This window comes from Microbulbifer harenosus, from assembly GCF_005771435.1.
In the GTDB taxonomy this organism is placed as follows: domain Bacteria; phylum Pseudomonadota; class Gammaproteobacteria; order Pseudomonadales; family Cellvibrionaceae; genus Microbulbifer; species Microbulbifer harenosus.
In genome coordinates, this window is sequence record NZ_VANI01000011.1 from 113,152 (window position 1) to 228,494 (window position 115,343).

General features: G+C 57.7%; 94 protein-coding genes (2 of these 94 only partly in view). 47 read left to right on the plus strand and 47 right to left on the minus strand.

What is annotated here, in order from left to right:
• From bamB to FDY93_RS11370, 7 genes are all read left to right on the plus strand, one after another.
• Nucleotides 1–606 carry the 3' portion of an outer membrane protein assembly factor BamB gene (gene bamB, locus FDY93_RS11340; protein ID WP_138235860.1) on the plus strand. The gene continues 555 nt to the left of window position 1, outside the view, so the window shows 606 of its 1,161 coding nt (coding positions 556–1,161); its start codon lies off the left edge, out of view; its stop codon occupies nucleotides 604–606.
• A 171-nt stretch (nucleotides 607–777) separates the two neighbouring features.
• The gene (gene der, locus FDY93_RS11345) at nucleotides 778–2,172 is read left to right on the plus strand and encodes a ribosome biogenesis GTPase Der (RefSeq protein ID WP_138235861.1); all 1,395 of its coding nucleotides are present in this window, start codon (nucleotides 778–780) and stop codon (nucleotides 2,170–2,172) included.
• Between the two features lie 206 nt (nucleotides 2,173–2,378).
• Nucleotides 2,379–3,836 carry an NAD-dependent succinate-semialdehyde dehydrogenase gene (locus tag FDY93_RS11350; protein WP_138235862.1) on the plus strand — a complete coding sequence of 486 codons (1,458 nt, stop codon included), beginning with the start codon at nucleotides 2,379–2,381 and terminating at the stop codon, nucleotides 3,834–3,836.
• Nucleotides 3,837–4,134: 298 nt separating this feature from the next.
• Nucleotides 4,135–4,842: a tRNA (N6-threonylcarbamoyladenosine(37)-N6)-methyltransferase TrmO gene (tsaA, locus tag FDY93_RS11355; RefSeq protein ID WP_138235863.1), complete on the plus strand. Its 708-nt coding sequence runs from the start codon at nucleotides 4,135–4,137 to the stop codon at nucleotides 4,840–4,842.
• On the plus strand, nucleotides 4,839–5,336 hold the full coding sequence (locus tag FDY93_RS11360) for a protein disulfide oxidoreductase (protein ID WP_138235864.1): 498 nt from the start codon (nucleotides 4,839–4,841) through the stop codon (nucleotides 5,334–5,336). The genes tsaA and FDY93_RS11360 overlap by 4 nt, the downstream gene beginning before the upstream one ends.
• 357 nt (nucleotides 5,337–5,693) lie before the next feature.
• Complete coding sequence (locus FDY93_RS11365) at nucleotides 5,694–6,977, plus strand: hypothetical protein (protein ID WP_138235865.1); 1,284 nt, start codon at nucleotides 5,694–5,696, stop codon at nucleotides 6,975–6,977.
• A gap of 25 nt (nucleotides 6,978–7,002) precedes the next feature.
• Nucleotides 7,003–8,085 carry a protein kinase family protein gene (locus FDY93_RS11370; protein ID WP_138235866.1) on the plus strand — a complete coding sequence of 361 codons (1,083 nt, stop codon included), beginning with the start codon at nucleotides 7,003–7,005 and terminating at the stop codon, nucleotides 8,083–8,085.
• Nucleotides 8,086–8,115: 30 nt separating this feature from the next.
• On the opposite strand, the gene yacG is transcribed toward FDY93_RS11370, so the two are convergent.
• From yacG to FDY93_RS11410, 9 genes are all read right to left on the minus strand, one after another.
• A complete protein-coding gene (yacG, locus tag FDY93_RS11375; protein ID WP_138235867.1) occupies nucleotides 8,116–8,337 on the minus strand; it encodes a DNA gyrase inhibitor YacG in 222 nt (73 codons plus the stop codon).
• Between the two features lie 14 nt (nucleotides 8,338–8,351).
• Nucleotides 8,352–8,975 (minus strand): dephospho-CoA kinase, encoded by a 624-nt coding sequence (gene coaE, locus FDY93_RS11380; protein WP_138235868.1) that lies wholly within the window; start codon nucleotides 8,973–8,975, stop codon nucleotides 8,352–8,354.
• Between the two features lie 187 nt (nucleotides 8,976–9,162).
• Nucleotides 9,163–9,456 carry a HigA family addiction module antitoxin gene (locus tag FDY93_RS11385; RefSeq protein ID WP_138235869.1) on the minus strand — a complete coding sequence of 98 codons (294 nt, stop codon included), beginning with the start codon at nucleotides 9,454–9,456 and terminating at the stop codon, nucleotides 9,163–9,165.
• Complete coding sequence (locus FDY93_RS19885; protein WP_342776613.1) at nucleotides 9,456–9,548, minus strand: type II toxin-antitoxin system RelE/ParE family toxin; 93 nt, start codon at nucleotides 9,546–9,548, stop codon at nucleotides 9,456–9,458. Before FDY93_RS19885 ends, FDY93_RS11385 begins: the two co-directional genes overlap by 1 nt.
• Entirely contained in the window at nucleotides 9,523–9,738 is a 216-nt protein-coding gene (locus FDY93_RS11390) for a type II toxin-antitoxin system RelE/ParE family toxin (protein WP_246068554.1), read from the minus strand. Before FDY93_RS11390 ends, FDY93_RS19885 begins: the two co-directional genes overlap by 26 nt.
• 41 nt (nucleotides 9,739–9,779) lie before the next feature.
• Nucleotides 9,780–10,664, minus strand: a complete 885-nt coding sequence (locus FDY93_RS11395; RefSeq protein ID WP_138235870.1) for a prepilin peptidase — start codon at nucleotides 10,662–10,664, stop codon at nucleotides 9,780–9,782.
• A 9-nt stretch (nucleotides 10,665–10,673) separates the two neighbouring features.
• Entirely contained in the window at nucleotides 10,674–11,888 is a 1,215-nt protein-coding gene (locus FDY93_RS11400) for a type II secretion system F family protein (RefSeq protein WP_138235871.1), read from the minus strand.
• 55 nt (nucleotides 11,889–11,943) lie between these two features.
• Nucleotides 11,944–13,653: a type IV-A pilus assembly ATPase PilB gene (pilB, locus tag FDY93_RS11405; RefSeq protein WP_138235872.1), complete on the minus strand. Its 1,710-nt coding sequence runs from the start codon at nucleotides 13,651–13,653 to the stop codon at nucleotides 11,944–11,946.
• Nucleotides 13,654–13,894: 241 nt separating this feature from the next.
• A complete protein-coding gene (locus tag FDY93_RS11410) occupies nucleotides 13,895–14,122 on the minus strand; it encodes a hypothetical protein (protein WP_138235873.1) in 228 nt (75 codons plus the stop codon).
• 29 nt (nucleotides 14,123–14,151) lie between these two features.
• On the opposite strand from FDY93_RS11410, the gene FDY93_RS19970 reads away from it, so the two are divergent.
• A complete protein-coding gene (locus tag FDY93_RS19970; RefSeq protein WP_421655006.1) occupies nucleotides 14,152–14,682 on the plus strand; it encodes a pilin in 531 nt (176 codons plus the stop codon).
• A 245-nt stretch (nucleotides 14,683–14,927) separates the two neighbouring features.
• Here FDY93_RS19970 and FDY93_RS11420 read toward each other — a convergent pair whose 3' ends face one another.
• Both FDY93_RS11420 and FDY93_RS11425 read right to left on the minus strand, forming a co-directional pair.
• Nucleotides 14,928–16,028, minus strand: coding sequence for an acyltransferase family protein (locus tag FDY93_RS11420; RefSeq protein ID WP_138235874.1), 1,101 nt, complete (start codon nucleotides 16,026–16,028; stop codon nucleotides 14,928–14,930).
• 19 nt (nucleotides 16,029–16,047) lie between these two features.
• Nucleotides 16,048–17,031 (minus strand): sterol desaturase family protein, encoded by a 984-nt coding sequence (locus tag FDY93_RS11425; RefSeq protein ID WP_138235875.1) that lies wholly within the window; start codon nucleotides 17,029–17,031, stop codon nucleotides 16,048–16,050.
• A gap of 684 nt (nucleotides 17,032–17,715) precedes the next feature.
• Here FDY93_RS11425 and FDY93_RS11430 point away from each other — a divergent pair.
• Nucleotides 17,716–18,660, plus strand: coding sequence for a helix-turn-helix domain-containing protein (locus FDY93_RS11430; RefSeq protein WP_171018966.1), 945 nt, complete (start codon nucleotides 17,716–17,718; stop codon nucleotides 18,658–18,660).
• On the opposite strand, the gene hepT is transcribed toward FDY93_RS11430, so the two are convergent.
• Nucleotides 18,626–19,039, minus strand: a complete 414-nt coding sequence (hepT, locus tag FDY93_RS11435) for a type VII toxin-antitoxin system HepT family RNase toxin (protein ID WP_138235877.1) — start codon at nucleotides 19,037–19,039, stop codon at nucleotides 18,626–18,628. The genes FDY93_RS11430 and hepT overlap by 35 nt on opposite strands.
• Nucleotides 19,036–19,473, minus strand: coding sequence for a type VII toxin-antitoxin system MntA family adenylyltransferase antitoxin (mntA, locus tag FDY93_RS11440; RefSeq protein ID WP_138235878.1), 438 nt, complete (start codon nucleotides 19,471–19,473; stop codon nucleotides 19,036–19,038). Before mntA ends, hepT begins: the two co-directional genes overlap by 4 nt.
• Nucleotides 19,474–19,647: 174 nt before the next feature.
• Between mntA and FDY93_RS11445 the strand changes: the two genes are divergently transcribed.
• Both FDY93_RS11445 and FDY93_RS11450 read left to right on the plus strand, forming a co-directional pair.
• Complete coding sequence (locus tag FDY93_RS11445; protein WP_138235879.1) at nucleotides 19,648–19,893, plus strand: HP1242/YdcH family protein; 246 nt, start codon at nucleotides 19,648–19,650, stop codon at nucleotides 19,891–19,893.
• Between the two features lie 108 nt (nucleotides 19,894–20,001).
• Nucleotides 20,002–21,858, plus strand: a complete 1,857-nt coding sequence (locus FDY93_RS11450; RefSeq protein ID WP_138235880.1) for a cation:proton antiporter — start codon at nucleotides 20,002–20,004, stop codon at nucleotides 21,856–21,858.
• A gap of 52 nt (nucleotides 21,859–21,910) precedes the next feature.
• On the opposite strand, the gene FDY93_RS11455 is transcribed toward FDY93_RS11450, so the two are convergent.
• The 4 genes from FDY93_RS11455 to imuA form a co-directional block, all read right to left on the minus strand.
• The gene (locus FDY93_RS11455) at nucleotides 21,911–25,126 is read right to left on the minus strand and encodes an error-prone DNA polymerase (protein WP_138235881.1); all 3,216 of its coding nucleotides are present in this window, start codon (nucleotides 25,124–25,126) and stop codon (nucleotides 21,911–21,913) included.
• A 526-nt stretch (nucleotides 25,127–25,652) separates the two neighbouring features.
• Nucleotides 25,653–25,961 carry a GIY-YIG nuclease family protein gene (locus FDY93_RS11460; protein WP_138235882.1) on the minus strand — a complete coding sequence of 103 codons (309 nt, stop codon included), beginning with the start codon at nucleotides 25,959–25,961 and terminating at the stop codon, nucleotides 25,653–25,655.
• Complete coding sequence (locus tag FDY93_RS11465; protein ID WP_138235883.1) at nucleotides 25,945–27,450, minus strand: Y-family DNA polymerase; 1,506 nt, start codon at nucleotides 27,448–27,450, stop codon at nucleotides 25,945–25,947. Before FDY93_RS11465 ends, FDY93_RS11460 begins: the two co-directional genes overlap by 17 nt.
• Nucleotides 27,451–27,558: 108 nt before the next feature.
• The gene (gene imuA / locus FDY93_RS11470) at nucleotides 27,559–28,275 is read right to left on the minus strand and encodes a translesion DNA synthesis-associated protein ImuA (protein ID WP_138235884.1); all 717 of its coding nucleotides are present in this window, start codon (nucleotides 28,273–28,275) and stop codon (nucleotides 27,559–27,561) included.
• 221 nt (nucleotides 28,276–28,496) lie between these two features.
• Here imuA and dcd point away from each other — a divergent pair, with 221 nt between their 5' ends.
• The 3 genes from dcd (at nucleotide 28,497) to FDY93_RS11485 (ending at nucleotide 30,562) form a co-directional block, all read left to right on the plus strand.
• Nucleotides 28,497–29,066 carry a dCTP deaminase gene (gene dcd, locus FDY93_RS11475; RefSeq protein WP_138235885.1) on the plus strand — a complete coding sequence of 190 codons (570 nt, stop codon included), beginning with the start codon at nucleotides 28,497–28,499 and terminating at the stop codon, nucleotides 29,064–29,066.
• Between the two features lie 12 nt (nucleotides 29,067–29,078).
• Complete coding sequence (locus FDY93_RS11480) at nucleotides 29,079–30,275, plus strand: BaiN/RdsA family NAD(P)/FAD-dependent oxidoreductase (protein ID WP_138235886.1); 1,197 nt, start codon at nucleotides 29,079–29,081, stop codon at nucleotides 30,273–30,275.
• A gap of 101 nt (nucleotides 30,276–30,376) precedes the next feature.
• On the plus strand, nucleotides 30,377–30,562 hold the full coding sequence (locus tag FDY93_RS11485; RefSeq protein WP_138235887.1) for a hypothetical protein: 186 nt from the start codon (nucleotides 30,377–30,379) through the stop codon (nucleotides 30,560–30,562).
• A gap of 145 nt (nucleotides 30,563–30,707) precedes the next feature.
• Here FDY93_RS11485 and FDY93_RS11490 read toward each other — a convergent pair whose 3' ends face one another.
• Nucleotides 30,708–33,020 carry a S46 family peptidase gene (locus FDY93_RS11490; protein WP_342776610.1) on the minus strand — a complete coding sequence of 771 codons (2,313 nt, stop codon included), beginning with the start codon at nucleotides 33,018–33,020 and terminating at the stop codon, nucleotides 30,708–30,710.
• A gap of 205 nt (nucleotides 33,021–33,225) precedes the next feature.
• Between FDY93_RS11490 and FDY93_RS11495 the strand changes: the two genes are divergently transcribed.
• Nucleotides 33,226–33,441, plus strand: coding sequence for a DUF3820 family protein (locus tag FDY93_RS11495; RefSeq protein WP_425462489.1), 216 nt, complete (start codon nucleotides 33,226–33,228; stop codon nucleotides 33,439–33,441).
• Nucleotides 33,442–33,497: 56 nt separating this feature from the next.
• Here the strand turns inward: FDY93_RS11495 and FDY93_RS11500 are convergent, their stop codons facing one another.
• A complete protein-coding gene (locus tag FDY93_RS11500; RefSeq protein WP_138235889.1) occupies nucleotides 33,498–33,767 on the minus strand; it encodes a hypothetical protein in 270 nt (89 codons plus the stop codon).
• 240 nt (nucleotides 33,768–34,007) lie between these two features.
• On the opposite strand from FDY93_RS11500, the gene FDY93_RS11505 reads away from it, so the two are divergent.
• The 6 genes from FDY93_RS11505 (at nucleotide 34,008) to FDY93_RS19540 (ending at nucleotide 44,897) form a co-directional block, all read left to right on the plus strand.
• On the plus strand, nucleotides 34,008–34,643 hold the full coding sequence (locus FDY93_RS11505) for a TetR/AcrR family transcriptional regulator (RefSeq protein WP_138235890.1): 636 nt from the start codon (nucleotides 34,008–34,010) through the stop codon (nucleotides 34,641–34,643).
• 302 nt (nucleotides 34,644–34,945) lie between these two features.
• Nucleotides 34,946–35,773: an alpha/beta fold hydrolase gene (locus tag FDY93_RS11510; RefSeq protein ID WP_138235891.1), complete on the plus strand. Its 828-nt coding sequence runs from the start codon at nucleotides 34,946–34,948 to the stop codon at nucleotides 35,771–35,773.
• Nucleotides 35,774–35,808: 35 nt separating this feature from the next.
• Entirely contained in the window at nucleotides 35,809–38,103 is a 2,295-nt protein-coding gene (locus FDY93_RS11515) for a TonB-dependent receptor (RefSeq protein ID WP_220446173.1), read from the plus strand.
• Between the two features lie 25 nt (nucleotides 38,104–38,128).
• Nucleotides 38,129–38,857 carry an AMP-binding protein gene (locus tag FDY93_RS11520; RefSeq protein ID WP_138235892.1) on the plus strand — a complete coding sequence of 243 codons (729 nt, stop codon included), beginning with the start codon at nucleotides 38,129–38,131 and terminating at the stop codon, nucleotides 38,855–38,857.
• A 29-nt stretch (nucleotides 38,858–38,886) separates the two neighbouring features.
• Nucleotides 38,887–40,635, plus strand: coding sequence for a carboxylesterase/lipase family protein (locus FDY93_RS11525; RefSeq protein WP_425462490.1), 1,749 nt, complete (start codon nucleotides 38,887–38,889; stop codon nucleotides 40,633–40,635).
• A 491-nt stretch (nucleotides 40,636–41,126) separates the two neighbouring features.
• Complete coding sequence (locus FDY93_RS19540) at nucleotides 41,127–44,897, plus strand: BapA/Bap/LapF family large adhesin (RefSeq protein ID WP_220446174.1); 3,771 nt, start codon at nucleotides 41,127–41,129, stop codon at nucleotides 44,895–44,897.
• A 110-nt stretch (nucleotides 44,898–45,007) separates the two neighbouring features.
• On the opposite strand, the gene FDY93_RS11535 is transcribed toward FDY93_RS19540, so the two are convergent.
• Nucleotides 45,008–48,115, minus strand: a complete 3,108-nt coding sequence (locus FDY93_RS11535) for a Mur ligase family protein (RefSeq protein ID WP_138235895.1) — start codon at nucleotides 48,113–48,115, stop codon at nucleotides 45,008–45,010.
• A 736-nt stretch (nucleotides 48,116–48,851) separates the two neighbouring features.
• Between FDY93_RS11535 and FDY93_RS11540 the strand changes: the two genes are divergently transcribed.
• Together FDY93_RS11540 and FDY93_RS11545 are read left to right on the plus strand one after the other, a co-directional pair.
• Nucleotides 48,852–51,728 (plus strand): glycosyl hydrolase family 18 protein, encoded by a 2,877-nt coding sequence (locus FDY93_RS11540; RefSeq protein ID WP_138235896.1) that lies wholly within the window; start codon nucleotides 48,852–48,854, stop codon nucleotides 51,726–51,728.
• A gap of 97 nt (nucleotides 51,729–51,825) precedes the next feature.
• Nucleotides 51,826–53,394 (plus strand): glycosyl hydrolase family 18 protein, encoded by a 1,569-nt coding sequence (locus FDY93_RS11545; RefSeq protein ID WP_138235897.1) that lies wholly within the window; start codon nucleotides 51,826–51,828, stop codon nucleotides 53,392–53,394.
• Nucleotides 53,395–53,493: 99 nt separating this feature from the next.
• Here FDY93_RS11545 and FDY93_RS11550 read toward each other — a convergent pair whose 3' ends face one another.
• Nucleotides 53,494–54,306, minus strand: a complete 813-nt coding sequence (locus FDY93_RS11550) for a S1/P1 nuclease (protein WP_138235898.1) — start codon at nucleotides 54,304–54,306, stop codon at nucleotides 53,494–53,496.
• A 281-nt stretch (nucleotides 54,307–54,587) separates the two neighbouring features.
• Here FDY93_RS11550 and FDY93_RS11555 point away from each other — a divergent pair, with 281 nt between their 5' ends.
• Complete coding sequence (locus FDY93_RS11555) at nucleotides 54,588–57,746, plus strand: TonB-dependent receptor (protein ID WP_138235899.1); 3,159 nt, start codon at nucleotides 54,588–54,590, stop codon at nucleotides 57,744–57,746.
• A gap of 131 nt (nucleotides 57,747–57,877) precedes the next feature.
• A complete protein-coding gene (ushA, locus tag FDY93_RS11560; protein WP_138235900.1) occupies nucleotides 57,878–59,473 on the plus strand; it encodes a bifunctional UDP-sugar hydrolase/5'-nucleotidase UshA in 1,596 nt (531 codons plus the stop codon).
• A 61-nt stretch (nucleotides 59,474–59,534) separates the two neighbouring features.
• On the opposite strand, the gene FDY93_RS11565 is transcribed toward ushA, so the two are convergent.
• Genes FDY93_RS11565 through FDY93_RS11585 form a run of 5 tightly spaced genes read right to left on the minus strand, consistent with a single transcriptional unit; the run spans nucleotide 59,535 to nucleotide 62,773 of the window.
• A complete protein-coding gene (locus tag FDY93_RS11565; protein WP_246068557.1) occupies nucleotides 59,535–60,953 on the minus strand; it encodes an AtzE family amidohydrolase in 1,419 nt (472 codons plus the stop codon).
• Complete coding sequence (locus FDY93_RS11570; protein ID WP_138235902.1) at nucleotides 60,950–61,183, minus strand: DUF4089 domain-containing protein; 234 nt, start codon at nucleotides 61,181–61,183, stop codon at nucleotides 60,950–60,952. Before FDY93_RS11570 ends, FDY93_RS11565 begins: the two co-directional genes overlap by 4 nt.
• Before the next feature lie 21 nt (nucleotides 61,184–61,204).
• Complete coding sequence (locus FDY93_RS11575; RefSeq protein WP_138235903.1) at nucleotides 61,205–61,498, minus strand: DUF1330 domain-containing protein; 294 nt, start codon at nucleotides 61,496–61,498, stop codon at nucleotides 61,205–61,207.
• A gap of 10 nt (nucleotides 61,499–61,508) precedes the next feature.
• On the minus strand, nucleotides 61,509–62,432 hold the full coding sequence (gene puuE, locus FDY93_RS11580) for an allantoinase PuuE (protein WP_138235904.1): 924 nt from the start codon (nucleotides 62,430–62,432) through the stop codon (nucleotides 61,509–61,511).
• Nucleotides 62,429–62,773, minus strand: coding sequence for a hypothetical protein (locus FDY93_RS11585; protein WP_138235905.1), 345 nt, complete (start codon nucleotides 62,771–62,773; stop codon nucleotides 62,429–62,431). The genes puuE and FDY93_RS11585 overlap by 4 nt, the downstream gene beginning before the upstream one ends.
• 23 nt (nucleotides 62,774–62,796) lie before the next feature.
• On the opposite strand from FDY93_RS11585, the gene FDY93_RS11590 reads away from it, so the two are divergent.
• The 4 genes from FDY93_RS11590 (at nucleotide 62,797) to FDY93_RS11605 (ending at nucleotide 68,007) form a co-directional block, all read left to right on the plus strand.
• Entirely contained in the window at nucleotides 62,797–64,350 is a 1,554-nt protein-coding gene (locus tag FDY93_RS11590) for a gamma-glutamyltransferase family protein (protein WP_138235906.1), read from the plus strand.
• Nucleotides 64,351–64,442: 92 nt separating this feature from the next.
• A complete protein-coding gene (locus FDY93_RS11595; RefSeq protein ID WP_246068567.1) occupies nucleotides 64,443–65,681 on the plus strand; it encodes a pyridoxal-phosphate-dependent aminotransferase family protein in 1,239 nt (412 codons plus the stop codon).
• 83 nt (nucleotides 65,682–65,764) lie between these two features.
• Entirely contained in the window at nucleotides 65,765–66,790 is a 1,026-nt protein-coding gene (locus FDY93_RS11600; protein WP_138235907.1) for an adenosine deaminase, read from the plus strand.
• The gene (locus tag FDY93_RS11605; RefSeq protein ID WP_246068558.1) at nucleotides 66,787–68,007 is read left to right on the plus strand and encodes an allantoate amidohydrolase; all 1,221 of its coding nucleotides are present in this window, start codon (nucleotides 66,787–66,789) and stop codon (nucleotides 68,005–68,007) included. Before FDY93_RS11600 ends, FDY93_RS11605 begins: the two co-directional genes overlap by 4 nt.
• 22 nt (nucleotides 68,008–68,029) lie before the next feature.
• Here FDY93_RS11605 and FDY93_RS11610 read toward each other — a convergent pair whose 3' ends face one another.
• The 4 genes from FDY93_RS11610 to FDY93_RS11625 form a co-directional block, all read right to left on the minus strand.
• Nucleotides 68,030–68,665, minus strand: a complete 636-nt coding sequence (locus tag FDY93_RS11610; protein ID WP_138235908.1) for a TetR/AcrR family transcriptional regulator — start codon at nucleotides 68,663–68,665, stop codon at nucleotides 68,030–68,032.
• A 61-nt stretch (nucleotides 68,666–68,726) separates the two neighbouring features.
• Nucleotides 68,727–69,362 (minus strand): uracil phosphoribosyltransferase, encoded by a 636-nt coding sequence (gene upp, locus FDY93_RS11615; protein WP_138235909.1) that lies wholly within the window; start codon nucleotides 69,360–69,362, stop codon nucleotides 68,727–68,729.
• 63 nt (nucleotides 69,363–69,425) lie between these two features.
• On the minus strand, nucleotides 69,426–70,325 hold the full coding sequence (cdd, locus tag FDY93_RS11620; RefSeq protein WP_171018967.1) for a cytidine deaminase: 900 nt from the start codon (nucleotides 70,323–70,325) through the stop codon (nucleotides 69,426–69,428).
• An 85-nt stretch (nucleotides 70,326–70,410) separates the two neighbouring features.
• Complete coding sequence (locus FDY93_RS11625) at nucleotides 70,411–71,619, minus strand: NupC/NupG family nucleoside CNT transporter (protein ID WP_138235911.1); 1,209 nt, start codon at nucleotides 71,617–71,619, stop codon at nucleotides 70,411–70,413.
• Nucleotides 71,620–71,913: 294 nt separating this feature from the next.
• Between FDY93_RS11625 and deoA the strand changes: the two genes are divergently transcribed.
• The 4 genes from deoA to FDY93_RS11645 all read left to right on the plus strand — a co-directional run bounded on the left by deoA (nucleotide 71,914) and on the right by FDY93_RS11645 (nucleotide 77,759).
• Nucleotides 71,914–73,248 carry a thymidine phosphorylase gene (gene deoA / locus FDY93_RS11630; protein WP_138235912.1) on the plus strand — a complete coding sequence of 445 codons (1,335 nt, stop codon included), beginning with the start codon at nucleotides 71,914–71,916 and terminating at the stop codon, nucleotides 73,246–73,248.
• Between the two features lies 1 nt (nucleotide 73,249).
• Nucleotides 73,250–74,539, plus strand: a complete 1,290-nt coding sequence (locus FDY93_RS11635; protein ID WP_138235913.1) for a phosphopentomutase — start codon at nucleotides 73,250–73,252, stop codon at nucleotides 74,537–74,539.
• Nucleotides 74,536–75,516 carry a deoxyribose-phosphate aldolase gene (gene deoC / locus FDY93_RS11640; RefSeq protein WP_138235914.1) on the plus strand — a complete coding sequence of 327 codons (981 nt, stop codon included), beginning with the start codon at nucleotides 74,536–74,538 and terminating at the stop codon, nucleotides 75,514–75,516. The genes FDY93_RS11635 and deoC overlap by 4 nt, the downstream gene beginning before the upstream one ends.
• A gap of 80 nt (nucleotides 75,517–75,596) precedes the next feature.
• Nucleotides 75,597–77,759, plus strand: coding sequence for an aldehyde dehydrogenase family protein (locus tag FDY93_RS11645; RefSeq protein WP_220446176.1), 2,163 nt, complete (start codon nucleotides 75,597–75,599; stop codon nucleotides 77,757–77,759).
• A gap of 7 nt (nucleotides 77,760–77,766) precedes the next feature.
• Here FDY93_RS11645 and FDY93_RS11650 read toward each other — a convergent pair whose 3' ends face one another.
• From FDY93_RS11650 to xdhA, 8 genes are all read right to left on the minus strand, one after another.
• Nucleotides 77,767–79,101 carry an endonuclease gene (locus tag FDY93_RS11650; protein WP_138235915.1) on the minus strand — a complete coding sequence of 445 codons (1,335 nt, stop codon included), beginning with the start codon at nucleotides 79,099–79,101 and terminating at the stop codon, nucleotides 77,767–77,769.
• Between the two features lie 193 nt (nucleotides 79,102–79,294).
• Nucleotides 79,295–80,539 (minus strand): urate hydroxylase PuuD, encoded by a 1,245-nt coding sequence (locus tag FDY93_RS11655; RefSeq protein WP_138235916.1) that lies wholly within the window; start codon nucleotides 80,537–80,539, stop codon nucleotides 79,295–79,297.
• A gap of 156 nt (nucleotides 80,540–80,695) precedes the next feature.
• Nucleotides 80,696–82,051, minus strand: coding sequence for a guanine deaminase (gene guaD / locus FDY93_RS11660; RefSeq protein ID WP_138235917.1), 1,356 nt, complete (start codon nucleotides 82,049–82,051; stop codon nucleotides 80,696–80,698).
• 54 nt (nucleotides 82,052–82,105) lie between these two features.
• Nucleotides 82,106–82,438, minus strand: coding sequence for a hydroxyisourate hydrolase (gene uraH, locus FDY93_RS11665; RefSeq protein WP_138235918.1), 333 nt, complete (start codon nucleotides 82,436–82,438; stop codon nucleotides 82,106–82,108).
• A 33-nt stretch (nucleotides 82,439–82,471) separates the two neighbouring features.
• A complete protein-coding gene (gene uraD, locus FDY93_RS11670) occupies nucleotides 82,472–82,969 on the minus strand; it encodes a 2-oxo-4-hydroxy-4-carboxy-5-ureidoimidazoline decarboxylase (protein ID WP_138235919.1) in 498 nt (165 codons plus the stop codon).
• Nucleotides 82,966–83,874, minus strand: a complete 909-nt coding sequence (xdhC, locus tag FDY93_RS11675) for a xanthine dehydrogenase accessory protein XdhC (RefSeq protein ID WP_171018968.1) — start codon at nucleotides 83,872–83,874, stop codon at nucleotides 82,966–82,968. Before xdhC ends, uraD begins: the two co-directional genes overlap by 4 nt.
• Nucleotides 83,871–86,222 carry a xanthine dehydrogenase molybdopterin binding subunit gene (xdhB, locus tag FDY93_RS11680; RefSeq protein WP_138235921.1) on the minus strand — a complete coding sequence of 784 codons (2,352 nt, stop codon included), beginning with the start codon at nucleotides 86,220–86,222 and terminating at the stop codon, nucleotides 83,871–83,873. The genes xdhC and xdhB overlap by 4 nt, the downstream gene beginning before the upstream one ends.
• A complete protein-coding gene (xdhA, locus tag FDY93_RS11685; RefSeq protein WP_138235922.1) occupies nucleotides 86,215–87,669 on the minus strand; it encodes a xanthine dehydrogenase small subunit in 1,455 nt (484 codons plus the stop codon). Before xdhA ends, xdhB begins: the two co-directional genes overlap by 8 nt.
• A 285-nt stretch (nucleotides 87,670–87,954) precedes the next feature.
• Here xdhA and FDY93_RS11690 point away from each other — a divergent pair, with 285 nt between their 5' ends.
• The gene (locus tag FDY93_RS11690; RefSeq protein ID WP_138235923.1) at nucleotides 87,955–89,274 is read left to right on the plus strand and encodes an NCS2 family permease; all 1,320 of its coding nucleotides are present in this window, start codon (nucleotides 87,955–87,957) and stop codon (nucleotides 89,272–89,274) included.
• Nucleotides 89,275–89,369: 95 nt separating this feature from the next.
• Here FDY93_RS11690 and FDY93_RS11695 read toward each other — a convergent pair whose 3' ends face one another.
• From FDY93_RS11695 to gltA, 5 genes are all read right to left on the minus strand, one after another.
• A complete protein-coding gene (locus FDY93_RS11695; protein ID WP_138235924.1) occupies nucleotides 89,370–89,918 on the minus strand; it encodes a Tll0287-like domain-containing protein in 549 nt (182 codons plus the stop codon).
• A 20-nt stretch (nucleotides 89,919–89,938) separates the two neighbouring features.
• Nucleotides 89,939–91,282 (minus strand): cytochrome c3 family protein, encoded by a 1,344-nt coding sequence (locus FDY93_RS11700; protein WP_138235925.1) that lies wholly within the window; start codon nucleotides 91,280–91,282, stop codon nucleotides 89,939–89,941.
• The gene (locus FDY93_RS11705) at nucleotides 91,283–93,298 is read right to left on the minus strand and encodes an FAD-dependent oxidoreductase (RefSeq protein WP_171018969.1); all 2,016 of its coding nucleotides are present in this window, start codon (nucleotides 93,296–93,298) and stop codon (nucleotides 91,283–91,285) included.
• Nucleotides 93,299–93,465: 167 nt separating this feature from the next.
• A complete protein-coding gene (locus FDY93_RS11710) occupies nucleotides 93,466–94,080 on the minus strand; it encodes a hemerythrin domain-containing protein (RefSeq protein WP_246068559.1) in 615 nt (204 codons plus the stop codon).
• Nucleotides 94,081–94,368: 288 nt separating this feature from the next.
• Entirely contained in the window at nucleotides 94,369–95,658 is a 1,290-nt protein-coding gene (gene gltA / locus FDY93_RS11715; RefSeq protein WP_138235928.1) for a citrate synthase, read from the minus strand.
• A gap of 659 nt (nucleotides 95,659–96,317) precedes the next feature.
• On the opposite strand from gltA, the gene sdhC reads away from it, so the two are divergent.
• From sdhC to FDY93_RS11770, 12 genes are all read left to right on the plus strand, one after another.
• Nucleotides 96,318–96,692: a succinate dehydrogenase, cytochrome b556 subunit gene (gene sdhC / locus FDY93_RS11720; protein WP_138235929.1), complete on the plus strand. Its 375-nt coding sequence runs from the start codon at nucleotides 96,318–96,320 to the stop codon at nucleotides 96,690–96,692.
• Complete coding sequence (gene sdhD, locus FDY93_RS11725) at nucleotides 96,686–97,054, plus strand: succinate dehydrogenase, hydrophobic membrane anchor protein (RefSeq protein ID WP_138235930.1); 369 nt, start codon at nucleotides 96,686–96,688, stop codon at nucleotides 97,052–97,054. Before sdhC ends, sdhD begins: the two co-directional genes overlap by 7 nt.
• Before the next feature lie 3 nt (nucleotides 97,055–97,057).
• Complete coding sequence (sdhA, locus tag FDY93_RS11730) at nucleotides 97,058–98,830, plus strand: succinate dehydrogenase flavoprotein subunit (protein WP_138235931.1); 1,773 nt, start codon at nucleotides 97,058–97,060, stop codon at nucleotides 98,828–98,830.
• An 18-nt stretch (nucleotides 98,831–98,848) separates the two neighbouring features.
• A complete protein-coding gene (locus FDY93_RS11735; protein ID WP_138235932.1) occupies nucleotides 98,849–99,553 on the plus strand; it encodes a succinate dehydrogenase iron-sulfur subunit in 705 nt (234 codons plus the stop codon).
• Nucleotides 99,554–99,725: 172 nt separating this feature from the next.
• On the plus strand, nucleotides 99,726–102,551 hold the full coding sequence (locus FDY93_RS11740; protein WP_138235933.1) for a 2-oxoglutarate dehydrogenase E1 component: 2,826 nt from the start codon (nucleotides 99,726–99,728) through the stop codon (nucleotides 102,549–102,551).
• Between the two features lie 86 nt (nucleotides 102,552–102,637).
• The gene (gene odhB / locus FDY93_RS11745) at nucleotides 102,638–103,840 is read left to right on the plus strand and encodes a 2-oxoglutarate dehydrogenase complex dihydrolipoyllysine-residue succinyltransferase (RefSeq protein ID WP_138235934.1); all 1,203 of its coding nucleotides are present in this window, start codon (nucleotides 102,638–102,640) and stop codon (nucleotides 103,838–103,840) included.
• Nucleotides 103,841–103,867: 27 nt separating this feature from the next.
• On the plus strand, nucleotides 103,868–104,182 hold the full coding sequence (locus FDY93_RS19615; RefSeq protein ID WP_220446177.1) for a hypothetical protein: 315 nt from the start codon (nucleotides 103,868–103,870) through the stop codon (nucleotides 104,180–104,182).
• Nucleotides 104,166–105,605 carry a dihydrolipoyl dehydrogenase gene (gene lpdA / locus FDY93_RS11750; protein ID WP_138235935.1) on the plus strand — a complete coding sequence of 480 codons (1,440 nt, stop codon included), beginning with the start codon at nucleotides 104,166–104,168 and terminating at the stop codon, nucleotides 105,603–105,605. The genes FDY93_RS19615 and lpdA overlap by 17 nt, the downstream gene beginning before the upstream one ends.
• 155 nt (nucleotides 105,606–105,760) lie before the next feature.
• Nucleotides 105,761–106,927, plus strand: a complete 1,167-nt coding sequence (gene sucC / locus FDY93_RS11755; protein ID WP_138235936.1) for an ADP-forming succinate--CoA ligase subunit beta — start codon at nucleotides 105,761–105,763, stop codon at nucleotides 106,925–106,927.
• A gap of 2 nt (nucleotides 106,928–106,929) precedes the next feature.
• On the plus strand, nucleotides 106,930–107,802 hold the full coding sequence (gene sucD, locus FDY93_RS11760) for a succinate--CoA ligase subunit alpha (RefSeq protein WP_105101603.1): 873 nt from the start codon (nucleotides 106,930–106,932) through the stop codon (nucleotides 107,800–107,802).
• Nucleotides 107,803–107,891: 89 nt separating this feature from the next.
• Nucleotides 107,892–108,548: a DUF6795 domain-containing protein gene (locus tag FDY93_RS11765; protein WP_138235937.1), complete on the plus strand. Its 657-nt coding sequence runs from the start codon at nucleotides 107,892–107,894 to the stop codon at nucleotides 108,546–108,548.
• A gap of 41 nt (nucleotides 108,549–108,589) precedes the next feature.
• Entirely contained in the window at nucleotides 108,590–109,744 is a 1,155-nt protein-coding gene (locus tag FDY93_RS11770; protein WP_138235938.1) for a lipase family protein, read from the plus strand.
• Between the two features lie 141 nt (nucleotides 109,745–109,885).
• Here the strand turns inward: FDY93_RS11770 and FDY93_RS11775 are convergent, their stop codons facing one another.
• From FDY93_RS11775 to selD, 4 genes are all read right to left on the minus strand, one after another.
• Entirely contained in the window at nucleotides 109,886–110,308 is a 423-nt protein-coding gene (locus FDY93_RS11775) for a YciI family protein (RefSeq protein WP_138235939.1), read from the minus strand.
• A gap of 112 nt (nucleotides 110,309–110,420) precedes the next feature.
• Nucleotides 110,421–111,740 (minus strand): RNA polymerase sigma factor, encoded by a 1,320-nt coding sequence (locus tag FDY93_RS11780; RefSeq protein ID WP_246068560.1) that lies wholly within the window; start codon nucleotides 111,738–111,740, stop codon nucleotides 110,421–110,423.
• Nucleotides 111,728–112,840: a tRNA 2-selenouridine(34) synthase MnmH gene (mnmH, locus tag FDY93_RS11785; protein WP_220446178.1), complete on the minus strand. Its 1,113-nt coding sequence runs from the start codon at nucleotides 112,838–112,840 to the stop codon at nucleotides 111,728–111,730. Before mnmH ends, FDY93_RS11780 begins: the two co-directional genes overlap by 13 nt.
• Complete coding sequence (gene selD, locus FDY93_RS11790) at nucleotides 112,837–113,907, minus strand: selenide, water dikinase SelD (protein ID WP_138235940.1); 1,071 nt, start codon at nucleotides 113,905–113,907, stop codon at nucleotides 112,837–112,839. The genes mnmH and selD overlap by 4 nt, the downstream gene beginning before the upstream one ends.
• A gap of 191 nt (nucleotides 113,908–114,098) precedes the next feature.
• On the opposite strand from selD, the gene FDY93_RS11795 reads away from it, so the two are divergent.
• Nucleotides 114,099–115,343 carry the 5' portion of a catalase gene (locus FDY93_RS11795; protein WP_138235941.1) on the plus strand. Its footprint extends 201 nt past the window's final position, so 1,245 of the gene's 1,446 nt are visible here — the first part of the coding sequence; its start codon is at nucleotides 114,099–114,101; the stop codon falls past the right edge of the window.

A 115,343-nucleotide genomic window follows, 5' to 3' on the forward strand; every position in this document is an offset into this window, starting at 1 on the left:
CTGCGCGGCACGGCCAGCCCGGTAATTTCCGCCGGTGTAGTCTTTGCCGGCCTGGATAACGGCAAGTTGATTGCGCTCAGCGCCAGCGACGGTATCAGTCGCTGGGAGCAGCGCGTGGCCATACCCCAGGGTTCCGCGGAACTTGAGCGGGTAGTGGATATCGACGGCGCCCCGCTGGTGCGCGGTGAACTGGTGTTTGCCGCCAGCTATCAGGGCCGCGTGGTGGCACTGTCCCGCGAAGACGGCCGCGGCCTGTGGGCGCGCGATGCCTCAACCAACCACAGTGTGACCGTAGGTGCCGGCCAGGTATTCCTGAGCGGCGCCGACGGCAGCGTGCACGCCTACAATGTGGGTAATGGGCAGATCCAGTGGAGCAACAACGAACTGTTGCGTCGCGAGTTGAGTGGCCCGGCCTATTTTGGTGATGTGGTGGTAGTTGGCGACCTGGACGGTTATCTCCACGCACTGGATCCGAATACCGGCCGCTTTGTGGGCCGCACCCGGATCGACCGCGACCCGGTGCGCATTCCGCTGCTGGCGGATGGTGACCTGCTATTCGCACTGTCGGACGACGGCGAACTGGTCGCGCTGCGCCTGGAGCGCTGATCTGGATTAGTACATGGGCTTCTGTAGGAGCCTGCTTGCAGGCGAACGGTTCAACGCTCTGTTCTGTTCGCCTGCAAGCAGGCTCCTACAAAAGCGAACCAAGACCGCCCGCGTTCTCGCGGGCGTTCGTATTTCTGGCAAAACCATTTTTGCTTTACGTAGACCCGAATTATGTTGCCTGTAATCGCCCTGGTCGGGCGCCCCAATGTGGGCAAATCCACCCTGTTCAACCGCCTTACCAAAACCCGCGACGCGCTGGTTGCGAACTATGCGGGCCTCACCCGCGACCGCAAATACGGCGAAGCGGAATTTGAAGGCCGCAAAATGATTCTCGTCGATACCGGTGGTATCAGCGGCGGGGAAGAGGGCATCGACGCCGCCATGGCCCAGCAATCCATGCAGGCCATCGAAGAGGCGGACTTTGTCCTGTTCATGGTGGACTGCCGCGCCGGCCTCACCCCTGCGGATGAAATGATCGCCGAGCGCCTGCGCGTGCGGTCCAAGCCCACCATCCTCGTCGCCAACAAGGTGGACGGGGTAAACCCGGATATCGCGTTGTCGCCGTTCTATGAACTCGGCATCGGCGAACTCTTCCCCACCACCGCCACCCATGGCCGCGGTGTGCGTGCGCTGATGGAGCGCCTGATCGAGGGCCTGCCGACACCGGAGGAAGAGGAGGAGAAGGAAGAAGCCAAGGGCATCAAGATCGGCATCGTCGGCCGTCCCAACGTGGGCAAGTCCACCCTGGTGAACCGCCTGCTGGGTGAAGACCGCGTGGTGGTCTTCGATCAGCCCGGCACCACACGTGACAGCGTGTACATCAACTACACTCGCGACGATAAGCCCTATACCATCATCGATACCGCCGGCATTCGCCGCCGCAAGAACGTCAAGGAATCGGTGGAGAAATTCTCCATCGTCAAAACCCTGCAGGCGGTGGAAGACTCTAACGTGGTGGTGCTGGTGATCGATGCCAGCGAAGGCCTTGTCGACCAAGACCTGCACCTGATGGGCAGCGTGATCCAGGCCGGCCGCGCGCTGGTGGTGGCGCTGAACAAATGGGACGGTCTCGACCCGGACCATCGCGACTTCATCAAGACCGAACTGGAGCGCCGCCTGCGCTTTGTGGACTTTGCGGATATCCACTTTATCTCCGCTCTGCATGGCACTGGCGTCGGCAACCTGTACCAGTCCATCGAGGCCGCCTACCAGTCCGCCACCGACAAGCTCTCCACCAATCACCTCACGCGGATTCTGCAATGGGCTGTAAGTGAGCACCAACCGCCGCTGGTGAACGGCAACCGCATCAAACTGCGCTATGCCCACGCCGGCGGCAAGAACCCGCCGATTATCGTGATCCATGGCAACCAGACCGACGAAGTGCCGGGCCACTATGTGCGCTACCTGGAAAAGACCTTCCGCCAGGCGCTGGGATTACACGGGACCCCGGTGAAGATCGAATTCCGCACCGGCAAAAACCCCTACGAGGGCAAAAAGAACAAACTCAGCGACCGCCAGAAAGCCAAGAAGCGCCGCCTGATGAAGTTCGTGAAAAAGAAAAAATAAGTACAGGGATTCACACGGGGCGGCGCAATACCCGTGAAGTAAAGGCGTTGAATTACGCACAGGACTAAACTTGCCAGGAAAATATCCTGTAGGAGCCTGCCTGCAGGCGAACCCCCACCGGATGCGGAGCTGGAGCTCCGCACTCCCGTCGAGCCCAATGTAGGAGCCTGCCTTGCAGGCGAACACCCACAGAAAATGGAGTTCCCGTGCTGAATCTCAATAATCCCAACCTCCTGCGCAAACAGTCCTACATCAATGGCGAGTGGCGCGATGCCGACAGCGGCAATACCCTCGACGTCATCAACCCCGCCACTGGCGAAATCGTCGCCACCATTGCCAGCTGCGGCGCCGATGACACCCGCCGCGCCATCGAAGCCGCCGACAAAGCCTGGCCCGCCTGGCGCGATCGCACGGTAAAGGAACGCGCGAAAATCCTGAGGGACTGGTACAACCTCATCGTCGACAATGTCGACGACCTGGCAAAAATCCTCACCGCCGAGCAGGGCAAGCCCCTCTCCGAAGCCAGAACCGAAATCATCTACGGCGCCAACTATCTCGAATGGTTTGCCGAAGAGGCCAAGCGTGCCTACGGCGATGTGATCGCGCCGCCGTCGAAAGACAAGCGCATCGTGGTCATCAAGCAGCCGGTGGGCGTCACCGCCTCCATCACGCCGTGGAATTTCCCCAGTGCCATGATCGCGCGCAAGCTTGCCCCGGCACTCGCCGCCGGTTGCACCTTCGTCGCCAAACCCGCCTCCGAAACCCCTCTCTCCGCCCTCGCCCTCGCGGTACTGGCGGAGCAGGCCGGCGTTCCCAAAGGCGTGTTCAACGTGGTGGTGGGCAAAAGCTCGCGGGAAATCGGCAAGGAAATGACCAGCAACCCGCTGGTGCGCAAATTCACCTTCACCGGCTCCACTGCCGTGGGCAAGCAGCTGCAGGCCCAGTGTGCGGAAACCATGAAAAAAACGTCGATGGAGCTCGGCGGCAACGCGCCATTTATCGTGTTCGACGATGCAGATATCGACGAAGCCGTCAAAGGCGCGATCATCTGCAAATACCGCAACGCCGGCCAGACCTGCGTCTGCGCCAACCGCATTTTTGTGCAGGCGGGTGTGTACGAAGTATTCGCCAAAAAATTCACTGCCGCGGTACAAGCGTTGAACGTCGGCAACGGCTTTGACGAGGGCACCGACGTCGGCCCCATGATCAACCCCGGCGCGGTGGAAGACGTAAAAGAACTGGTGGAAGACGCTTTGAGCAAAGGTGCGAAAGCCCTGAGCGAGGGCGGCCCCAGCGGCCTGGGTGAGTGCTTCTTTACCCCCACGGTGTTGGCAGATGCCAACGACACCATGCGCCTGTTTAAGGAAGAAATTTTTGGCCCGGTGGCGCCGCTGTTCAAATTCGACAGCGAGGAAGAGGCCATCCGCATGGCCAACGACACCGAATTCGGCCTCGCCTCCTATTTCTACGCCCGCGATATCGGCCGTATCTGGCGCGTGGCGGAAGGGCTGGAGTACGGCATGGTGGGCATCAATGAAGGCATCATCTCCAACGAAATGGCCCCCTTCGGTGGTATCAAGGAATCCGGCAGCGGCCGCGAGGGTTCCAAATACGGCATCGACGACTATCTGGAAATCAAATACCTCTGCATGGGCGGAATCTGATCCACTTCGTCATGCCAGAGCGGCTCATACCTTCGTCATGCCAGAGCGGCTCATACCTTCGTCATGCCGGCGCAGGCCGGCATCCAGTAAACTGGCACTTAGCCATCCGTTAACCCCGCAACTGGATCCCGGGTCAAGCCCGGGATGACGGACCCGAATACATGACCATAATCCCCATCGCTACCACCAAGCAATCTCGTCATGCCGGCGCAGGCCGGCATCCAGTAAACTGGCACGCTGCCATCCGTAACCCCGCAACTGGACCCCGGGTCAAGCCCGGGATGACGGACCCGAATACATGACCATAGTCCCCATCGCCACCACCCATTCATGCTTCAAGGAAAAATTCGGTATCCCCCGCCAGCCCCTGTTGGCGGATGCCAGCCGCGCATCCATCGAATTGCTGCCACCGTTCAACGACCCGGAAGCGGTTTCCGGCCTTGAGCAACACAGCCACCTCTGGCTCACCTGGCACTTCCATGACGTCGCCGGCCAGTGGTCTCCCAAAGTGCGTCCGCCGCGCCTCGGCGGCAACAAAAAACTCGGTGTCTTCGCCACCCGCTCGCCATTTCGCCCTAACAATATCGGCCTGTCCGTAGTGCGTCTCATCGAAGTGCGCACGACACCCAACGTAGAGCTGATCGTCGCCGGTGCGGACCTGCTCGACGGCACACCGATTCTCGATATCAAACCCTATATTCCCTACGCAGATGCCGTAGCCGATGCCCACAGCGAACTCGCCGAAGCCGCACCGCCACCCATTGCGGTAAATATTCCCGACGAAATTCTCGCAATCGCGCGAGACTACCGCGACGACTGGGGCACCGACCTGCCGGCACTGATTCATCAGGTACTGGCCCAGGACCCCAAACCCGCCTACCAGCAGCCAGACCCGGAGCGGATCTACGGCATGGCGCTGTGTGGGTACAACCTGCAATGGTGCTATGTAAACGGGGAGATCGAAGTGCTTGGTTTGAATGCGCTGAACCCGGAGACTCAACCGTGAAATGGCGTCGCGGATTTTGGTCGCTGGTCAAATTCGTGCTGTTCGCGGCGGCCATCGTCAGCGTCGTATCCTGGTACCACAGCCGCAACATGCCGAAAGGAGCTGCCCCAGAGCTGGTCGCAACGGATATTCAGGGGCAAGCGGTAAACCTGCAGGCCATGACCGAAGACGGCCCGGTATTGATCTACTTTTGGGCCACCTGGTGCGGTTACTGCCGGGTGGTTTCCCCGGCGGTTTCAGATCTTGCAGACCAGCACCAGGTCATCACCATCGCCCTGCAATCGGGCAGCGCTGACGAAGTGGCCGCTTACCAGCTAAAACACCAGCTGGAATTCCGCACCATCAACGACCCGCAGGGTGCACTTAGTGCAAGCTGGGGGCTGCAGGTGACACCCACCATCGCCATCATCGACCGCGAGGGCAGGGTAAGCGCCGTAACCTCCGGCATGACATCCAAGTGGGGCCTCAAAGCCCGTTTGTGGCTCGCGGACTAAAGCCATAAAACCCTCGTCATACCCGCGAACAAGTCATGCCGGACTCGATCCGGTACGGTATCCAGTCGCTCCGCTCTCCGTCATACCGGCGCACACGTCATGCCGGACTCGATCCGGTACGGTATCCAGTCGTTCCGCTCTCCGTCATACCGGCGAAGGCCGGTATCCAGCCCCCTCCGGACCTGCTCGCTTTGTATTCATCAGATCAAACTGAGGAGCGTCTTCATCAATCAACCTGGAACCACCGTACCCCAACTATTTTTGCCAGCGTTTTAACGCATTTGTTAATCTTCGGCGAACGCCGGAAATACCGGCTCCAAATCAGTGGAACAACCCCGTACGCAGAAGGAATTTGCCATGGGACAACTACCAGCCGCCCAAACATCCAACGCCCTTCAAGCCTGGGGCAAACGCGACTCCGGCCGAGCTGTCTTCGCCAACGGCAGCCAGCGCCAGATACTCGACAACTTCCGCCAGCTCAGCACCCAGCAGAGCAGTGCCGGCTACCATGCCCAGGCCCTGATCAAAGCCGTCGACAGCCTCCGCGGCGCCGCCAGCCCCGTCAACAGCATGCTCAAACCCAATCACCCCACCCGCCGTTTACTGGTGGCCGGGGGATTTGAGATTGAGTACGAGCTGAACAGTTACTACGGGGATTGCCAGACGGACGTGGAGATAGTTGATATCCGGCTGTTGGGTAAAGATACAACGGAAGAGTTGCGACCAGCGCTGTGGCAGATCAAGCACAAAGGGGACTGGCTCCGAAGTGAAGACCCACAGCCCAGACTAACTGCAACCGAAACCCAGGCCGGCAGCAGCGCCGAAACCGCGCTCAAGGTGGGGATCAATGGACAGTGTGAGAACCTTCGTCACTCCCTAAGAGTTGTGGGCGAACATATCAGCCGCGGCGATAGTAAGAAACTCGAGGATTTGAAGAAAAGCGGCTACCAACTGGTGTATGTACCGCCGGAGAACAGCGCCTGGGCGGTGGGCTGGCGCACCCTGAAGTCCCTGGGCGACAGCGGTAGCGAGCAGCAGAAACTGGCGGCGCGCGTTGTGGCGGCGCATATGTACGAAGCTCACCAGCAGGGGCTGCATGTACAGTGGACCAGCCAGGGCGAGGGCTCCTGGGTGCTGATAGAAGCCATGCGGCACTTGAAGCAGCAAAACATCGACCTGGAGCGGCGGCAGAAGATCTTCCTGAGCGACCACACCCGCAGCCAGTTTGAAGCGGACCGCTGTCGCCGCGCCCTAAAAATGGATATCAGCGATGAAAAATGGCTCAGCTCCTCTGAAGGCCTACCGCAGGAAATTGGAGGTCGCAACCTCGGCCTTGCTCCACTGCTGAGTGAAGGCAACGAGCTGATTCACCATACACCGCGGGGCGAACGGTTGGGCAAAACGGTCAAAATCTGCTGGGAACTCGGTGACTATCTGATGAAAAAGTGGGGGGTAGCCGGAACAGCCGCTGGGCTCGCCGTTGCAACCGGAGGTAACGCCGCACTGGCATTGGCGGTAGTGAAAGCTCTGCACAAGACGACCCCGATGATCGTATCCTCGCTTCCCGGCGCCAGAGATCGCTATTTCAAAAGTACCGGCGACCAGCTGCAGCAAATGATCAACAATCGCAACAAGCGTTGACACAGCCGCGATACGGGATTTCACCATGTTTTTTGCCAATGAAAAGAGCCCCAAGGGGCCCAGCTGGTGCAAGGCGCGCAGGATTGAAAAAGACCTGTCCGGCACCAAGATCAGTTTTGTCGCGCCACCCTTTCGCCCTCCGATATACGGGGAGGGGCGTATGGAGCATCAAGCAGACAGCTTCGATCTGGACAACCCCGAAGTCTGGACTACTTGCGAACGGGAAGGCCGGGATGGCACCAAGCGTATCAGTCACGAGGTGGACATCTGGACCAGCGGCTGGAACTTTACCGGCCGCCCGTTGCTCGACGGTGAAAGCGTTGGTGACTTGAGGATGCAACTCGAATTGCTGGAAACTCGGGACCTGCCGGTAAACAATAGTCTGTTCCAACGTCACGAGCTGGCTCGACTTGCCCAAGACTATTGCGCGAACGACGAATTGGGAACCTACCACAAGGGGCACGCCGAAGACCGCAACCCCTTCGATCTTACCCGATACCAGTGGCCTGACTTTCTTTCTCCAATCAACAGTCAGTGGCTGGACCGCAACGGCGGTGAATGGCTTTATTTTGAAGCTCAACCCTTGTGCCAGCATTCAGATAGATTCTGCTGGCTGCACCCCATCGACCACCAGCGCTGCCTGCGCGTACATTTTTTGGCAACGCGAAACTTGCGCAATTCCGGCAATCCCTACCGCGAGCAGCGGTCACCGCTGGACAACTACCGCCAGCTGATGGAGAAAATCATGGACTCCATGACGGTGGAACTTTCCGAAGCCGCCAGCATCGAGAAGTCCAATATCCACAACACCGATGGTGACTACCCCCTGCCCCATTGCACCGAACAGCTGGTAGACGAAGCCAGACACACCCTCTATATGTGGAGCGCCAAAGGTTATCGGGAAAAAGGCAAAGACCCCAAAGGCGACCACCGCGCCCCCAAGGAAGACGTAGCTGCCTTTATCGACGAGCGGATCAAGCCCAGGCCACTGCCGGGCTGCCTGGCGATTGGTCCCGCGTTTATTGAAAATGACGACTTCGGAGAGCGAGGGTCAAAAGCCGCTGTTGAAATAGCCACTCCTCTCGCGTGGGCAGGAAACCAGCACTGATTGTCGAACTGGAGCTCAGGGCTCCTGATATCAGTGCCGAGTTTTGGTCGGGTCCAAATCGTCACTCAGTACATCGTCGTACACCGGTTGCCCCGGAATCTTGTGACCCTCACTGGCCCACTCCCCAAGATCAATCAGCTTGCAGCGCTCACTGCAGAATGGGCGGTGTGGATACTTCTCGCTCCACTCAATGGGCTTCTTGCAGGTCGGGCAGGCGAGGGTTGGGGTATCGGAAGAAGAGTGGTCAGACATGGGAATTACAACAATCAGGATTGGGAAGCCCGCTGCACGTACTTCGCGTGAAGTGCATCCACCTGGGCATTCAGGGACTCGAGCGAGCCGCTATTATCCAGAATATCGTCCGCCTTTGCACATCGTGCCTCCCGTGAAAGCTGCGCCGCCATGATCTTGCGGATCTGCTCCAGGGTATTGGCATCCCGTGCACTGGCCCGCGCCAGCTGCATCGCCTCTGGCAGGTCTACCACACAGATCCGCTGCACCAGTTCAGACTGGCCGGACTCAATCAGCAGCGGGGATTCCAGGATTGCGTAGGGTGCGGAGTGCGTTTGCGCACTGGCCGCCAGAGACGTGACAATTTCCTCGCGGATCAGCGGGTGCGTCAGCTGCTCCAGCCAACGCCGCTCGGTGGGATCATCGAACACCAGCTTGCGCAGTACCGCCCGGTCGAGCGTGCCATCCGCCTGAATCACTGACGGCCCGAAATGTTCTTCAATGGCAGCCAGCGCCGGCCGCCCGGGCTCGACCACCACCCGCGCCGCCTGATCCGCATCCACCACATTCACCCCGTGGTGCCGAAAGCGCGCCGCGGCGGTGGACTTGCCGCTGCCAATGCCGCCAGTGAGGCCAACGGTAAACCTGGGCGTACTAATCTTCTGTCACCTGCTTTTTAAGGGGCTGAGAGGGGGATGGTTTGTAAGTAATCGCGCCTTGACGCTATCCCAATCCGAGCCAGGATTGTTGTCTACTTCGTATGCGGCCAGCCGTGCCTCCAGATCTGTTCTCAGGGACGATACCAGTTCCGTTTCCCTCTGTTCCGGCACTGCACTGTCCTGAGTTTTATGCCGCATTGAGCTCAAGCCTTTGAACCCTGTTCAACTGAACATGCTTTCTTGCTTGCCATAAGTCATAGGCATCCTGCATCGCCAACCAGCTTTCCGGGCTGCGTCCGAGGGCCTTGGAGAGCCGTAGCGCCATTTCTGGGCTTACACCACTTTGGCCTTTTAGCACCCGATTCAGCGTTGAGGCCGCCACATCAAGCTTTACGGCTAAAAAGCGACAGCTGATGCCGAAGGGCTCCATATAGGTAAATTGGATGAACTCGCCGGGGTGGGGAGGGTTGTGCATGGTCATCAGTGATAATCCTCATAGTTCAGGATATAGACATTGCCATCACGAAACTCAAAGGTCAGTCGCCAATTACCATTTACGGTGATTGACCAAATACCTTTTCTTTGTCCTTTTTTTTAATGGATGTAGCCGATAGCCGGGAATGTTCAAATCGTCAATGCTTACAGCGGTATCCAGCGCCACCAGTTGCATCCGAAGTTTTGGGGCGTGCTTGGCTTGAATACCAGATTTCACGCCACTCCGATAAAAGCGCTCTATACCTTTATGCTTGAATGACTTGATCATGTGAACGATTGTAGCGTAGTGCGCAACACGCAGCAATGCCGTCAGCCACTCAGCCCGGATATACGGAAATACCACCCCACAATCTGCTCCCCCCACAGCATGGCAATCCACGCTGCGCCGGCCAGATAGGGCCCGAAGGCGATAGGCAGATTCTTGTCGCGCCCGGAGATTAGCGTCCAGGTAATGCCCACCAGCGCGCCCACGGCCGCAGAGAGTGGAATCACCAGCAGCACCGACTGCCAGCCAAACCAGGCACCGATGGCCGCGAGAATCTTGAAATCCCCCGCGCCCATACCCTCCTTGCCAGTCACCAGCTTGAACAGATGAAACACCGCCCAGAGGGACAGGTAACCGACAATGGCCCCGATCACCGCATCCTGCAGAGGAACAAACACACCCCAGATATTGATCAGCAGCCCCGCCCACAGCAGTGGCAGGGTGATATTGTCTGGCAACAGCTGCTTGTCGAAATCAATCCCCGTCAATGCCACCAGTGCCCAGGTGAAAAACACCCCCGCCAGCGCCTGCCAGGTAAAGCCCAGTTGCCATACAACAATGGCCGTCAGAATACCGGTCACCAGCTCCACCAGCGGGTAGCGCTTGGAAATTGCGGTACCGCAGTGGCCGCATTTGCCGCGCAGCCACAGGTAACTGAGAATGGGGATATTTTCCCACGGTTTGATCACTGTCTTGCACTTGGGGCAGTGGGAGTGGGGCAACACGAGATTGTAGATTTCGGAAAGTTGCTTTTGCTCCTCGGCGGAGGGCGACTTTTCAAAATAGCTGTAGAAATCCCGCTGGTATTCCCGCTCCATCATGATGGGGAGGCGGTGGATGACGACATTGAGGAAGCTGCCGATGAGCAGGCCTAAAATAAAAGCGCTGCTAATGAGCAGCGCTGTGTGGGATGTAAAATATTCGAGCATGTTGTTCTTTTAAATCACGTTGCCCAAGTTAAAGATTGGTAGATACATGGCAACTAACAAGCCGCCAACCAGTACCCCAAGTATCGTCATGATCATGGGCTCAAGCATAGTAGTAAGGTTGTCCACCAAATTGTCTACCGCCTCTTCATAGAAGTCAGCGGCCTTACCCAGCATTTCGTCCAATGCGCCGGACTCTTCACCGATCGCGGTCATCTGCACCAGCATATTGGGATACAACCCCGAATGATTCATCGCCGTGTTTAGTGGAATACCTGTGGCTACTGAGTCGCGGATTTTCAATGTGGCTTCTTCATACACGACATTACCGGTAGCACCAGCTACTGACTTCAATGCATCAATGAGTGGAACACCGGCCGCAAATGTAGTGGCGAGTGTGCGAGCATAGCGCGCAGCAATGGAGTTGTAGGTGATCAATCCCAGTACTGGGATCTTGAGCATCATTTTGTCAAAAAACTGGCTGACATTTTTGTTGCGCTTTTTGATCTCCAGTGTTCCCCCGATACTCACCGTCAACCCGAAAAAGGCAAGCAGCCAATACTCTTGCATCCATTCGGAAAGGCCCAGAACAAATAGAGTGAATGCGGGTAGATCTGCGCCAAATCCGGCAAACGTTTGTGCAAATTGAGGTACGACTTTAATCAGCAGGATGGCCGTAACAATGACGGCAACCAACACTACCGCGATAGGGTAGGTCATGGCCTTTTTGATTTTTTTCTTCAGGGATTCAGTTTTTTCTTTGTAGGTAGCGATCCGATCCAGCATGGTTTCCAGCGCACCGGATTGTTCCCCGGACGAAACCAAGTTGCAAAAGAGATCATCGAATTGCAGCGGGTGCTTGCGCAGAGAGTCCGCAAATGATGTGCCGGAAGCAACGTCATCCCGTATTTTCATCACCAGCTCTTTCACCCCTGCATTGTCAGAGCCGTCTGCAACAATTTCAAAACTCTGCACCAACGGCACACCGGCTTTCATCATGGTGGCCAGCTGGCGGGTAAATAGTGCGATATCGCCGGGTTTGATTTTTTTTGAGCCGGAAAACAGTGATTTGGGTTTTTTCTGCACACGATTGGCAATAATTCCCTGGCGTCGCAGTTGCGCCTTGATCAGAGCCGGGTTAGAAGCAGTGATTTCCCCTTCGACCTTATTGCCCTTGGCATCCACACCTTTATATATGTAGGCAACTGCAGCGGCGGCTTTGGCCATGGTTTGATTCCCAATTTTTTAATCAATTCTTCAGGCTCGGTGCCTGTAGACTTATTTAGTCTTTGGTTACCCGGTTGGCTTCTTCCAGGCTGGTAACCCCCATAACGACCTTGCGCAATGCGGAAATGCGCAGGTTGTTGAAGCCTTCTTTTTTCGCCTGGTCGGCAATCTGAATGGAATTACCGCCCTCCATTATAATGCGCGAAATTCCATCGGTAATGCGAACTACTTCATACACACCCACGCGCCCCTTGTAGCCCTTGGAGCAGTGCTCACAACCCACCGGCTGGTAGATCTGCCATTCGGATTTGGGGATGGTAACCGTATCGAAGCCTTCTGCCTTCAAAACCTCTTCAGGCAAATCTGCAGGCTTCTTGCACTCCCCGCACAATCGTCGCGCCAGGCGCTGCGCAATAATCACGCTCACCGAAGTGGCAATGTTGAAGGTGGGAACTCCCATATTCATTAATCGGGTCAGCGTTTCTGGGGCCGAGTTGGTGTGCAGGGTAGAGAGTACCAAGTGCCCGGTTTGCGCTGCCTTGATGGCGATCTCCGCCGTTTCCAGATCTCGGATCTCCCCCACCATTACGATATCCGGGTCTTGCCGCAGGAAAGAGCGCAGCGCCTCGGCAAAATTCAGCCCCACCTTGTTGGAGACGTTGACCTGGTTGACCCCCTCGAGGTTGATCTCCACCGGGTCTTCCGCGGTGGAGATATTGCGCTCCGCAGTGTTGAGGATATTCAGACCAGTGTAGAGTGACACGGTTTTACCGGAACCCGTAGGCCCGGTAACCAGAATCATCCCCTGAGGTTGTGCGAGCGCATCCATATAGATCTTTTTCTGGAATTCCTCGTAACCCAATGCGTCAATGCCCAGCTTGGCAGAGGAAGGGTCCAGAATCCTCAACACGATCTTTTCTCCCCACAAGGTGGGCAGGCTGTTTACGCGGAAGTCTATGGCCTTGGTCTTGGACAGCTTCATCTTAATACGGCCATCCTGAGGTACACGTCGTTCGGAAATATCCATTTTCGACATGACCTTTAGACGCGCGGAGATACGGGTGGCGAGCTGGATGGGCGGGCGGGCGACCTCGTGCAGAATCCCGTCGGTGCGCAGCCGCACCCGGTAGAGCTTTTCGTAAGGTTCGAAGTGAATATCCGAGGCGCCGGTGCGAATCGCATCCAGCAACACCTTGTTTACAAATCGGACTACGGGTGCTTCGTCGCCGCCTGGCTCACTTTCGTCATCGCGGTGGGGCTCGCCAGACTCCACGTCTAGGCCGTCGAGACTGTCATCATCCAGACCTTGCAGGCCACCACCGACATCACTGTTATTCAGGTAGTTTTCAATGGCCTTGGCCAGCTTGTCTGTTTCAACCAGCACCGCATCGGTATTGAGGCCTGTGTTGAAGTTGATCTCGTCCAGCCCCGCCAGATTGGTCGGGTCCGCCACAGCGACAAACAGCCGGTTGCCCCGCTTGTATAGAGGAAGGGCAAAATGCTTGGTGATCAGTTTTTCATCAACGATATCCTTGGGGAGCAAGTCGAAGTTATAGCTGGAGAGGTCGAACAGCGGCGAGCCAAATGCAGCGGAGGCAATATTGGCCAGCTCTCGGCTCTTGATCAGCTTTGCGTCCACCGCATGTTGGGCAAAACTGTGCCCCTCGCGCTTGGCCGCTTTGATGGCGGACTGGGCGGTGGCCTCATCCAGGGCTTTGTCGAGTACCAGCCGCTTGGCTAGGCCGCTCAGGGGAGTGCTGCTCATAGAACTTGTGATTACCGTGCGCCGGGAAGTTTTTACTTTTGTTTGAAGGTTGGGCGTAAGTATCTGGAAGCACAGGGAAAATTTGGTGCTGCCAGCTGGTAGGCCAATATAGCGAATATAGCCGCACCCGCCAATGATCCCTTTGAGCTCGATTCTCAGCCTTGTGAACTCGGTAGCCTGGCAATAAGGCGATGTCCAAAGAATAAATGCCCTGCGCGCTTAGATCCCAGGAAGCTTGTTCTCAGTCGGGCGCATATGAAAGGAGATTTCTGATCTCTTGGGTGAATCCCTGACAAATTGCGTCACCGAACTTTGCCTTTTGAGCAATAAATAGGTTGTTCGCCTGTTTTTCATCCTTTTTTTGTATGGCTTTTCTCTCAAACTGGCTTTTCAGGGCAATTTTCACGCTTGCGCGATTTACCACATTGCGGGTATCGTAAATCCCGATTTCCTCACGGGATTCATCCAAAAACAACAGTCTGTATGGAGACGGTTACAATGAAAAAGCAACAGGGCTTTACTCTTATTGAATTGATGATCGTTGTTGCGATCATCGGTATTCTGGCTGCGGTAGCAATTCCGCAGTACCAGACTTACGTGACTCGTTCAGAAGCGACTTCTGAAGCGACCAACGCTATGCGTTCACTGCAGGTGGCTGTTTCCGAGTACACCTCGCGCTACTCGAAAGTGCCGGCTGACTTCGCCGCCCTGTGTACCGATGTCGGGTTTTGTAAGGCGGATGGTAAACCTTTCGCAAAAGCTGACCTCGCAGTAGGCCGTGTTTCCGAAATAGATTGGACCAGAAGCAGCGATACTGCTGGTACATTCAGCATTAAATACACTACCTCTAATAAGAATCTGAATGATAAGATTCTTGTTGTCAGCGTTGCAGTGAATGCTCAGGGTACCGTTTACTACTACACTGATAAGACCAAGCAAGGATCGGGTGGCATTGAGGCCCGTTACTTGCCGCAGATCGGTAAGGCACCGGCCTCTGGCTCCGGTGGCGGTGAAGGTGGCGAGGGATAATCTAGTCGTTTCAGGCTAGTCGAGGCTCCCTTAGATTTGATCTGCAGGTATTCAGCTCGCGATTCTTGTCTAGGAGCTGCTCCCTGAAAAAGCCCACATCATTTGATGTGGGCTTTTTTATTTTCGCTGGACTGGGGCAAACGTAAAATGCAACGATTTTGCACCTAGCGACTGTGGCAGTATTTGAGGTTGATTTGAGTGTTCCAGCTGGCTCTGTATTTATTGGCTGTAGTAGCCTCGTGCGTTCAACGATCCAATTTCCACTGCCAGTGGTGCGTGAATAGGGAGCGGCAGATGGTTCGCCATCGTTCGAGAGGTCGCTCAAATGCTCCTGCAAACAGATAGCAGGTCGCTATTGTAATCAGCAGCAATATAGCATCGCTCGTCCAGCTGGAGTATTGGGGGAGAAATAATACGCAGAGGAGCTGCATTACAGGAAAGTGCACCAAATACAGCGAAAAACTGCCGCCGGAGAGCCAGGCGCTCACTGATCGGGAAAGCTTTGTCGGCTGGTAATTGCGTGTAAGCCCGGCCACTCCCATCAGATGTAAAGTAACCAGGAGTCCGAGGAAATTGTTCCACAGAGGCTCATCAGAAAACCTCAGATCAAAATAGGGATGGAGTGGATCTGTGTATTCCCGCAGCGTTGCGGGAAGGCTTGCGGCAAGAGCTGCTAGGTATATTACTGCTGTGCCAATCGAGAGTCCCAGAGAAGCGTTGCGACCAATTGTATTTCCATTTTTAATGAATGCGTACAGAGCAACACCCATTAACCAAGTGGGCATCAGTAACAGCACGTTGGGACCAAAAATCAATGTTCCCGCAGTCAGCAACAAGACTCTGCGCGTTCCGCGTAAATAAAGTGACACGGCAAACAGAGCGTAATAGGCGGCTTCATAACTGAGAGACCAGTAGGGACCGTTCGTTCCCATGCGGGTTACCATGCCCGTCCATTCGTTGGAAAAGGTGAGCCCTCGAAGCAGGGTTTCCGGCAGCGAGAGCGGGTTGTAGTACCAAAAATCGTAACCTTCCGGGGATATGTAGGCCCCGAGTCTGTCCAGGGCAAAACCAAGAATCAGCGCCGGTAAAGCCACCGAAATCAACCGCGTAATCCGGTCGAATGAAAACTGTTTCAGGCTACCACTGGTTCTATCTGCAGCATGTGCGATCAGTAAGCCGGAAAGTACAAAAAATACAATTACTGCATCGCTTCCCAGGTTGAAGTCCCGGACCCAGGCCCACCTCCCTTCACTGAAGCGCGGGTAGCCGAAGTGAGAGAGTAAAACGATAAGTGCGGCAGTAAATCGCAAGTAGTGGAGGTATACGGACAATCCTGTACTGATCATTCTATTTGAGCCTTGCGAGTCAGTTGCTTTTTTTGCCGGAAGAAAAATGCAGGCGAAGAATTTTGATTCTGATTTGTTTCAGCTGCTTGTAGCTATCCCGCAAGGGGATTATCAAGGCCGCAGTAAGGTTGCTATGGCGTTGATTTAGGGAGATTCCCGCACTGTTTGCGAGGCCAAACTTGAGTTCTTCCCGTTCTGGAGGGATATAAAGGGTGTTGAAAAGCCAGTCCCAGATTGCAAAAACCTCTCCATAGTTTTTATTGAAGTGCCTGGGATTTATGGAATGGTGAATCTGGTGTTGTGCTGGTGAAATAAAAATATGCTCCAAAGTGCGGCCATAGCTTAGCCAGATGTGCGAGTGACGGAAGTTTGATCCAATCATATTGAACAGGAAGTAGCCAACATTGATCCCTAGGATCATGGCATAATCCGCCGGGATCTGCAGTGCCAGATGCACGATCCCCTGGAAAATACCGATCAACACGCCTTTATTTATACTTGCGATCAAATCGTATACAGGGTGCTTTCGATATACGGTAATCGGGTTTAAAACCTCGGCTGAATGATGTAGTGAGTGGAACGGCCACAAAATACGGTTTTCGTGATGAACGCGATGCACTATGTAGGTTGCTAAATCGGCTACTAGCAGTAACGCTATGGCCTGCACAAGCGGATGCAGGTAAACATCCTGGTTGGGACCGGGAGCGGCGGCCATCTGCATTGCGATATGCGTATTCAAAAACGCGAGGTTAAAAAAACCAATGCCGGTGAGTAGCCTGTTCACCATGAACACTTTTAGGTCCACGAGCGTAGACGGGTGACGGTATATGGATTTCGGCAGTAACCAAGAAAGAAATGGTTGTTTGATTTTTCTGTGGTGGTATATGGCGTACCCAATAAAAACCGTCGCTACTAGGTAAAGCGGCCATAAGCGTGTTTCCGGCCCGGCAACAATGTGTGAGATATTACTCCATATGTCGTACAGGTGGTTGAGTGTGGCCATTTATTTTTCTCGGGTAAAGCACCGTGCAACATTTTTTCATTAAGGCCAAATGAATGCAATGTGAGTAGGAGTTAAGTGTAGGGGTCAAATCTTGGTGCGCCGAGCGAAGATCAGGCGCAGAGGCGGTCGAAAGATAGGGAAGTCATTTGACGGAAACTGTGCATCGGTTTCCCGTGGGTGCAAGTCCCACCCGGGCAAGGCTGGTCACCACCCGGAAGCGAGTCTTGGACTGCCACTGGCGACGCTGGTGGTTAAGCGTAGACAGCGAGCCAGTAGGCCATGGTGATTGAGCACCGAAATGACCCTCTCTGTGGGCGCCGATGGTTTCAAGATGACGGAAGGCACCAGCGGGCTCCTCGAGCCGACCTGAGGAGCCGGCCCACCGGTGTCTGAGAGCCTGGTATGCTGGCAAGGAAACTCTGGGAACTCAGGAGATCTGTCCGTTCCTTGGCCTAGAGCCGCCTGAGGGCAGGCGCGAAAGAAATAAGTCCAGGCGCTACGCAGGGTACGGAGTGTAGCGAGCGAACGTAACCGCTCATTCTACGGAGCCATTGCCCCCAGTTAGGGGTCTGCCCCCAGTTAGGGTCACAGTTAGGGGTCAAATCTTGACATAACAGTATTCCGGTCTACTTTTACCCTATGAGCAGACCTTTACGACTGGAATACCCCGGAGCCTGGTACCACGTGATGAATCGCGGTTTGGCCCGACAGAGCACATTTCTCGACGCGGATTGCTATTCCGCGTTCCTCGATACTCTGGCAGAAGCGCACCGACGATTCTCCGTTCAGGTTCATGCCTATTGCTTGATGGGCAATCACTACCATCTTTTATTGCATACCCCCGAAGGCAATCTCAGCCGCGCGATGCGGCATATCAATGGTGTGTATACCCAGCGTTTCAATCGCTTACAAAAGCGAGATGGGCCCTTGTTCCGCGGTCGATACAAGGCAATTGTGGTTGAAGCCGATAGTTATCTGCTTTCCCTTACCCGCTATATCCACCGCAACCCGGTGGAAACGCGGACGCCATTGGTCGCATCGCTGCAAGAGTATCCGTGGTCCAGTTATCCCGCATACCTTAATAAAGCCCGTGCGCCGGAGTGGCTGTATCGCGATTTTACTTACGAAGCGCTGGGGCGTCGGGATAAATATCGCGGTTACAAGGCCTATGTGGAGCAGGGGGTGGATGAAGAACTGGCAGAGTTTTATGGCCGGCAGCGCAAGTATTCCGTGTTGGGGAGTGAGGTTTTTCGGGAGCGGCTTTTAGGCGGTGACAAGCTCGTGTCTGCGGAAGTGGCCAGTCGCGAACTGGTAGTTCGGCCACCGGTTTCGGGGGAGAATTTAGTCGAACAGGTGGCGCAGGTCTTTGGCTGTTCACCCGCTGAGATTCTTGCCCGGTCGAGGCCGGGCCGTAAGGGGTATAATCCGGCGAGATCGGTGGCGATGTGGCTGTGTCAGGATCGCGCGGGGCTCACGTTGCCGCAAATCGCTCGGCTGTTTGGTGGAATCCACTACAGTGCGGTTTCCCAGTCCGTTCGCCGTATAAAGACTCGGATGGCGGAAGATGAGGAGCTGCAGTCGCTGGTAGATCGGGTTAGTCGCGGAGTAATAGTTCGCTGCAATGCCTGACGAACTGCCCGAGTTTCAGGTACTTCTTCTCAGTGATCACTTCCTGTATCAGCTCCCAGTCCAGGTTCAGATAGTCGTGGACAATGGCATTGCGCATGCCTACGGCGCCTTTCATTTCTTGAGGGGTTACGTCGTCTAATGGCTGGTTTTCCAGTAACTGAATAATGCTGCTGGCAGCCTCGGTGCGTTCCGGGAGCTTGAGCTTTCTGCTGGTATGCTTGGCGGCACCAATGGCGGCTTCTACAAGAATTTGCAGGCTGCGTTCGGCAGCGGTGCGTTCCAGGAGCCCGAGGGTCTGCTTTTCACTGATCTGCTTTAGCAGCCTTGAGTGGATATCCACCTGTTCATTTATTGCATCGCAATAGGCTTGGTAGTTCATGCCTGCTTTTCCTTGTGCGTTTCCGCCTTATGCCAGCAGTGATCGTTCCAGAGTCCGTAAATTCGGTTGGTTTCCCGGCAGTAACGCAATTCATCCTTGATCAACACGGGATGGCCATCTTCGAGAATATTGATGGCGAGGGGGATCGGGGCAAGGCTGATATCGACTACTTGCACGGGGTGCCCCAGTTGCGCGGTAAGGTCTTGTGCCATGATTTCTGGCAGTAGGCGGCGTTCTGAGTAAGTTTTTTCGAAATTGTTGAGGGCGACGGCAATGTCAATATCGCTGTCGTCTCTGTATTCGCCGCGGGCCCGGGAACCGTAAAGCCAGGCTGCGGCGAGACCGTCTTGTTGCGACAGGAATCGGCGGATTTGTTCCAGGTATTCGTGCTGTCTGTCCCCGGTGCCTGTGGTCATATTGGCTGAGTCTTTCATGGGTGGTGTTAGGGTGTTCTAGGGTATTTGACCGTGCGGGTCAAGTCGAAAGGTGGTGGTCAAACTCTACCTCTGCCGTTTATTGTGTGTATTGAGCGGCTTTATCCTGTGGTTACTTGGTACCCGGAGACTACAATTCGTCGATGAAGCACCAATCACGAGGAGCTGCAGTCCATGGCCATCCCCTCCCGCACTCTGGAAACCGAGTTTCCCGATCTCGCCGACAGTATCCGCCATCTGATTCAGGACAGTATTCAGTTCAAGAATAACCGCGACGTTTACCACCGGCTGGATAAGGCTATCCGTGGGCTTGAGGAGCGCGGTGTGGCTACCGATGATGAGCATTTCCGCGAGCTGAAAACCCAGCGTGCGCGCTTGAAAGACCAGCTATATAGGCAGGCCAAGAATCATCGGCATTAGTTGGACCGGGATCGACAACACGGGTCTATAAAGTAGAGCCCGGCTTGCCGGGCGGTTTGCCAGCCTATAACCTGCCAGAGCATTTTTTACCGCACCTGGCGCCTTTTTATGGAAATAATTTTCTCGGACCCGATGGCACTGCTGGTGCTGGTGGGGATTGCCTCAATTGCCTGTCAGTACCTTGCCTACAAGCTCAAGCTTCCCGCGATTCTCCCGCTGTTGTTGACCGGCCTCGCCCTCGGGCCTGTTGCCGGGGTGCTGGACCCGGATGCCCTGTTTGGCGACTTGTTGTTCCCGGTGGTGTCTCTGGCGGTGGCGGTCATCCTGTTTGAGGGGGCGCTGACACTCAAGTTTTCCGATATTGCCGGGCACGGCAGCATGGTGCGCAATCTTTGCTCGGTCGGTGTTCTTGTGACCTGGATGATCGCCACGCCCGCCGCTCACTATGCGCTGGGGATGCCGCTGCATCTGGCGGCGCTGTTCGGGGCGATTGTCACGGTGACTGGGCCTACGGTGATTGTGCCGATGCTGCGCTCGGTGCGCCCGAATGCGCGCATTTCCAATATCCTGCGGTGGGAGGGGATCGTGATTGATCCTGTGGGCGCGCTGCTGGCGGTACTGGTTTATGAGTACATCGTCGCGACCCACGGTGCGTTCGAGCATGCGTTGCTCACTTTCTTGAAGGTGATGATGATCGGCTTCGGGCTCGGTTCACTGATGGGCTATTTTCTGGGGGCGCTGCTCAGGAAAAACTGGGTACCGCACTACCTGCGCAATACGGCGGTGCTGACCCTGATGCTCGGTGCCTATGCCGCGTCCAACCTGATGACGGAGGAATCGGGCCTGCTCACGGTGACGGTGATGGGCATCTGGATGGCGAATATGAAGAACCTGGATGTGGATGACATTCTGGAGTTCAAGGAAACCCTGAGTGTGCTGCTGATTTCCGCACTGTTTATCCTGCTGGCGGCGCGGCTCGAGTTTTTCACGCTTGCGCAGCTGGGTTGGGGTGCGCTGGTGGTACTGGCGGCGATTATATTTGTGGCGAGGCCTGTGGGGGTTTTCCTGTCGTCGCCCGGCTCCGGTCTGAGCTGGCGCGAGTTGGCGCTGCTCAGTTGGATTGCACCGCGGGGTATCGTGGCCGCGGCGGTTTCTGCGCTGTTTGCACTGAAGCTCGATACGCTCGGCCTGCCGAAATCCGAGTTGCTGGTGCCGCTGGTTTTTTTGGTAATTATTTCCACGGTTGTCCTGCAGAGCCTGACGTCCAAAACGGTAGCGAAGTTGCTTGGGGTGCGCGCGCCGTTCCCCAGCGGATACCTTATTTTTGGCGGCAGCAAGTTTGCGCGCATGTTGGCGAAAGACCTGCTGGACAAAGGGGTTCCGGTCAGGATTGCGGATACCAACTGGGATGCCATTCGCGAGGCGCGCATGGACAATATCCCCACCTATTACGGCAATCCGGCTTCGGAGCACGCGAGCCTGACGATGGATATTTCCACGGTTGGCAAAGTGCTGGTGCTGTCGCCCTACCGGCAGCTCAATCCGCTGGTGACGTTCCATTTCGAGCATGTGCTGGGTAAGGATTCTGTGCTCGGTTTGCATGAGGGCGTGCAGGAGGAGCGGGCCAGTCATCGGATGTCGGATGAGTACGCGGAAAAACTCTCGCTGTTTTCCGAGCACGCGACCTATGGACGCCTTGCCAGTCTGGTGGCGAAAGGTGCGGTTATCCGCACCACGCATCTGACAGAAACATTCACCCTTGACGATTACAACCACACCTACGGCAACCGCGCCACGCGCCTTTATGCGGTAGACCCGCAGGGGAAGATCCATATCTGTACTACCTCCCATGAGTTTGCCCCCAAGGCCGACTGGCGGATTGTCAGCCTGATTGTGCCGGAGGCCGAGCTGACGTCGCCCGAAAGCAGTGTGCCGCCGGCATTGAATGAAGCTGCCACCGGGTGACCTGTATTTCTGGCAGTGTGTGGAGAGTGATTGGGCTTGGAATGCGCTGCCGTTAATGAAAATTTCTGATGCTCTGGATGTCTTCCCACGCCAGGCAGCGTAATTTCTGCCCCACAAGATGGATCACCGAAAGCTGTTGTTCTCCCGGGCTGGTACTGATCTGCAGACGGCCTTCTACCAATAGAATATTTCCTCCTTTGATCTCCGCTCTGTAGCGTTTCTGCACCTGCTCCCAGAGCACCACGTTCACTACACCGGTCTCATCCTCAATCGTCAGAAACATGACCCCCGATGCGCTGCCGGGCCTCTGCCGGCAGGTGGTGAGGCCGAGGATTTTTACCGGCTGGCCATCCCTGCAGTTGGGCAGGTCGCAGGCCCTGATGAGATTGCGGTACTGGTGCTGTCTGCGCAGCAGGGCGATGGGGTGTTCATTTAAGGTAAGCCCGGTGCTCTGGTAGTCGCTGTAGGTGTTGTATTCGAGAGTGACCTCTGCGGGGAGACTGTGCGCTGCCAACTGGTCCAACTGTTGGCTGAGGGTATCCCAGGTGGTGTGCTGACGGTTTTGCGAGAGCCCCTGAAATGCATTGGCGCTGGCGAGAGCGGTGCGCTGTTCGGGATGCATGGGGACACGTTTGTGAAAGTCTTCCATGCTGGTGAACGGGGATTGTTCACGTGTGCTGGCGATGACTTCCGCGGTAGTTTCCTGCAGTGCGGGGATGAGACGCATACCCAGGTGCAGGTTTGGGGTGCCTTTTTCGTCATACCGGCGCATGCCGAGACGCATGTTTGGTGTCCCCTCATCGTTATACCGGCGTATGCCGGTATCCAGAGGGTGGGCCGGGGACTGGGGGCTGGATCCCGGCGTTCGCCGGGATGACGATGGGGGGAGTGCCGGGGCTGGTGGGGAGAATTCCAGGCTGTGGTGCCAGTGGCTGTGGCGCACATCGATGGGTAACACTTTGACGTGGTGGCGCTGTGCGTCGTACACCAGTTGTGCGGGGGCGTAGAAGCCCATGGGCTGGCTGTTCAGCAGTCCGCAGTAGAAGGCGGCCGGGTGGTGTTGTTTGATCCACGCGGAGAAGTAGGCGAGCAGGGCGAAGCTGGCGGAGTGGGATTCCGGGAAGCCGTAGGCTCCGAAACCTTTCATCTGCTCGAACAGCTGTTCCGCCAGTCTGCGGTCGTAGCCGTTGGCGAGCATGCCGTTGACCAGTTTCTCGCGGAATACCAGCAGGTTGCCATTTTTGCCCCAACTGGCCATGGCCCGGCGCAATTCGTCTGCCTCACCGCCGCTGAAGCCGGCGGCGATCATGGAGAGCTTGATGACCTGCTCTTGAAAAATCGGCACGCCGAGGGTGCGTTCCAGCACTGGTTTCAGGCTTTCATGGGGATAGCGCACGGGCTCCAGTTGCTGCTTGCGGCGCAGGTAGGGGTGCACCATCCCCCCCTGGATCGGACCCGGGCGGACAATGGCGATTTCAATCACCAGCTCGTAAAAGGTCTGCGGCTGCAGGCGTGGCAGCATACTCATTTGTGCGCGGGATTCGATCTGGAATACACCGACGGTGTCGGCGCGGCACATCATGTCATAGGTTGCTTTGCAGTCTGGGGGGATGTCCTGCAGCGTCATTTTCTGGCCGTACAGGGCCATATAAGTGAGGGACTTGCGCAGAGCGGTGAGCATACCGAGGGCGAGAATATCCACCTTCATCAGCTTCAGGTCTTCGATATCTTCCTTGTCCCACTGGATGATGGTGCGGTCTTCCATGGCGGCATTTTCCAGTGGTACCAGTTCGCTGAGCGGCTGCTGGGTGATGACGAAGCCGCCCACATGCTGGGACAGGTGCCGTGGGAATCCGTGAATCTGCTGCAGCAGGACGGGCAGCATTCTGCCCGCGGTGCCGGCAGGATCGACACCGGCTTTCTGCATCTGTGCGGGGAAGTCGTCCAGTGTGTCCCACCAGGTGCGCTCCGCCTGTAAGCGCTCGATGGTGGCGGCATTCAGCCCCAAGGCCTTGCCGATATCCCGCAGGGCGCTTTTGAAACGGTAGGTGATTTTGGTGGCGGCGAGGCCGGCGCGCTCGCGACCGTACTTGCGGTAAATGTACTGGATGACTTCCTCGCGCCGCTCGTGTTCGAAATCCACATCGATATCCGGTGGTTCGTTGCGCTCGCGGGAAATAAAACGCTCGAACAGCAGGCCGATTTTGTGTGGGTCGATCTCGGTGATAAACAGGCAGTAACACACCACCGAATTGGCGGCGGAGCCTCGCCCCTGGTAGAGAATGTGCTGGCTGCGGGCATATTGAATGATGTCGTGAATGGTGAGGAAGTAGTGCTCGTAGCGCAGGTCTGCGATCAGTGCGAGTTCGGTCGCGATCTGTTGCTGGATATGGGGGGCGGGGCCGTTGGGCCAGCGTATGTTAATGCCTTTTTCCACCAGTTCGCGCAGATACGCGCTGGCATTTTTTCCGGCGGGAAGTACTTCCGCGGGGTATTGGTAGCGCAGTTCCGATAGGCTGAAGTTGCAGCGCCTGGCGATGGCGGTGGTGTTGGCGATAGCCTCTCTCGGATACAGGCTGGCGATTTCTTCCAACGAGTGCAGGTAGCGCTCGGCATTCTGTTCCAGCCGGTAGCCCAGCGCATCCAGCGTACAGTTGTGGTAATTGGCATTGAGCACATCTTGTAGCGGTTTGCGGCTGCGGCTGTGCATCAGCACGGCATTGGTGGCGACCAGTGGCAGATTCTGAGCGTGAGCAAATTCGACCAGCTGCTGTTGCCGCAGGTTCTGTTGCGGCTGCAGACGGTTGTTGAGGGCGATGTAGAGTCGCTCATGGAAGTGCGCTTTCAGTGTCTGTGGAATTTCCAACGGCGTGGTGGATGGCAGCCACAGGCATAGGGTGTGTTTGCTGTGATTGAGTATGTCGTCGAGGCCAGTGTGGTATTGCCCTTTTTCCGCCCGCAGGCGCGAGGTGCTGATCAGCTGGCAGATTTCGCTGTAGGCGGCTTTGTCGGGCGCGAGCAGGACCAGTTGCTGACCGCCCTCTGCAAGCCGAAAGAAGCTGCCGCAGATGAGCTTTAGCCGGCTGCCTTCTGTCTCCAGCTTTTGCAGTTCGGTGTAGGCGCGCACTACGCCGGACATGGAGCACTCATCGGTAATGGCGATTGCCTGGTAACCGAGTGCATGGGCGGTGGCAATCAGCTCCTGTGGGTGGGAGGCACCCTGGAGGAAGGAGAAGTTGCTTTGACAGAAGAGTTCGGCGTACTGCATTACCGTTGAATATCTGAGTCGTCATACTGGCAAGTGTGTGTCATACCGGCGCAAGCCGGTATCCAGTGGCTGGTGCTGTGGCTTCGTTGGCCTCTGCTGCTGGATCCCGGGTCGGGCCCGGGATGACGGTGGTCGAGTATTTGAGCCGTCATAGTGGCGGATGTCCGTCATACCGGCGCAGGCCGGTATCCAGTGGTTGGTGCTGTGGCTTCGTTGGCCTCCATTGCTGGATCCCGGGTCGAGCCCGGGATGACGGTGGTCGAGTATTTGAGCCGTCATAGTGGCGGATGTCCGTCATACCGGCGCAGGCCGGTATCCAGTGGTTGGTGTTGTGGCTTCGTTGGCCTCCATTGCTGGATCCCGGGTCGAGCCCGGGATGACGGTGGTCGAGTATTTGAGCCGTCATAGTGGCGGATGTCCGTCATACCGGCGCAGGCCGGTATCCAGTGGCTGGTGCTGTGGCTTCGTTGGCCTCCATTGCTGGATCCCGGGTCGGGCCCGGGATGACGGTGGTGAGTAGTGCGCGCTAAATAATGTCGTAGTAGATGTCTCTCCAATCCGGGTTTTGGCTCTCTATCAGGTTTAACTTCCAGCTTCGGCGCCAGTTCTTAATGGCCTTTTCTCTCCGGATAGCTTCTTCCATAGAACTGTGCATCTCAAACCAGACCAGAGTTTTGACTCCATATTTCAGGGTAAATCCCTCTACAAATCCTTCTTTGTGTTGCCAGATGCGCTGTATCAAATTCGATGTGACACCGGTATAGAGCGTGCCATTACGCTGGCTGGCAAGCAGGTAGACGCAGGGCTGCTTGGCCTGGTTATGAATAAACCCCATGCAGAAACCAGTCCTCCGACGTCAGATCCTGAAACACCCAGTACAAGCTCCCCTGGGGGCCGCGGGCGATGTAGTAGTCGCGGGCGTGGCGGTGGTGTTGCCACCAGTAGCCGTCGATGCGCTCGGGGCCTTGCAGCAGTTGCAGCTCGCCGTCGTAAAACAGGCTGTGATCCCGCTGCTGGATTCGGTCGGGCCGCGACAGCAGCCAGTTGGGGCGGGGAGCGTTGATCGGATGCAGCTGGTGCCCGCGCGGTTTGCTCTGTAGGTTGAGACTGTCGGCGCTGGCCCAGGCTTGCTCCGGCAGGTAGCTTTCCTTGAGGGTGACGCCGGAAAGGGCCTGGTGGCCGAGGCGGGCCTTGAGTTTGTCGATCAGCTGGTAACTCTCGTGCTGGTTGCCGCTCTCCTCAAAAAAATCCTCCCGCAACATCGTTGTTTCCAGTGGGCGCAGCTGTTTGCAGCGCAGTGCCAATGCCTGCACCGGCTCCTTCAGTTCTACCCGCTCCAGTTGCAGTTTGGTCAGCGCAATCAGCCGTTGGGGATCGAACAGCGGACGCGAAAGTTCCACGTTGACTACCTCGGCCCCGCGGCTGCCGTAGTCCAGTATCCAGTACAGGGTCGGGCTGTACAGCTGGCGCCGCTGCAGCTGCCGGCAGAGTTCCCGCACCAGGCGGCCGGCGGGGAACAGCAGCTGTTCGCTATTATCCAGTGGGCTTGGGAAAAAGAGTTCGCTGTGAAATTCTGCGGGCGGCTGGTAGCCGGGCACCGGGTCCGGGCGCGAGCCGTTGAGGCGGGCGAGGTAGTCGATAAAGTCGCGTCCGAAGCGGTTGCCTACTTCCGAGAGGGGAATGGCGAGCAGTTGGCTGACCCGTTTTATGCCGCAGGCATAGAGTTTGGCGATGGCCTTGTTGCTACAGTCGAGCAGTTTGCTGGGGGCGAAGCTGATCCACTGCTTCCATTGCTGGGGGCTGGGTGGAGTGCGGGTCTCCGCCAGCCACTGGCGGTGCTCCGGCAGCTGGCTGAGCAGGTGGGCGGCACTGGGGCTGTGGCCGAGGCCCATCCGGTGGGTGATGCGCATTTTGTGCAGTTCCTTGCCGAGCTGTTGCAGCAGGGGGGCGAGGCCGCCCTGGGCCTTGAGACTGCCACCGAGTTCCAGGAACAGGCAGGCAGGGCCTTCGCTCAGGGCCTTGCTGTCGGGATTGCCAATACGGGGTGAGACCACGGGAGTAAAACCGTAGGCCCACTGGGCCAGTTGCTGCAGCAGCTGGGCCTCCCGCTCGGTATCCCGCTCCAGTAGCTGCAGGCCCGGGCAATAGGCACAGGCGGTGGCGATGCTGAGTCCCGGTTCTATGTTGAGGGCGTGGGCGGCGAGGTTGGCTTCTATGATGAGATTGCTCTGGGATACGGCCACGGGTGCCGTGTCACCGGCGCGGTGGGCGCGGGTGAGGGCCTCGAGGGAGAGTTTGGGCAGTTGGATGCAGAGCCAGAGCATTGTCGATTCCTGATTCGCACTTGTAGGAGCCTGCTTCAGGCGAAGGGCTACTGCGTACTTCTCTTGTTCGCCTGCAAGGCAGGCTCCTACGGGTGGTTGGTGGTTCTGTCAGTGCAACGGTTGGTCCCGGCGGGTCAGATCCGGGTTGCGGGCCAGGTGCAGGCGCTGGCCGGATTTGCCATTCAGTTGCTTCAGCAGCTGCAGGGCCAGCTGTTTGCCGTCGCTGTGCAATTGCAGGCGCAGAGCGGCGGGTGAGGGTGTGCTGGCGCTGGAGCCGGGGCGGAAGTGGAAGTGCAGGCCGCCCCCCTCTCGGGCGGCGAGCTGCAGGCGGCGCAGATCTTTGTCGGCTAACGTCTCCCGGCCCTGCCAGCTGACCAGCGCACCACAGGCACCGGACTGCAGGGCCTGTTCTGCCGCCCACAGCTGATCCCGCTGCCCCCGGGGGTGAAGCAGCAGCAGTTTTTCCAACTGTACCCCGGCCTGTGCCAGTGCCGGCGCATAGGGGATGTGGGGTGGGTTGAGCAGGATCACCAGGCGGTTCTGCCGGGTCATTTCCGCCAACGCTGGCAGGATCAGGCTGACCTCGCCGATACCGGCCTTGTCGACCAGCAGCTCGGTACTGGCGCCGCGGGGCCATCCGTGGCTGGCGAGCAGTGCGTCGAGACCGCGGTAGCCGGTGCTGATACCGGTGCGGGGTTGGCGCTGGCGGCTGGCCAGCTGCCAGATATCCGGCCGGGTCAGCAGCTGTTGCAACGGTTGTGCTGGGTGAGCGGCGGTCTGCTCACTTAACGGCTTGTTTTGCATGAAGTTTTCGGCGTTGTTCACGATCGGCTCGCTCCGCGCTGGCTGTTCAATCCTGGGTTACTGGTTGTCCATACAGTGAATACTGTCAATTTATACAGTAGTTGTTCGGGAGCGGCAAGTGGGGATAGCAGGAGGAATACCGGGGGCGGTTGCAATGGCTGACACTTTTTTGCACAGGGCAAAACGGCTATGATTCGGCCTCTTTTTTATGACCAGACATTTGTGCAAATCGAGGGGGTAGGGTGAGTATCAAATCCGACAAGTGGATTCGCCGTATGGCTGAAAGCGAGGGCATGATTGAGCCCTTTGAACCGGGTCAGGTTCGCCACGGGACATCCGGAGACCGGCTGATCTCCTACGGCACGTCCAGTTACGGTTACGATGTACGCTGCGCCAACGAATTCAAGATTTTCACCAACGTACACTCCGCTACTGTCGATCCGAAGGCATTCGACCAGGACAGCTTTGTGGATGTGGAAGGCGATTACTGCATCATCCCTCCGAACTCCTTCGCTCTGGCCCGCACCGTGGAGTACTTCCGTATCCCGCGTTCGGTACTGACCATCTGCCTGGGTAAGTCCACCTACGCGCGCTGCGGTATCATCGTGAACGTGACCCCGCTGGAGCCTGAGTGGGAAGGGCATGTGACCCTGGAGTTCTCGAACACCACCAACCTGCCGGCGAAGATCTACGCTAACGAAGGCGTGGCGCAGATGCTGTTCTTCGAATCCGACGAGATCTGCGATGTGTCCTACAAGGACCGCGGCGGCAAGTACCAGGGCCAGCGCGGCGTGACCCTGCCAAAGACCTGATCTTAAAATTCCATGACCGACTTCCCCACCCAGGCCGATGTACTGATCATCGGCGCCGGCGCCGCCGGCCTGATGTGCGCTTCGGTGGCGGGCAAGCGCGGCCGCAGTGTGCTGGTGCTGGACCACGCCAACAAGGTCGGCAAGAAAATCCTGATGTCCGGTGGCGGCCGCTGCAATTTCACCAATCTGTATACCGCGCCGGACAACTTCTACAGTGCAAACCCCCACTTCTGTAAATCCGCCCTGGCCCGCTATACCCAGTGGGACTTTATCGCGCTGGTGGAAAAACACGGAATTCCCTATCACGAGAAAACCCTCGGCCAGCTGTTCTGCGACAACAAGTCCCGCGACATCGTCGACCTGCTACTGGCGGAGTGCCGCGAGGCGAAAGCACAGATCCGTACCCGCTGTGAGATACAGCGTATTGAACCACTGCAGACGACGGGGTTCGAGGTGCACACCTCGCTTGGCAAAGTGGTGTGCGAATCCCTGGTGATTGCCACCGGCGGCCTGTCGATCCCCACCATGGGTGCCACCGGTTTTGGCTACGAGGTTGCCCGCCAGTTCGGCCACAGCATTGTTCCCACCCGCGCGGCGCTGGTGCCGTTTACCCTGAATAAACGTTCACTGGAGCGGCAGCAGGAGTTGCCGGGTACTTCACTGGCAGTCACCGCCCGTTGTGGCGCAGGCAGTTTTCACGAGCAGATGCTGTTTACCCACAAGGGGCTCTCGGGGCCTTCTGTATTGCAGATTTCCAGCCATTGGAAAGAGGGGATGCCCGTGGCGTTCGACCTGGTACCGGGGTTGGATTTGTCCGAGTGGCTCATGGAACAGCGCGGTAAAAAACAGGAGAGCTTTTTGCATACAGTACTGAGCGAGTTCTGGAGCAAAAAGCTGGTGCAGTTCTTCCTGCTGAGAAATGGCCTGCAGAGCAAACCGCTGAAGCACTACGGTGACAGTGAATTGCGTATGGTGGGAGAGAAACTCCAGACCTGGACATTGATTCCCGAGGGTACCGAAGGCTACCGCACCGCGGAGGTAACTCTGGGGGGGGTAGATACCAATGAGGTGTCGTCGCGCAGCATGGAAAGCATGAAACAACCGGGACTGTATTTCATCGGCGAAGTGCTCGATGTGACTGGTTGGCTCGGCGGTTTCAATTTCCAGTGGGCCTGGGCTTCCGCCCATGCGGCTGGTGGTGAAGTATAAATTCGGTTTGGTAGAAGCCTGCTTGCGGGTAAATATTGTCGGAGCTCGATGGGTTCGCTTGCAAGCAGGCCCCCAGAAAAGCTCGTAACGGGAATCCGGGTATGGGTGATGTCATTCCTTTCAAAAAGAAAACAGCGTGGGAGAAGCACAAAGGCAGTAGCCTGTGTCGCGACGGTTTCCACAAATGGAAGGTGGTGACCGAGCGTAAGTTCGATGTGAAACAGGGAAAGCTGGTAACGGAATACCGCTGTCAGCGGTGTGGACAAACCAAGACCAAATTACTCTAGACTTCCCGTCATACCGGCGCAGGCCGGTATCCAGTAATGTAATAGGGCAGAAAGCATCGAGACCTTTCTGCCGCTGGATCCCGGATCAGATCCGGGATGACGGGGAATTTTCTACACAGGTTTTGAGCGCCGTTTACGCTTTCGTTTACTGAGTGTTATTTTCCTTCGGCGCGGCAACACCCATTTCTTCAAGCAGATTATCTGCGTGGTCCACCTTCTCCATCACCCACAGCATATATGCCACGTCCACATGGATGGCGCGGGTGTTGTCGTTGAAGTCCCAGTCGGCATTGATACTGTCGTAGGTGCCGTCGAATACCAGGCCGATCAGTTCACCTTTACCATTCATGGTGGCGGAGCCCGAATTGCCGCCGGTGATGTCCACGGTGCTGAGGAAGTTCACCGGTACCGAGTTCAGGCTCTCTTTGTAGAATCGGCCGTAATCCTGGTTCTTGATGGCATCCAGCAGTGCCTGGGGAGCATCGAACGGGTCTTCGCCAGTGTACTTAGCCTCGATGCCGCGCAGGGTGGTGAAGGGCACAAAGCTATCTTTACCGTCATTGCCATCGGCGGGGCCTTTAATGGTGCCAGCGGGTGGGGTGTAACCTTTTACCAGGCCGTAAGTGAGACGTAGGGAGCTGTTGGCATCCGGGTATACCGGTTTTCCCTGCTCGTTATAGTAGGCGATCAGGAGGTCCATATATTTCGGGCGAACTTCGGCAAACTCTCCATCCATCGCCTTGGTACGCTGTTCGATCGCATAGCGTTCGTCGTAAGTGGCGACTGCCAGCTTGATGAACGGATCGTCGCTCGCGCGAAACTCCTCCGGTGATTTTTTCATCCACGCCAGACGGGTTTTGGTGTCCGTAAGGCCGGTTTTTTCGTACATGGCTGCGAGCTTCTGTTGCAGTGCATCACCGCTCAGGTCGCCAGCGAAATACTCATCGAAACTCTTCAGACGCTGATCCTGCGGCAGCGCGTTGTAACGATCGATAAAATAGGTCCAGATGACCTGATCCACCGCCGGTGTAAAGTTGCGTTCGATACGCTGAAGGCTTTCGGTAAAGCGCGTCATATCGCGATCCTGGTATCCCGGCTCTCGCTCCATATCCGGTTTCTGCTTCTCCAGGCTCAGACGGTACAAACGCTGTGCGGTGCTGAGCATGGCGGAGCGATTCATGTAACCGAGTAGCAGGTCGCGCTCTTGTGTCGACTGCTCTTCGTTGATCAGCTTTTTCAGATCGCTGATAACGGAAGCGTATTTTTTCTTCGCTTCCGGGTTGGCTTCGATCCACGCCTGCAGATCTTTTTCCAGCTGTTGCTTGCGGGCGAGAAGATCGCTGCGGTTATAACCCTCCATCATACCGGTGAAGTTTTTGGCGTAGTTATTCAGACCCGCCACCAGGCTTGCATATTTAAGCGCGGCATCCTTGTCGTTCTCGGTGGCTTTGCTTATCACTTCCGACCATTCCGCCAGTACTTTCTGCATGGTGGGGTAGTACCAGCTGAAGTTGTTGCTGACTTCTTCCGCGGTGCGGTAGCGGTTGGTGCTGCCCGGGTAACCGGCCACCATCACAAAATCGCCTTCATCCGGCCCCTTGGTGGCCACTTTCAGGAAATGTTTCGGCTTGTAGGGCACGTTGTCTTTGGAAAAGTCCGCAGGTTTGCCTTCCGGGCTGACATAGGCGCGCAGGAAGGAGTAGTCGCCGGTATGGCGGGGCCACATCCAGTTGTCGATATCGCCACCGAACTTACCGATGGACGCCGCCGGCGCGTGTACCAGGCGCACGTCGCGAATCGCCAGTTGCTTGATCAGGTAATAGCTGGCGCCGCCGTAGTAGCTGTATACCTCGCAGCGGTGGCCCGGGTCGGATTCGCAATCGGCCACCAGGGCTTTCTGTGCGTCTTCAATAGCCTTGAAGCGGGTGGCGCCGTCCATGTCGTCGCTGAGTTTGCTGTTGATCTTATCGGTGACTTCATTCATGTCCACGGTGACATAAACACGGGAGCCGGGGGCCGCGGGCAGTTCCTCCTCCAGTGTCTTGGCGAGGAAGCCGTTGGTTAGCAGATCGTTGTCTTCGGTGGAGTTATAGGAAATGGAGCCGTAGGCGCAGTGGTGGTTAGTGGCCACCAGGCCCTGCGGCGAAACGAAGGATGCGGAACAGCCGCCGAGGCTCACCACGGCATTCATCGGGAACTGGGTGAGATCCGTCATGGTTTTGGGATCGAGTTCCAGTCCGAGGCTTTGCAGCTTATCGCCGAGTTCTGGCAACTGGCGGGGCATCCACATGCCCTCGGTAGATACGTTGTCTGGTGTACTGGCGACCGTGCTTTTTGTTGCGGTAGAGGGAGTGGAACCGCGGGATGACGTGTCGTTGTCCGCGGGTTTGCCACAGGCGGCCAGCAGGGCGATGCTGAGAGCCAGCCCGAGTTTGTGGGTGATTTTGTTGTCTGTCACGGTGATTCCTTCGCTGTAGGCGGGATTAAACGTGTTGCGTTCAAAAAATGTACGGCCGAAACTTGCGACCATGTATCCAGGATGCTGCCACAGAAATTACTGTGTAAGAATCCTTGTTGAGATTGGGGGTGAACTCAACGGGATAAGTCATCAGCCCACAGTGTAGAATGTGTACCGAGTTGTGGTGAGAAACGCGGGGAGCGGAATGATGTTCGAAAAGCAGGATTTACTGGATATCGCCCGTACGCCCATGCCATTTGGCAAATACTCCGGACGTCCCCTGATCGACCTGCCGGAAGAATATCTGCTGTGGTTTGCGAAAAAAGGCTTTCCTGGCGGGAGGCTCGGTCACCTGATGGCGATGACGCTGGAAGTCAAAATCGAGGGGCTGGAAGGACTGATCAAACCCCTTAAGGTCTAGTGAGTAGATGTGCAGTGAGCCCGTCACGCGGGCCCACTGCTGACAGTACTGAACGCCTAGCGTTCGTAAACGCGACGACCGCGGCTGTCGTAGTAATAGCGTCTTTTCTTCTCGCGGTCATACAGCCAACCGCCGACGCCACCCAGTGCCGCACCCACGGCGGTACCGCCGGGACTACCAGAGATCAGCGCACCGGTTACCGCGCCGATGCCGATACCTGTGCCCACACGGCGGTCGGTATCGCTCATGTTGGCACAGCCCGCACCGGTGAGGCTGGTTGCCAGTACCGTCACCAGTCCCAAGCGTTTGATTGATTGCATCTGCATAAATACCCCTTCACTGCGATCATTTGAGGACCAGCGAGAATGGTCTTCGACCACTCTTCAGCCTGATCGACTGACGTTAGTCGGAATCAGTGTATGGTCGCGTTTTCGCCACCACAAAAATCTTTGCGGTAGATATTTAGCGTATGTCGCGCGGCGACGATGGGGTAAGCTCGCCCATGCCGGGTCCGGGCGGGGCTTGGAAATGTAGTGAAACGTTGTCGGGAAGAATGGAAAAACGCTATGTCGCAACCTGATCTCACGCTTGTACAGGTGCCAGAGCCGAGCCAGGTTCGCAGCCGCCAGGCCCTGGAAAGGCTGTTGATGGCCGGTGAAGAGCTGCTTGCCACCAATCAGTTTGAAGAAGCCAGTGTGGCGGAAATTGCGACTCGGGCGGAGTCTTCCGTGGGGACTTTTTACCGGCTGCTGGGCGACAAAGACACTCTCTCACAGCTGTTGCTGCAACGGTTCATGCAGCGGCTTGCGGATGCCACCGCGTCACTGCGCGGAGCCGGCGCAGACTGCCGTGACCTTGCCGAGGCAGTGCGTCTGCTGACAGACACCTATATTGATGTCTATACCGGGCGCCGCGGAGTGCTGCGTGCGGTCATATTACGGGCCTCCCGCAGCGCGGCTTTTCGCGACCGGGTACATCAACTCAATACTCATATTTCTTCGATGGCCTGCGATTGCCTCGCGCCGTTCATGGATCAGGTGCTGCACGACAATCCCCGCCAGGCCGTGGCCTCCGGCGTGCAAATGGTGCTGGGGGCGCTGAACCAGCATACCGTAACCGGGACTCTTGGCGAATTGCCGGCGGAATCTCTGCGGCGGGAAATCGCCCGGCTGCTGCTGGGCTATCTGCGCGGCCCGCGCTAACGCTTTCCCGCGTCTTTTATTGATCCGGCATTGATCCGGCAAGACATGTCGCCGGATTAACGTGGCAGGCGCAAATCTCCACCTTTGATGAATTGCTCCCGCTTGCATAGGGCGAGCCGGTGGAGTAATCTTTCGGTATCGGAATTCGTATTCCGATTTCGTTTTTGGGGTGACCTTAAATGGATAGCCCCAGCGAGAGGAGGCCACCGCGGCCATCGGTCGAAACGAAGCGCTACAGGCGAGACATGGCCGGGGCACACAAGCCTCGTATAAGAATAACAACCGTGATGTGAGACCAATCCATGCCGTATTTTTTCCGTGACGGTCGCAAGCTGCAGTTCTCCGACACCAGGGGGCAGGGCGAGCCCCTGTTGTTGCTGCATGGTCTGGGTTCCAGAGGCTCTGACTGGCAGCCGCAAATAGCAAGCCTTGCCAGTGAGTTCCGCATACTGACCCTCGACTTTCCCGGACACGGTGAAAGTGCCCCCGCGGCGGGACTTGTCACCATGGAGGTTCTCGCCGCCGATGTGCTGGCACTGCTGGATCATCTCGCTGTTGATCGCGCCCATGTGGCCGGGCTCTCCCTCGGTGGCATGGTGACGCTGCAACTGGTGGCCAGCCACCCGCACCGTCTGCGCACGGTAACCGTAATCAACTCCGGGCCCGGCATGAAATCCGGGCGCTGGCGGCTGTGGCTGCTGATAGCGCTGCGCGCCTTGCTGATCCGCAGCTGCGGATTGACGGCGCTGGCGAAACGCATCGCACCGAAACTGTTTCCCAACCCCGCGCAGCAGGCGCTGCGGGAAGAGTTCCTGCAGAGTATTGCCGTCGCTGACAGAGGCACCTATCTCAAGATCCTGCGAGCGATCGGGCGTTTCAACGTCTGGCCGGGCATAGCCGGCAGTTCGGTACCTGCTTTGATTCTGTCGGCAGACCGGGATTACACACCGATTGCCTACAAGGCTGCCTACACCGCCGCGATGGGAAATGCGCAACTTACCGTTATCGAAAATTCCGGCCACGCCTCACCGATGGATGCACCGGACCAGTGCAATCTGAACATCCGCACATTTCTGCGCACACACACTGCGAAGGAGGGCGCTGTGATAGCGCAGGTGACCGCCAACTGATTTCAATCATAAAAATAGCGAGAGAGGAATTGGGTATGACTGATAAAAATAATGCAGTACCTGGATTTCAAAGAAACGTGCTGCCCCTGGCCATTGCCGGCCTCGGCTGCATTAGTGCGATGGGCGCTCCTAAGGTCTGGGCTCAGAGCGGCCTTGATACGCAGAAGAATGTACAGGCAATCGAGGAGATCGTGGTTTCCGCGCGCCGGCGCGATGAATCTCTACAGGAAGTGCCTCAGGCAGTCAGCGCCATCAGTGGTAGCGACATGCTGATTGCCGGCATTTCCGACCTGACTGACCTGCAATCCCAGGTGCCGGGACTCACCGTCTATCCGGCCCGCGCCACCAGCTCCACGGTAACAGCATATATTCGCGGCGTAGGACAGTCGGATCCCCTTTGGGGAGTCGAACCCGGGGTGGGAATTTACGTGGATGACGTCTACCTGGCGCGCCCTCAGGGAGCACTGCTGGAAATGTTGGACGTAGAGCGCGTGGAAGTTCTGCGCGGTCCTCAGGGTACGCTTTACGGGCGCAATACCATCGGCGGCGCTATCAAATATGTCAGCCGTCCCATTGGTGAGGACACGGAATTTGCGTTGCGGACGGCACTCGGCAGCTATAACCAGCGGGATATTGCCGCGTCAGTCAGTACACCGGTGACAGAAACGCTTTACGCAAGCCTGGCAGTGGGATCGTTCGAGCGCGACGGATTTGGCAAAAACCGTCTCACCGGTGTCGAAGTCTCCGACAAACAGCTGTACGCCGGTCGCGCGGTGCTGGAGTGGCGTCCCGACGCACACTGGTCTGTGAACCTGGCTCACGACGTGGTCTATGATCGTTCTGCGGTACCCGGCGCCCAGCGCATGCTGGCGAATGGCATTGAGTCTTTCTTCAGTGGTGAAGCGCCGCTGCCGGTCAGCGATCATCGTTACGATGTGGATAACGGCTTCGCCAATCAGAGTAATGATACCGACAATTCCGGGACCGCTGTGACCGTCAGTTGGCAGGGCAACGACCGCTGGTCATTTAAATCCATCACCGCGTACCGCGAAGGTGAATTCAAACAGGCCATAGATTTTGACCTGGGCCCCTATCCAATCGCCGATGTGGATGGGGAACAATGCGACGATCAGCTGAGTCAGGAATTCCAGTGGCAATACAGCAACGACGGGCTGAGTGGAGTGTTCGGGCTCTATCTGCTGGATGCCTCTGCCGGTGGTGAGATCCGCAATCGCTTCGGGTTGCCAACCGTACTGGTCGCACCGGGATTTGAGTCCATCATCGGGCCGACCGTCGCGCTCTACGGCGCCAGTGGCGGCAATGTGGACACAGACGCGGCAGCGTTGTTCGGAGACCTCAGCTATGACCTGACCGACAGCACTGCACTCAATCTGGGGGGACGCTTCAACCGGGAGAAGAAGCGGGCGGTAGTGCTCAACCAGAATATGGCGGATGCAGACTTCACCACTCCCAACGGACAGGTCACTGCAGATTTCGACGCGGCAGAAACCTGGACGGATTTTTCTCCGCGCATCGGTCTGGACCACCAGTTAAACGAAACTACGCTGGTTTACGCCAGCTACAGTGAGGGGTTCAAGAGCGGTGGTTTCAATATCCGTGCGAACACCGCACAGGTGCCAGACTCAAAAAATCCCTATAAGCCGGAGGAGGTCGCCAGTTATGAGTTCGGTATCAAAGCCGATATCAGCGAATCCCTGCGTGTGAACGCCGCGGCCTTTTATAGCGATTACGAGAATATTCAGCTCAGTATCTTTACTGGAGTGGATACCACCGGTGACGGTAACAAAGACAGCTTTTTCGGCGATTTTACCAATGCCGGCGCCGGTGTGATCCGCGGTGCGGAACTGGAATACCAATGGGTACCGAGTAGCTATTTTGCCCTGAGTGGCAACGCCACCTGGCTGGATGCCTATTACCAGGAATACATTTCCGCGGACGTGAACGTGGCCGATGAACAGAAGTTTACCAACACCCCCGAACTCGCCTACACAATCAATGGTGACTTCAGCTTTGCCGTCACCACGTGGGGAAACATCGACGCACGCTTGAGCTACAGCTACCGCGATGACGTCTATCCGACCACGGATCTCAGCGACATGGTATTTCAGAAAGCTTACGGGCTCTGGAACGCGACGGTGGTATTTACTCCCGTGTCGGAAGGCTGGCAACTCGCCCTTGAGGGCCGAAACCTGAGCGACGAGGAATATCTCAATACCGGTTACGACCTGCGGCCTTCGGGCTTCCCCATCGTGAGTGGTTTCTACGGTGACCCTCGGGTGTGGGCGCTGCGCCTGAGCATCGACCTCTGACACTATCCCCGGACCCGCGCAGGTCATGGGGGCGAAACTGGTATTGCCAGGAGCGAAAATGGGGTGTGGCGAAACCCTGTGCACCTTGATTCGTGAAGAGCAGGTTAATGCGGCCGCAGGAGTGCCGACAGTTTGGTTGGCGCTGCTGCAGTACCTGCGCGAAACCGGTCTGGACATTCCGAGCCTGCAGCGTGTCATTGTTGGCGGTGCGGCATGTCCATGGTTGATCATGCAGGAGTTTGAAGAGCGGCATGGAGTCTACACCCACCATGCCTGGGGTATGACGGAAACGAGCCCGGTGGGTACCTTCAATGGCTGGCTGCCGGAGAGTCTTCCACCGGAAGAGCGAAAAGCCCGTCGGCTAAAACAGGGGCGCGCCGCATTCGGGGTGGAAATGCGTATTGTCGACGACGGCGGCAAACGCTTGCCCCACGACGGCATAGCTTTCGGCGCATTGCAGGTACGGGGCCCTTGGATTTGCGAGCGCTACTTCAAATCGGAAGTTTCCGCACTCACCGCCGACGGTTGGTTTGATACGGGCGATGTGGCCACCATTGATCCCGATGGTTACCTGGGAATTACCGACAGAACCAAGGATGTTATCAAGTGCCCGCATAGACGCGTCCATATCCAATCAACCAGTGGTCATCTGACAACGTGTTGCCGGATGACCACATCACTTCTGCGAGAAAAGCACCAGGCAACTTTCGGAATTTTCTGCCGTCGCAGGGAAATCGAAACGAGGAAAAAATAATGAATACCTTCCCAGTTGCACCTCAATGGATGTATCGCTTAGCCTTACGAGTGATAAAGACACTTATATTCATTGGTTTATTCTATGGCAACAGCCAAATAGTCAATGCTGCAGACAGTCAGGCTTTATTGCGCAATATTTCCTCCTTGGGTGGTGCGCAGGTTCAGGGTGTTGCCGATGAACACAATACCCAGTCATGGCGGGGAATCCCATTTGCTCAGGCGCCAACAGGGGACTTGCGCTGGCGCGCACCGAGAGACCCGGTTCCCTGGAGCGGTGTTCGCGACGCGAGTCAATTCGGCAGCCTATGCCCGCAGCTCGGCAGCTTCTTTGGCGACCCGGACCCCGCAACCTTTGACCAGCCAATCGGCAGCGAGGACTGTCTTTATCTCAACGTATGGCGGCCGAAAAGCAGCGCCGACAATCTACCAGTACTGTTCTGGATTCACGGCGGTTCCAACCGATTTGGTGCCGGATCCGAGGTGCTCTATCACGGCGCCAGTTTTGCACAAAAGGCCAATGCGGTGGTGGTTACCATCAATTATCGGGTTGGCAGTCTCGGTTGGTTCTACAACAGCGCACTGGCAGAAGGGAACCCGAAGGACGACTCGGGCAATTTCACCACCTTGGACTTGATCAAGGGGCTGGAGTGGGTTCGCGACAATATCGAGGAATTTGGCGGCAATCCGAACAGTGTCACCATTGCCGGTCAGTCTGCCGGATGCATCAATGCCTGGGGGTTGTTGCAATCGCCGCTGGCCGATGCACTGGTGGATCGCATGCTTTGCATGTCCGGCTTACCAAACGCCTACCCGAAAGCGTTGGGACAAGTGCAATCCAACGATGTGATTGACCGGCTGCTCATAGAGAATGGATACGCGGTGGACAAGTCGTCTGCTGTACAGTTTCGTCTGCTCCAGAGTGATGCCTGGATTCGGGAATTTCTTCGCAGTCTGCCGGCAGAAGCCGTTGTGCGGCATACACCAAGCCCAGTGGTGATGGGGCATTTCACCGATGGGCATGTAATTCCGTGGGCCGGTTATGCGGATCTGATCGCCGGTGGCTACCACAAGGTACCCATGATCCTCGGCACGACCGGCGATGAGGGAACGCTGTTTGCGGGCGCACTCGCCGGCTATCTGAAACCCTCGCTGGCAGAACTCTGGGACATGGCTATTTACCAGAATCCGGAAAACCTAACGGTAACGGATATTATCGAGCCTGATCTCTACCCCACGTATTATCCGGTCCATCGCACCCTGAGCTTGGCGGTCGATCTGACTATCGACAATATCTGCCGCTATCTGCGCTTGATGCAGGGCGATATCTATCGTTACAACTTTGAATGGGACGACGCGCCGCCGCCATGGAAAGAGAGTTTCGGTGCCATTCATGGCATGGATCTTCCGTTCCTGTTTGGCAATTTTCCCGGTCCCGATCAACCCGACTTTATGCGCTATATGATCACCGCTGAAAATCAGGCGCAAAGACAGCAGCTATCCGATAAATTCATCCGCTACATTGCCCAGTTCATGCGAACCGGGAATCCAAACAAATGGTTTGATGGGCTGCCTGAATGGTATGACTGGTCCAACTTCTGGATTTACCAGAAACGTCTGATTCTCGACAACAACTTGCATACGAATTCTCACGATTTTTGGCTCTCCGACGTAAACAATGCGCTAAACGAGCTTGGTCAGGCCGAGCGGCAGCAGGCTGAGAGTCTGATGTCACATTTCCAGGTACAACTGGAAGAAGCGAACGTAACTTACCAATAGGGCAGTTGCCGGAAATTTCATGACCTTCTCCGGGCTAGAGAGCTTGCCCATGGCCCGGAGCTATTGGGAGATTGGAGCTGAAGTTCCTATTTCCTCAAGAAGGGCGCCGAGCGCCATTCATTCCCATCCCCAAATATTCCAGACAACATATTTATCTTCGCTCTTAATTTCACCATTCAAAAGACGACAGAGCATGATAAAAGCGTCATTCACCACATAAATACATCCCTCATAAAAAAATACTTACTAACCTAGATGTGATTTTCTCCCAAGAAAGGCATCGTTAAGTCTATTTCTGTCATGTTTTTCATTGGAACGGGTTTTTAAGGTGGTTGATGTGCCAGCCGAGGCTTCGGTTGACGGACTGCCGGACGGTTCAACTGAAAATGTACTGGAAATGCATTGCGTTGGCGTGGGCTTTTCTAAAGTCGTACCTATTTCAGGTGAAGTAAGAAACATTCAAATAGTGAGGTGTGAGATCGGTGAGCAGGATGCAAGCCCATTACATTGAAAAGGCCAGTGGTGAATTTGTTTCTATAGACGCAAACAACATTGTATTGAATTCGCCCGGGCTGATTAAGTTGCCACTCTCAAAGGAAGAGATAGAAGTCTTCTTTCGCTCCGGAGATGATCTGGTCATTTACCTTGAGTCTGGTGAAGAAATAACCATCGCAAACTTCTTTTCGACAAGTGACGCTGGGTTAAGAAGCGACTTGTTTCTAGAAGATCCCCAGACCGGAGAGCTACAACTTGCGAGTTACTCCGCAGACGGAACTGTCTTCTCACTGGCCCAGGCCAGTGGCGCAGACATTGCCAATACCCTCACTCAGGAAGAAGAGGAAGACGATGATCCCTTAATCCCATTCTGGCTTTGGGGAGGATTATCGGCCCTCGGAATTTACGGAATTAAGGAAGCTGTCGACGACGACTCATCCAGTGCACCACCTTTTGAACCTTACATACCTCCACCTGAACCTATTGATCCACCTCCAGCGCCGCCTCCCGTAGACGGTGATGCGGATGCAGATTCCGACGCTGACGCGGACGCGGATACTGACGCCGATGCCGATGCCGATGCCGATGCCGATGCGGACGCCGATGCGGACGCGGATGCCGACGCGGATGCGGACGCGGATGCCGATGCAGACGCCGATGCCGATGCTGACGCGGATGCGGATGCGGATGCGGATGCAGACGCGGATGCCGATGCGGATGCAGACGCGGATGCAGACGCGGATGCCGATGCCGACGCCGACGCGGATGCCGATGCGGACGCCGACGCCGACGCCGATGCGGACGCAGATGCCGATGCCGACGCGGATGCCGACGCGGATGCCGATGCGGATGCCGATGCCGATGCGGACGCCGACGCGGATGCCGATGCCGATGCCGATGCGGATGCCGATGCCGATGCGGATGCCGACGCCGATGCGGACGCGGATGCCGACGCCGATGCGGATGCGGACGCCGACGCAGATGCCGATGCCGATGCCGATGCTGACGCGGATGCGGATGCGGATGCGGATGCGGATGCGGATGCCGACGCCGATGCGGACGCCGACGCAGATGCCGATGCCGATGCGGACGCCGACGCAGATGCCGATGCGGACGCCGACGCAGATGCCGATGCGGATGCCGATGCGGATGCCGACGCCGACGCCGATGCGGATGCGGACGCCGACGCAGATGCCGATGCCGACGCGGATGCCGATGCCGATGCCGATGCCGATGCCGATGCCGACGCCGACGCAGATGCGGACGCCGACGCAGATGCCGATGCCGACGCGGATGCTGACGCCGATGCCGATGCCGATGCCGACGCCGATGCCGACGCCGATGCCGACGCCGATGCCGACGCCGATGCGGACGCCGACGCAGATGCCGATGCCGATGCCGATGCCGATGCGGACGCGGATGCCGATGCGGATGCGGACGCCGACGCAGATGCCGATGCCGACGCGGATGCTGACGCCGATGCTGATGCCGATGCCGATGCCGATGCCGATGCCGATGCGGACGCCGATGCGGACGCAGATGCAGATGCCGACGCAGATGCTGACGCGGATGCTGACGCGGATGCGGATGCGGATGCGGATGCGGATGCGGATGCGGATGCGGATGCCGACGCCGATGCTGACGCGGATGCCGATGCCGATGCGGACGCGGATGCCGATGCCGATGCGGACGCGGATGCCGATGCCGATGCCGATGCGGATGCCGACGCCGACGCGGATGCGGACGCAGATGTCGATGCATTCGATGACTTAGCCACGGCGATAGTCAATCTCATTCCGACTTCGACGAGTGTCGACCACGGCAGTGTTGAGTATCTACTCGGAGCTGGTGTTTCCCTTGCAAGCCTGGATCTGCAGGCTACCGTGCTGGGAACAAATTCGCTCAGCTTTGAAGTGGTCCCGGGGCACGAGCAGGATCTGACGTTCACATTCGATGCATTACTTGATGTCAGTCTGCTGGGCGATTACCAGGTCGTTGTTCAGAAGTGGGACGAACAAGCAAATGAATGGACCACGATTGATGGTTCCTCACCTGGGGCGACAGTTCTGTCGATCGGTGTTCTGGATGACGATTCGTTCGGTGTTGAACAAGAGCTGGATGCTGGGCTGTACCGCGCCTTCCTGACGTATGAAGGGGTTGGAGTCTCGGTATTGAGTTCCCTGTCAGTCGCGGGAACGGATTACAACTACACGGAAATCGCAGGTTATGAAACCGAGGTGGCAGCCGGAAATGTGATTACCGATGTAAACCCCGACGGTGAAGTGGATGTCGTCACCCCGAATACGGTAGTCCAGAGTGTCAACGGAACCAATGTGACGGGCGATGCGACCAACATTGTTGGACTTTATGGAACGCTCAGTATTGATCCAGACGGCGACTACGTCTACACACCAAATGAGAGTGCGGATGGTATCGGTCAGGTGGATCAGTTCGAGTACACGCTGTATGACCCGGACAGTGACACTACCGCTACGGCGACTCTTTATGTCAGGATCGATAGTGAAAGTGTGGAGCTGACCTGGGACGAGGTCGAGTGGCGTGATCCGGCTACGGTACAATTCTCAGTTGTCGATGATTCTTCCTCCGCAAGTATCGAGTGGCAGAATGTTACCGATGACGAGTACTTCGACGAGACTGGCTCGTTGCTGCTCAGTGGTGGTCTGGGGCAAACAAGCACCTACACCAGTGATAGCTTCGAAATCACGGATGACATGTTGGTTGCCGGTAGCATTGATGTATCCGTCCTGCTCGCGGCGCTATCAAATGGTGAGGTCTTCCTGGAAAGGGAGGTCAGCCCTGGAAACTGGGAAGTAGTAGCCAGTGATAGTTTCAACATTATCGTTGGCGGTCTCGGGGTGGTGGCTTCAATTGACTTGTCAAATGTCGCCTTCACCGCAGGTACTTATCAGGTTCGGGCGACGTTAAGTGGTACGCTTGTTAACGTCTCGGCTGATGTCATAACAAACGTTGATGTTACCTACCTCGATGAGTATGTGGTCACTGATACAACTTCCTCTGAAGGCAACCTGCTCACAAACGACGAGCTTGGGTCTCCATTTACCATACTGCAAGTGTCCGAAGATGGCGTCGGCAACTTTGTGGATGTGACCGGTACGGATGTTGTAGAGGTTACAGGTACCTATGGAACCTTGTCCGTTACCGCCGATGGCAACTATGTCTATACGCCAAGTACGTCTGCTGCGTACTTTACTGAGCCGTATGACGAAGTGTTTGTCTATCGTCTGTTGCTCCCGACTGGGGAAACCGCGACAGGGCAGCTTACGGTAACGGTCGATCCGGAAGGTGTGGGCATTGCAAGTCTGATAGAACCGCTCTCGTCGGATTCCATGTCTATGGCGCTCGTCGATGATACTGAGGCATCAACCGACGACGATTTTGCGCTACAAAGCAGCGAATCCGGTCTGGAGACGCTCTACTGGCAAGGCGGTGAAGGTGTTGTTGCTCTGGGAGACTATGGTGGCGACTTCAGTGGTATCCAGGCTGTGGATCTTGATCAGGATAATGCCGTAACGCTTTCGGTTGGTCTTGAAGATCTGCTTGCTATTTCCGGTGGAGAGCAAGTTCCGCTCTACATTACCGGCAATAGTGAGGATACAGTGGATACGCTGGGTAACTGGACCGCATCGCAAGCAGGTTCTGCGCACGGTATCGACTATGACATCTACGTGTCTGAGGACGATCCAACGCAGGAACTTTGGGTGCAAACCGGCATCAGCGTCGTCTGATTGCCGCACATTAAAAAGCCGGGCCTAATGGCCCGGCTTTTTTTTGCTTCGTTGTTTTTTGCTAGTTCAGTTTCACGATGTCAGTTCAGTTCAGTTCAGTTCAGTTCAGTTCAGTTCGCTGGCTCTGGTTCCAGCAGTTCTTTGACCAGCAAGTGCAGGCCGCTGCCATGGGAGCCTTTAAAGAAAAGGAGGTCTTCGTCGTCAATGGAATTTAGGATTTCATGTTTGAGCTGTGATGAATCCTGATAGGCAGCGCTATTTATTCCTTGTTCTATTAGGGTTTCATTGATGCTCCCGATTTCCTGGCCCAGCAAGAGCACCCGATCTGCACCTGTTTCTGTGATGTGGGGGACTAAATCATGGTGAAATTGTTTTGACTGCTTACCCAATTCGCGCATATCTCCGAGAACCAGTATTTTTTTTGCGGTATGGCGCGATAATTTTGTTTCCCCGGCGAGGCGTAATGCGGCCTTCATGGATGCGGGGTTGGCATTGTAGGCCTCGTCAATGAGATGGACCTGTTTCCCTTGTATTTGTACCCGAGAAAAATCACCGCGCCCGGGCAAAGGTTTGAACAGGGGCAGTAATGGCAGTGCTACTTCAATATTCAGCCCAAGCGTATGGATGGCGGTAAGGCATGCGAGGCTGTTAATGGCCATATGCCGCCCGCGGGCCCCGGGAGTGAACTCAATGTCTCTACCGTTCGCACTTATGACGGTTCTCCCTGTATCTGCTGTGTAGTCCTTTAGCCGAAAGTGGCTATGAGGGTGCTCGCCAAAGGTGGCCACCCTTAGCTGGTGTTTACGCGCTTCGGCTTCGATGATTGGCCACTCTGGAATATCCCTGTTGATAACGGCAATACCGCCGGGTTTCATTCCCGAGAAAATACGGCTTTTTTTTCTGGCTATTTCTTCCGTATTGTTGTGGTACTCAAGGTGGGCGGGGTGGATGTTGGTGATCATTGCCACGTCGGGCCTGGCGATGGCAGAGTTCAGTTGCATGTTGCCTACCGCCATTTCCAGTACAGTAAATGGTGCATTCCATGGGATGGAGGCCAGGTTCCAGGATATGCCTAGGGGAAGATTGGCATTGTGCTCGGTTTTTCCGATGGTTCCCCAGGCACGTAGCAGGTGATGAAGCAGCGCGACCGTGGTGGTTTTACCGGAGCTGCCGGTAATACCTATTATCTTCCCTTGGATCTGGCTTCTTGCGTAGCGGCCCATATTCAGAATGGCATTTCTCAGGTCGGGAACCCGCAGTATTGGCGTCGAGTCTGGGAGAGAAAATTCCGGGTCATCGGTAATGACTGCCTGCGGTTTATACGAAAGTGTATTCAGGCGATGTGGGGGAATGAATCTGTCTCCATTTTTCGGCCTCACTACCACGATATTCCCGGGGCGCATGCCTGGGGGGAATATACAAAGACCAGTGGCTCGCCAGGTGGGCGATTGGGGCGGTGTTATCCAGCTGCCCGAGGTTGCGCTTACGAGATTTTCCGTATTCCAGTTGTCCGATACTGTTGCGAATCCAGTTTGACTTGCTGTGGATATAGCGCGTGTGGCGTTTTGTGTGCACTTGTTCTGGAGATAATTTCGATAGGCGACGAACCCAGAAAGGTAATGCTCCACATCATCAATTCGGACGCGGAAAGCGTGGTGTCTGATAAAGAAACTACCAAGAATCTTTCCTGGTTTTTCGAAGTACATGGCGTATTCCGGCCAGAAGTGGCCGTTTAGCAGATAGTGGGCTCGATACTCAAGGGCCGCATGAAATTTTTCCAGGTCAACGCGGGCGAGTAGATGGCTGAACGTATTCTTCTGCTGCATTCGGGTCAGCATGCGCTCGGCGGCCATCATCAATTCCAGAAGTGTTGGGAATGTGGTGATGCGCTCCAGCACAAAATCCAGATACTCGGAGAAATTATCTATGCCGAACTGGAAATATTTTTCCTCCGGCCGATAGAGTGTCAGCTCATTGACGCAGTAGCTCAGCCAGTGATCATGTGCTCGCCAGTGCTTGGCTTTGATAAAGTGCTCAAACGCCTTTTCCACAGCGGTGAGCCAGCGGTCGTCTCTTGTCAGTCCGTAGAGCCTCATTAACCCAAAGGCGGCCTCACCGTCGTAGTAGATAATGCGAAACTTTTCCTTGACCGCAAGTGAAGGGTATTCCAGCACGTGAACAAATTTTCCGCTCTGAGGGTCCTGCATGTGGCAGATTCCCAGCGCCAGTTGTTCCATCAGGGTGAGAAATGCGTCATCGCCGGTCAATGTGGTGTACTTTACGAGTGCGAGAAGGCAAACGCCATTACCTCCCAGCTTTATCTCTCTGCTGCTCTCGACTAAAAATGCGGCGGTGGAGCCGTTGGGAAGTCGTGCGGTTTTGATCAATCGGCTAGTTAGATATTCCAGCGCCTGAAGAATGGCTGACTTGAGACCTTCGTCGCCGGTGACTTCCCAGGCTTCCAGCATCGAGTAGATACTGCTGGCGTGACGGAGGTTGTTATAGGCCGCAATCGGTCGGTCGAAACAGGGGTGCCAGCCATAGCGGAATTGACCGTTCTTTTTCACTTGGCTGGCGAGGTATGTGCTGCTGTCTCTGATTAGCCGGTATACACAGTCTTCATCGAGTTCCTGGATGATTCTGCGCCCCGCATCGCGATTTGGTCCGTTGAGTGGTAAAGGTCCTTCTGTGTTGCTGCAAAAGATTCCTCTGGTAAACAGCAGGTACACCGCTCTCTCAGGAGAAAAATCCAGCTTTATTTCCGATCCATAACGCTTCTTTGCGTAAATGATGAAATTCTTTTCATTGATGATGGCATGAGTGATCTGGTTGCCACCATAGAGCATCGCATTGGCATTCAACTCTGGTTCGAGAAAGCTGAATTTGAAGTCTGGATCAAGTGCGATACCGCGGCGGAAATAATTGCGCTTGGTTATCTCCAGTACATCTTTTAGTTGCCTCCAGGTGGATTCCCGGCTAGTGAAAACCCAGTCAACCCGCAGCCAGCAAACATCAAGCTTCTCGGTTTCCGCCAGTTCCAACGCGCAGGCCTGGCCTTCCTCCCAGGCCTGGAGAAAGCTTTGCCCTTGTACGTGGACGACGCTTGCCCGACGTTGGCTGTCACAAAGGGAAAAATACAGGGTATAGGGTGGGCGCAGTCTGGAAAGTTCCTGCTCTACGGAGGGACGAATGCGGGTGAGTAGTTCTGTTAATGACATGGCTTCCCTGCCTTTTATTTACATTTTTATTCACTGGTACGCGGCTACAGGCGCAACTTCGCACATCGCGTCTATTATAGTTCCTGCTCTGTATTTGGACGGGAGTGGCGCGAAACTATACTTGTATTGTCCCGGGAAGACTCCCCCATCGCGAGACGAGGTGGAGTGCCAAGAAGAAGCGGTCCGTAACGGAGACTGAACATGACCGTAAATAGACCCACAGCGGGTAACCACTGGTCTGAGATTGATTTCAGCGAGTGAAAAAGCGGGAAGTTTCAGTCAGCTTGATTGGGTAAATGGGGTGAGCGGTCGATATTTATCGGCCGCTTTTCTTTTGGCGTCATCTTATGGCTGCTATATAGGGGATCGATGCCCAGGCACGATCTGGGTCCGATTTCGCGAGAACTACCGCGCCACAAGCCGGCTTCCGGGTGTGACTTACCTCTCAGGACTGCCTTAGAAGGCTGGTCAACACGACCTGTACCGGAGTATTGTGAAAACTTGATGACATCGCTGTCATTTTCTTGATAAAAATGACAGCGATGTCATTGTGCCCGGGTCACAGCGGGCACCAGAGGTACCTGTTCTCAGAACAGACAAGAAGTACCGGCATGGAGGTAGTTATGCCGTTCAATCGGGGGCAGCGAAGCCCGTTGAGGTATGACGGAACAACACTTCGTTGCTCTCATTGATATAGATCCTGATCAATACAAAGATAACGACAAGGTGAACATCAATGAAAGGGCTCACACCAAGCCACTGGCGCCGCGCACTGTTAGCGCTCGGCCTAGCCAGTTCTTCCGTCATCGCCGCACCGGGCGCCCCCACTATCGACTGGATGGAAACCAGCTTCGCCATCATCGAGGTGGACGACGCGGCCACCGCTTACGAGCAGCTGGTTACCATCCACGACTATGCCGAAGTGCCGGTGTCCTGGTCCAAATGGTCCGGCGATGCAGCGACCAAAGCGCAATACCTTCTGAACGGACAGGTGGTGCAGGAACAGAGTATCAGTGGCGACGGAACCCAGACCGGCAGCGCGACCCTGCAGGTTGCGGAGGGCGGGCAGTATGAACTTCAGGTCGCCCTCTGTAACGACGACGGTTGCGCCACTTCCGCCGCGGTCGACATTGTGGTGGCGGACACAGACGGCAGCCATCTGGACCCGATAGTGCTCACTGCGGGTGAAAACAACCAGCCCTATACCAACACCAGTGGTTCCGTGGTGGGCACCTATTTTGTGGAGTGGGGTGTGTACGGGCGCAAGTTCTCCGTGGACATGATTCCCGCCTACAACCTGACCCATATCATTTACGGTTTCGTACCGATCTGTGGCGGTGACGGTATCAATGACAGTCTGAAGGAAATTGAAGGCAGTTTCGCGGCGTTGCAGCGCTCCTGCAGCGGCCGCGAAGATTTCAAAGTATCGCTGCACGATCCGTTTGCCGCAGTACAGAAATCCCAGAATGGGCAGACCTATTCCGATCCCTACAAGGGCAACTTTGGCCAGTTGATGGCGCTGAAGCAGGCCTATCCGGACCTGAAAATATTGCCGTCCATTGGGGGCTGGACCCTGTCCGATCCGTTCTTTTTCTTCGGCGATCCGGCCAAACGCAAGACGTTTGTGGACTCGGTGGAGGAATTTATCCGTACCTGGAAATTCTTCGATGGTGTGGATATCGACTGGGAATATCCAGGCGGCCAGGGCGCCAATCCGAATCTCGGTGATGCGTCCACCGACGGCGAAACCTATCGCCTGCTGATGCGCGACCTGCGTACGATGCTCGACGAACTGGAGCTGGAGACCGGCCGTGAATACCAGCTGACCTCCGCCATCGGTGCCGGCTCCGACAAGATCGAAGATGTGGATTATCTCGATGTACAGCAGTACATGGATTACTTCTTCGTGATGACCTACGACTTCTACGGTGCATTCAGCCTGGATACGCTCGGCCATCAGACCGCGCTGTATGCGCCGGCCTGGAGGCCCGATACCGACTACACCACCCACAATGGTATCCAGGGCATGCTCGCCAAGGGTGTTGATCCGGGCAAGCTGGTCGTGGGCGCGGCCATGTATGGCCGCGGCTGGACCGGTGTTAACGGTTGGACCGGCAGCGACCACATGACCGGCACGGCCACTGGAGCGGTTGCCGGCACCTGGGAGGCGGGTGTGGTGGACTATCGCGATATCGTTGCGCGCCTCGCCACCGGTGAGTGGGAAGAGTATTACGATGCGACCGCCGAAGCGCCGTACATGTTCAAGCCGGGAACCGGCGACCTGATCACTTACGACAACCGTCGCTCCGTACTGGCCAAGGGCGCCTATGTGCAGTCAAAAGGCCTCGCCGGTCTGTTCTCCTGGGAGATTGACGCGGACAACGGTGACATCCTGAATGCCATGCACGAGAGCTTGGGCCATGGAGACGGCCCGCAAAATCGCACCCCGACCGCGCGCGCCGGCGGTGACCAGAGTGTGAACAGCGGTGCCGTGGTGACTCTGGACGGCGGCACTTCCAGCGATCTGGATAACGACCCGCTGACTTACCACTGGGAGCAGGTGTCCGGCGAACCGGTAGATCTGCAAAACGCGCAAAGCGCCGCCGCCAGCTTTACCGCACCGAGCGTAACGGCCGATGCGGAACTGGTTTTCGCGCTGACCGTTACCGATACCAGCGATGCCAGCAACACCGATCAGATCACCGTGACCGTGCTGGCGGATCAACCCAATCGCGCGCCCAGTGCGCATGCGGGCGACGATCAGATCGTGGTTACACCGGCGACGGTAACCCTGAACGGCAGCGGCTCCAGTGATCCTGATGGCGATGCCCTGACCTACAACTGGACTCAGATCTCCGGTGCCGCAGTAACCCTCAGTGACGCGACCGCAGCAAATCCCACGTTCTCTGCCACGGAGGTTGCCGCCAGTGCGGAACTGGCGTTCGCACTGACCGTCAGCGACGGCAGCCTGAGCGATGAAACCCCGGATCAGGTCAGCATCTTCCTACTGCCACCGGAGGCCAACACACCGCCGGAAGTATCCGTGCCCGCCCTGGTGACGGTAGCGGAAGGTGCAACGGTTTCTGTCACCGCAACCGGAACCGACGGTGACGGCGATGCGTTGACCTACACCTGGTCCGGTATGGCTACAGGCAGTGGATCGAGCATCACCATCACCGCACCGCAGGTCGAGCAAGACACGGATTTCACCCTGAGCGTAACCGTCAGTGACTCCATTGATAGTGCCAGCGCCGACGTGATCGTGCGGGTAACCAACACCGTTATCGGCGATGGCTGTGAACTCAGCGACCCCAATGCGGCGAGCGTGCCGGCATGGCAGTCCGGCGGTACTTATCTCGGTGGCGATCAGGTGAGTTATGAAAGCCTGGTCTGGGAAGCGAAATACTGGACGCAACAGGAGCCGGGCTTTACGTCCGCAGACTGGAACCTGATCAGTGAGGTGGAGGTGCCCTGGAACGCCAGCACCGCCTACAGCGGCGGGGCAGAGGTCAATCACAACAACCTGCGCTACCGCGCCCAGTGGTGGACCCAGGGCGATGAGCCCGGAGTAAACAGCGTGTGGGTGGAAATCGGACCTGCAAGTTGCCATTGAGCCCTTTATGTAAACGTGTGGTATTGCAGTACACAGGGGGCGCATTCGCGCCCTCTGTTTTTCTTTCAGCGAATAACTCAAATAAAAGGAACACATCATGAAAAGAAGTCTGCTGAGTATTGTCGCCCTCGGGCTGCTTGCCGCAGAGGCCGCTGCGGTGGACTGCAGCGCGCGCCCGAACTGGGAGAGCAGTGCGATCTATGTGGGCGGGAATGCCGTTCAGCATCTGGGCAACGGCTACACCGCCAATTACTGGACCCAGAACAATAACCCCGTGACCAACTCCGGAACCTGGGCGCACTGGAAATACGATGGTGCCTGTGACGGTAGCTCGTCCAGCTCCTCGTCCAGTTCTTCCAGTTCGTCATCGAGTTCCTCCAGTTCGTCTTCCTCCAGCTCCTCCTCCTCCAGTTCCAGCGGTGGTTCCGGCGGCGGCTTGTGTACCTCGCTGCAGTATGTTGCTGGTACCAGTTACACCGCCGGTCAGCAGGTGCAGAACGTGGGGCTCGAATTCCAGTGCAATATTGCCGGCTGGTGTTCATCTTCCGCGGCCTGGGCCTACGAGCCGGGTGTGGGAATGCACTGGCAGGATGCCTGGAGTCAGGTTGGGGATTGCGCCGGCTCATCCTCCAGCTCATCTTCCAGCAGTAGCGGGGCTAGCTCGTCCTCCGGTTCCTCTTCCTCTGGCGGTAGCTCGTCAGGTGGCAACAGCGGCCTGCTGCCAAAACACGCGCTGGTCGGTTACTGGCACAACTTCGACAATGGCTCTGGCCTGTACCGCATCAGCGACGTGTCCGATGTGTGGGATGTGATTGTTGTGGCTTTTGTGGACGACGCAGGTAACGGCAACATTGCATTTAATCTGGATCCGGGCCTCGACAAGCAACAGTTCATTGCCGATATTGCGGCCAAGCGCGCTGCCGGCAAGATCGTCATTGCCTCTTACGGTGGTGAGAAGGGCACTGTGACGCTGAACACCGATGAGAATGTGGCTAACTTTGTCAGCAGCACCGCCGCGATGATTGACGAGTACGGTTTCGACGGTATCGACATCGATCTGGAATCCGGCGCGGGCGTGATGCACGGTGCACCGGTGATCCAGAACATGGTGAAGGCGGTCAAACAGTTGAAGCAGCTCTATCCCGGCATGTACCTGTCCATGGCGCCAGAACACCCCTATGTTCAGGGTGGCTACGTGTCCTACACCGGCATCTGGGGTGCCTACCTGCCGATGATCGATCAACTGCGCGACGATCTGGATTTACTGCATGTACAGCTTTATAACAACGGCGGTCTTGCCACGCCTTACAATGGCTCGGCCTACGCGGCGGGCTCAGTGGACATGATGGTGGCGTCCGCTTTAATGCTGATTGAGGGCTTCCCGCTGGGTTACGGTAGTGCGGGTTTCTTCGAAGGGTTGCGACCGGATCAAGTTGGTCTGGCGTTGCCATCCGGACCCAGCGCCGCAGGTAGTGGCTTTGCCACCACTGCGGATATCAACCGTGCACTGGACTGCCTGACCCAACAGCTGAACTGCGCAACTCTGACACCAAGCCAGGCCTATCCATCCTTCAATGGTGTGATGACCTGGTCTATCAATTGGGACATGCACGATGGTGGTATTTTCTCCGGCCCCGTGGGCAGCCATGTGCACAACCTGCCGTAATCGAGTGTTGTGATTACGCCGATGTGTTAAAAAAATCCCCGCACCAGTATGCCGGTGCGGGGATGGATGTATGCTCTCATGCCACGGGCACCCCGTCGGTCAGTGTTCGCGGGCGCCAAGAGCTCGATTGATGACGCCCGCCAGTCTAACGCCGCCCTGGCGCAGGCGCTGTTCAACAAAGGCCCGGTTGCGCTGGTAGTAGTCTTCCCCCAGAAATTTCTCCGCTGTGTACGCATAACTGTGTGCCAACGCGTGGGACTCTGCCGCCCACTCTTCGCTATGGCTGCGCTGCCAGGCTGAACGCTGCGCCTCGGTGATTTCCCATTGTTGCCGTTGGGCATACTTCCTCCAGTCTTCTGCAAAACCGGCGGGTAAATAGACGTCCCATAACGCATGCAGATTGGTGGGGAATCCGAAGAACTGCACTTCTATATCATTGCCACCGCGGTCCTCCCGCAGTCCGGTGTGCATCGGTTGGTGCAGGTCGCCCACAAAATGGGCAACAAACAACAAGGCCTCTGCGCGCTCGCTCTCTGTGGTATCCGGGCTGCGCAAAATTTCTTCATATTTCTCCAGTGCTTTCACAATACAGCCCGCGGGCGGGCAGTCTCTGGCTTCCACGTAGCCGTGCCAGTCGCGTGGAAGGTTGATGTAGTGCAGTGGTGCCGTCCATTTGTATTGCTCATCGTGGCGAATACGGTCGGCCCAGGTACTGGCTTCGGCCAGCCCAGGTTCCCCGGCAATCTGCAGCAGTTCAGTTACCCGGGATTTCACCTCCGGTTGCAGAAAGCCCCAGGCAATTTCTCCCACAATCTGGTGGCCATTGTCACCCCACGCCTGCGCATTCGCAGCGCTCAGAAGCAGAGAGAGGTTGAGGAGTATCCCGGCCAGGAAACGTTTTTCTGACTTCACTTTGCGCCCCCTTTGTCATTTTTGGATTCCCTATATTACTCGCATTCCGTCATAAAAAGCTGAACAAGCGGACAGGTTTTTGGCATGAAAGTTGCTGGATCATTTTTATGTTGTCCTATTGGTCAACATTCTGGAAGTTTTAACGTCGGTGTCACATTTCTCGCCGAGAATCTCGCCACACCGACTTCCGCCGCCAACGGTGACGACGGATACGGATAACGACAAACATCGAATTACAACGACGGTCGTTGTTAAGGCCATCTGACAATGAGGAGAACTTCATGAAACGCAGTCTTTTCCCACATGGACTTTTGTCTGTCGCCGTGATGTCGGCGATGGGTGTGGCGCCGATGGCCATTGCTCAGGAAACCAGCACCGCCATTCGCGGTATCGTGACCGGTGCGGATGGCCAGCCAGTGGATAATGCCAAGGTCATCGCCATTCATACCCCGTCCAACAGCCGTCGTGAAATTCTCTCCAGTGAATCCGGCCGCTTCAGTCTGAATGGCCTGCGTGTGGGTGGGCCCTACACTATCCGCGTGGAGTCGGACGAGGGCGAAGAGGTTCTGAATGACATCTACCTGAGCCTGGGCTCACCGCTGACTCTTCCCATTGACCTGGGTGCGTCAGGCCCTGAATTGAATGCGGTTGAAGAGGTGGTCGTGGTTGGCGAGGTTCAGACTTACACCAACCGCGGTTCCAGTGGTGTCTTTGGTGAAGATCAGATTGCGAACACCGCCACTTTCAGTCGTGACATCAAAGAGGTGATTCGCGCCAATCCGCTGGCGTCAGTCAGCCCTGATGGCGTCGAGCTGAGCATCGCCGGCAGCAATCCACGCTACAACTCCATCACCATCGACAGCGTGGGCATCAACGATACCTTCGGCCTCAACTACAGTGGTTATCCTACCACCCGTCCACCCATTGCCCTGGATTCCGTGGAGCAGCTCTCCGTTGAGTACGCGCCCTTCAATGCGCGCAAGGGCAAGTTTTCCGGTGGCAATATCAATGCCGTAACCAAGTCCGGTACCAATGAGTTCCATGGCAGTGCATTCTTCGAATCCGTGCCCTGGACTGGAACTGCGAAAGACGACAAATTGTCAGAAGACGGCTCGGTAACTGAGTACGATATCGACAACGAAGAGGAAACTGTGGGCCTCACGTTCAGCGGCCCCATCCTTCAGGACAAACTGTTCTTTTTCACTTCCTATGAAAAATGGGAAGAGGAACTGGTGTTCAATTACGACCTGGACTCGCTGGCCGGACACCAGGTTACTACCGCAGAGCGGGACCGGGTTCTGCAGATTATGCAGGATGTATACGGCGTGAGCGACGGCATCGGCGCGGCGCCATCTCCCGATAGCGACGAAAAACTGCTGGTAAAACTTGACTGGAACATCAGCGACGACCACCGCGCCGACTTCACTTACAACAAGCAGGAAGGCAAGGCCGGTCGCAACTACACCGATGACAATGGAACTCTCCGCCTCTCGTCCAACTTCCGCGTAGCCGCGGAGGACAACACCTTCTACTCGGCACACCTTTTTTCCGATTGGAGCGATGCCTTCAGTACCGAGGTGAATCTTTCCTACAAGGACTATGCGCGCAGTTCCGTGAACAGTTCCAACTGGGGAGAAATCAATATCCAGACCGAGGACGGCAGTATTGTTGCCGGCCAGGACGACAGTTACCAGGCGAATGAACTGGCCAACGAGGTCTGGACCTTCGGTGTGCATGGCACCTATCTGGCGGGTGATGTCCAGTACCGTTTTGGTGCGGAAATGGAAGACACCTGGAACTACAACCTCTACGGCCGCAATGCCGACGGTACCTGGTACTTCGATAGCATCGACGATTTTGAAAATCAGGTTATCGGCGACTTCACCTATGGCAATGCCTACACCAATGATATTCAGGACATAGCCTACGACGTCAGCGCTACCACTTACGCCCTCTACGGCGAGGCTACTCTGGAACCCTTCGCCGGTTTCGAACTGGTGGCCGGTTTGCGCTATGAAACCCAGTCTGTCGACAGCACCCCGGGTCTGAACCAGAACTTCCTGGATACCTACGGTTATGCGAATACCGAGAACCTGGACGGCCGCGATATCTGGCTGCCGCGTGTCGGCTTCACCTGGGACCTGCGCGACGATCTGACCCTGCGCGGCGGGGTGGGTCGATACAGTGGCGGTACGCCGTTGGTGTGGATTTCCAATGCCTACACCAACGATGGCACCACGCTGGACTCCGTTACTCTCAGCAGCCTGGATCCGGGTTTGGTGGATTTTACGCGTGTGCCCCAGTTGGCCATGGACGCCTTGGCCGCCGGTACCGGTAGCACCAACAACATAGATCCCAACTTTGAGCTGCCATCGGACTGGCGCTATCAGTTGGCCGCGGACTACGCCTTCGATATTCCCGGCGTGGGCGAGGATTTCAACTGGACGACGGAACTGACCTACACGGACCGCCAGGACTCCGTGTACTGGCGCGACCTGTCGCGGGTAGACAGCGGCAACAGAACCGTGGACGGGCGCATTATCTGGGACAATGTCTACACCGGCACTGAGCTTGAAGGCAACTACGATCTGGAACTGACCAACGTGGACGATGGTGGCCGGAGCATCATCTGGACCACCTCACTGGATAAGGCCTTCGACAACGGTCTCTCTTTCAACCTGTCCTATACCAATCAGGACATTACCGAGGTCAACCCGGGCACCAGTTCCACCGCCACATCCAACTACCAGTACGAGGTGACGGAGAACCGCAACGAACCGCTCGAGGGTACGGCCTACTACGAAGTAGAACATCGCTTTGTGCTGAACCTGGGCTACCGCACGGAATTTGTGCCTGGTTACGCCACCAACTTTAACCTGTTCTGGGAGCGCCGCTCCGGGCGCCCATTCTCCTGGGTGCTGGGTTCTTATCGGGATGACGATCTCGGCGACCAGAGCGCGTTCTACCAGTCTGACGTCTACCTGCCCTATATCCCCACTGGCGCGGACGATCCCGCGGTGGATTTCGCCAGCGGTCTGAGCTACGAGGAGATCATGGCATTTGCGGAGGCGGCAGGTGTGGCTGGTTATGCCGGTGGTTATGTCGACAAGTACTCCGGCACCCAACCCTGGGTAACCACCATGGACCTGGCCATTACTCAGGAAGTGCCTGGGTTCCTGCCGGAGCACCGCGGTATCCTTTACTTCACCATCGACAATTTCGCTAACCTGCTGAACGATGACTGGGGTAAGGTTTACGACCTCGAGTTTCCGCAAAAGCTGCTGTATGACTACGACGTAAACGCGAATGGTCAGTACGTCTACCATGCACCCTTTGGTGGCACGAATGATGATGGTTCCCTGAATGCCAACAACTATGGCCGGTTCCGCGCCGAGCAATCCACCTGGCGTGTGAAACTGGGCCTGAAATACAACTTCTGATCACGGTATCCGTCATTGCTTCAAAGCCGGCGCATCAGCGCCGGCTTTTTTGCTTGAATCCCTGCAGGGACCGCACGGTTCCAGCTTCTTAACATTCCGCATCAGAAAATCACAACCATTCCGGAGCAACCATGGCCAAACAGAAACTACATTCGCAAGGCATCGGTTTTTACACAGCATTGCTGGTGGCACTGCTACTGATTTCCGGTTGCACACCTGAAACGCCCGCAGCGCAATCCGACGAGCCTGTGCGCCTCACCCTGTTGCACACCAACGACAATCACGGCCGCTTCTGGCCCAACCAGTACGGCGAGTACGGTATGGCCGCGCGCAAGACCCTGATCGACAGAATTCGCGCGGAAGTGGAGGCGGATGGAGGCTACACCCTGCTGTTGTCCGGTGGCGATGTGAATACCGGTGTGCCGGAGTCCGACATGCAGGATGCCGAACCGGATTTCAGAGGCATGAGCCGCATGGGGTACGACGCCATGGCGGTGGGCAACCACGAGTTTGATAATCCACTCGAGGTCATCAGGAAACAGCAGACGTGGTCCAGTTTTGATTTTCTGTCAGCGAATATTTACGACGGCAGTGGCGAGCGTCTGTTCAAACCCTACCGGATTTTCAATAAAGGTGGTGTACGTATCGCGGTCGTCGGACTGATTACCGAGTCCACCCGTTTTATCGGCAACCCGGAATACGTCGAGGGGCTTGAATTTGTCTTACCGGAAAAAGAGATGGCCACGCTGTTGCCAGAACTGAAGCGCCAGGCGGACGTGGTGATCGCGCTCACTCATATGGGGCACGAGATGCAATCCATCGGTACAGATGTCGCCCTCGCCAAAGCCGTCGATGGCATCGACCTTATCGTCGGCGGCCATTCACAGCAGCCGGTGTGCACCGATAGCGAGGGCGCGTTGCTTGCGGATTATCAACCGGGAGCGCCCTGCAAGCCCGACTTCGAAAACGGCACCTGGATCATGCAGGCGCACGAATGGGGAAAATATGTCGGCCGCGCGGACCTGGTCATCGAAAAGGACTCTGTTCAGCTCGTCGATTACCAGTTGATTCCCGTCAACCTGAAAACCGGGCGAGATGAACATGCGGAAATGGTCCAGGCCAGTATCCCTCCGGATGCGGAATTGCAGGCCTTTCTTCAGGACTTTCAAGACAAAGGCGGCGAAGCCTTGCGCCAGGTCATTACCCGTGCGGAAGCAACCTTTGACCGCCGCGACAAACGCCGTCCCTCCAACGTCAGCCCGCTGGGCAGCCTGATCACCCAGGCATTCAGGCAGTTTTCCCGCGCGGATATCGCCATTACCAACAGCGGTGGTATTCGAGACAACCTGTATGAGGGCGATGTCACGGTCAAATCGCTGATGCAGGTCATGCCCTTTGCCAATACCGTCGGTTATGTGGACTTAAATGGCGAAGAGCTACAGCAGTATTTCGAGGCGATCGGACTGTCGGGTGGCAACCAGCGTGGCATACAGTTTTCCGGTATGTCGTTTACAACCGATGGAGACATTATTGTCGGCGATGAAAACCAGCCGCTGGACCCGGCAAAGATATACCGACTGGCGACAAACAGTTTCCTCGCCGCCGGCGGTGATGGTTATCCGTCTCTATTGGATAAGCCAACCTATGTGAACAGCGGGGTTGTGGACTTTACCACGGTGCAGCAACTGCTGGCCGGAAGGGAGAGTATATCGCCGGCACAATTCTGAAGCATGTTGCCGCCGATGGCTTTGAGCGGAGGTCCCGCGAGCGCGGGGCTTCTCTATGCTGTCAGACGGCGGCCAGCTCTTTACCCAATGCATCCGGTTCCCGGGCGGTAAAGCCGCGGGTTTCCAGTGCAAAGGCAACTCGCAGGCACAGGTCTTCCCGCCAGGGCGCAGCGATGATCTGAACACCAATCGGCAGGCCGCTTTCTTCATCCAGCGTTGGCACCACACAACTCGGCAGACCGGCAGCGGAAATGGGCTGGGTAAAGTAACCCAGGTTCGCACGCAGGGGTTGTGCTTCGCCCTGGATGGTCAGGATTTTTTCACCCATGCGGGGCGCCACACAGGGCGTGGCCGCGGCGACAATCACATCCACATCACGGAATACTTCCGCCGCTTTTCTGGCGTACCAGTGCCGCACCTGTTGTGCGCGTGCATACCAGCTGGCCGGCAGCAGGGCGCCGGCGATAAAACGATCGCGGGTATCCGGATCAAAGTCCTGGGGGCGAGTGCGCAGACGCGGCAAATGCAGACGGCTGCCCTCCACATTGGTAATCAGGTAGGCCGCACAGCGGCCCTCCTGGGTGCCGGGTATCTCCACCTCCGATGTGCAATTCAGCGCGCGGCAGACTTTGTCTACCGCACGCGCCGCCGGGGGATAGCTTTCCAGAGAAAAGTAGCCGCCGGCGCGTCTGATTCTCAGGTTTTCCAGGCCTCGCTCCAGTGCGCCGATACAGTCCAGTGCCGGCCGGTCGGCACAGGCGTGGTCACTGTTGCTGTAGCCTTGCATTACGTCGAACGCGAGGGCCAGATCGCGGCTGGTACGCGCCATGGGTCCCAGGTGATCGAGACTGTCGCTGAAAGGATAGGTGCCGCTGCGGGGCAGGCGGCCGTATGTGGGTTTGAGGCCGAAAATTCCGCAGAAAGAGGCGGGCACACGGATCGATCCGTTGGTGTCGGACCCCAGTGCCAAAGGCACCAGCGTGCCACCCAGCGCGCTGCCGGATCCGGAGGACGAGCCTCCGCTCATACGCGCGGTGTCCCAGGGGTTGGCGCAGTTGCCGTAGTGCGCGTTTTCGCCGGTAAAGTCGTAGGCGTATTCCCCCATGCCGAGGGCGCCGATCAGTATTGCCCCCTCCGCTTCCAGGCGGCGGATCAATAGCGCATCGTCCCGTGCGGGCGCGTGGTCGGCATTGATGGCGGAGCCTGCGAGCGTGGGGAGGCCGCAGATGTCGAACAGATTTTTTACCGCGAAGGGGACGCCGGCGAGCCTCCCCGGCTTTTTTCCCCGCGCCAGTTGCGCGTCGATGTGTGCTGCCCGCGCCGTCGCCCGCTCCGCCAGCACGGCGGTAAAGGCGTTCAACGCAGGGTTCATTCGGGCGATGCGCGCGAGGAACATATTCACCACTTCGCGCGCACTGAAGTGGCCGGCGCTGACCCCTGCGGCAATATCTCCTGCGCTGGACAACGGTAGATCACTCACGATGTGGTCTCGGTAGTTGTGCGCTCCCCACCGCTATCCGGCGTGAACGTGCCGGCCAGCACCAGGCTGTCCGGGTCCAGGTCGGCGGCCTCGATAATATCCGCCATACGCGCTGCATTCGCCAGGTGCAGGCAGACACCGGCTTTCCACTCCTCGCGCACGGGAATATCTAGGATTGTCTGCATTAATTCCAGGTAGGCCGGCGGATCAATAGCATTTTTATTCGGCATGATTTTGTCCTTTGCGGTGAATCAATCCACGCCATCGCACAGCAACATATCGCACTGATAGCTGTTGTTCCGCCGCATATTGTGAATATCCGCAAGCGCGGGGTCCGCGAGCCAGGCCTGGGCCCTTTCGCGGCTCGGATACTGCATGATCACAATGCGCTCGGAAGACCAATCGCCGTCCAGCGTCTGCGGTTTACCGCCGCGTACCAGGTAGCGGCCGCCGTAATGCGCAACCGATGGGGTGATCAGCTCGATATAGCGACGGTACTCGTCCGGATTCCTGATTTTGATATCCACGATAACGAATGCGCTCACAGCGGTCTCCTTAACGTACTTCGCCGCAGCGCGACGGGTGATGGTGCTTGTGCCAGTGTCGGGCGACGTCCTCGCGCCGGCAGACCCAGACTGCGGACTTTTCCCCAATGTATTGCAGGAAGCGCTTCAGCCCCTGCAGCCGCCCGGGGCGGCCGGCAAGGCGACAGTGCAGGCCTATATTCAGCATTCTGGGATGGCTGGCTCCCTCTTCGTAAAGGGTGTCGAAAGCGTCCTTCAGGTAGGTGAAGAACTGTTCACCGGTATGGAGTCCCTGTGCGGTGGCGAAACGCATGTCATTGCAGTCCAGGGTGTAGGGAATTACCAGGTGAGAACCATGGGCCCCGGGCGTCCAGTAGGGCAGATCATCGGCGTAAGAATCGGAGTCGTACAGAAAGCCGCCCTGTTCCTGAATCAGGCGGCGGGTATTCGGGCTGTCGCGTCCGGTGTACCAGCCCAGCGGACGGCTGCCAGTGACCCGCTGGTGTGTTTCAATCGCCAAGGCGATCTGCGCGCGCTCTGTTTCCTCTCCCATAAACTGGTGGTCGATCCAGCGGTAACCATGGCTGGCAATTTCCCACCCCGCGTTCAGCATGGCGTCCACCGCCTGTGGGTTGCGCGCCAGTGCCATGGCGACGCCAAAAACCGTGACCGGAAAATCAAAATCAAGGAACAGCCGCCACAGGCGCCAGAAGCCGGCGCGGCTCCCGTACTCATACACGGATTCCATACTCATGTGGCGCATGGGATAGGCGCGGGCACCTATGATTTCCGAGAGAAAGGTTTCGGAGTGTGTGTCACCGTGCAGTACGCAGTTCTCCGCCCCCTCTTCGTAGTTGACGACAAACTGCACCGCAATACGGGCGCTACCCGGCCAGCGCACCAATGGGGGCTCGATGCCATAGCCGATCAAATCGCGCGGGTAGGGGCTGTTCATGAGGTGGCTCCAAATCCACGTTTACGCTGATAGACCGAATGCAAAAAGCTGACCAAGTGGATAATTTTTTTACGCAGGCTCACTCGTATTGTAGAAGAGCGACCGGGCGGCTTCGTGGTGCCGGAGCGGCGGATGTGGCATTGTTGTGCATCGCCTGCTACAGCGTCTTGTTCCTGTGCGTGGGGGCGGCCATTCGAAGCGGCGCCGTGGTGCGTGATCAGCGGCGTTGCAACGTCGATCCTCAGCAACAGAAAAGTTAACCGTTTGGACAGGATTTGGCGCAAATGTTGCAGCCTGCAACAAAGCACAAACTCGCGCAGCGTATACAGAAAGGCAGCCAAATGGAAATCGTTGGGAATTATTCATGACAGAAATTGCCTTCACTGCCCCGCACTTCAAAGCGACCGAAGCGGGAATGGAAATTCTGCGGCGCGGTGGCTCGGCGGTGGATGCGATGGTGGCCGCCGCGGCCGCCGTCGCGGTGCACTACCCGCACATGAACAGTCTTGGCGGCGATGGTTTCTGGTTGATCCAGCGCAAGGGCGAAGCGCCCGTAGCCATCGATGCCGCCGGTTGTGCGGCCGCGGCCGTCGATCCTCAGTGGACCCCGCCGTACCGCGGCGCCGGCGCCGCGTTTACCTCTGCGGGCACCGTAGCCGGTTGGGAAGTGGCGCGGACTTATATCGGGCAATTTACCCAGCTTGAGCCGTTGGAAACCCTTTTTGCCGAGGCGCGCCGGGGCTGTGAGAACGGCATCGAGGTGACCGACAGCCTGGCTACTGCACTGCGAATATGTGAGGGTGAGGGCTGCGGGGATATACGACAACTTTATTACCCCGATGGAAAACTTCCGTCTGTGGGCGCGCGGCTGTGCAATCCGCGCCTGGGACAACTTTTCGAACGGCTCGCGGCGGAGGGGCTGGACGGCTTTTACCGCGGCACGCTGGCAGAGGATATCGGCGCGGCGCTTGAGTGTGCCGGCAGTTTATTGCGGGCAACAGACTTCTACGATTACCGCGCCCGCCTGCAATCACCCCTCAGTGTACAGATCTCGCGCGCGCAGTTGTTCAATCTCGGGGCGCCCACTCAGGGTATTGCATCGCTGCTGACTCTCGCGATTTACGACCAGCTGTATAAGGCATCCTGGAGTGAACTGCAGCGGGTACACCACCTGATTGAGGCCACCAAACAGGCCTTCCGGGTGCGCGATCGCGAAGTGGCTGATCCGGCCTGCCTGAGCGAACAGTGGGATCAGCTGTTGCAGCCCGGGTATATCCGCGGGTTGGCCGCGGAGATCCGGGGGGACAGGGCGCAACCCTGGGGCAAAGTGGCGGAGCCCGGCGATACCGTATGGATGGGAGCGCTGGACGGCGACGGCACACTGGTAAGTTTTATCCAGAGTATCTACTGGGAGTTTGGCTCCGGGCTGGTGCTGCCGGAACTGGGGCTGGTATGGAACAACCGCGGCCTGGGCTTTTCCCGCGATCCTTCTTCCCGCAATTGTCTAGCGCCGGGGAAAAAACCATTCCACACACTGAACCCGGCGATGGCAAATTTCGCCGATGGCGGTCGCGCGGTCTACGGCACCATGGGGGGCGAGGGGCAACCGCAGACCCAGGCAGCCGTTTTTACCCGCCGTTTTTATCAGGGGCTGCCGCTGGCGGACGCCATAGCCGAGAGCCGCTGGTTGTTAGGGCGGACCTGGGGCGAGGCGTCTGTGGATCTGAAAATGGAACAGGCGCTCTACCAGCGGATCGGGCCGCAGCTTGCGGCATTGGGGCACGAGATACGGCCGGTGTCGAATTGCAATGAAATGATGGGGCACGCCGGCGGTATTTACATTGATGCCAGCGGTCGCGTCGAATGTGCCACAGATCCGCGCAGCGATGGCCTGGCACTCTGTGAAACCCTGGGTTAGAGAAAAGACGGTTAGATTGATGTCGAAAAAAATATTTTCCATTTTCTCAGCGGGAATAATTTACCGCGCAGCCATGGCATGAGTACTCAGTGATGTGGAATCCCGGCAAGCAGAATATGAACGGCTTCGTGCCTCCGCCCCGGCTGCTGATGGGCCCCGGGCCCATTAGCTGTCATCCGCGCGTACTGCAGGCCATGTCACAGCAATTGGTGGGCCAGTTCGATCCGTCCATGACCGCGTGCATGAACGACACCATGGCTCTCTACCGCGATGTATTCCGCACCCGAAACCACTGGACGTTTATGGTGGACAGCACCGCCCGCGGTGGCATAGAGGCGGCGCTGGTGTCTTTGCTGAAACCTGGCGAGCGTGTGCTGGTACCGGTAATTGGCCGTTTCGGCCTACTGCTGAAGGAAATTGCCGAGCGCGTCGGCGCCGAGGTGCATTGCATCGATGTCGAGTGGGGGCGTGTCGCCGAGCCCGGGCAGGTGGCAGCGGCCATTGATCGTTTCAAACCTCAGCTAGTTGCGCTGGTACAGGGAGACACGTCCACAACCATGTGCCAGCCACTTGCGGAAATTGGCCAACTATGCCGGGAGAAGGGGCTGCTCAGTTATTGCGATGCCACGGCGTCCATCGGAGGCAACCGGTTCCTGACCGACGAGTGGGGTATTTCCGCGGTGTCTGCCGGCCTACAGAAATGTCTCGGTGGCCCGTCCGGCATTGCGCCCATCACTCTCAATATAGACGCGGTGGAAAGAATCAACCGCCGCCGTCATGTCGAGGCGGGGATACGCGCCAGCCACCACCGCAATGCCGCCGGTGCGCGTATCGGCTCGAACTATTTTGACCTGGCGATGATCATGGATTACTGGGGGGAGGAGCGGCTCAATCATCACACGGAGGCAACCAGCATGCTGTACGCCGCGCGGGAGTGCGCGCGCCTGTGGCTGGAAGAGGGGGGCGACAACGTCATCGCTCGACACCAGCGCGCCGGCGCCGCCATGGCTGCTGGTCTTGAAGCCATGGGGCTGCGGTTGTTCGGCGACTCGCATTACCGCATGAACAACGTGACGGGCGTCTATATTCCACTGGGTGTGGATGGCGAAAAAGTCCGCGCGCAACTGCTGCAGGAGTTTGCTATAGAAATCGGAACCTCCTTCGGGCCGCTGCACGGGCGCATCTGGCGCATCGGCACCATGGGCTACAATGCGCGCATTGACGCGGTGCTGCAGACACTGGCGTGCCTGGAACAGGTGCTGCTCCTGAACCGGGTAACGGTCAATGCCGGCGATGCCGTTGCCGCGGCCCTGGATATTTTCAAATCGTAGAACCTGCCTGCCGTGGACCCGGCAAGCAAAGATTTCGTCTGCAGGGGGATGGCCACAAGTTGCGTGTTTTTTAGGAAACCATGATGATAAGCGAACAAAACCGTTTTGAAGATTGGCTCCGTGCTGCGCCCAAAGCAGAACTGCACCTGCACCTGGACGGTACCCTGGGAGCGGGTCGCCTGCTGCAATTGGCGGATAAAAACAATGTGCCGCTGCCCTACAACACACTGCAAGAACTGGAAGCGGCCTATCATTTTGAAAACCTGCAGAGCTTCCTCGATCTCTATTATCTCGGTGCTTCCGTGCTGCGCGAGGAAGAGGATTTCTATGCGCTGATGATGGATTATCTGCTGCGCTGCCGGAAAAACAATATCGTGCATACGGAAATCATGATCGAACCGCAGACCTACCTGCCCAACGGTATCGACTTCCCGGTGTTCATGGCCGGATTCCAACGCGCGGTGATGGAGGCCCGCAGCCGCTGGGGGCAGTCGGTGCAACTGATCCTCAGTTTCCTGCGTCACCTGCCGGAGTCGGCGGCTCTGGATGTGCTGGACAAGGCCGAAAACTACCGCGATGACTTTGTCGCCATCGGTCTCGCCAGCAGCGAGCAGGGCAACCCACCACAGAAATTTACCGAACTCTATCGCCGTGCCCGGGAGCGCGGCTATCGTCTCACCGCTCACGCCGGAGAGGAGGGGCCGCCCGCATTTATCCGCTCTGCACTGGAAGACCTGACGGTAGAGCGTATCGACCACGGTGTGCGTTGCCTGGAGGACGACACATTGGTGGAGGTGCTGCGTGAGCGACGCATTCCTCTCACTGTCTGTCCGCTCTCCAATGTGCGCCTTTGCGTGTTTCCCACAATGAAGCAGCACAACATCCTGCAGCTGTTGGCGCGCGGATTGGTGGTGACAGTCAATTCCGATGACCCGGCCTATTTCGGTGGCTATTTGAACGACAACTTCATCGCTCTCCACCGTGCGCTGAATCTCAACCGCAGCCAGGCACTGCAGATGTTGCGCAATGGCTTTGAGGCGAGCTTCCTTGCGACGGCGGAAAAGTCGGAACGGTTGAAAAAACTCAACGACTTTGCGGAGGCGTCGTGAGTGTCGGGCGACTACTGCAACGCTGTGAACTGCTCGCATCCATTACCGCTATCGAAGGTGGTATTTGTCGCACCTACCTCACGGAAGAGCATCGCCGCTGCAACCGGCAGGTGATGCAATGGATGCGGGAGGCCGGTATGGAAACTCATACCGACGCCGCCGGCAACTGCTGGGGCCACTATGCGGGCAGCGATATGGATGGGCAGACTCTGTTGCTCGGGTCGCATCTGGACACGGTTCCAGGGGCCGGCCGTTACGACGGTATCCTCGGTGTGCTGGCAGCCATCGAGGTCGTTGCGCGTTTCCATCGTCGCGGCAGGCGCTTTCCTTTTCATATCGATGTGGTGGGATTTGCCGACGAGGAGGGGAGTCGCTTCGGTGCCACCCTGTTGGGCAGTCGCGCCGTCGCCGGTCTGTGGGATTCAGCACTGTTGGCGCTGTGTGACGCTGAGGGTGTATCCATGGCCGAAGCGTTCGTCGAGTTTGGTCTCGACCCCGCAAAGGTTGCCACGACCTCCCGCGCTGGCGCGCGGCTGCTGGGATACTGGGAGCTGCATATCGAACAGGGACCGGTGCTAGAGGAACTCGATTTGCCACTGGGGGTGGTGAGCGCCATCGCCGGCGCGCGACGATGCCTGTTTACACTGCAAGGCAGCGCCGGTCATGCCGGTACGGTGCCTATGACTATGCGCCGCGATGCGCTATTGGCGGCGGCGGGTGCCGTGCAACTTGTCGACGCGGTCGCGCGCCGCTGTGGCGTGGTGGCAACCGTTGGAAACATCGAGGTGTGGCCGGGTGTGGTCAACGTGATTCCCGGGCGCTGCGAGTTTACTTTGGATATCCGCAGTGGCGAAGACCAGCTTCGCGACCGCGCACTGGCGGAAATCATAGACGGCATTGATGCCCTCTGTGATCGCTCGCAGGTGGCGGTGACGTATCGCGAGATTCACAGCGCAGCTGCGGTGGCTTGCGCTGCGCGGCTGCGCGAGGCCGGCAGCCGCGCCCTGGCACGCTGTGGGCTTCAGGACTTTTCCCTGCCCAGTGGCGCCGGGCACGATGCCATGGCCATGGCAGCCATAACCGATGTGGGTATGCTGTTTTTACGCTGTGCGGGGGGAGTCAGCCACCACCCGGAGGAATCCGTCGACGCCGCCGATGTGGCGTTGGCACTGGATGTGCTCGAGGCGGCGGTGGAGGAGACGTGGGAGCACGCCTGATCTCTTGCGCCGAGGTGAATTGCTATTTGAGAACGCCATGCAGGATCAGGCGAATTACATCCTCGATTGCTTCTTCCCGTTGCACTTTTGTCAGGCGCTTGTTGTCGTTCAGAATCCGGATTTGGTAGTCGTAGTCGGCGTAGTATTGCGTCGTTGCCCAGATCATATTCAAAAGGCTCTGCGGACTGACCGCCTGGATTCTGCCTTCGTCGATCCAGGACTGTATCCGCTGAAGCACGGTGACATCGCAGGAAATCAGCGCCTTGCGGATCTCTTTGCCCATTACCGGGCCGCCCTGAATAACCTCGAGCGCCCACATCCGGGAGCCCTTGGGGCGAGAAAAGGAGTGCTCCATTTTTGCTCGAATATAAGAGCGCAGCACTTCCTCCGGGTCTGATGAGTGATTGAATATCTCTGCATCCTTCTCCCAGCCTTCGAGAACATCCCGCAGTACCACGGTATAGAGATCGGCCTTGGTCTTGAAGTAGTAGTGCACATTTGCCTTGGGCAGACCGGCCTTGTCGGCGATTTCCTGGGTGGATGTTCCGTTAAACCCTTTTTCCGAAAAGAGCACTTCTGCCGCGGCGATAATCTGGCGGGTGTTGGCTTCGCGAATGTCTGATTTTCTTGCAGTGCCGGGCTTTTTTCTGTCGGGCATAAATGTCTGGCCATACTGGGAAATGATAGCGGGCCATTCTCTCACAAGCGCCCGCAAGCGGCTATTTGGTGGTGCCGAACAGGCGATCCCCCGCGTCGCCAATGCCAGGCAGGATATACCCTTTGCTGTTGAGCTCCCGGTCCAGGGCCGCCGCGTAAACGGTGACGTCCGGATGTCTTTCCGCGAGTACGGTCAGCCCTTCGGGAGACGCCAGCAGGCAGATAAAACGGATGTTCTTCGCTCCGTGGCGCTTGATTTTGTCGATGGCAGCACAGGCGGAGTGGCCTGTGGCCAGCATTGGATCCACTACCAGGCAGAGTCGGCTGGATAATTGCTTGGGCGCCTTGAAAAAATATTCCACCGCTTCCAGTGTCTCGCTGTCCCGGTAGAGGCCGATATGACCGATGCGCGCGGAGGGCACCAGTTCCAACAGTCCGGACAACAGCCCGTCGCCGGCGCGCAGGATGGAAAAAAAGCACAGTTTCTTGCCCGAAAGCGTGGGCGCTTCCATTTCTTCCAGCGGCGTCTCGATGTTTTTGCTGCTGAGCGGCAGGTCTCTTGTTGCCTCATAACCCATCAGCAGGCTGATTTCTTTCAGCAGAAGGCGGAATTTTCCGGATGTCGTCTCGCGATCCCGCATGATAGTCAGTTTGTGCTGAATAAGCGGGTGGTCGATCAGTACGAAATTATTGTTCATTTGTGTATGCCCCTTGTTATTCCAGTTTATCTCGGGCCGGCAGCCAGGCGGGTCGCCGGAGCGTCAAACGGTGATTATCCGGGCCGGGTAGTATTCGGGCGCCACCCCCGGTGCAATAGAGGATAGCAGGGTGGTCACCATCGCCCGTTGACTGATTGTCGCGGCGGACTCTACCAGTGCACAACGTGCAAGCTTGCGGGAAATATCCTGTGCGGCGCCGGGGCCGCATGCCATGCGGAAATTGGACAGCGCGGCGTGTAACGGCGACAGGCCGGGATTGTGCGCGGCATTTTCCGCATAGCTGCCGGAAAATATTGAGCCATCTTTGAACTGCAAGGCACAACCGGAATGGTTGCCGGTATAGGGCGCATAGGAAAAACACGCCGCGTCCAGTGCCCTTAGAATCAGGTGGTCGCGGTTATCTCTTTGCAGCCTCAGCGGTTGAGGCGTGCTGGTCGCCGCCATCATATTGCCCTTCTGGCCGAGATCCATGGGGCCGAATGCGCCGGGAAGCAGTTCGGAAATATCCAGTTCGCAGTGATTATTTCGGGGGCCGCCGGGAAAGAGAATGCTCAGGGTGCCGCAACCGTGCAGTTCGTAAAGAAACTGCCGGCAGTGACCGCAGGGCGGAGCGGATACTGCCAGGCTGGTCAGGCCGGGTTCGCGATTCGTCCAGGCGTTGGCTACCGCGGCCTGCTCCGCGTGGAGGCTGTAGCACAGCGCCTGCTGTGGGAATTCCATGTTGGCCCCCAGGTAGAGCGCGGAAAATCCATTGCTGTTGCGCCGCTGGCCACGGGCAACGGCGCCGACACGGAAACTGGAGACCGGCGCCACCCCAAAAGCCGCCGCCAATGGCACCAGCTTCAGCATCAGGGTTTCGCTGTCTATGTCCAGATCCTCGCAGATACGGAATACCTGATCCGCGCGCATGACTCCGCTGCCGGCTACCTGTCGCAATTCCATGTGAAGCCGCGGGGGGAACTCGTTTAGTGCTGCCCCGATACTCGGGCAGTTATCTTGCCAGTTGGTTTGCATGTCGCTGTCGGAATTACAGGGAGGTAAAAAATCCGGCGAGCGCTGCGCTCATCAGATTGGCGAGGGTGCCAGCCAGGACGGCTTTCAGCCCCAGCCGCGCGATTTCCGGCCGGCGCAATGGCGCCAGGCTGCCGAGACCACCGAGCAATATGGCGATGGAGGAAAAGTTGGCAAAGCCGCACAAGGCAAAAGTCACTACAACCTGAGCGTGGGGAGACAGTGCCTCTTTGTGACTGACGAAATCCGCATAGGCGACGAATTCATTAAGTACCAGCTTTTGCCCGATCAGACTGCCGGAAGTGATGCTTTCCGACCAGGGAATCCCGAGGATATAGGCAATGGGTGAAAAAACGGCGCCGAGGATGCCCTGCAAAGTCACTTCGGGCAGACCGAACCAACTGAAAACACCTCCGATGGCACCGTTAATCAATGCGATCAGCGCGATAAAGGCGATCAACATGGCGCCGATATTGAGTGCCAGTTGCATGCCACTCAGCGCACCGCTGGCTGCGGCATCAATGACATTGGCAGGGCGATCGCGCTCGTCAAAGACAATGTCCCGCGGCGTATCCCGCAGACTCTCCTCCTCCGGAATCATCAGCTTTGCCATCAGCAGACCGCCCGGTGCGGCCATGAAGCTGGCGGCGATCAGGTATTTCAGATCGACGCCCATATTGGCGTAGCCCACCAGCAGCGAGCCCGCGATAGAGGCCATTCCTCCCACCATCACCGCAAACAACTCTGAGCGTGTCATTCCGGCAATATAGGGTCGGATAATCAGGGGAGCCTCGGTCTGACTGACAAATATATTGGCGGTGGCGGATAGGGATTCGGTATGCCCGGTGCCCAATACGCGGTAAAAGAAGGTGCCGATAACGCCCACAATCTTCTGCATGATGCCCAGGTAGTAGAGAACGGCTACAAGCGACGAGAAAAAAATCAGAACCGGGAGCACGTTAAAGGCAAAAATAAAACCGAGTTTCTGCTTGCCCAGATCACCGAACAGAAAGCCGATGCCGGCGTCCGCGTAGTTGATGACATGCTGGACGCCCTCAGACAGCGATGCGAGGGCGGATTGCCCAGCGGGTATATAGAGTACAAGGGCGGCAAAACCGGCCTGTATGGCGAAGGCTCCACCGACGGTGCGTAGCTTGATGGCTTTTCGGTTTTCCGAAAACAGAACTGCGATCACCACCAGGGCAAACATGCCGATCACACTCATATACGTGCCTGCTGGAGCTGCCTGATGCCACTTTACTCTGGTTCCAGAGCGGGGAGCAGACAGCTCAGGTTATTGATTATTTTGACCTTGGTGTGGACGCCGAAATTAGCAAAAGCGGATTATCCGGTCAATTTTCCAGGTTTCGCAAGGGCTCTGTGATCACTCGCGGAACTCCGTACTGAAAATGCAAAAAGTGGACCAGTTGGTTAGGATTGAACTATGATGTTCGGGCCGAGAAAAAAGCTGCAGTAAAACTGTAACAAACAGGGATCGAACAACAGGGATCATACGAAGATGCTGGCCCAGGAAATCATTCACGCGAAACGCGAAGGTAGTGCCCTGTCTGCGCGGCAAATCGATTTTTTTGTCAAAGGCATGATGAATGAAAGCATTACCGAAGGCCAGGTGGCGGCATTGGCGATGGCGGTTTTCTTTCGCGGTCTAGAACGTCCCGAAGCGGTTGCGCTGACACGGGCCCTGCAGCATTCCGGCACCACGCTGGACTGGTCGGCTCTGGACCTGCCAGGGCCGGTGGTCGACAAACATTCTTCCGGCGGTGTCGGGGATAAAGTCAGCCTGATGCTGGCGCCGATGCTCGCCGCTTGCGGTACTTTTGTGCCGATGATCTCCGGCCGCGGCCTCGGCCATACCGGGGGCACCCTGGATAAAATGGACAGTATTCCCGGTTATAACACCAGTCCGGACATACCCACGTTCCAGCGGGTGGTCCAGCGGGCCGGCTGTGCCATTGTCGGCCAGACAGCGGAACTGGCTCCCGCGGACAAACGTCTCTACGGTATCCGCGATGTAACCGCTACGGTGGAATCTGTACCCCTGATTACCGCGTCCATTCTTTCCAAAAAACTCTCCGCCGGCCTCGACAGTCTGGTAATGGATATCAAAACCGGCAGTGGTGCATTCGCGGACAACTTCCCCATGGCGATAGAACTGGCTACCAGTATCGTCGAGGTAGGTCGCGGGTTGGGGTTGCCGATTTCGGCACTGATTACCGATATGTCCCAGGTTCTCGGCCCAACCGCCGGTAATGCACTGGAAGTGCGCGAAGTCGTCGATTACCTGCGCGGCGATTTTCGCGATCCGCGTCTCCACCAGGTGGTCATTGCACTCGGCGCCGAGCTGCTGCAGTTGAGCGGTCGCGCCGACGGACTTGGAGAAGGGGCTGAAATGATGGAGCGGACGTTGGAAAGCGGTGCCGCCTGCGAATACTTCGCTAAGATGGTGGTGGAGCTGGGAGGCCCGCCGGACTTGCTGGATCGCCCCGATAAACATCTGGCCTGCGCGCCAGTCGTAGTGCCCGTATTTTCTCAAGATGTTGGCAGCATTGTTGAAATTGACGTGCGCGCTATTGGCAATACCGTGGTCGAACTGGGTGGCGGTCGCCGTCGCGCCTGTGATCCAGTGGATCACCGGGTCGGCCTGAGCGACATTCGCGCCCTCGGCGACACCATTGATGCCGGCACACCGCTGGCGATGATCCACGCGGCCAGCGAAGCAGACGCGGAAAGAGCCCGGTTACGTCTGTGCCGCGCGTTCCGTTTGGGCGAGCGCACCGATGTGAAGCAACAGCCGGTGATCCTGGAGCGGCTCGCCGGGTGCGGAGTCTGTTGATATGTCCGCGATCGCACCGGCCCAGGCTGGCGAGGCACCGCGCGCGTTTATTCTGGTGATGGACTCCGTGGGCATCGGCGCAACGGCCGACGCCGACCAGTTTGGCGATGCCGGTGCCAACACCCTGGGGCATATTATTGCCGGTTGCCGCCGCGGGCAGGGCGATCGGGAAGGTCTGCGCCAAGGCCCGTTGGCTATCCCCAATTTGTTGCGTCTTGGACTGGGGCATGCCCTGAAAGAGTGCGGCGGTGCCGCCGTCGCCGATATTGAATTGCCTCCCGCCGTCGCCGCGGCCTACGGCCATTGCGCCGAAGTCAGCGCCGGCAAGGACACGCCAAGCGGCCACTGGGAAATAGCCGGCCTGCCGGTAACCTTCGACTGGACCTGTTTCCCCGACACTGTGCCCGCTTTCCCAACGACACTGACGGATGAGCTGATCCGCCGCGGTGGTCTCCCCGGCATTCTCGGCAACTGCCACGCTTCTGGCACCGCGATTCTTCGGGAATTGGGTGAGGCGCATATTCAAAGCGGTAAGCCAATCGTGTACACCTCGGCGGATTCGGTCGTGCAGATCGCCGCCCATGAAATTCATTTCGGTCTTGATCGCCTGCTGTCGCTGTGTGAAACGGCGCGTGTGTTGGTGGACCCGCTGAATGTTGGCCGCGTCATTGCACGCCCCTTTGTCGGCGACAGTGCCGACGCGTTTGCACGCACTGGCAATCGCCGCGATTACACCACACCGCCGCACGGGACCACGCTGCTGGATCAGTTGCAGTGCAGCGGCGGTCAAGTCGTGGCGGTGGGCAAAATCAGTGATATTTTCGCCGGAAGGGGAATCGGAAGAAGTATCAAGGCGCACGGCAACATGGCCCTGTTCGACGCCACCCTTGAAGCTGCGGACGAGCCGCCGGAGAAACCGACACTGGTGTTCACCAATTTTGTCGACTTCGACACCCTCTACGGCCACCGCCGCGACCTGCCGGGTTATGCTGCTGCCTTGGAGGAACTGGACCGCCGTTTACCGGAACTGGAAGCGCGGTTGCGCCCCGGCGATATTGCGGTGATTACCGCCGACCACGGTTGCGATCCCACCTGGCCCGGCAGCGATCACACCCGCGAGCATGTCCCCGCACTCTTTTTTGGCCCTGGTATCAGTCCCGTCCGCCTTGGGCGGCGGCACAGCTTTGCGGACATTGGCCAGACCCTGGCAGAGTTTTTCCGGCTGCCACCTCTCAGCAGCGGCTGCTCTTTTTACTCACGCTTGAATTCGAGCGGAAGGCAACACGGATGAGTCAGAAAATGGCATCCACTCCAGACCCACACTGTTTTGCCAACCCGGGTGTACCGTTCAATCCCGAGTGGCTGGCGGATATCCATATAAACCGAAGCGCTGTGGAGCGTCGCACAGCTTGCCTTGTCGCGCGCCGTTCACTGACAAATCAATGGCAGACGGCCTGGCTGTTGAAAGCAATCAGCTGCATCGATCTGACGACACTGTCTGGCCAGGATACACCCGGCCGCGTGCGCCGCCTCTGTACCCGGGCGCGAGCACCGCTACCGGAAGTCTTGCAGAAAGCATTGGCTGTTGAATCGCTACCGCTGACCACGGGCGCCGTCTGCGTTTACCACCAGATGGTGGAAACGGCAGTGCGTGCGCTGGAAGGTAGTACTATTCCGGTGGCTGCCGTTTCTTCCGGCTTTCCCGCCGGGCTCTCACCAATGGAAACCCGCATCGCGGAAGTCACTGCCTCCGTTGCCGCTGGCGCGAGGGAAATTGACATTGTCATTACGCGCGCTCATGTACTGAACGGCGATTGGGAATCCCTTTATCGGGAGGTGCGGGCCTTTCGCACTGCCTGTGCTACGGCACACATGAAAACCATCCTCTCCACGGGCGAGCTCGGCGATCTTAACAATGTTGCCCGGGCTTCCATGGTGGCGATGATGGCGGGCAGTGACTTTATCAAGACCTCCACCGGCATGGAGTCCACTAACGCGACGTTGCCGGTGAGTCTGGTGATGTTGCGCGCAATTCGCGATTACTACATGCGAACTGGCTACCGGGTCGGCTTCAAACCCGCCGGCGGTATCACAACGGCGCGAGCGGCGCTTCACTACATGCTGCTGGTGAAAGAGGAATTGGGGGATGCATGGCTGACGCCGGCACGGTTCCGCTTTGGTGCCTCAAGCCTGCTGGGGGATATCGAGAGACAGCTGTCGCAGGGGAATGCGCTGTGCCCCTACGCTGGCGCGGAGGCGGGTTACTGATAACCCGACACATTATATTGCCGGTGTAACAGGCTGTTTTTCAGCAGCTTGTTAAAGGTCAAATCAGTGGAAGCCACAATATGCAGGTTGCGGAAATTTTTACCACCATGAGCTACGGTCCCTCCCCCGAGAGTACGGCGAATGTCGATACCTGGCTGGAGAATCGCCGGGATGGTTTTGGGCTGTTTATCAACGGCGCATGGTCTGCATCGGCGAAATCCCTGGACAGTGTTAATCCGATCAATGGTAAGCCATTGGCGAAGATTGCCTTTGCCGACGGCGCCGACGTGGATACTGCGGTAAAGGCGGCGCGCGCAGCACAACCGGCCTGGGAAAGCCTGGGTGGCCACGGTCGCGCCCGTTATCTCCACGCCCTTGCCCAGTTGCTGCGAAAACGCATGCGGGAATTTGCCGTGCTGGAATCTCTCGACAGCGGCAAGCCAATTGGCGAAAGCAGTAATGTCGATATTCCCCTTGCCATTCATCACATTCACCAGCATACAGGTTGGGCGCAATTGTGTGAGGCGGAGTTTCCCGAGCGTCGCGCGCGGGGTGTTGCGGGCCTGATTATTTCCTCGGATTACCCGTTGCTGATGGCCGCGCAGACAATCGCTCCGGCGTTGGCCGCCGGCAACAGTATCGTGCTGAAACCTTCGGAGAAGAGCAGTCTTTCGGCGCTAATGTTTGCCGAACTGTGTGAGGAAATCGGTTTGCCGCCGGGAGTGGTCAATATTGTTACCGGTGACGGTTCTACCGGCGAGTACCTGACGGATCATCCCGACGTTGACCAGCTTACTGTTGCCGGCTCTGCGGCAGTGGGCCGGAAGATTCGATATCGCACCGCTGGTAGTGGTAAAACACTGGCCCTGGATCTGGCGGGGCAGTTGGCATTTATTATTTTCGACGATGCCGATCTGGACAGCGCGGTGGAAGCGCTTGTGGATGCCGTCTGCAGCAATCAGGGGCGGCCCGGTGCAGAGCGCGTGCAACTGCTGGTACAGGAAAGCGTAGAAACGCGACTTTTGGAAAAGCTTCGCACGCGGGTAGGAAAACTGCGTGTGGGGGACCCGCTGGATCACAACACCGACCTGGCTGACAGTGTGGATTCGGCCCGGTTTGAGCGCGTCGCCGGCACGGCCGACGATAGTATTCACGAGGAACTTTTCAGACCGCTACTCAGCGTGATGAGTTTTCGTCTGCAATCTGAGGCAATGGAGCAGGCCAATCGCGGCAGTTATCACCAGACGGCCTGTGTGTGGTCGGAAAATATTGACCGCGCGATAGATCTGGCCACTGGGCTCAATGCTGCGACCGTGGGAATAAACTGCCACACCTTTTCTGTGTTCGGCGGAGAAGGCGTACGCGACCAGCTGGAAAAATACCTGCGCCCGCGGCGCGAATTTTCATCGGGCGACGCCGCCGCGGAGGAAATGCCCGCAGCCGGAGCAGCGGAAGGCGCATTCACAGAAGATTTACTTCCGATAGTCCGCGTTGGCGACTCCGGTCAGGCGGACATCCAGGGTGCGGTGAGCGCTGCAGCCAGAGCCGCAAGTGGTGTTCCCCGCAGCGGCATCCGTCGCGCGCAGGTGCTCTACCGATTGGCGGAGAATCTGAGTGAGCGGGCGGATGAGTTTTGTTGGCGTCTCGCGCGCGCCACCGGTGTAGCCGAACAGGCCGCAAAGCGTGAGGTCGACGCGAGTCTGGTGCGCTTTTTTACCTACGCTGCCTGGGCGGACAACTACGACGGCGCTGCCCGCCAGTCTGTTCAGCGCGGTATAGCGCTGGCGCTCAACCAGGCGATAGGAGTAATCGGTATTGGCTGCCCGGATCACCAGCCACTGCTGGCACCGATCTCGCTGGTGGCACCGGCACTGGCTATGGGCAATCGGGTGGTGTTGGTGCCATCCGAAGGCAATGCGCTGGCCGCGCCCGATTACCGTCGCCTGCTCGAACAGATACTGGCGCCTTCGTGTATTCCCGATGGCGTGGTCAACATCGTCACCGGTGCGCGCGACGAAATACTGCGGACGCTGGCCGCTCACAAGCAGGTGAATGGTATCTGGTATTTCGGTAGTGCGGTGGGCAGTCAACAGATCGAGCGGGCCGCCGCGGAGACCCTCACTCACACCTGGGTAAACGGCGGTAAATTCCCCGACTGGTTTTCCCGCGATGAGGGTGAGGGCCGGCACTTTCTGCGCGAGGCCAGCCGGGTCAAGAATATCTGGATTCCCGGCGGCGAATAACGTCGGCTCACTGTCCCCAGATGGACTCCACGTACTCCGGATGATCAATAAAGGGATTGCGGTTGCCCTGGAAGTAATATGCTGCGTTGTTGCGGTCGATTTCCCAGGCGCTAACCGGGTCGCTATTGTGCCAGTCGATCAGGAGTTGCACGGCCCAACTTTCGAACACCCGGTTGCTGGAGCCGTCCAGCATGGCGTCGCCGTAGCTGCTGTTATTTTCCCAGCCGGCGATGACATCCTGGTAGCGCGTGGCCATGTAAAAATAGGCTCTGGCCAGGTCGCCTTTGAATTCATCAATGGGTTCGAACACCGTACCGGTATAGCCCTGGCTTGACTGACCGCTACCCAGTTTGCTGCCGTTACTAGAGATGACGCTGATGCTCGCCACCTCTCCAAAGGGGTAACTGCTGCGCATGGCATTGACATAGCCGTCGGTGGCAAAAATGTGGTGCACGTCGGTATTCATCGGCGCTATGGCACCGCCAAACCAGGCGCGCGGAAAACTGTGCTCGCGGTTGTAGCAGTCGCCCTCGCCACTGTAGTTGCCGCACTGGTCGTTGATTGGCGTGTAATTGTAGGAATCACTGCCGCTGGGACGCTCCGCGTAGATGTCCAGGATGGAACCATCGTTTTCGTAGTAATAATCCAGATCGTTGGCCGCGTAGAAATCCCACAATTCTCCATAGGCGCGGGCCGTGTGGCCCTGGATGATGTTGTGCAGTGCCGTCTTCAGGGTATAGCCGCTCAAGCCACTGGCAGATTGGTAATAGCTGCCACCACCGCTGGAACCGCCACTCCCGGAGCCACCGCTGCTGGAACTGCTACTGCTACTGCTGGAGCCCCCACCGCTGGAGCCGGCCGGCCCAAAGGCATCCACGTAAACCACTTCCGAACCATCGAATCCCGACTGGTCGTAAAAGCGCAGCCCTACCTCAATGGTGCCGCTGCTACTGGCGGTGTAGCTGTAACTGAGCTGTTGCCACTGGCCTGTCAGCGTGTGGTTGGAGTAATCCAGATAATTATCGACGTAGAGCCGCGCGGCGACATGTCCCTCGGTATGGCGGACCCACACGGAAAAATGGTATGTCTGACCAGCACTGACAGCGACGGTCTGGCGCAGATCCGTTGATGCCTGTGTGCCGGTTGTCACCCTCACCGATGCAGCTGACGCGCCGCTGTAAACGGCGGATGTGGTCTGGCTGACGTCGATGCCAGCGTCGATCGTCGTCCAGCCGTCGGGACTGCCACTGGTCCAGTATTCAAAATCGCCGTTGGTTACATCCGCATTCGCCCACTGACTGAATGCCGCTAGAACTACAAACGCACCAAGATAATTTTTCATTACTATTTTCCTCGGGGTGAGTATTAACAAACTGTTAGCGCACCAGCGAATGGTTGCACAAGCTGTTGTGAGGACGACTGGGACTCCCACCGGGTTGTCGCTCCAGCTGGCCGGTTGGTGCACTCAGCGAGGGAACGCTGAGAATGCCCGTGACAATAACGCGCCTATGTGACAGCAACGGGTGCGTTTTTTTTCAAGGTGATGAATCCGGAAACGCTGTTTTCTGTACTGCCATTACTTCATCCGTTTCCAGCGCGGCAATCAGCGCCATCCGCTCCTCTTCGCTCATACCCGCGATATTGCCCAGCGGCATATAGCGGTTGCGCAGGGTTGGCAGGATTCTGTCGCGCGCGGCCAGAACCTGCTGCGGGGTGTCCAGCCTGAGCCCCAGTGGGGCGGCGCTGAAGCCCGGCTCGGTGGGAACTGCGGAGTGGCAGCCCTGGCAGTGCGTTTCCACCAGCGACATGGGATTTCCCAAAGATTTCCGCGCAGTGGGCAATGAAGAATCTTGAGTTGTCGGGGCAATGTTTTTCTGCGTCTGGGCAAGACCCAAGGCCAGCAGCAGGGTGCCGGCGGCAGCGACTACGAGGATGTGGAACTTTAACTGGCCGCGGTGGCGGAGGTTGAAAAAATGGCGGACGTAGGCGCCGAGGGCGACACAGGCAATCAGTGCCAGCCAGTTGAAGCGGTGCCCATAGAGAAACGGGTAGTGATTGCTGAGCATGCAAAACACCACGGGCAGGGTGAAGTAGTTGTTGTGCAGCGAGCGGCGCTTCGCGGCCAGCATGGGTGCGGCAGCCGGCTCTTCGCCGGCATCGAGCGCGCGGAGAAATCGCTTCTGCGCGGGGATGATGCCGAAAAACACGTTGCCAGCCATGATGGTGGCAAGCAGTGCACCCAGCTGCAGGAAGGCGGCGCGGTCGCTGAACAGCCGGCTTGCGAGCCAGCAGGCGATGGCGACCATCAGCACCAGCAGCCCGTTGAATAATTGCTGGCTGCGCGGGTGCAGGAAACGAAATAACAGTTCGTAGCAGAGCAGACCGGCGGCGAGATACAACAGACTGGCGATGACGGCGACCGTGGGCGTTGCCGGCCACTTACCCACCTGCCACAGGTACAGGTCTGCGCGTCCATAGTAAACCAGTGTCAGCAACAGGGCGCCGCTGACCCAGGTAGTGTAGGCCTCCCATTTGAACCAGTGCAGACGCTCCGGCATGACGGGCGGCGCCAGCCGGTATTTGCCCACCTGATAGATGCCGCCGCCGTGAACTGCCCAGAGCTCTCCCGCCAGGCCCCTGGTCTTCCCTTTGTCATCCGGCACTTCCAGGTGATTGTTCAGCCAGACAAAATAGAAGGACGCACCTATCCAGGCGATGGCGGCAATCGCGTGAAGCATACGGAGCAGCAGGTTGAACCAGTCGTAAAACAGGCTTTCCATCGGTGATCTCCTGACATTTCTTATTGGCCATGTGGACGTTGACCGGAATGGCGGAACTATTCGCTTGGCAATCGAATAATGCGCGATGAACTATTTGATCGTCGTCCTTGAAATGCCGGCAAAAGTGCGTGGATTCCCTTGTATTTCATTGCCGGGTTAATACGCTGCGGGAGTAAATTGCCACTCCTGATCCGATGATTGTCGGTAACCAGGGCGCGCACTCTTGCCGATGGCCACACCAGACACATACGCGCGCTCGATGATGCGTTCATCCCCCATGCTCATATAGGCGAACAGTTCCTCGCGGATATTCCGGCAGTGGCGCAGCCGCTCGCGCAGCAGCGGTACCCGGCTGCCATTGAGCAGCAGCAGATCCGCCTCCTTTCCCGGTGCCAGATTGCCGATATACCGCTCCAAATGCAGAGCGCGGGCGGCGCCCAGGGTGGCCATGTAAAAGGCTTCGGCGGCACCGAGGGCGTAGTCCTGGAGCTGGCAGACCTTGTAGGCTTCCCCCATGCTCTGCAATTGGCAGAGGCCGGTGCCGGCGCCCACATCAGTGGCCAGCGCCACCGGGATCCCACGCTCGCGCAGCTGTTGCAGCTCCAGCAGGCCGCTTCCGAGAAACAGGTTGGAAGATGGACAGAAGGCGACAGCAGCGCCCGCGTCAGTCAGGCGCTGTTGTTCCGATGCGGTCAGGTGGATGCAGTGGGCATAGACACTGCGCTCGCCGTGCAGGCCATAGCGTTCGTAGATGTTCAGATAGTCGCTGGCCTCGGGAAACAGGGTGGCGGTCCAGGCGATTTCGTCGCGGTTTTCACTGAGGTGGGTCTGCAGCCACAGGTCGGGGTAATTCCGCAGCAGCTGGCCGGCCACGGTCAACTGAGCGCGGCTGGAGGTGCCGGCGAAGCGGGGGGTGACGGCGTACCCGAGCCGCCCGCGGCCATGCCATTTTTCGATCAGGGCTGCGGACTCCCGCAGGGCGCGCTCCGGTGTGTCCAGCAGGGCGTCCGGGGCGTTGCAGTCCATCAATACTTTGCCCGCGATCAGCCGCATACCCGCACGTTGGGCGGCCTCGAAAAGGTGCTCGGTGCTGTGGGCAAAGCTGGTGGTAAATACCATGGCACTGGTGGTGCCGTGCGCGAGCAATGCATCGATGAAAAAGTCGGCGTTCTGCCGGGAAATTTCCTCATCGGCGAAGCGCAGTTCCGCGGGAAAGGTGTATTTTTGCAGCCAGTCCAGCAGTTTTTCGCCGTAGCTGCCCATCACCGCAAGCTGCGGCGCGTGCACATGCGCATCGATAAAACCACAGCTGATCAACGCATCGGGTCTGTGTTCGGCGGTGCTCAGGTCGAGGCCCTGCTTCGCGGCGCGGCGCGCATCGTCGAGCAAGGTAATATGCCCGTCGGCGAAGCCGATCACGCCGTCCTCGAAATATTCGAGGGCGCTGTCCGGGGGGCCGGCAATGTCGTCGCGAAAGTGGACGATGCGGCTGCGCAGCAGGGTTTGCTTCAATTCGGGTGCCTTTCGAATGTCATTTTTCCGTTCTCTACTCGCTGGATTTCTTTTTCAGCTTCCGCGGTAGGTGGTGTAGCCATACTGGTTCAGCAGCAGCGGCACATGATGGTGGCGGTTGCGGTCGATAACCATGAACTCCAGCGTTGCCCGGGGGAAAAAACATTCCCCTCCGTATTTTTCGAACCAGGGTTGCAACTGGAACACCAGGCTCCAGTGCTCGGGCACCAGTTCGAAGTCCTTACCCCATTGCTGGATGCGACCGTCGCTGTCGGTTTCCGCGATGGCGAGCGGCAGCCCGGCGCAGTGCAGCTCCACGGTGACACCGGCGGCGGGCAGGCCCCGGTGCAGATCGAGAATATGTGTGGTGATCGGCGCTTTGTGCATGTGAGCTGTCACTTTCCGGTGTCTTCTCCAGGGTCATACGGCGAACAATTGTCCCAGCCGCAGCTGGGTGATTTTTGCCTGTTCGTCGGCGGCGTTGCGAATCTCCTGCTCGCGGCTGTTGGCAATGCGGGACTTAATAGTGGCGAGCATTTCCCGCGCGGGTTTTCCGCTGGCGCAAACGATGAAAATAAATCCAAAGGTTTCGAAATAGGCGCGGTTGAAGCGCTGTAGTTCTTCAAGCGTGGATGCGTCTGCAAGCGCAACCTGGCCCTGCTCGGCACTGGTGAATTTTTCCTGCAACCGCTGCAGATCGCCGATGCGGGGGTGGGCGGCAAAGGCTTCGAGGTAATCGCCCTCGTCGAGATAGGCCCAAACTCTTGCGGCGATATTCTGCAGTTGTTCGACGCTGGCGAACGGCGCGAATTCCTGAACCTGATCCGCCCAGCGGTTGCAGTAACAGCAGTCGAGCAGCTGGCGCTGTCGCAGCCGCGGCGCAAGCTGATTGAACTGTTCGAGAGTGTATGGCGTCACTGACGTTCCCTCTCTGGTATTCCGACGTGTTCCACGCAGGCTTCGGGTGTGCTGTTCAGGCTGTTGCGCAGGGTTTTCCAGTCAATGCCGGTGGATTTGTTTTTCGTGCCGGCGCTGAGCCGGTGTTTCTCCGCGAGTAGCTGTGCGGCGATGGATATCGCCACCTCCGCAGGCTTTTTTCCCGGCACGTGCGGCAGGCCCACCGGGCTGTGGAATCCGTCGATCTGCTCCGGTGAAAAGGACTCGCTGGCCAGGCGGTGGCGAAAACGCTGGGCCTTGGTGCGCGAGCCGATCATACCGATATAGGCGCAATCACCGCGGTCCAGCAGCGCACTGAGAAGGCGGTAATCGAGGGCGTGGTCCTGGGTCAGGATCAAGGCAAAGGCCGCGGCCGGCATCTGCGATACATATTCCACCGGGTTTTCCAAAAAGTGTGTCTGCACGCGACCGTCGAGGTCGTTATCAAGCAGCGCGTCATTCACGAGTTCCGCGCGGTTGTCGACGCAGTGCAACTGCCACTGCAGAGGGGCCAGGAGCGGCAGTAGAGCGCGGGTTACATGACCGGCGCCGAAAATATGCAGCTGCAGTTCGCTGCCGGCAAAACATTCGAGCAGTACCGTGACGCTGCCACCGCAGCACTGCCCGGCGCGGGATGACAGCGGAAAGTGTTCCAGTCGCTGCCGCTCGCGGCCCTCTCTGATCAGCTCGCGGGCGCGGGCGATCACCTGGAACTCCAATTGGCCGCCACCCAGGGTGTCGAAGCTGTGGCGGGCGTCAATCACCATTTTGGTACCGCTGTTGCGCGGCGCGGAACCCCGGGTGCTGAGCACCGTCGCCAGCACCCACGGGTGGCCGCGGCGACGGCGGTCGGCGGCGGCCTCGAACCAGGGTATCTTGCTGATCACGATTGTGCCTCCGCGAAATTCTTCGCCGCACGGGCGCAGAAGTAGACTTGTTCCGGTGTGGCGGGTACACCCAGGGGAGGGCTGAAGCGGTAATCGGCGAGACTGGCGCAGGCGTCGCGCAGGGCGCACCAGACGGAGATGGCGAGCATCAGCGGCGGCTCGCCCACGGCCTTGGAGCGGAAGACGGTTTCTTCGTCTGCTTTCCCTGCCAAATGGGAGCGGTTGAAAAAATCCACATTGAAGACTTCCGGCACATCGCCGGCCGTGGGAATTTTGTAATTGGCGGGGCTGTTGGAAAGGATCTGCCCGCGTTCATTCCAAAGCAGTTCTTCACTGGTGAGCCAGCCCATGCCCTGCACGAAACCACCCTCCACCTGACCGAGATCGATGGCTGGATTCAGCGAGTCGCCAACGTCGTGGAGTATGTCCACTCGTGTCACCCGGTATTCGCCGGTGTAAAGATCCACCTCCACTTCGGAAGCGGCGGCACCTGTGGCGAAGTACAGGAAGGGACGGCCGCGGGCCGCGGCGCGGTCGTAGCCGATTCCGGGGGTGCGGTAGAAACCTGTTGCGGACAGGGAAACCCTGGCCAGGTAGGCGCCTTTGATCAGTTCGTTGAAGGGTATCGCGCGTTCGCCAATCCAGCACTGGTCGTCGCGGATGCCGATTTGTTCAATGTCGGCGCGGTAGGTTTCGGCGGCGTGTTCCAGCAGACGCTGTTTCAGGGTATTGACGGCATTCAGTGCTGCCATGCCATTCAGATCGGTGCCGGCGGACGCAGCGGTGGGGGAGGCGTTGGGTACCTGGTCTGTGGCCGTGGCGGCCACATGCACCCGCGCCAGGTCTACACCGAATCCGCGCGCGACGATTTGCGCAATTTTTGTGTGTAACCCCTGACCCATCTCGGTGCCACCGTGGCTGACGTGAATACTGCCGTCGGCGTATATGTGCAGCAGTGCGCCGGCCTGGTTGAGGTGTTTTGAAGTAAACGAAATCCCGAACTTTACTGGCGTGAGCGCAATGCCTTTTTTTATGCGTGCACTGGATGCGTTAAAGGCGCGAATCTGCTGGCGTCGATTGCGATAGTCGGCGGTCTGTTCCAGCTGTTCGATCAGAGGCAGCAGTTCTTCGTCCAGTGTCTGGCCGTAGGGGGTGGTATTCCTGTTACCTCGATACAGGTTACGCTTGCGGACATCCAGCGGGTCGGCGCCGAGCGCGCGGGCGATGTCGTCCAGCATGGCCTCGGCGGCGACCATACCCTGTGGGCCGCCAAAGCCGCGGAAGGCGGTGTTGGAGACGGTGTTGGTGCGGCAGCGGTGACCGCTGATACGCGCCGCCGGGTAAAAATAAGCGTTGTCCGCGTGGAACATGGCGCGGTCGACGACACCGTCGGACAGGTCTGCGCTGTGGCCACAGAGCGCCGCCAGGTCCATCTCGACGCCGCGAATGACACCATCCCTGTCGAACCCCACGCGATACTGATTCCAGAAGTCGTGGCGCTTACCGGTCTGTGTCATATCGTCGCGGCGTGGCATGCGGTATTTCACCGGGCGCTGGTTGCGCACGGCGAACACCGCGGCCATGCAGGCGAGTGCAGCGGCCTGGGATTCCTTGCCACCGAAGGCGCCCCCCATGCGCCGCACTTCCGCCTGCACCCGATGCAGGGGCACAGCGAGTACCTGCGCTACCAGTTTCTGCACCTCCGCCGGATGCTGGGAGGAACTGTAGACTCTTACACCGCCGTCCTCGTTGGGCACTGCAATGCTGATCTGACCTTCCAGATAAAAGTGCTCCTGGCCGCGCAGGTAGATGTCGCCCCGCAGCTGGTGGTCGGCATTGGCAATGGCGGTATCGACGTCGCCGCACCTCAGGGTTTGGCTCGGCAGCACGAGGTCTTTCTGATTCAACGCTTCCTGCACCGACAGGCGAGGCTGTTGCGCGCGATAGCGTACTTTTACCTGTGCGCAGGCACGCCGTGCGGCCTCCAGGGTAGTGGCGGCAATCGCCACCACCGGCTGGCCAACATAATCCACGCACTCGCCGGCCAGCAGCAGGTCGCCGTGGAATACCGGTGACACATCCGGGCTGCCGGGAATATCCGCCTGGGTAATGATATCCACCACACCGGGCGCGCAGCGCGCGGCATCGAGTTCGATATTTTCGATCAGTGCACAGGCCTGTGCCGCGCCCACGGTCGCCAGGTGCAGCATGTCCGGCGGTTCGGGAATATCGTCCAGGTACTGCGCGCGGCCGGTAACCTGTTTGTAGGCAGACTCATGGGCGACGGTCTTCTGAATGCCCGCATCTAGCGTGTCAGCACGCGCAAGCGCCTGCGGCAGTCTACGCATGGCGTACCTCCGCCGCGCGTTTGCCAATCCTTTCCTGAAGCAGACTCTGCCAGGCGCTGCGCAGCAGGTTTTGCGCGATCTGCATTCGGTACGCCGCGCTGGCGCGGACGTCGCCAATGGGCTGCAGGGTTGTGGCGATGGCGGCCAGCGCGGTGTTGAGAGCGTCTTCATCTTCCAGCGCGCGCCCGAGCAGGGCCGACTCGGCGGCTGCAACCCGCGCCGGGGTCGCCGCCATTCCTCCGAAGGCAATACGTACCTCGGTAAATACTTCGCCGTATTTGCCGGCACCGGTGCGCAGCCGGATGGCCGCCATAACCGCAGAGATATCATCCTCGCGGCGTTTGCTGACTTTGTACGCGCGGTGGAAGTCGCTCAGAGTGCGGGCCGGGAACCGGATCTCGGCCAGGTACTGCGCGCTCCCAAGCGCTGTTTTTTTGTAACCGCGGTAAAAGTCCGACAGGGGCATGTGATACTCGTTACCCTGTGCATCGGCGAGGGTGACGAGAGCATCCAGCGCGAGTAGCAACGGCGGGAGATCCGCGATGGGCGAGGCATTGGCGATATTGCCGCCGAGGGTGCCGCGGTTGCGGATCTGGCGCGAGCCAATGCGTTCGAGCAGAGTGCGGATACTCGGGGAGCGATCGGCAAAAAAAGATTCCATCTCGCGGTAACTCAGCGCTGCACCCAGGTGAATAAAACCGTCGCGCTCGTCGATACGGTGCAGCTCCGCCACCCGTGACAGGTCAATTATTGTGTTGAGCGGGCGGCAACGTTGGGTGACTTCCAGCATGAGGTCGGTACCGCCGGCGATCAGGTGCGCGTCGGGATTTTCGGCCAGTGCCTGCTGCAGCTCTTTTCGATTCGTTGGCTGGAAGTAACCCGGCGGCGTTTCGGTGTGGCCGATACTGGCCAGTTGATCAATTTGCGCTTGTGCGTCGAGGCGGTGCGACTCGTCTGATGTGTGCACTATTTTCAGACCCGCGTCGATAATCGGCCTATAACCCGTACAGCGGCACAGGTTGCCCGAGATGGCCTCGCACACCTGTGTGCGATCCGGTTGCGGGCCATTGTCGGTGAGCAATTGCTGATAGAGGCCGGCGAGCGACATAACAATACCGGGGGTGCAGAAGCCGCACTGAGAGCCGTGGTGTTCCAGAATTTCCCGTTGCGCCGGGTGCAGTCTGCCGCTGTTGGACAGGGATTCGATGGTGACGAGATGGCGGCGGTTGGCGGCGGCCAGCGGGGTAATGCAGGCATTGACAGCGCGGTACCGGACACGCCCGTCCTCAAGCGCGCCGAGCAATACGGTGCAGGCACCACAGTCGCCCGAAGCGCAACCCTCCTTGGTGCCGCACAATCGCCTGTATTCGCGCAGATAGCGCAGCAGGGTGGTGTCTGCGGCAAGCGCGTTTTCCTCGACGAGTTCGCGATTCAGAACAAATTTCACCGGTGGCTCCTGCTGCCCGTGTTCACAGAATCCGGAAGGTGTGCTTCCGTTATCCAGCACTCAAGCAAAAAGCTGGCCAAGTGGACAGGTTTTTATGGGCGGCGCCATCCCAAGGCAAGGGTCGCCTTTGTACTCTGTGGGACTGTTTCCGGTGACTGGAATTTTTGTCGCGTGCAATAGCATCCGGACCGACAAGCACAGCATGCAAAAGTTGACCAGTTGGTTTAAAAATTGCAACAGATGTAGAGAACGTTGGAACAACAGTTGGCACTTCGGTGAACGAATATGCAAAGAGTGGTGGAGTACTTCAACTTGGGGCCGGCGGCGTCGGTGAGCGGGGCCCAGCCTGCAGACTTTTGGCGCCGCGAGCTACTCGCGGGGCTGACGACCTTCCTTGCCATGGCTTATATCACCGTGGTCAATCCGGCCATGCTCGCCGAGGCCGGGATGGACTTCGGTGGGGTGTTTGTGGCCACCTGCCTGGCGGCGGCATTTGGCTCGATTCTTATGGGCCTGCTGGGTAATTACCCGGTGGGACTGGCGCCGGGTATGGGCCAGAATGCCTTTTTTACCTACGCCGTGGTGTTGGGCATGGGGCATCCGTGGCAAACAGCACTGGGGGCGGTATTCCTGTCCGGGATACTGTTTGTTGCGCTAAGTCTGTTGCCATTTCGCGAATGGCTGATCAATGCCATCCCGCGCAATCTGAAATTGGGAATTTCGGCGGGCATCGGGCTGTTTCTCGGGATCGTAGCGCTGAGCAACGCCGGCGTAGTGGTCGACAATCCGGCCACGCTGGTGTCTCTGGGGGATCTCACTGCATTCGGACCGCTGATGTGTCTTATCGGTTTTGTCGTAATCGCGGCACTCGCCCAGCGCGGTGTCAAAGGGGCGGTGGTGATCGGCATCGTTGCGGTCAGCGCCGTGGGCTGGTTGCTGGGGGAAGTGGAATTCAAAGGTGTGGTGGCTTTACCTCCCTCGCCGGCACCGGTACTGATGCAGCTCGATATCGTCGGGGCATTGGATATTTCGATGGTCACTGTGATTCTCACCATGCTGCTGGTGGATGTATTCGACACTGCGGGCACTATGGTGGGGGTGGCCAATCGGGCGGGGCTGGTACGCCCAGACGGTTCGCTACCACGCCTGGGCAAGGCGCTGCTGGCAGACTCCGGTGCCACTTTGGGGGGCGCGCTGCTGGGAACCTCCTCCACCACCAGTTATATCGAGAGTGCCGTCGGCGTGGAGGCCGGCGGCCGCACTGGTGTAACGGCTATCGTCTGCGGAGTGGCATTTCTGCTGTGCTTGCTGTTTGCGCCACTGGCGCAGAGTGTGCCGGCTTATGCCACCGCTGCCGCGCTGTTATTCGTAGCCTGCCTGATGGCGCGAAGCCTGGCAGATCTGGACTGGGGCGACCACAGTGAGAGTGCGCCGGCAGTCGTCACGGCGCTGGCAATGCCACTGGGCTATTCCATTGCCGATGGTATCGGCCTTGGATTTATTGCCTACACAGGAATCAAGCTGCTCAATGGTCAGTATCGTGAATGCCCGCCAGTGGTTTATCTGGTGGCTGGTATCTTCGCGTTGAAATTTGCTTTTCTGTAAGGGGGCAGGAAACCCTGCTGCACAGCGCCGATGCCCGTCAGTTGTCTTGGCTGACGGACATCAGATCTCTGTGGTGCCGAAACTGGCAGCAGGGACTACAGCGGGAAACGGATTACCACACCGCCCATGGTCTGACCCAGCTCGAAATCTTTACGGGGGCTGTCTACATGTTCGTTGTGACAGCTGACGCAGGCTGGGGACACCGCCACGTCGGGATAGATCGCGGTAAAATACTCGGTATCGCCGAGCTTCTCGGTACCGTAGAAATTATTGCCGGGATTCTCCACGATAAATTCAAGTCCCTGGCGTTCCAGATCTGTGCGCGGCTTATTCTGGCTGTTGATAGCCCATTGGGAGAGTAGTGCGTAATTGAAACCGGCGCCCTGTTCCGCGACTCGTTCAGAACCCATACGCAGCATCTGCGCCGGTAGCGGCAGGGCTTTGGTGTCTTTCCAGTGCTCATCCGCCTTTATCACCCCTTCTTCATTCTGCAGGCGGTTGACGACATTGTTGGTATAGGCGGCACGGTCAGCTTCAATCACTGCGAAAATGGCATCCGCCATTCGCTGTGGCGCGATGCCCTGTTGTTCTCCGCAAGCGGTCAGTGCCGCAGTTGCAGCCAAGATGAAAGCGCGAATACGCATGGTTTCCCCTCCTGTTGGGATTACTTGTTGGTTTTTATTCGGGCAATCCGGTCACGGATCAGGTTGAACGTGTCATGACCTTTTGATACTGGTGAACGAAAGTTACTTTTCAACTGGCGCTCATCCGCCAATACGGCCACTGAAAATTCCACGCCGTGGCAACTGAGGCATACCGGCAGCATTTTTTCATTGGGCTGCAGGTTGTGATTCTGATTGTGGTTTATTGCAATTCGACCATTGTTTTCTTCCCGGGGAAGGTGGCAGCCTGCACAACTGACGCCTTCGGCCGCGTCGGATTGCCAGGCTTTGAAATGCGCCGAAGCGCGATAATTGCGGCTGTGCTCGTCATCATGACAGCCAAGGCAGGCTTCTACCGCAGCGAAGCGCATGTCCAGTTCATGCGCACCATGACAGCTTGTGCAACTCAGTTCGGTACTTGCCGCCGGTTGCATGGCAATTTGGGCTGCAACTGGAGACATGGCGCCGACGGTACGCCTGAACTCCTCCGGCAGTTGCGAAGAAAATCTCAGACCGTGTTTGCCTTGTGTGAACGTTTCTCGCTGCTCGGCATGACAACCTCCACACATTGTGACAATTTCCGCACTGGTGAATTCGGTCTGGTTGTCCACATGGCAACTACTGCAGTTGGTGTTGGTAAGAGCATGGGTACTGTCCGCCCAGGCATGTCGAATGCCTGTGAGCGTTTCCGGCGCAACGGACTCTATTTCCATGTCCATATCGTGCGCGGTGAGTGGTCTGCTGTCGGGATGTGTTTTCTGCCATTCAATTACAAGCGTGCGTAGCGGCAGCTGTGCATTCGCCAGTAGATCCGGGGTATCTATGCGCTCTGCGAGGAAATCCTCATAGAGGAAGCGGTTGTCGTGGTAGTTGTGGCAACCCGCGCTGGCACAGGTGTCAAAGCCGAAGCCTGCGTGGCTTGGCCGGTCCTCGGCGATGTCACTGTGGCAGTGCACGCAAAAATCTCCGGCCAGGGTCACGCCCATTTCGTGGGTGATCTCCGGTTTGTGCTCGGTATGGCAGGAAACGCACAGACGTGCATCGAGGTGCGCCAGTAGGCCGGCATTGCGGGGGTCGAGAAATTTCTTGCGCGGGTGGCTGTCGTTGGCTTGTACCAGTTCCTCCGCATGACAGTTAAGGCAGGCCTGTTGCATAAAGTCCTGGCCGGCAAAGCCGTCGCCGTGGCAGGTGGTACATGCCAACTCAATCTGGTGATGGCCGTGGCTGGTTTCCCCGCTGAGAAAAAATGACTTGTCTGATGCTTCGAGATTGTAGGTGATCAGTGCGGCCACGATCAGTGTCACGACCAGCCCGTAATGCCAGAACTTGAATTTATAATTTTTCATCTAGAAGTAATAAACGGCGAAAATATGATAGAAGAGCAGAACCGGCAGGGCCCACAGCAAAGCGTAATGAATACGTGACCACCACTTTCGGTGTTCGCGCAGCTTCATGTCTGTCCAGTGATGATTTCTGGCCATGAATACACCCACCAGGGATCCGGTGGAGGTGGCCGCAAGAAACACCAGCATAAGCGCCAGATTCAGGTTTTCCCCCAAGCGAAATCCTGTGTGAATCATGAGCACCATAAGTGCCAGACAACCGATGATACTGTGCACATAACGCCAGTGATCAAGATGTCCGAGATCGCGATTTTTCAGGCGTTTGCGCAGGCTCAGGCTGGCCGTTAGCAGGCACAGTGTTAATAGCGAATAGCCACTTACCTGTTTCCAGAAATTGTCGTACCACATGTTTTTCAGGAACCAGCTGACCTGAACACTTCTGCTGACTTCCGGTGCGGGTACGAGTGCGGCCAGTGCAATCAATAACAGCGACAGCAGAGAGACCACCAGAATGCCTCGCGCGTGACGCATAACAAGATTGGGCGCGGGGACATCGAGCAGTTCAGCGACAAATGGGCGGCAGCTTCCGCACACTGAACCTGCACCGGTTTCCGCTTCCAGATCGTGCAATGTGCGCTTGCCATTGGCGATGGACTTGCAGATTTCACCTTTTGTCACGCTGTTGCATTGGCAGACAAGGTAGCTGTCGGGTTGTTGTTTTATTCCCAGTGTGGCCTGGTCTTGCCACAGATTGCCATGTTGCTGGAATTTTTGCAGGGCACTTCTGGAAATACTCTCGCCGTCAACGATCGACTTGCCGATACGCAGTCGCTCTTCCCACGGCCCGACTATAGTAGCTCCAACCAATTTACCCTCGCGCACCTGCAGTTCCCGGCACAACCCCTTGAAGCGGTTTTCATACCGGTAAAGCGTGGTCTGTCCGCAGGCGTCGGGCGCTGTCTGCCCAAGCAGAGCACAGGGAATATGCGCGATCTTCAGCTCTATGTCCGTGCGGCTTCCCGCGTAACCTGGAGTAGTGGATGTGTCGCCGGAAGTGCAGATATGACGGCTGCAGATTTCCGCCTGCTCGAAACCAGGGCGGACCAACTGATAAATGCGATGGTCATACTCCGCGCATTCGCCTATGGCATAGATATCCGGATCGCTGGTCTCCATGTACTGGTTAACCTGGACACCGCGGCTGGTTTCCAGCCCACAGTCTTTTGCCAGGGTGACTTCCGGAGTAATCCCTGTGCAGAGAACAACCGCGTCGACCGCAAGTGATTCGCCATTGGAGAGCTCCGCCTTCTCCAGAAGAGATGTGCCGGTCAGGCGCGTTAAATGCACATCACACTTGAGCTCCACCTGCATGGCGAGCAGCGCAGACTTCAGATAGTTTTCCGATGAACTGCTTAGCTTGCCGCCGAGCAAGCCAGCGCGTGCCAGCAACGTCACCTGATTGCTTTGTGTTTTCAGTGCGGCGGCTGCCTCCAGGCCCAGAGCCCCAGCGCCGACTACGAGAATAGATTTACTGCGTGTGCGCAGCTCGGTTAGACGGCGGGCATCGCGGAAGCTGCGGAAGGGAATGACGTTGGGCAGGTTGACGCCCGGGATATCCGGAATCAACGGGCGGGAACCAGTGGCAAGGATCAGTTTGGAATAGGGCTGGGGCGTACCCGCTTCGTCGTAGACGACTTTCCGCTTGCGGTCGATACGTACAATTCGCCGATTGCGGAACTCAGCGAGACGGGAGTTCTTCTTCTGCTGAACCGGATTGGCGAGATCTTCCTGCGATGCATCGCTGGATAGATACTGCGATAGCCTTACCCGGTTATAGGGAGGCTCATCTTCTTCACCGATCAGTACCACTTGGGTGTCGGTGCTGTGTTCCAGTAACTTCTGGGCGCATCGCACGCCCACTGGACCAGCCCCGACAATAACGTAGATCGGGTATTCTGTATTTCGTGCGGCATCCTGTTCCTGTGCGCCTGGCCGCTCTTTTTCAAAAGCTTCAGTCACTGATGTCGCCTCCCGAGTACCTCTGTGCACCCGCCATGCGGGTAATCCCTCGAGTCATTACCAAATCCAATTTTTTGTATTTATTATGATTTCACGGTCAAGCTTGTAAAAGTGTTCGACAGCCCTCTTCTATCAGCGGAATCATCAGCGGGGAGTTAATTCACAGATCACGACGGATGGTAAAGAGTATAGAGTTCTCTTTCTTCCAGCGAGACTCTTCGGGTGAGGGCCTCTCCGATCTTTTCGTAATCGCGTTTGAAATCCAGCAGCATTTCCCTGGTGAAAACATCGCGTGAATAACGCTTGCAGAACTGAACTACGGCGTTGGCGATATCGTTCATGTCTGTGCGGAAATCTTTCACAATCTGCAGAGTATGCGAGTCATTAGTGAGCGACTGCTCCAGGTAAACGTAAAAACTTACATTCTCCTTGATAAGGTGTGCCTGGAATGTGGACTTGAATGCTTTCAGTAACTCGGCGATTTTGCGGAAATCTTGCCTTTCATACCCTTCGGACCATATCTGCTGATAAATCCGGATAAGTTCATGGTGGTCACTCTTCAGTGCCATGATGAGAGTGGGATCATAGCTGATGGTGCGGCCCTGAACCTGAGTACCACTTGTGCCTGGGCTGCTGTTGCTGTCCTGGGGCGTAGTGCGGGACTTGCCAGAAAAAATGCGAAACATTATTTGAGCCTTAATTGGGGAACGGAGTTCGTGTTGTTGTTGTTGTTGTTGAGGCTTCTTTTGCTTGTCGTTCAGGTTATGGATTCTGCCGCGCAATGGCGTGAAATAAACCTTCTTTTGGGGGATATAGTCCAGTTAATTTTTCAATGCGAGAATGCTGTCACAGTTTTGTCGGGCGTGAAATGCAGCAAGCGTAGAATAAATGCCTGTTTTACGTTTTTTTTACGCTTAAATTAATTACAAGCGTACCACTTCGGCTGCTTTCAACGCGACGGGGGGCATTGCGCTGTACTGGTATACAGGCATATAAAGGGAAGCAGTTTTCAGAGCCACAAAAAAACCCGGCATGTGCCGGGTTCTTTGAACGTTCTCGTTAGAGCCGGATTAGCGGTCTTGGGGAGCAACGTAGTCGCGTGCGGTGTAGCCAGTGTACAGCTGGCGCGGGCGACCGATCTTGTACGGGTTGGAGATCATCTCGTTCCAGTGCGCGATCCAGCCGGCGGTACGGCCGGTGGCAAAGATCACGGTGAACATGTCGGTGGGGATCCCGATGGCCTTCATGATGATGCCGGAGTAGAAGTCCACGTTCGGGTAGAGTTTCTTCTCTACGAAGTACTCGTCTTCCAGGGCGATTTTCTCAAGCTTTTTGGCGATGCGCAGCAGCGGATCGTTCTCGGCACCCATGGCACCCAGAACTTCGTCACAGATGCCCTGCATTACGCGGGAGCGCGGGTCGAAGTTCTTGTACACGCGGTGGCCGAAGCCCATCAGGCGGAACGGATCGTTCTTGTCTTTTGCTTTTGCCACATACTCGTCGATGCGGCTTTCGTCGCCGATCTCTTCCAGCATGTTCAGTACCGCTTCGTTGGCACCGCCGTGCGCCGGGCCCCACAGAGTGGCAATACCGGACGAAATGCAGGCGAAGGGGTTGGCACCGGAGGAGCCCGCGAGGCGGACGGTGGAAGTGGAGGCGTTCTGTTCGTGGTCCGCGTGCAGCAGGAAGATCACGTCCATGGCCTTGGCCACCACGGGGTCGATCTTGCTCGGCTCACAGGGGTTGCCAAACATCATGTGCAGGAAGTTCTCGGAGTAGCTGAGGCTGTTGTCCGGGTACATGAACGGCTGGCCCTTGCTGTGCTTGTAGCACATGGCGGCCAGGGTTGGCATCTTGGCAATCAGGCGATCGGCGGAGATTTTGCGGTGTTCGGGGTCGGTGATGTCGAGGGAGTCGTGGTAGAAAGAGGCGAGGGCGCCGACCACACCACACATCATGGCCATCGGGTGCGCGTCGTAGCGGAAGCCCTTGAAGAAGTTGACCAGGGATTCATGCACCATGGTGTGGTTCATGATGCCGCTGACGTACTCTTTCTTCTGTTCGACGGTAGGCAGTTCGCCGTTCATCAGCAGATAGCAGGTTTCCAGGTAATCGGATTTTTCCGCCAGCTGCTCGATGGGGTAGCCGCGGTGCAGGAGTACACCCTTGGCGCCATCGATGTAAGTGATCTTGGACTCGCAGGAGGCAGTGGACATAAAGCCCGGGTCGAAAGTGAACAGACCTTTGCTTGCCAGGCTGCTGATATCGACAACGTCGGGGCCGACGGTACCGGAGTAGACCGGCAGGTCGAGTTGGGCGTCGATACCGTCGACCGTGAGTTGAGCTTTCTTGTCGGACATTGTGGACTCCTAAAAACTATTCTGTTGCCAGCTTTTTTAATTTCCACACAAACCACTGAAATAATTCAGCGATTCTACGGCCCGGAGAGGGGCGCGTTCCGCGCTCATCTGTGATCACCTTTTTATAGGAAGGTGTATCGCAGGCGTTATATGTGCACAGACAAAACCCGGGAAGTGCCGGATTCTGCGGGCTCGGAGGGCCTTCGTTGGCGGCATCCGGACGCGGATATGGGGCTAGCGGGCTTTTGAGCGCGGCCAAACTTAAGTGCCGCGCCTCAAATTGTCAAACCAAATCGGATCGGTTGACCCGCGGGCGCACCGCAGGATCTGTTGCTTGTGGCGCGGGTGGCAGGGAATTTGCCTGTGGGGGAGGGGGTTCTGGCGCGTAAATTCGGTTCCTCTGCTGGGAGGATGAAATACGCGATTCATACCTTGGTCTGTGGTGTGGCGTGGAATGCTACTGGTATAAAGCCTGCCGCAAGGGCCGCGGTTCGTTGTGTTTTGAAATTTGAATGCCTATAATCCGCGCGGCTTGCGCCGTGGTAAGGCCACTTTGTACAAGACCTCGCCAGGTTGTGTGGATAGTGATCAGCAAGCTCGCCCGGACTACTCGAATTTAACGGGCGCCCCGTCTTTCAGGGCAACAAGGTGTTTTTCCTGTGAAAAAAAACAGACCTGTCAATTTAGACATTTCTACCATTAATCTCCCTGCACCAGCGTTGGTTTCGATTCTGCACCGTATTTCCGGTGTGGTGCTGTTCGCTGTGGTTGCACTTCTTCTGTGCATGTTGGATTCCAGTCTGGAGTCTGAGCAGGGTTTCCAGAAAGTAGCCGAGTTTTTTACCAGTGTTCCGGCAAAGCTCGTACTGTGGGCTTCCCTCGCTGCGCTCATTTATCACCTGGTCGCCGGTGTACGTCACCTGATCATGGATATGGGTATTGGTGAGAGCCTGGAAGGTGGTCGCCGCGGCGCCATCATCGTACTCGTGCTTTCTGTTGTACTCATTCTGCTGGCGGGGGTCCTGATATGGTAAAGGCAGTCACAGGTTTCGGTCGCAGTGGTCTCTACGACTGGTTCATTCAGCGCGTCAGTGCCGTGGTACTGGTGGCTTATACCCTCTTTATAGTGGGTTTCATTTTTCTATCCAAAGATTTCGGCTACGCCAGCTGGTCCGCGCTGTTTGAGCAGCGCTGGGTGCGCGTATTCAGCCTGATCGCCCTGATCTCCACAATCGCTCACGCCTGGATCGGTCTCTGGTCCGTGGTGACCGACTACCTCACCAACCGCATGATGGGTGGCAAAGCCACCGTGCTGCGTATTCTGGTGGAGGTGCTGTTGGGCGCTGTTGCCGTGTTCTATGCGGTGTGGGGCATTGAAATTCTGTGGGGTGTGTAAGACATGTCGAATATGCGAACAATTACCTTTGACGGTATCGTAGTTGGCGGCGGCGGCGCGGGTATGCGCGCAGCCCTGCAGATGGCCCAGTCCGGTTTCAAGACTGCGGTGATCACCAAAGTATTCCCGACCCGTTCGCACACGGTTTCCGCCCAGGGCGGTATCACCTGTGCGATCGCCAGTGACGATCCCAATGACGATTGGCGCTGGCACATGTACGACACCGTCAAGGGCTCCGACTACATCGGTGACCAGGACGCGATTGAGTACATGTGTTCCGTAGGCCCGGAAGCGGTGTTCGAGCTTGAGCACATGGGTCTGCCGTTCTCCCGTACCAAAGAAGGGCGTATCTATCAGCGTCCGTTCGGCGGCCAGTCCAAGGACTACGGTCGCGGCGGTCAGGCAGCGCGCACCTGTGCGGCGGCGGACCGTACCGGTCACGCCCTGCTGCACACCCTGTATCAGAACAACGTCAAGCACAACACCGTATTCCTGAACGAGTGGTTCGCGGTGGACCTGGTGAAAAACCAGGACGGCGTGGTTGTGGGTGTGATCGCCATTTGTATCGAAGACGGCGAAGTGGTCTTCATCAAGTCCAAGGCGACCGTATTCGCCACCGGCGGTGCCGGCCGTATCTTCGCGTCCACCACCAACGCGCACATCAATACCGGTGACGGCGTGGGTATGGCCCTGCGCGCGGGTGTACCGGTGCAGGACATTGAAATGTGGCAGTTCCACCCCACCGGTATTGCCGGCGCCGGTGTGCTGGTCACCGAAGGTTGTCGCGGTGAAGGCGGCTACCTGATCAACAAGGACGGCGAGCGTTTTATGGAGCGCTACGCGCCCAACGCCAAAGACCTGGCGTCCCGCGACGTGGTTGCCCGTTCCATGGTGCTGGAAATCCTCGACGGCCGCGGTGCCGGCCCGAACGCCGACCACGTGTTCCTGAAACTGGATCACCTGGGCGAAGAGCTGCTGCACAGCCGCCTGCCGGGTATCTGTGAACTGGCCAAGACCTTTGCCCATGTGGACCCGGTCAAGGAGCCGATCCCGGTTGTTCCCACCTGTCACTACATGATGGGCGGTATCCCGACCAATATTCACGGCCAGGCCCTGACCCAGGATGTCTCCGGCAACGACCAGATCGTCGACGGTCTCTTTGCCTGTGGTGAGGTTGCGTGTGTTTCCGTACACGGTGCCAACCGTCTGGGCGGCAACTCGCTGCTCGACCTGGTGGTGTTCGGTCGCGCTTCCGGCCTGTTCATCGAGAAGGCCCTGCGTGAGGGCATCGAGGCCCGCGAAGCGAGCGATTCCGATATCGAAGCGGCGATGTCCCGCCTGAATCGTCTGGAAACCACCAACAACGGTGAGAAAGCCTCCGATCTGCGCACCGAGCTGCAGAACGTCATGCAGAACCACTTCGGTGTATTCCGTCGCGGCGACTACATGGCCGAAGGCGTGAAGAAACTGGAAAGCCTGCGCGAGCGTATCGCCAACGTGCGCCTGGACGACAAGTCCCGCGCGTTCAATACCGCGCGTATCGAAGCGCTGGAACTGCAAAACCTGCTGGAAGTGGCGGAAGCCACTGCGATCGCTGCGGAAGTCCGCACCGAGAGCCGCGGCGCCCACGCCCGCGAAGACTTCCAGGAGCGCGACGACGAAAACTGGCTGTGCCACTCCATGTTCTTCCCGGCGGAGAAACGTGTGGGTAAGCGCGCGGTCAACTTTGCGCCCAACACCGTGCCCGCTTTCGAGCCGAAAGCGCGTACCTATTAATTCGGGAGCGGAAAGAATATGTTGAAAGTAAGCATCTACCGTTACAACCCGGAAACCGATTCTGCGCCCTACATGCAGGATTACGAGCTGGATACCCAGGGCAAGGACCTGATGGTGCTGGACGTACTGGAGCTGTTGAAGGCCCAGGACCCGTCACTGGCATTCCGTCGCTCTTGCCGTGAGGGCGTGTGTGGTTCCGACGGTATGAACATTTCCGGCAAGAACGGTCTTGCCTGTATCATGCCGATCTCCCAGGCGGCCCCCAAGGGCAAGCTGGTACTGCGTCCGCTGCCCGGGCTGCCGGTCATTCGCGACCTGGTGGTGGACATGGAGCAGTTCTACACCCAGTACAAGAAGATTGAACCTTACCTGCAGAACAGCACACCGGCTCCGGCCATTGAGCGTCTGCAGTCGCCGGAAGAGCGTGAAAAGCTGGATGGCCTGTACGAGTGTATTCTCTGTGCCTGCTGTTCCACTGCGTGTCCGTCTTTCTGGTGGAACCCCGACAAATTCATCGGTCCCGCGGGCCTGTTGCAGGCTTACCGCTTCCTGGCGGACAGCCGCGATACCGCCACCGATGAACGCCTCGGCAAACTGGATGACCCCTTCAGCGTATTCCGCTGCCACGGCATCCAGAATTGTGTGAATGTGTGCCCGAAGGGTTTGAATCCCACCCGGGCCATTGGCCATATCCGCAATATGCTGATAACCCGCGCCGTATAGCGTGGGTTACCCCACCAAAAATAATCACAATTAGGCCGACAGCAGCGCAGGTGTCAGGCCTATACGAAGAAGGGGAGGTGTCTTATCAGCACCTCCCCTTTTGTGAGTGAAAAGACAGGAAAGAGCGGCGCGGAATTTAAAGGGTGCGCGTCGTCAATTGAGGTAGGCATTAATGCACGAAAGCACTATGGAGGAGCTCTGGCGGACTTCGCACATCTCCGGTGGTAACGCCGGATACGTGGAAGACCTGTACGAGACCTATCTGCACGACCCAAGCGGTGTACCGGAAGAATGGCGCAGTTACTTCGACAGTCTGCCACGAGTAAACGGCGGTGATGTCTCACATGCCGCTATTCGTCAGCATTTCGAACTGTTGGCGAAGCATCGTACCCGCCCGCTGTCCGCCCCTGGCGCCGGCTCTGTCAATATCGAGCACGAGCGCAAGCAGATCAAAGTTCTGCAGCTGATCAATTCCTACCGCCACCGCGGCCACAAAAAGGCCACCCTCGACCCGCTGGGCCTGATGGCACGCGAGCAGGTGCCGGATCTACAGCTGAACTACCACGGCCTCACCGAAGGCGATTTCGACACCACCTTCCAGACCGGCGACCTGTTCTTCGGCAACGGCGAAGCGACCTTGCGCGAGATCGTTCAGGGCCTGGAAAAAACCTACTGTGGAACCCTCGGTGCGGAAATCATGCACCTGTCGAATCTCGACGAGCAACAGTGGTTCCAGCAGCGTCTCGAGCGCAGCCTTTCCAAGCCCAGCTTCGGCAACGACATCCGCGTGGAAATCCTGCAGCGCCTGTCCGCCGCAGAAGGCCTCGAGCGCCACCTGGACTCCAAATACCCCGGCACCAAACGCTTCGGCGTGGAAGGTGGCGAGAGCCTGATCCCGTTGATGGACGCCCTGATCCGCCGCTCCGGCACCTACGGTGTGAAGGAAGTGGTGATCGGCATGGCGCACCGCGGCCGCCTGAACACCCTGGTTAACATTCTGGGTAAAAATCCGGCGGACCTGTTCGAAGAGTTCGAAGGCAAGAAAACCCTCGATACGTCCGGCGACGTGAAATACCACCAGGGTTTCTCCTCCAACGTGATGACCCCCGGTGGGGAAGTGCACCTGGCGCTGGCCTTCAACCCCTCGCACCTGGAAATCTGTGCCCCGGTGGTGGTTGGCTCCGTGCGCGCCCGCCAGGACCGCCGCGGCGACAGCACCGGCGAGAAGGTGATGCCGATCAACATCCACGGTGACGCGGCGTTTGCCGGCCAGGGTGTGGTGCAGGAAACCCTGCAGATGTCCCAGACCCGCGGCTACTACACCGGCGGCAGCATTCACCTGGTACTGAACAACCAGGTGGGCTTCACCACCAGCAAGCGCGAAGATGCCCGTTCCACCGAGTACTGTACCGATGTGGCGAAGATGATCGACGCCCCGGTGCTGCACGTGAACGGCGACGATCCGGAAGCGGTGGTGCTGGCAGGTCTGCTGGCGGTGGACTATCGCTACGAGTTCAAGAAAGACATCGTTATCGATCTCGTTTGCTACCGCCGCCGTGGCCACAACGAGACCGACGATCCCTCCGGTACCCAGCCGCTGATGTATCAGGCGATCCGCAAGCAAAAAACCACCCGCACCCTGTATGCGGAAAAGCTGGTGGCGGAAGGCATCCTCAGCAAGGATGCGGCGGACGCGCTGGCGAACGATTACCGCGAGAAGCTGGACCGAGGCGAAGACGTGGCCACAGGTCTTGTGAAAGAGCCAGACTCCTCCATGTTCGTGGACTGGACGCCATTCCTGAACCACGAATGGACCGCCGAGGGCGATACCGGCTTCCCGCTGACCAAACTGAAAGACGTAGCCAACCGCATGACCACGGTGCCCGATGGCATCGTGATGCAGCGTCAGGTAGCCAAGATTTACGAAGACCGCCGCAAAATGGCCGGCGGCGGCCTGGAACTCAACTGGGGTATGGCGGAAACCCTGGCCTACGGCACACTGCTGGAACAGGGCTACATGATTCGCTTTACCGGTGAGGATGTGGGGCGCGGTACCTTCTCCCACCGCCACGCGGTGCTGCACAGTCAGAAAGACGGCCAGACCTACATTCCACTGCAGCATATGTATGATGGGCAGCCGCGATTCGACATATACGATTCGCTGCTGTCTGAAGAAGCGGTTCTGGCGTTCGAGTACGGTTACGCCACCACCACCCCGAAATCCCTGGTGGTTTGGGAAGCCCAGTTCGGCGACTTCGCCAACGGCGCGCAGGTGGTGATTGACCAGTTCATCACGTCTGGTGAGCACAAGTGGGGCCGTATGTGCGGTCTGGTAATGCTGCTGCCGCACGGCTACGAAGGGCAGGGCCCGGAGCACTCCTCCGCGCGTCTCGAGCGCTTCATGCAGCTGTGTGCCGAGCACAACATCCAGGTGTGTAACGCCACCACCCCGGCGCAGATTTTCCACCTGCTGCGCCGTCAGGCAATCCGTCCGATGCGCCGCCCGCTGGTGATCATGAGCCCGAAGTGGATTCTGCGTCACAAGCTCGCGACCTCGACCCTGGACGAGCTGGCCAACGGCACATTCCACAACGTCATCCAGGATCAGGGTGTCGATGCCGCCAAGGTGAAGCGACTGATCCTGTGCTCCGGCAAGGTTTACTACCATCTGCTGGAAGCGCGCATGGAGCGCGAGCAGGAGGACGTGGCGTTCGTGCGCATCGAACAGCTGTACCCGTTCCCGGACGACGAATTCCTGGCCGCGGTTTCCGCATTCAAGAACATCGAGAGTGTGGCCTGGTGTCAGGAAGAACCGATGAACCAGGGCGCCTGGTACTCCAGTCAGCACCACCTGCGCCGCCTGCTGAAAGAGGCGCACCCGAAGCTGGAGCTGGAATACGTCGGCCGCGCGGCCTCCGCTGCACCGGCGGCGGGCTACATGTCCACGCACCTGGAAGAACAGAACAAGTTCATCAATGAGGCGCTGACTGTCAACTAAGGCAGCAGTACAACGAAGAGCATGGGGCCGCGAAAAATGAAAAAGGTTTTTCCGGCGCCCAACAGAAATCTCAGGAAACAGGACCAATGACCATCGAGATTAAAGCGCCAACTTTCCCCGAATCCGTTCAGGACGGCACCGTTGCCACCTGGCACAAACAGGCAGGGGAAGCCGTGTCCCGCGATGAACTGATCGTGGATATTGAAACCGACAAAGTGGTGCTGGAAGTTGTTGCGCCGGCAGACGGCGTCCTCAGTGAAATCATCAAGGGCGAGGGTGAGACCATCCTCTCCAACGAAGTGATCGCCATTCTGACTGAAGGTGCCGCCGGCAGCACTGCTGCTCCGGCTCCGGCTGCGGAAGAAAAAGCCGCTGCGCCGGCACCGGCTGCTGCCGGCAGCGACAAGATCGCCATGCCGTCCGCTAAGAAAATGGCGGCCGAAAAAGGCGTGGACCTCGCTTCTGTCGAAGGCAGTGGCAAAGGCGGTCGCGTGCTGAAAGAAGATGTGATGAAAGCGGGCTCCGCGCCGGCAGCGGCTGCTGCACCGGCTGCGGCTGCTGCGCAGGTAGCGGTCGCCCCGGGCGAACGCGTCGAGAAGCGCGTGCCGATGACCCGTATGCGCAAGCGCATCGCCGAGCGTCTGCTGGACGCGTCCCAGTCCACCGCCATGCTCACTACATTCAACGAAGTGAACATGAAGCCGATCATGGATCTGCGCGCGAACTACAAGGACCTGTTCGAGAAGACCCACAATGGCACCCGTCTGGGTTTCATGGGCTTCTTCGTAAAAGCGGCGGTGGAAGCGCTGAAGCGTTACTCCGCGGTGAACGCGTCCATCGACGGTGACGACATTGTTTACCACGGCTACCAGGACATCGGTGTAGCGGTTTCCTCGCCGAAAGGTCTTGTGGTGCCGATCCTGCGCGGCGCGGAGAACATGGGCCTGGCGGACATCGAAAACAACATCCGCGATATGGGCCTGCGCGCCCGCGACGGCAAACTGTCCATCGAAGAGATGACCGGCGGCACCTTCACCATCACCAACGGTGGTGTGTTCGGTTCCCTGCTGTCCACCCCGATCCTGAACCCGCCGCAAACCGCCATTCTGGGTATGCACAAGATCCAGGATCGCCCGATGGCAGTGAACGGCAAGGTGGAAATCCTGCCGATGATGTACCTGGCGCTGTCTTACGACCACCGCCTGATCGACGGCAAGGAAGCGGTTGGCTTCCTGGTAGCGATCAAGGAAATGATCGAAGACCCGGCGCGCATCCTGCTGGAAGTGTAATTCCTGCAATTTGAATTAGATGGAGCTGTGGCGGCTCTGCTGCCGCTGGTCTTTTCCGGGACACGCCGTGAATACATCCCTGTAGGCTCTTCCGCGAGTGATCCGGCCGCTTCAACGCGGCGCCTACGGCCCATCTCGCGGAAGGTCCCGGAAAAGACCAGCGGCACCAGAGCCTTCGCATCGAAGCACTGTTGCTTTGAAAGAATTAAGCCTGCAATCACAGGCATCAGCGGCAAGAAGACCGCCTCAGGGAAAGCCGGGCAGATCCCCGGCGATGTGGATATGAATCCGCATTCGTTGAATCCACTCAAATTTGGAACAGACCATGTCAGAAAAATTTGACGTAATCGTAATCGGCTCCGGCCCCGGTGGTTATGTGGCCGCAATTCGCGCAGCGCAGCTGGGTCTGAAAACTGCCTGTGTTGAAAAATGGGTAAACAAAGAAGGCAAGACCGTCAACGGCGGTACCTGTCTGAACGTGGGTTGTATTCCCTCCAAGGCGCTGCTGGACAGCTCCTGGAAATACCACGAAGCGAAAGACGCGCTGGAAGTTCACGGCATCGAAACCGGCAAGGTAAAGATCGATGTCAAAAAAATGATCGAGCGCAAAGAAGGTGTGGTCAAGCAGATGTCCGGTGGTATCTCCGGTCTGTTTATGGCCAACAAGGTGACCTCCATCCAGGGTACCGGCAAGCTACTGGCTGGCAAGAAAGTGGAAGTGACCGATAAAGACGGCAAAACCACCACCTACGAAGCGGACAACGTGATCCTGGCTTCCGGTTCTGTTCCGGTGAACATTCCGCCGGCGCCGGTAGACAACAAAATTATCGTCGACTCCACCGGTGCGCTGGAGTTTACCGAAGTACCGAAGCGCCTTGGCGTAATCGGTGCGGGTGTAATCGGTCTCGAGTTGGGTTCTGTTTGGAACCGCCTGGGTTCCGACGTGGTTGTACTGGAAGCCCTCGACAGCTTCCTGGCCATCATGGATCAGCAGATCGCCAAAGAATCCCAGAAGATTTTCAAAAAGCAGGGCCTGGATATCCGCTTGTCCTGCCGTGTGACCGGCTCCGAGGTCAAGGGCAAAGAAGTTGTTGTGACCTACCAGGACAAGGACGGCAACGAGCACCAGGAAACCTTCGACAAGCTGATCGTGTGCGTGGGCCGTCGCCCCTACACCGAAGGTCTGCTGTCTGAAGACGCCGGTGTAAAACTGGACGAGCGCGGTTTCATCTACGTCAACGACCTGTGCATGACTTCCGCACCGGGCGTGTGGGCGATCGGCGACGTGGTGCGCGGCCCGATGCTGGCCCACAAAGCGTCTGAAGAAGGCGTGGTGGTTGCCGAGCGCATCGCCGGTCAGAAGCCGATGATGAACTACGACGTGATCCCGAATGTGATCTACACCCACCCGGAAATCGCTGCGGTTGGCCGCACCGAAGAGCAGGTGAAGGCCGACGGCGAACCCTACAACGTGGGTGTGTTCCCGTTCCTGGCGGTTGGCCGTGCGGTTGCTGCCAACGAATCCTCTGGCATGGTGAAGATCATTGCCCACGCGGAAACCGATCGTGTACTGGGCGCCCACATCGTAGGCCCGAGTGCTTCCGATCTGGTGCAGCAAGTGGCGATTGCGATGGAATTCGGTTCCAGCGCGGAAGACATCGGCATGACCGTATTCGGTCACCCGACCTTCTCCGAAGCGGTCAAGGAAGCGGCGCTCGCGGTCAACGGTCACGCCATCCACATGGCAAACCGCAAGAAGCGCTGATCAACGCGACTCGCATGTCGGGGTGGATACAGAAATATCCGCCCCGGTTTCATTTCAGAGCCCGGATTTGTAATGAAGCACTTCGGGGCTTTGTCTAAAGGTGCAGAGCAATCTGCAATTGGTAAACACATTTCAAATGTGAATTGGTATTGACTATGAACTTGCATGAGTATCAGGGCAAACAACTGTTTGCAGCATACGGATTGCCGGTTTCCAAAGGCATTGCAGCGGAAACCCCGGCAGCGGCAGCAGCGGCAGCAGACGAAATCGGCGGAAACAAGTGGGTTGTAAAGGCCCAGGTACACGCCGGCGGCCGCGGTAAAGCGGGCGGCGTGAAGCTGGTGGACTCCAAGGCAGAAATCGAAGAATTTGCCAAGAAGTGGCTGGGCAACAACCTGGTAACTTATCAGACAGACGAAAAAGGTCAGCCGGTTTCCCGCATCTTGGTAGAAAGCTGCACCGACATTGAACAGGAACTGTACCTGGGCGCGGTGGTAGACCGCTCTACCCGTCGCATCGTTTTCATGGCCTCCACCGAAGGCGGTGTTGAGATCGAGAAAGTTGCGGAAGAGACTCCGGAAAAAATCCTGAAAGCCATCATCGACCCGCTGGTAGGCGCTCAGCCTTACCAGGCGCGTGAACTGGCGTTCAAACTGGGCCTCGAAGGCGACCAGATCAAGCAGTTCACCAAGATCTTCCTGGGCCTCGCCAAGATGTTCAAAGAGAAAGATCTGGCCCTGCTGGAAATCAACCCGCTGGTCATCACTCCAGAGAAGAACCTGCACTGTCTGGATGCCAAGATCGTGATCGACAGCAATGCGCTGTACCGCCACCCGGATCTGCGTGAAATGCACGACCCGTCTCAGGAAGACGCCCGTGAAGCACACGCTGCCAAGTGGGACCTGAACTATGTAGCGCTGGATGGCAACATCGGCTGCATGGTGAACGGTGCTGGTCTGGCCATGGGTACCATGGACATCGTGAACCTGCACGGCGGCAAGCCGGCCAACTTCCTGGACGTTGGCGGCGGCGCGACCAAAGAGCGCGTAATCGAAGCGTTCAAAATCATTCTGTCTGACGAAAATGTGAAGGCAGTTCTGATCAACATCTTCGGCGGTATCGTGCGCTGCGACATGATCGCAGAAGGCGTGATCGGCGCAGTGAAAGAAGTCGGCGTTAAAATCCCGGTTGTTGTGCGCCTTGAAGGTAATAACGCCGACCTGGGTGCCAAGGTACTGAGCGAAAGCGGCCTGAACATCATCGCAGCGACCAGCCTGACCGATGCTGCAGAGCAGGTAGTAAAAGCCGCGGAGGGTAAATAATCATGTCCGTATTGATTAACAAAGACACCAAAGTAATCTGCCAGGGCTTCACCGGCTCCCAGGGTACTTTCCACTCTGAGCAAGCGATTGCTTACGGCACCAAAATGGTTGGTGGTGTAACGCCGGGTAAAGGCGGCCAGACTCACCTGGGCCTGCCGGTATTCGACACCGTGAAAGAAGCGGTGGAAGCCACCGGTGCAGAAGCGTCCGTAATCTACGTTCCGGCGCCTTTCTGTAAAGACTCCATCCTGGAAGCCGCCAACGGCGGCATCAAGCTGATCGTGTGCATCACCGAAGGCATTCCCACCATGGATATGCTGGACGCGAAAGTGAAGTGCGACGAGCTGGGCGTACGCCTGATCGGCCCGAACTGCCCGGGCGTGATCACTCCCGGTGAGTGCAAAATCGGCATCATGCCGGGTCACATCCACAAGCCGGGCAAAGTGGGCATCGTTTCCCGCTCCGGCACCCTGACCTATGAAGCGGTCAAGCAGACCACCGACTACGGCTTCGGCCAGTCCACCTGCGTGGGCATCGGTGGCGACCCCATCCCGGGCTCCAACTTCATCGACATTCTGGAAATGTTCCAGAACGACCCGCAGACCGAAGCGATCGTAATGATCGGTGAGATCGGCGGTTCTGCGGAAGAAGAAGCGGCTGCTTACATCAAGGCAAACGTCACCAAGCCGGTGGTTTCCTACATCGCAGGTGTTACCGCTCCTCCCGGAAAGCGCATGGGCCACGCTGGTGCGATCATCTCCGGTGGTAAAGGCACTGCCGACGAGAAATTTGCTGCTCTGGAAGATGCCGGCGTTAAAACCGTGCGCTCCCTGGCACAGATCGGCGACGCACTGAAGGAAGTAACCGGCTGGTAATTTCCCGCTGCGTGTTTGCTTTCGAAAACGGGTCTCATTGAGGCCCGTTTTTTTTCGCCTGAATTTTGGCCCGGGAATGAAAGAGACCGATGCTCGAGCGTTCCATTTCGTGCCAGTTTTCCCGCGGATTTCTGACTGCGCACTTTCCCGAACCCCATTTTAGTGGCACTTTTGACCCATGGATTCAGGTCTCACCATTGGAGGCGAGCTTGTTGTTTCGATGGTTTTTTTTATTGGTTGGTATTTCATCTATCTGGAACTGTAGTGCAGATTCCGGTGCGGCAATGGTTTCGGTCAAGGAAAAGGAAATGTTCGGAAAAGTAAAGGAAGAAACGTATGTGATTGCGTCTCCATTGAGCGGAGTGCTGTTGCGGGATGGCAAGCCGATGCCGAATGCGCGTCTTTTGCGGCGGTTAACATGGAATGGCAATGAAGAGGGGGTTGTACAGGAGTTCAGAACCGACGAGGAAGGACGCTTTGAATTGCCAGTGCACGAAGAGGGCTTGAGTTTGAATTTCCTAACGCAGTTTGTGGCTAAGTCCACAGTTTATGTGGCGAGCGAAGCAGATGAAAACATGATCTGGTATAGCAGCAAATTAACCCCCGAATTGAATTCCGAGATTGAAAATCCTGTTGTGGGATTAACTTGTGATATGGCTGATGATGAGGTCATTGTTCACGGTAGAGAGTCCAGTGTGCCTAACATTATGACGCGCTGTCGTTGGAGCTCAATGAAGAAGGCGTAGTCGGAAATAAACAGATATTACTTAAAAACAAGGGTGATTAAATGGAAGTTTCGCCAATTCTCTCGGCTGATCTCGCGGAAGGGGTTTACTCGGTCAATAAAAATGATCCAGTTGCATTGAAGATTTTCTTGTCTGCTTCAGCATTTTCTCAAAAGGTCAAACCCAGTGTCCTCACTGCGTCGGTAGGTGGTCGGTTACTTCGGGCTGCCAAAGATGGATTCGGGGTATGCGCACAAGGTGGAGGCGATTACCAGGGGCACGTATTTCTCGTATTTCGTGGAACTACCGAAGCCAATAATAAGGCTGATTTTGTAACCGACGCACGCATCGGCATTACAATCTCCAAAACGGGCCTGCCGGTCCATATTGGTTTTAATCACACCTTCAACAGCATGCTCCCGGATATCCGTGATTTTTTGGCAAAGGCGGATATCACCGGGCCCGTACATTGTATCGGACACAGCTTGGGCGGCGCGGTGGCGTCACTGGCGGCGGATTGGGTATCGAGAAATACATCGCACCCGGTACGCCTGTATACCTTTGGGGCACCGCGCGTCGGCACAGACTGGTTTGTGAACCGAACGACGGTCTCCATCGGGCGGGAGAATATGTACCGCGTATACCACAAGACCGATCCGGTTCCGATGGTTGCGATGTATCCCTTTATGCAGGCTCCCTACGGCTCGCCTGGCTACTTTATTCATTCTTCAGAACTCGCGCTCACGGGCGCCGCTCACAAGATGGGTAAATATATCGCCTCGTTAAAAAGCAAATCCTGGGAGCAGGTGGCGGATGTGCCGGATCAGCCATATCTCTTTGATTCTGCAGTGGAGGACTGGCTCAAATCCAGAAATTGGGCCAGCGCCGATAGCCCTGTTTTCTGGCAATGGGCGGAGGCGGCGCTGCGCTACGTATTAAAAAAGGTCATCGTGGTTGTCGCCTATTCATTACAGACAACCTTTGTGGGCGTGCTAACGGTCGCAGACAAACTCGCCATTATCCTGGAAAAAGGACTGCATCTCGCCGAGCACATCAGTCTCTGGGTGGAATTGCTGATCCGTAAACTGCTGCACGCACTCGGAATGAAAGTGGAAGCCAGCAAGGAGGCAATCACGCGCTCGCTGATAAGAATAGTGCTGGTCCAACTAATGGAAAAAGCGAATCGCCAGGCCCGCAACGCGCTGAGGAATCTGTGAGTTTTCTTATTTTGCTGGGGAAGCTGCTGGCTTCCTTCCTATTAGTAATGGCCGTACTGGTCGGTGCCCTGATGGCCAACCCGCGCTGGCACAGTGGAAATTACCGGCCGGCTGCGGGTTTTGCCTCGGGGTTTATCTTTTTTATTGGTGGTCTGTCAGGGCTCTATTACCTGTGGGTTTAGTGCCCGCATTGCCGCCGGCCTGATTGCCTTCTTCCCGCAACTCGCGTGTGGGGCGGACTTCTATTGAGCCATAGCGCGCCGGCGGAATCTTCCCGGCGAGGGCAATGGCTTCATTGAGATCCCGCGCTTCCAGCATATAGAAGCCGGCGAGCTGTTCCTTGGTTTCCGCAAAGGGACCATCCGTGGTGGTGATGCGATTGTCCCGCATGCGCACCGTGGTTGCGCTGCTGGTGGGTAGCAGGGGGCTGCCGGTGATGAAGTGGCCATTGGCAGTGAGGCTGGCAACACACTCCATACATTCCCGATTCAGGACATCCCACTCCTGCTGGGACATACGTTCCATGACCTTTTCATCGTAATAAACCAGCGCCAGATACTTCATGGGTTGCTCCTTGGATTAAGTTGAAGTTGTCGTGCGTTTGCAGTTGTTTCTCTAACTGGTCGATTTGCGGCCATCGAATTCGACAGGGGCGCAAAAAAATATTAAGACAGGTTTAATTCTCAGCCAACTCCGCCAATCGGCGGTGGAGGAAGCGCTGTTCTGGTCCCTGCTGGGCCAGTGTAAGTGCGCGCTCGTAGGCGGCGCGCGCGTCGTCAAGATGGCCAAGGCGTCGACACAGGTCCGCACGGGCGGCGTGGGCCAGGTGATAGTCACTGAGCGCACCGCGGGCGAGCAGGGCATCGATGAGTTGCAGCCCTTGCTCGGCGCCATCGCGCATGGCGATGGCGACGGCGCGATTGAGTTCAACGATGGGCGACGGATAGCGCTCGAGCAGGGCGTCATAGAGGCCGACGATCTGCTGCCAGTCTGTGGCATCCATGTTAGGTGCTTCCGCGTGAACCGCGGCAATGGCCGCCTGCAGGGAATAGCTTCCGAAGCGACGGCTGCCCAGTGCGCGCAGTACCAGGCCGATGCCCTCGCGGATCTGCTGCTGGTCCCACAGGGTGCGATCCTGCTGTTCCAGCAGAATCAGGTCCCCCTCGGGGGAGACGCGGGCGGCGCGACGGGAATCCTGCAGGAGCATCAGTGCCAGCAGGCCTTCCACCTCAGGATCCGGCAACAGCTGACACAGCAAACGCGCGAGGCGAATGGCTTCGGCGGCCAGATCGTGCCGGAGCAGACTGTTGCCGCTGGAGGCGGAATAGCCTTCGTTAAAGATCAGATAGATCACGTGCAGGACCGACTGCAACCGCTCGGGCAACTGTTCCGGCTCGGGAACTTCGTAGGGAATCCCGGCATCGCGAATTTTTGCTTTTGCACGCACGATGCGTTGTGCCAGGGTGGGCGTGGACGTGAGAAACGCGCTGGCAATCTCTTCCGTGGTCAGGCCACACACTTCCCGCAGGGTCAGTGCCAGCTGCGCCTCCGGTGCGATGGCGGGGTGACAGCAGGTGAAGATCAACCGCAGGCGGTCGTCCTCGATCCCCTGTTCCTCCTCGTCCTCTGTGGCCAGCTCGGATTCCAGCTGCTCGGCGATATCTTCATAAGACACCGTAAAGCGCGCCCTGCGGCGAATCTGGTCGATGGCTTTGAAGCGTCCAGTGGAGACCAGCCAGGCGCGCGGGTTGTCGGGCACGCCATCGACAGGCCACTGGGTGAGCGCAGCAGTGAAGGCTTCGTGCAGCGCCTCCTCGGCCAGGTCGAAGTCACCGAGCAGGCGGATCAGGGTTGCCAGTACGCGGCGGGACTCGGTCTCATAGAACTGGTTGAGCCAGGTTCGGGTTACCGGGGGCATAGATTCGCTCTTGTTATGGGCGCTGGTGCCGGTGTTATTGTCGATGTTCTTGCCGACGTGGGCGTTCAGATTCTGCAATGTTCCCGCAGAAATGCCACCACTTCCTGCTGATTTCCCCGGAATAGAATACGGCTGCCATTTTTCTCCAGCTGGTAGTCGTACATGGGATCGTAGTAGTCGTGCAGCAGGGCCGCGATCCACTCGCGGTGCTGGTCAACGGTGCCATCGCGCAATTGCTGGGTGAGTGCGGAGTGCATGATGGTATCGAGTTTCTGGTAGCGCTCTCCCCCGAGGCGACGGGTGATGTTGGCGAGATTGTTGCGCAGCGTCTCGGCAAATTTTTGCGCGCCGATTTCACCTCCGAATGTATTCTCGAACTCCGTGCAGAGATCGATCACGTAGTCTTTCAGAATGCGCTCTATCCGGCTCTCCCGGCTGTCTTCCAGCCACACCAGCGGGCTCGTTTGCATTGCCCGGTGCAGAGAGAGCGGCACCGAGCAACGGCCGATCAGGCGGCTTTCGTCCTCCAGCACAAATCGGTTGCTGCCGCTGTGGCGTTGTTTGAGAACGTCGATGGCGAGGGCATTCTCAAAGCCGATCTGCGGCGGTTGCGGTGAAGCTTTTTTGCCAAAGCTGGAGCCGCGGTGATTGGCGTGTCCCTCGAGATCTACGGCGTTATCCAGTTGCGCGAGTACTTCGGTCTTGCCGGTGCCGGTCATTCCACCTACCAGGGTAAAGTCGCACTCGCGCGCGGCGCGTTCAATTTCCTCGATCAGAAAATGGCGCATGGCTTTGTAACCGCCGGTAATGCGGGGATAGGGGATACCCGCGTCATATAGCCACTGCTGAGTGATCTGGGAGCGCAGGCCGCCGCGAAAGCAGAACAGGTAGCCATCGGGGTGGGTGCGTGCAAATTCCGCCCAGGCATCCACGCGCGCCTCTTTCACCTTGCCACCGACCAGTTCGTGGCCCAGGGCAATGGCCGCCTGTTGGCCCTGCTGCTTGTAGCAGGTTCCGACCTGCTGGCGCTCGCTGTCCGTCATCAGCGGCAGGCTGACCGCGTTCGGAAACGAACCCTTGTTGAATTCCACCGGTGCGCGCGTGTCGATCAGCGGCAGGTCATGCAGGAATATTTCCCGATAGTCGGCGCTGTCCTGTCTCAGGGGCGGCGGGCTCATACGACGATTACCGCGGGCGCTTCGCTATTACTCTTTGGCCCCAGCGTTCCTATGGCGGTGAGTGTCAGATCGAATTCGGCGGCCGCCGCAAGGAATTCCTGTTCGCCCTCTGCGGCGACGGCCACCAGCAGACCACCACTGGTCTGCGGGTCCGCGAGCAACAATTTCTGCTGTGCGTCCGATAGCTGCACCCTGTGCCCATAGCTGTCGAAGTTGCGCCCGGTGCCCCCGGGAATACAGCCCTGTTGCAGATAGTGCTCGACACCCGCAATTCGCGGCACCGCATCGAAGTTGAGTCTTGCGGTGAGCCCGCTGCCGTCTGCCATTTCCACCAGGTGCCCCAGCAGGCCGAAACCGGTGACGTCGGTCATGGCTTTGACTCCGTCGATGCGCGCGAAGCGGCTGCCGGGGCGGTTCAGGGTGCACATGAGGTCGCGCGCGACGCCCACATCCTCCGGCCTCAGCTTGCCCTGCTTTTCCGCGGTGGTGAGTATGCCGATACCCAGTGGCTTGGTGAGGTAGAGCCTGCAGCCGGCGCTGGCGGTGTCATTGCGCTTCAGCCAGCGCCTTTCCACAACGCCGGTGACGGCGAGGCCGAAAATGGGTTCGGGGGCGTCGATGGAGTGGCCGCCCGCCAGCGGGATACCCGCCGCGTCGCACACCGCGCGACCGCCGCGAATCACCTCCCGCGCCACTTCCGGCGGCAGCACATTTACCGGCCAGCCGAGGATGGCGATGGCCATCAGCGGGTCGGCGCCCATGGCGTAGATGTCGCTGATGGCATTGGTGGCGGCGATGCGGCCGAAGTCGAAGGGATCGTCGACGATGGGCATAAAGAAGTCGGTGGTGGATACCACGCCGCGCGTGTCATCCAGCGCGTAAACGGCGGCATCATCACGGGAGGCGTTGCCCACCCACAGCCTGGGGTCGTCGATCTGGGAGCCGCTGCCGGCGAGAATCCGGTCGAGCACTGCGGGGGATATCTTGCAGCCGCAGCCGGCGCCGTGGCTGTACTGGGTCAGGCGAATGGCGGCGGGGGCTGCCGCAGCGGCTGGTGATTGACTCATATGGGCTCCGGCGGATGACTATGGCGCAAGTTTACTGGCTTGAGCCGGTGGATTTCATCCGCAGCGTTCCGTTGTGCACTATGTTTTTGTCTGTTTCTGCCCGCGCGTGCGGGCGGCGCTCCCGCAGGGAGCGGAGTCACAAATGAAATAGGCCGAAATAAAACGGAAACAGACGCGGAGGAACCAGCCGAGTGAGCAAAGATAAATCCAATCGCACGACCAACGATGCCGGCAATCCTGTCGCCAGTGATGAATTCTCGCTGACGGTCGGTGCTGACGGCCCCATCCTGCTGCAGGATCACTACCTGATCGAGCAGATGGCCAATTTCAATCGCGAGCATATCCCAGAGCGCCAGCCCCACGCCAAGGGCTCCGGTGCCTTCGGCCATTTCGAAGTCACGCAGGATGTGAGTGCCTACACCAAGGCGGCGGTGTTTCAGCCCGGTACCAAGACCGATACGCTGATCCGCTTTTCCACCGTGGCGGGAGAAAAAGGCAGCCCGGATACCTGGCGCGACCCGCGCGGCTTTGCCCTCAAGTTCTACACCAGCGAGGGCAATTACGATCTGGTGGGCAACAATACCCCGGTATTCTTTATCCGCGACCCGATGAAATTCCAGCAGTTCATTCGCTCGCAGAAGCGCCGCGCGGATTCCGGCCTGCGGGACCACGACATGCAGTGGGATTTCTGGACCCTGTCACCGGAGTCGGCACATCAGGTTACCTGGCTGATGGGGGATCGCGGCGTACCCAAAACCTATCGTCACATGGACGGCTTCTCCTCCCACACTTACATGTGGGTCAATGCCAAGGGCGAGCGCTTCTGGGTGAAATACCACTTCAAAACCGACCAGGGGATTGAGTTTCTCACCCAGCAGGAGGCGGACCGGATCGCCGGAGAGGATTCCGATGCGCACCGCCGCGACCTGTTCGAATCCATCGCCCGCGGCGACTATCCGAGCTGGACATTGCGGGTCCAGATCATGCCATATGAGGAGGCGAAGAATTACCGCTTCAACCCTTTCGATCTCACCAAGGTCTGGCCCCACGGCGACTATCCGCTGCACGAGGTGGGCAAGCTGGTGCTGGATCGCAACCCCACGGACTTCCACACCGAGATCGAGCAGGCGGCGTTCGAGCCCAGCAATGTGGTGCCCGGTATCGGCTTCAGCCCGGATAAGATGTTGCAGGGCAGGGTGTTCTCCTATGCCGATGCCCACCGCGCGCGTATCGGCGTCAACTACAAGCAGATTCCGGTGAACCGGCCCAAGTCCCCGGTGCACAGCTACAGCAAGGATGGCGCCATGCGGGTGGAGAACGTCTCGGATCCGGTTTACGCGCCGAACTCCAAGGGTGGGCCCAGCGCCAATCACACTTACACGGAAAAGTGGGAGGCGAGCGGCGAATTCATGCACGCGGCCTACACCCCGCATGCG

Excerpts from the sequence above, each read along its gene's own strand:
- FDY93_RS11700 (WP_138235925.1), bottom strand. The coding sequence starts at position 91,282 with ATGAAAAATTATAAATTCAAGTTCTGGCATTACGGGCTGGTCGTGACA.
- FDY93_RS11420 (WP_138235874.1), bottom strand. The coding sequence starts at position 16,028 with ATGATCAGTACAGGATTGTCCGTATACCTCCACTACTTGCGATTTACT.
- FDY93_RS11775 (WP_138235939.1), bottom strand. The coding sequence starts at position 110,308 with ATGAAGTATCTGGCGCTGGTTTATTACGATGAAAAGGTCATGGAACGT.
- sucD (WP_105101603.1), top strand. The coding sequence starts at position 106,930 with ATGTCCGTATTGATTAACAAAGACACCAAAGTAATCTGCCAGGGCTTC.
- upp (WP_138235909.1), bottom strand. The coding sequence starts at position 69,362 with ATGAACAATAATTTCGTACTGATCGACCACCCGCTTATTCAGCACAAA.
- mnmH (WP_220446178.1), bottom strand. The coding sequence starts at position 112,840 with ATGAGCCCGCCGCCCCTGAGACAGGACAGCGCCGACTATCGGGAAATA.
- FDY93_RS11545 (WP_138235897.1), top strand. The coding sequence starts at position 51,826 with ATGAAAAGAAGTCTGCTGAGTATTGTCGCCCTCGGGCTGCTTGCCGCA.
- FDY93_RS11445 (WP_138235879.1), top strand. The coding sequence starts at position 19,648 with ATGGCCATCCCCTCCCGCACTCTGGAAACCGAGTTTCCCGATCTCGCC.
- FDY93_RS11485 (WP_138235887.1), top strand. The coding sequence starts at position 30,377 with ATGGGTGATGTCATTCCTTTCAAAAAGAAAACAGCGTGGGAGAAGCAC.
- tsaA (WP_138235863.1), top strand. The coding sequence starts at position 4,135 with ATGACCATAGTCCCCATCGCCACCACCCATTCATGCTTCAAGGAAAAA.
- hepT (WP_138235877.1), bottom strand. The coding sequence starts at position 19,039 with ATGAACTACCAAGCCTATTGCGATGCAATAAATGAACAGGTGGATATC.
- FDY93_RS11695 (WP_138235924.1), bottom strand. The coding sequence starts at position 89,918 with ATGCGTATTCGCGCTTTCATCTTGGCTGCAACTGCGGCACTGACCGCT.
- FDY93_RS11740 (WP_138235933.1), top strand. The coding sequence starts at position 99,726 with ATGCACGAAAGCACTATGGAGGAGCTCTGGCGGACTTCGCACATCTCC.
- selD (WP_138235940.1), bottom strand. The coding sequence starts at position 113,907 with ATGAGTCAATCACCAGCCGCTGCGGCAGCCCCCGCCGCCATTCGCCTG.
- xdhB (WP_138235921.1), bottom strand. The coding sequence starts at position 86,222 with ATGCGTAGACTGCCGCAGGCGCTTGCGCGTGCTGACACGCTAGATGCG.
- FDY93_RS11370 (WP_138235866.1), top strand. The coding sequence starts at position 7,003 with ATGTTTTTTGCCAATGAAAAGAGCCCCAAGGGGCCCAGCTGGTGCAAG.
- FDY93_RS11500 (WP_138235889.1), bottom strand. The coding sequence starts at position 33,767 with ATGCAGATGCAATCAATCAAACGCTTGGGACTGGTGACGGTACTGGCA.
- FDY93_RS11635 (WP_138235913.1), top strand. The coding sequence starts at position 73,250 with ATGTCCGCGATCGCACCGGCCCAGGCTGGCGAGGCACCGCGCGCGTTT.
- FDY93_RS11505 (WP_138235890.1), top strand. The coding sequence starts at position 34,008 with ATGTCGCAACCTGATCTCACGCTTGTACAGGTGCCAGAGCCGAGCCAG.
- lpdA (WP_138235935.1), top strand. The coding sequence starts at position 104,166 with ATGTCAGAAAAATTTGACGTAATCGTAATCGGCTCCGGCCCCGGTGGT.
- sucC (WP_138235936.1), top strand. The coding sequence starts at position 105,761 with ATGAACTTGCATGAGTATCAGGGCAAACAACTGTTTGCAGCATACGGA.
- FDY93_RS11365 (WP_138235865.1), top strand. The coding sequence starts at position 5,694 with ATGGGACAACTACCAGCCGCCCAAACATCCAACGCCCTTCAAGCCTGG.
- FDY93_RS11390 (WP_246068554.1), bottom strand. The coding sequence starts at position 9,738 with ATGATCAAGTCATTCAAGCATAAAGGTATAGAGCGCTTTTATCGGAGT.
- FDY93_RS11625 (WP_138235911.1), bottom strand. The coding sequence starts at position 71,619 with ATGAGTGTGATCGGCATGTTTGCCCTGGTGGTGATCGCAGTTCTGTTT.
- FDY93_RS11610 (WP_138235908.1), bottom strand. The coding sequence starts at position 68,665 with ATGCCCGACAGAAAAAAGCCCGGCACTGCAAGAAAATCAGACATTCGC.
- sdhD (WP_138235930.1), top strand. The coding sequence starts at position 96,686 with ATGGTAAAGGCAGTCACAGGTTTCGGTCGCAGTGGTCTCTACGACTGG.
- FDY93_RS11465 (WP_138235883.1), bottom strand. The coding sequence starts at position 27,450 with ATGCTCTGGCTCTGCATCCAACTGCCCAAACTCTCCCTCGAGGCCCTC.
- ushA (WP_138235900.1), top strand. The coding sequence starts at position 57,878 with ATGGCCAAACAGAAACTACATTCGCAAGGCATCGGTTTTTACACAGCA.
- FDY93_RS11400 (WP_138235871.1), bottom strand. The coding sequence starts at position 11,888 with ATGGCCAAAGCCGCCGCTGCAGTTGCCTACATATATAAAGGTGTGGAT.
- FDY93_RS11540 (WP_138235896.1), top strand. The coding sequence starts at position 48,852 with ATGAAAGGGCTCACACCAAGCCACTGGCGCCGCGCACTGTTAGCGCTC.
- FDY93_RS11385 (WP_138235869.1), bottom strand. The coding sequence starts at position 9,456 with ATGACCATGCACAACCCTCCCCACCCCGGCGAGTTCATCCAATTTACC.
- FDY93_RS11770 (WP_138235938.1), top strand. The coding sequence starts at position 108,590 with ATGGAAGTTTCGCCAATTCTCTCGGCTGATCTCGCGGAAGGGGTTTAC.
- FDY93_RS11515 (WP_220446173.1), top strand. The coding sequence starts at position 35,809 with ATGACTGATAAAAATAATGCAGTACCTGGATTTCAAAGAAACGTGCTG.
- FDY93_RS11600 (WP_138235907.1), top strand. The coding sequence starts at position 65,765 with ATGATAAGCGAACAAAACCGTTTTGAAGATTGGCTCCGTGCTGCGCCC.
- odhB (WP_138235934.1), top strand. The coding sequence starts at position 102,638 with ATGACCATCGAGATTAAAGCGCCAACTTTCCCCGAATCCGTTCAGGAC.
- der (WP_138235861.1), top strand. The coding sequence starts at position 778 with ATGTTGCCTGTAATCGCCCTGGTCGGGCGCCCCAATGTGGGCAAATCC.
- FDY93_RS19540 (WP_220446174.1), top strand. The coding sequence starts at position 41,127 with ATGCAAGCCCATTACATTGAAAAGGCCAGTGGTGAATTTGTTTCTATA.
- FDY93_RS11735 (WP_138235932.1), top strand. The coding sequence starts at position 98,849 with ATGTTGAAAGTAAGCATCTACCGTTACAACCCGGAAACCGATTCTGCG.
- puuE (WP_138235904.1), bottom strand. The coding sequence starts at position 62,432 with ATGAACAGCCCCTACCCGCGCGATTTGATCGGCTATGGCATCGAGCCC.
- FDY93_RS11535 (WP_138235895.1), bottom strand. The coding sequence starts at position 48,115 with ATGTCATTAACAGAACTACTCACCCGCATTCGTCCCTCCGTAGAGCAG.
- uraH (WP_138235918.1), bottom strand. The coding sequence starts at position 82,438 with ATGCACAAAGCGCCGATCACCACACATATTCTCGATCTGCACCGGGGC.
- FDY93_RS11555 (WP_138235899.1), top strand. The coding sequence starts at position 54,588 with ATGAAACGCAGTCTTTTCCCACATGGACTTTTGTCTGTCGCCGTGATG.
- mntA (WP_138235878.1), bottom strand. The coding sequence starts at position 19,473 with ATGAAAGACTCAGCCAATATGACCACAGGCACCGGGGACAGACAGCAC.
- FDY93_RS19970 (WP_421655006.1), top strand. The coding sequence starts at position 14,152 with ATGAAAAAGCAACAGGGCTTTACTCTTATTGAATTGATGATCGTTGTT.
- FDY93_RS11570 (WP_138235902.1), bottom strand. The coding sequence starts at position 61,183 with ATGCCGAATAAAAATGCTATTGATCCGCCGGCCTACCTGGAATTAATG.
- FDY93_RS11525 (WP_425462490.1), top strand. The coding sequence starts at position 38,887 with ATGTATCGCTTAGCCTTACGAGTGATAAAGACACTTATATTCATTGGT.
- cdd (WP_171018967.1), bottom strand. The coding sequence starts at position 70,325 with ATGGAATTGCGACAGGTAGCCGGCAGCGGAGTCATGCGCGCGGATCAG.
- pilB (WP_138235872.1), bottom strand. The coding sequence starts at position 13,653 with ATGAGCAGCACTCCCCTGAGCGGCCTAGCCAAGCGGCTGGTACTCGAC.
- yacG (WP_138235867.1), bottom strand. The coding sequence starts at position 8,337 with ATGTCTGACCACTCTTCTTCCGATACCCCAACCCTCGCCTGCCCGACC.
- FDY93_RS11590 (WP_138235906.1), top strand. The coding sequence starts at position 62,797 with ATGACAGAAATTGCCTTCACTGCCCCGCACTTCAAAGCGACCGAAGCG.
- FDY93_RS11395 (WP_138235870.1), bottom strand. The coding sequence starts at position 10,664 with ATGCTCGAATATTTTACATCCCACACAGCGCTGCTCATTAGCAGCGCT.
- FDY93_RS11460 (WP_138235882.1), bottom strand. The coding sequence starts at position 25,961 with ATGGGGTTTATTCATAACCAGGCCAAGCAGCCCTGCGTCTACCTGCTT.
- FDY93_RS11520 (WP_138235892.1), top strand. The coding sequence starts at position 38,129 with ATGGGGGCGAAACTGGTATTGCCAGGAGCGAAAATGGGGTGTGGCGAA.
- sdhA (WP_138235931.1), top strand. The coding sequence starts at position 97,058 with ATGTCGAATATGCGAACAATTACCTTTGACGGTATCGTAGTTGGCGGC.
- FDY93_RS11480 (WP_138235886.1), top strand. The coding sequence starts at position 29,079 with ATGACCGACTTCCCCACCCAGGCCGATGTACTGATCATCGGCGCCGGC.
- FDY93_RS11765 (WP_138235937.1), top strand. The coding sequence starts at position 107,892 with ATGCTCGAGCGTTCCATTTCGTGCCAGTTTTCCCGCGGATTTCTGACT.
- FDY93_RS11595 (WP_246068567.1), top strand. The coding sequence starts at position 64,443 with ATGTGGAATCCCGGCAAGCAGAATATGAACGGCTTCGTGCCTCCGCCC.
- deoC (WP_138235914.1), top strand. The coding sequence starts at position 74,536 with ATGAGTCAGAAAATGGCATCCACTCCAGACCCACACTGTTTTGCCAAC.
- FDY93_RS11650 (WP_138235915.1), bottom strand. The coding sequence starts at position 79,101 with ATGAAAAATTATCTTGGTGCGTTTGTAGTTCTAGCGGCATTCAGTCAG.
- FDY93_RS11425 (WP_138235875.1), bottom strand. The coding sequence starts at position 17,031 with ATGGCCACACTCAACCACCTGTACGACATATGGAGTAATATCTCACAC.
- FDY93_RS11455 (WP_138235881.1), bottom strand. The coding sequence starts at position 25,126 with ATGCAGTACGCCGAACTCTTCTGTCAAAGCAACTTCTCCTTCCTCCAG.
- FDY93_RS11450 (WP_138235880.1), top strand. The coding sequence starts at position 20,002 with ATGGAAATAATTTTCTCGGACCCGATGGCACTGCTGGTGCTGGTGGGG.
- gltA (WP_138235928.1), bottom strand. The coding sequence starts at position 95,658 with ATGTCCGACAAGAAAGCTCAACTCACGGTCGACGGTATCGACGCCCAA.
- FDY93_RS11655 (WP_138235916.1), bottom strand. The coding sequence starts at position 80,539 with ATGGAAAGCCTGTTTTACGACTGGTTCAACCTGCTGCTCCGTATGCTT.
- FDY93_RS11495 (WP_425462489.1), top strand. The coding sequence starts at position 33,226 with ATGATGTTCGAAAAGCAGGATTTACTGGATATCGCCCGTACGCCCATG.
- deoA (WP_138235912.1), top strand. The coding sequence starts at position 71,914 with ATGCTGGCCCAGGAAATCATTCACGCGAAACGCGAAGGTAGTGCCCTG.
- FDY93_RS11690 (WP_138235923.1), top strand. The coding sequence starts at position 87,955 with ATGCAAAGAGTGGTGGAGTACTTCAACTTGGGGCCGGCGGCGTCGGTG.
- FDY93_RS11510 (WP_138235891.1), top strand. The coding sequence starts at position 34,946 with ATGCCGTATTTTTTCCGTGACGGTCGCAAGCTGCAGTTCTCCGACACC.
- FDY93_RS11645 (WP_220446176.1), top strand. The coding sequence starts at position 75,597 with ATGCAGGTTGCGGAAATTTTTACCACCATGAGCTACGGTCCCTCCCCC.